This is a genomic window from Arthrobacter sp. 05T444 (assembly GCF_056395905.1).
Genome location: NZ_JBFTKK010000001.1, coordinates 340,788 through 455,147, shown reverse-complemented (window position 1 = coordinate 455,147; position 114,360 = coordinate 340,788). Strand labels below are relative to the sequence as shown.

General features: G+C 66.2%; 99 protein-coding genes, 4 tRNA genes and 1 pseudogene (2 of these 104 running past the window's edge). 35 read left to right on the top strand and 69 right to left on the bottom strand.

Going from position 1 to position 114,360, the window contains the following annotated elements; translation table 11 throughout:
- Together AC1DD3_RS02060 and AC1DD3_RS02055 are read right to left on the bottom strand one after the other, a co-directional pair.
- Positions 1–48: the 5' end (the start) of a P-II family nitrogen regulator gene (locus tag AC1DD3_RS02060; RefSeq protein ID WP_015937412.1), read on the bottom strand. 291 nt of this gene lie to the left of the window's left edge; only the first 48 of its 339 coding nucleotides appear in the window; it begins with the start codon at positions 46–48; its stop codon lies beyond the left edge, outside the window.
- The gene (locus AC1DD3_RS02055) at positions 45–1,409 is read right to left on the bottom strand and encodes an ammonium transporter (RefSeq protein ID WP_230116814.1); all 1,365 of its coding nucleotides are present in this window, start codon (positions 1,407–1,409) and stop codon (positions 45–47) included. Before AC1DD3_RS02055 ends, AC1DD3_RS02060 begins: the two co-directional genes overlap by 4 nt.
- A gap of 228 nt (positions 1,410–1,637) precedes the next feature.
- Here AC1DD3_RS02055 and AC1DD3_RS02050 point away from each other — a divergent pair, with 228 nt between their 5' ends.
- Positions 1,638–2,897 (top strand): MFS transporter, encoded by a 1,260-nt coding sequence (locus tag AC1DD3_RS02050; protein WP_476874767.1) that lies wholly within the window; start codon positions 1,638–1,640, stop codon positions 2,895–2,897.
- Here AC1DD3_RS02050 and ftsY read toward each other — a convergent pair.
- The 7 genes from ftsY to coaD form a co-directional block, all read right to left on the bottom strand.
- Complete coding sequence (ftsY, locus tag AC1DD3_RS02045; RefSeq protein ID WP_230116815.1) at positions 2,894–4,102, bottom strand: signal recognition particle-docking protein FtsY; 1,209 nt, start codon at positions 4,100–4,102, stop codon at positions 2,894–2,896. The two genes, AC1DD3_RS02050 and ftsY, sit on opposite strands and share 4 nt — an antisense overlap.
- Before the next feature lie 59 nt (positions 4,103–4,161).
- Positions 4,162–7,773: a chromosome segregation protein SMC gene (gene smc, locus AC1DD3_RS02040; RefSeq protein WP_476880845.1), complete on the bottom strand. Its 3,612-nt coding sequence runs from the start codon at positions 7,771–7,773 to the stop codon at positions 4,162–4,164.
- Between the two features lie 110 nt (positions 7,774–7,883).
- Entirely contained in the window at positions 7,884–8,843 is a 960-nt protein-coding gene (gene mutM, locus AC1DD3_RS02035) for a bifunctional DNA-formamidopyrimidine glycosylase/DNA-(apurinic or apyrimidinic site) lyase (RefSeq protein WP_476880844.1), read from the bottom strand.
- Between the two features lie 7 nt (positions 8,844–8,850).
- Complete coding sequence (gene rnc / locus AC1DD3_RS02030) at positions 8,851–9,570, bottom strand: ribonuclease III (RefSeq protein ID WP_230116818.1); 720 nt, start codon at positions 9,568–9,570, stop codon at positions 8,851–8,853.
- A gap of 21 nt (positions 9,571–9,591) precedes the next feature.
- Entirely contained in the window at positions 9,592–9,795 is a 204-nt protein-coding gene (rpmF, locus tag AC1DD3_RS02025) for a 50S ribosomal protein L32 (RefSeq protein WP_009356569.1), read from the bottom strand.
- 36 nt (positions 9,796–9,831) lie between these two features.
- Positions 9,832–10,356, bottom strand: a complete 525-nt coding sequence (locus AC1DD3_RS02020; protein ID WP_230116819.1) for a YceD family protein — start codon at positions 10,354–10,356, stop codon at positions 9,832–9,834.
- A 190-nt stretch (positions 10,357–10,546) separates the two neighbouring features.
- Positions 10,547–11,047, bottom strand: a complete 501-nt coding sequence (gene coaD / locus AC1DD3_RS02015; RefSeq protein ID WP_230116820.1) for a pantetheine-phosphate adenylyltransferase — start codon at positions 11,045–11,047, stop codon at positions 10,547–10,549.
- A gap of 92 nt (positions 11,048–11,139) precedes the next feature.
- Here coaD and AC1DD3_RS02010 point away from each other — a divergent pair, with 92 nt between their 5' ends.
- The gene (locus AC1DD3_RS02010) at positions 11,140–12,348 is read left to right on the top strand and encodes an aminotransferase class I/II-fold pyridoxal phosphate-dependent enzyme (RefSeq protein WP_230116821.1); all 1,209 of its coding nucleotides are present in this window, start codon (positions 11,140–11,142) and stop codon (positions 12,346–12,348) included.
- A 23-nt stretch (positions 12,349–12,371) separates the two neighbouring features.
- Positions 12,372–13,136, top strand: coding sequence for a spermidine synthase (locus AC1DD3_RS02005; protein WP_476880843.1), 765 nt, complete (start codon positions 12,372–12,374; stop codon positions 13,134–13,136).
- A 3-nt stretch (positions 13,137–13,139) separates the two neighbouring features.
- Here AC1DD3_RS02005 and rsmD read toward each other — a convergent pair whose 3' ends face one another.
- Genes rsmD through AC1DD3_RS01985 form a run of 4 tightly spaced genes read right to left on the bottom strand, consistent with a single transcriptional unit; the run spans position 13,140 to position 18,160 of the window.
- Positions 13,140–13,745: a 16S rRNA (guanine(966)-N(2))-methyltransferase RsmD gene (gene rsmD / locus AC1DD3_RS02000; RefSeq protein ID WP_230116823.1), complete on the bottom strand. Its 606-nt coding sequence runs from the start codon at positions 13,743–13,745 to the stop codon at positions 13,140–13,142.
- Between the two features lie 60 nt (positions 13,746–13,805).
- Positions 13,806–16,061: an ATP-dependent DNA helicase RecG gene (locus AC1DD3_RS01995; RefSeq protein ID WP_476880842.1), complete on the bottom strand. Its 2,256-nt coding sequence runs from the start codon at positions 16,059–16,061 to the stop codon at positions 13,806–13,808.
- Between the two features lie 34 nt (positions 16,062–16,095).
- Entirely contained in the window at positions 16,096–17,112 is a 1,017-nt protein-coding gene (locus tag AC1DD3_RS01990; RefSeq protein ID WP_476880860.1) for a DAK2 domain-containing protein, read from the bottom strand.
- A 22-nt stretch (positions 17,113–17,134) separates the two neighbouring features.
- Complete coding sequence (locus tag AC1DD3_RS01985; protein ID WP_476880841.1) at positions 17,135–18,160, bottom strand: thiamine-phosphate kinase; 1,026 nt, start codon at positions 18,158–18,160, stop codon at positions 17,135–17,137.
- A gap of 100 nt (positions 18,161–18,260) precedes the next feature.
- Between AC1DD3_RS01985 and AC1DD3_RS01980 the strand changes: the two genes are divergently transcribed.
- On the top strand, positions 18,261–18,809 hold the full coding sequence (locus AC1DD3_RS01980) for a DUF3515 family protein (RefSeq protein ID WP_476880840.1): 549 nt from the start codon (positions 18,261–18,263) through the stop codon (positions 18,807–18,809).
- Positions 18,810–18,875: 66 nt separating this feature from the next.
- On the opposite strand, the gene AC1DD3_RS01975 is transcribed toward AC1DD3_RS01980, so the two are convergent.
- The 6 genes from AC1DD3_RS01975 to leuC all read right to left on the bottom strand — a co-directional run bounded on the left by AC1DD3_RS01975 (position 18,876) and on the right by leuC (position 25,472).
- Positions 18,876–20,021 carry a D-alanine--D-alanine ligase family protein gene (locus AC1DD3_RS01975; protein WP_230116827.1) on the bottom strand — a complete coding sequence of 382 codons (1,146 nt, stop codon included), beginning with the start codon at positions 20,019–20,021 and terminating at the stop codon, positions 18,876–18,878.
- Positions 20,022–20,023: 2 nt separating this feature from the next.
- Positions 20,024–21,076, bottom strand: coding sequence for an NAD(P)H-dependent glycerol-3-phosphate dehydrogenase (locus AC1DD3_RS01970; protein WP_230116828.1), 1,053 nt, complete (start codon positions 21,074–21,076; stop codon positions 20,024–20,026).
- Positions 21,073–21,819, bottom strand: coding sequence for a lysophospholipid acyltransferase family protein (locus AC1DD3_RS01965; protein WP_230116829.1), 747 nt, complete (start codon positions 21,817–21,819; stop codon positions 21,073–21,075). Before AC1DD3_RS01965 ends, AC1DD3_RS01970 begins: the two co-directional genes overlap by 4 nt.
- Positions 21,820–21,828: 9 nt before the next feature.
- Positions 21,829–23,154, bottom strand: a complete 1,326-nt coding sequence (murA, locus tag AC1DD3_RS01960) for a UDP-N-acetylglucosamine 1-carboxyvinyltransferase (RefSeq protein ID WP_230116830.1) — start codon at positions 23,152–23,154, stop codon at positions 21,829–21,831.
- A 248-nt stretch (positions 23,155–23,402) separates the two neighbouring features.
- Positions 23,403–24,005 carry a 3-isopropylmalate dehydratase small subunit gene (gene leuD, locus AC1DD3_RS01955; RefSeq protein ID WP_230116831.1) on the bottom strand — a complete coding sequence of 201 codons (603 nt, stop codon included), beginning with the start codon at positions 24,003–24,005 and terminating at the stop codon, positions 23,403–23,405.
- Positions 24,006–24,014: 9 nt separating this feature from the next.
- Positions 24,015–25,472, bottom strand: coding sequence for a 3-isopropylmalate dehydratase large subunit (leuC, locus tag AC1DD3_RS01950; protein ID WP_230116832.1), 1,458 nt, complete (start codon positions 25,470–25,472; stop codon positions 24,015–24,017).
- Between the two features lie 111 nt (positions 25,473–25,583).
- Here leuC and AC1DD3_RS01945 point away from each other — a divergent pair, with 111 nt between their 5' ends.
- The 3 genes and pseudogenes from AC1DD3_RS01945 to AC1DD3_RS01935 all read left to right on the top strand — a co-directional run bounded on the left by AC1DD3_RS01945 (position 25,584) and on the right by AC1DD3_RS01935 (position 28,669).
- Complete coding sequence (locus tag AC1DD3_RS01945; RefSeq protein ID WP_043420062.1) at positions 25,584–26,303, top strand: IclR family transcriptional regulator; 720 nt, start codon at positions 25,584–25,586, stop codon at positions 26,301–26,303.
- A 469-nt stretch (positions 26,304–26,772) separates the two neighbouring features.
- Positions 26,773–28,049: pseudogene (locus AC1DD3_RS01940) on the top strand (HNH endonuclease).
- 53 nt (positions 28,050–28,102) lie between these two features.
- Positions 28,103–28,669 carry a DUF1697 domain-containing protein gene (locus AC1DD3_RS01935; protein WP_230116833.1) on the top strand — a complete coding sequence of 189 codons (567 nt, stop codon included), beginning with the start codon at positions 28,103–28,105 and terminating at the stop codon, positions 28,667–28,669.
- Positions 28,670–28,688: 19 nt separating this feature from the next.
- Here the strand turns inward: AC1DD3_RS01935 and AC1DD3_RS01930 are convergent, their stop codons facing one another.
- The 4 genes from AC1DD3_RS01930 to AC1DD3_RS01915 form a co-directional block, all read right to left on the bottom strand.
- Entirely contained in the window at positions 28,689–30,302 is a 1,614-nt protein-coding gene (locus tag AC1DD3_RS01930; RefSeq protein WP_230116834.1) for a GTPase, read from the bottom strand.
- Complete coding sequence (locus tag AC1DD3_RS01925; RefSeq protein WP_476880839.1) at positions 30,299–32,092, bottom strand: dynamin family protein; 1,794 nt, start codon at positions 32,090–32,092, stop codon at positions 30,299–30,301. The genes AC1DD3_RS01930 and AC1DD3_RS01925 overlap by 4 nt, the downstream gene beginning before the upstream one ends.
- 138 nt (positions 32,093–32,230) lie before the next feature.
- Positions 32,231–32,306 (bottom strand) — tRNA-Glu (locus tag AC1DD3_RS01920).
- Between the two features lie 128 nt (positions 32,307–32,434).
- A tRNA-Gln gene (locus tag AC1DD3_RS01915) sits at positions 32,435–32,506 on the bottom strand.
- 346 nt (positions 32,507–32,852) lie between these two features.
- Here AC1DD3_RS01915 and AC1DD3_RS01910 point away from each other — a divergent pair.
- Positions 32,853–34,409 (top strand): hypothetical protein, encoded by a 1,557-nt coding sequence (locus AC1DD3_RS01910; protein WP_476880838.1) that lies wholly within the window; start codon positions 32,853–32,855, stop codon positions 34,407–34,409.
- Here AC1DD3_RS01910 and AC1DD3_RS01905 read toward each other — a convergent pair.
- The 15 genes from AC1DD3_RS01905 to AC1DD3_RS01835 all read right to left on the bottom strand — a co-directional run bounded on the left by AC1DD3_RS01905 (position 34,406) and on the right by AC1DD3_RS01835 (position 54,753).
- A complete protein-coding gene (locus tag AC1DD3_RS01905) occupies positions 34,406–35,131 on the bottom strand; it encodes an HAD family hydrolase (RefSeq protein WP_230116837.1) in 726 nt (241 codons plus the stop codon). The genes AC1DD3_RS01910 and AC1DD3_RS01905 overlap by 4 nt on opposite strands.
- A gap of 35 nt (positions 35,132–35,166) precedes the next feature.
- A complete protein-coding gene (gltX, locus tag AC1DD3_RS01900) occupies positions 35,167–36,702 on the bottom strand; it encodes a glutamate--tRNA ligase (RefSeq protein WP_230116838.1) in 1,536 nt (511 codons plus the stop codon).
- Between the two features lie 131 nt (positions 36,703–36,833).
- Positions 36,834–37,610: a fumarylacetoacetate hydrolase family protein gene (locus tag AC1DD3_RS01895; protein ID WP_230116839.1), complete on the bottom strand. Its 777-nt coding sequence runs from the start codon at positions 37,608–37,610 to the stop codon at positions 36,834–36,836.
- Between the two features lie 48 nt (positions 37,611–37,658).
- Complete coding sequence (locus AC1DD3_RS01890; RefSeq protein WP_476880837.1) at positions 37,659–38,456, bottom strand: MBL fold metallo-hydrolase; 798 nt, start codon at positions 38,454–38,456, stop codon at positions 37,659–37,661.
- 100 nt (positions 38,457–38,556) lie between these two features.
- A complete protein-coding gene (locus tag AC1DD3_RS01885; protein ID WP_230116841.1) occupies positions 38,557–39,669 on the bottom strand; it encodes a branched-chain amino acid aminotransferase in 1,113 nt (370 codons plus the stop codon).
- A 101-nt stretch (positions 39,670–39,770) separates the two neighbouring features.
- On the bottom strand, positions 39,771–40,823 hold the full coding sequence (locus tag AC1DD3_RS01880; RefSeq protein WP_230116842.1) for a 3-isopropylmalate dehydrogenase: 1,053 nt from the start codon (positions 40,821–40,823) through the stop codon (positions 39,771–39,773).
- A gap of 133 nt (positions 40,824–40,956) precedes the next feature.
- Positions 40,957–42,516 carry a methionine--tRNA ligase gene (gene metG, locus AC1DD3_RS01875; RefSeq protein WP_230116843.1) on the bottom strand — a complete coding sequence of 520 codons (1,560 nt, stop codon included), beginning with the start codon at positions 42,514–42,516 and terminating at the stop codon, positions 40,957–40,959.
- A gap of 35 nt (positions 42,517–42,551) precedes the next feature.
- Positions 42,552–43,307 (bottom strand): ABC transporter ATP-binding protein, encoded by a 756-nt coding sequence (locus tag AC1DD3_RS01870; RefSeq protein ID WP_230116844.1) that lies wholly within the window; start codon positions 43,305–43,307, stop codon positions 42,552–42,554.
- Positions 43,304–46,099, bottom strand: coding sequence for an ABC transporter permease (locus AC1DD3_RS01865; protein WP_476880836.1), 2,796 nt, complete (start codon positions 46,097–46,099; stop codon positions 43,304–43,306). Before AC1DD3_RS01865 ends, AC1DD3_RS01870 begins: the two co-directional genes overlap by 4 nt.
- 202 nt (positions 46,100–46,301) lie before the next feature.
- The gene (gene serA / locus AC1DD3_RS01860; protein WP_476880835.1) at positions 46,302–47,891 is read right to left on the bottom strand and encodes a phosphoglycerate dehydrogenase; all 1,590 of its coding nucleotides are present in this window, start codon (positions 47,889–47,891) and stop codon (positions 46,302–46,304) included.
- 132 nt (positions 47,892–48,023) lie between these two features.
- Entirely contained in the window at positions 48,024–49,049 is a 1,026-nt protein-coding gene (gene ilvC, locus AC1DD3_RS01855; protein WP_230116847.1) for a ketol-acid reductoisomerase, read from the bottom strand.
- Positions 49,050–49,135: 86 nt separating this feature from the next.
- Complete coding sequence (gene ilvN, locus AC1DD3_RS01850) at positions 49,136–49,648, bottom strand: acetolactate synthase small subunit (protein WP_230116848.1); 513 nt, start codon at positions 49,646–49,648, stop codon at positions 49,136–49,138.
- Between the two features lie 2 nt (positions 49,649–49,650).
- Positions 49,651–51,558, bottom strand: coding sequence for an acetolactate synthase large subunit (locus AC1DD3_RS01845; RefSeq protein ID WP_230116849.1), 1,908 nt, complete (start codon positions 51,556–51,558; stop codon positions 49,651–49,653).
- A 406-nt stretch (positions 51,559–51,964) separates the two neighbouring features.
- Positions 51,965–53,686 (bottom strand): dihydroxy-acid dehydratase, encoded by a 1,722-nt coding sequence (ilvD, locus tag AC1DD3_RS01840; RefSeq protein ID WP_476880834.1) that lies wholly within the window; start codon positions 53,684–53,686, stop codon positions 51,965–51,967.
- Between the two features lie 146 nt (positions 53,687–53,832).
- Positions 53,833–54,753 carry a LysR family transcriptional regulator gene (locus AC1DD3_RS01835; protein ID WP_476880833.1) on the bottom strand — a complete coding sequence of 307 codons (921 nt, stop codon included), beginning with the start codon at positions 54,751–54,753 and terminating at the stop codon, positions 53,833–53,835.
- Positions 54,754–54,907: 154 nt separating this feature from the next.
- On the opposite strand from AC1DD3_RS01835, the gene AC1DD3_RS01830 reads away from it, so the two are divergent.
- From AC1DD3_RS01830 to AC1DD3_RS01810, 5 genes are all read left to right on the top strand, one after another.
- Complete coding sequence (locus AC1DD3_RS01830; RefSeq protein WP_476880832.1) at positions 54,908–55,975, top strand: sunset domain-containing protein; 1,068 nt, start codon at positions 54,908–54,910, stop codon at positions 55,973–55,975.
- Between the two features lie 77 nt (positions 55,976–56,052).
- The gene (locus AC1DD3_RS01825; protein WP_476880831.1) at positions 56,053–57,252 is read left to right on the top strand and encodes a PQQ-dependent sugar dehydrogenase; all 1,200 of its coding nucleotides are present in this window, start codon (positions 56,053–56,055) and stop codon (positions 57,250–57,252) included.
- Positions 57,253–57,368: 116 nt separating this feature from the next.
- Positions 57,369–57,441, top strand: a tRNA-Lys gene (locus tag AC1DD3_RS01820).
- 186 nt (positions 57,442–57,627) lie between these two features.
- Positions 57,628–57,966 carry a hypothetical protein gene (locus tag AC1DD3_RS01815; RefSeq protein ID WP_230116854.1) on the top strand — a complete coding sequence of 113 codons (339 nt, stop codon included), beginning with the start codon at positions 57,628–57,630 and terminating at the stop codon, positions 57,964–57,966.
- Positions 57,967–58,188: 222 nt separating this feature from the next.
- On the top strand, positions 58,189–58,347 hold the full coding sequence (locus AC1DD3_RS01810; RefSeq protein WP_476880830.1) for a hypothetical protein: 159 nt from the start codon (positions 58,189–58,191) through the stop codon (positions 58,345–58,347).
- A gap of 13 nt (positions 58,348–58,360) precedes the next feature.
- On the opposite strand, the gene AC1DD3_RS01805 is transcribed toward AC1DD3_RS01810, so the two are convergent.
- Positions 58,361–58,843, bottom strand: a complete 483-nt coding sequence (locus AC1DD3_RS01805) for a MarR family winged helix-turn-helix transcriptional regulator (protein WP_230117041.1) — start codon at positions 58,841–58,843, stop codon at positions 58,361–58,363.
- Between the two features lie 96 nt (positions 58,844–58,939).
- Between AC1DD3_RS01805 and bcp the strand changes: the two genes are divergently transcribed.
- From bcp to AC1DD3_RS01765, 8 genes are all read left to right on the top strand, one after another.
- Entirely contained in the window at positions 58,940–59,419 is a 480-nt protein-coding gene (gene bcp, locus AC1DD3_RS01800) for a thioredoxin-dependent thiol peroxidase (protein ID WP_230116856.1), read from the top strand.
- A 117-nt stretch (positions 59,420–59,536) separates the two neighbouring features.
- Positions 59,537–59,618: transfer RNA gene (locus AC1DD3_RS01795), tRNA-Leu, on the top strand.
- 280 nt (positions 59,619–59,898) lie between these two features.
- Complete coding sequence (locus AC1DD3_RS01790) at positions 59,899–60,573, top strand: fasciclin domain-containing protein (RefSeq protein ID WP_476880829.1); 675 nt, start codon at positions 59,899–59,901, stop codon at positions 60,571–60,573.
- A gap of 199 nt (positions 60,574–60,772) precedes the next feature.
- Positions 60,773–62,434: an ABC transporter substrate-binding protein gene (locus tag AC1DD3_RS01785; RefSeq protein ID WP_476880828.1), complete on the top strand. Its 1,662-nt coding sequence runs from the start codon at positions 60,773–60,775 to the stop codon at positions 62,432–62,434.
- A gap of 78 nt (positions 62,435–62,512) precedes the next feature.
- Positions 62,513–64,018: a malate:quinone oxidoreductase gene (locus AC1DD3_RS01780; protein ID WP_476880827.1), complete on the top strand. Its 1,506-nt coding sequence runs from the start codon at positions 62,513–62,515 to the stop codon at positions 64,016–64,018.
- Positions 64,019–64,087: 69 nt separating this feature from the next.
- A complete protein-coding gene (locus tag AC1DD3_RS01775; RefSeq protein ID WP_476880826.1) occupies positions 64,088–67,309 on the top strand; it encodes an efflux RND transporter permease subunit in 3,222 nt (1,073 codons plus the stop codon).
- A 186-nt stretch (positions 67,310–67,495) separates the two neighbouring features.
- Positions 67,496–68,644, top strand: coding sequence for an LLM class flavin-dependent oxidoreductase (locus AC1DD3_RS01770; protein WP_230116861.1), 1,149 nt, complete (start codon positions 67,496–67,498; stop codon positions 68,642–68,644).
- The gene (locus AC1DD3_RS01765; RefSeq protein ID WP_476874736.1) at positions 68,644–69,108 is read left to right on the top strand and encodes a MarR family winged helix-turn-helix transcriptional regulator; all 465 of its coding nucleotides are present in this window, start codon (positions 68,644–68,646) and stop codon (positions 69,106–69,108) included. The genes AC1DD3_RS01770 and AC1DD3_RS01765 overlap by 1 nt, the downstream gene beginning before the upstream one ends.
- 63 nt (positions 69,109–69,171) lie before the next feature.
- On the opposite strand, the gene AC1DD3_RS01760 is transcribed toward AC1DD3_RS01765, so the two are convergent.
- Together AC1DD3_RS01760 and AC1DD3_RS01755 are read right to left on the bottom strand one after the other, a co-directional pair.
- Positions 69,172–69,978, bottom strand: coding sequence for a transglutaminase-like domain-containing protein (locus tag AC1DD3_RS01760; protein WP_230116863.1), 807 nt, complete (start codon positions 69,976–69,978; stop codon positions 69,172–69,174).
- A gap of 74 nt (positions 69,979–70,052) precedes the next feature.
- Entirely contained in the window at positions 70,053–70,844 is a 792-nt protein-coding gene (locus tag AC1DD3_RS01755; RefSeq protein WP_476880825.1) for a hypothetical protein, read from the bottom strand.
- A gap of 105 nt (positions 70,845–70,949) precedes the next feature.
- Here AC1DD3_RS01755 and AC1DD3_RS01750 point away from each other — a divergent pair, with 105 nt between their 5' ends.
- From AC1DD3_RS01750 to AC1DD3_RS01740, 3 genes are read left to right on the top strand one after another with little or no spacing between them, the layout of a single operon-like run.
- Complete coding sequence (locus tag AC1DD3_RS01750) at positions 70,950–71,612, top strand: DUF1684 domain-containing protein (RefSeq protein WP_230116865.1); 663 nt, start codon at positions 70,950–70,952, stop codon at positions 71,610–71,612.
- A gap of 18 nt (positions 71,613–71,630) precedes the next feature.
- Complete coding sequence (locus tag AC1DD3_RS01745) at positions 71,631–72,488, top strand: fumarylacetoacetate hydrolase family protein (RefSeq protein ID WP_476880824.1); 858 nt, start codon at positions 71,631–71,633, stop codon at positions 72,486–72,488.
- 36 nt (positions 72,489–72,524) lie between these two features.
- Positions 72,525–73,034: a GtrA family protein gene (locus tag AC1DD3_RS01740; protein WP_476880823.1), complete on the top strand. Its 510-nt coding sequence runs from the start codon at positions 72,525–72,527 to the stop codon at positions 73,032–73,034.
- Between the two features lie 23 nt (positions 73,035–73,057).
- Here the strand turns inward: AC1DD3_RS01740 and AC1DD3_RS01735 are convergent, their stop codons facing one another.
- The 6 genes from AC1DD3_RS01735 to AC1DD3_RS01710 all read right to left on the bottom strand — a co-directional run bounded on the left by AC1DD3_RS01735 (position 73,058) and on the right by AC1DD3_RS01710 (position 79,615).
- A complete protein-coding gene (locus tag AC1DD3_RS01735; RefSeq protein WP_476880822.1) occupies positions 73,058–74,221 on the bottom strand; it encodes a cysteine desulfurase family protein in 1,164 nt (387 codons plus the stop codon).
- Between the two features lie 7 nt (positions 74,222–74,228).
- Positions 74,229–75,101: a carboxylating nicotinate-nucleotide diphosphorylase gene (gene nadC / locus AC1DD3_RS01730; RefSeq protein ID WP_476880821.1), complete on the bottom strand. Its 873-nt coding sequence runs from the start codon at positions 75,099–75,101 to the stop codon at positions 74,229–74,231.
- A complete protein-coding gene (nadB, locus tag AC1DD3_RS01725; RefSeq protein WP_476880820.1) occupies positions 75,094–76,950 on the bottom strand; it encodes an L-aspartate oxidase in 1,857 nt (618 codons plus the stop codon). The genes nadC and nadB overlap by 8 nt, the downstream gene beginning before the upstream one ends.
- Positions 76,951–76,968: 18 nt before the next feature.
- Entirely contained in the window at positions 76,969–78,279 is a 1,311-nt protein-coding gene (nadA, locus tag AC1DD3_RS01720) for a quinolinate synthase NadA (RefSeq protein ID WP_476880819.1), read from the bottom strand.
- Positions 78,276–78,986: an NUDIX hydrolase gene (locus tag AC1DD3_RS01715; protein WP_476874727.1), complete on the bottom strand. Its 711-nt coding sequence runs from the start codon at positions 78,984–78,986 to the stop codon at positions 78,276–78,278. The genes nadA and AC1DD3_RS01715 overlap by 4 nt, the downstream gene beginning before the upstream one ends.
- Before the next feature lie 143 nt (positions 78,987–79,129).
- A complete protein-coding gene (locus tag AC1DD3_RS01710; RefSeq protein ID WP_476874726.1) occupies positions 79,130–79,615 on the bottom strand; it encodes an Lrp/AsnC family transcriptional regulator in 486 nt (161 codons plus the stop codon).
- 175 nt (positions 79,616–79,790) lie between these two features.
- Between AC1DD3_RS01710 and AC1DD3_RS01705 the strand changes: the two genes are divergently transcribed.
- The 6 genes from AC1DD3_RS01705 (at position 79,791) to AC1DD3_RS01680 (ending at position 85,522) form a co-directional block, all read left to right on the top strand.
- Entirely contained in the window at positions 79,791–81,209 is a 1,419-nt protein-coding gene (locus AC1DD3_RS01705) for an amino acid permease (RefSeq protein WP_476874725.1), read from the top strand.
- A 191-nt stretch (positions 81,210–81,400) separates the two neighbouring features.
- Entirely contained in the window at positions 81,401–82,438 is a 1,038-nt protein-coding gene (locus AC1DD3_RS01700; RefSeq protein ID WP_476874724.1) for a thiamine pyrophosphate-dependent enzyme, read from the top strand.
- Positions 82,431–83,480 (top strand): alpha-ketoacid dehydrogenase subunit beta, encoded by a 1,050-nt coding sequence (locus tag AC1DD3_RS01695; protein ID WP_476880818.1) that lies wholly within the window; start codon positions 82,431–82,433, stop codon positions 83,478–83,480. Before AC1DD3_RS01700 ends, AC1DD3_RS01695 begins: the two co-directional genes overlap by 8 nt.
- A complete protein-coding gene (locus AC1DD3_RS01690) occupies positions 83,473–83,802 on the top strand; it encodes a biotin/lipoyl-containing protein (RefSeq protein WP_011692407.1) in 330 nt (109 codons plus the stop codon). Before AC1DD3_RS01695 ends, AC1DD3_RS01690 begins: the two co-directional genes overlap by 8 nt.
- 4 nt (positions 83,803–83,806) lie before the next feature.
- Positions 83,807–84,634 carry an alpha/beta fold hydrolase gene (locus AC1DD3_RS01685; protein ID WP_476874722.1) on the top strand — a complete coding sequence of 276 codons (828 nt, stop codon included), beginning with the start codon at positions 83,807–83,809 and terminating at the stop codon, positions 84,632–84,634.
- A 141-nt stretch (positions 84,635–84,775) separates the two neighbouring features.
- Positions 84,776–85,522, top strand: coding sequence for a phosphoribosyltransferase (locus AC1DD3_RS01680; protein WP_476874721.1), 747 nt, complete (start codon positions 84,776–84,778; stop codon positions 85,520–85,522).
- Positions 85,523–85,601: 79 nt separating this feature from the next.
- Here AC1DD3_RS01680 and AC1DD3_RS01675 read toward each other — a convergent pair whose 3' ends face one another.
- The 3 genes from AC1DD3_RS01675 to AC1DD3_RS01665 form a co-directional block, all read right to left on the bottom strand.
- On the bottom strand, positions 85,602–86,933 hold the full coding sequence (locus AC1DD3_RS01675; protein WP_230116876.1) for an MFS transporter: 1,332 nt from the start codon (positions 86,931–86,933) through the stop codon (positions 85,602–85,604).
- A gap of 181 nt (positions 86,934–87,114) precedes the next feature.
- Entirely contained in the window at positions 87,115–88,569 is a 1,455-nt protein-coding gene (gene hpaB / locus AC1DD3_RS01670) for a 4-hydroxyphenylacetate 3-monooxygenase, oxygenase component (RefSeq protein WP_476874720.1), read from the bottom strand.
- A gap of 53 nt (positions 88,570–88,622) precedes the next feature.
- Positions 88,623–88,925, bottom strand: coding sequence for a flavin reductase family protein (locus AC1DD3_RS01665; protein ID WP_476874719.1), 303 nt, complete (start codon positions 88,923–88,925; stop codon positions 88,623–88,625).
- 176 nt (positions 88,926–89,101) lie between these two features.
- Between AC1DD3_RS01665 and AC1DD3_RS01660 the strand changes: the two genes are divergently transcribed.
- A complete protein-coding gene (locus AC1DD3_RS01660) occupies positions 89,102–89,836 on the top strand; it encodes an IclR family transcriptional regulator (protein WP_476874718.1) in 735 nt (244 codons plus the stop codon).
- Positions 89,837–89,868: 32 nt separating this feature from the next.
- Here the strand turns inward: AC1DD3_RS01660 and AC1DD3_RS01655 are convergent, their stop codons facing one another.
- The 4 genes from AC1DD3_RS01655 to AC1DD3_RS01640 form a co-directional block, all read right to left on the bottom strand.
- Positions 89,869–91,263 (bottom strand): MFS transporter, encoded by a 1,395-nt coding sequence (locus AC1DD3_RS01655; protein ID WP_476874717.1) that lies wholly within the window; start codon positions 91,261–91,263, stop codon positions 89,869–89,871.
- A gap of 189 nt (positions 91,264–91,452) precedes the next feature.
- Complete coding sequence (locus AC1DD3_RS01650) at positions 91,453–94,482, bottom strand: AAA family ATPase (RefSeq protein WP_476880817.1); 3,030 nt, start codon at positions 94,480–94,482, stop codon at positions 91,453–91,455.
- Positions 94,479–95,675 carry an exonuclease SbcCD subunit D gene (locus tag AC1DD3_RS01645; RefSeq protein ID WP_476880816.1) on the bottom strand — a complete coding sequence of 399 codons (1,197 nt, stop codon included), beginning with the start codon at positions 95,673–95,675 and terminating at the stop codon, positions 94,479–94,481. The genes AC1DD3_RS01650 and AC1DD3_RS01645 overlap by 4 nt, the downstream gene beginning before the upstream one ends.
- A 79-nt stretch (positions 95,676–95,754) precedes the next feature.
- A complete protein-coding gene (locus AC1DD3_RS01640; RefSeq protein WP_476880815.1) occupies positions 95,755–96,678 on the bottom strand; it encodes an aquaporin in 924 nt (307 codons plus the stop codon).
- Positions 96,679–96,900: 222 nt separating this feature from the next.
- On the opposite strand from AC1DD3_RS01640, the gene AC1DD3_RS01635 reads away from it, so the two are divergent.
- Complete coding sequence (locus AC1DD3_RS01635) at positions 96,901–98,070, top strand: ADP-ribosylglycohydrolase family protein (protein ID WP_476880814.1); 1,170 nt, start codon at positions 96,901–96,903, stop codon at positions 98,068–98,070.
- Here AC1DD3_RS01635 and AC1DD3_RS01630 read toward each other — a convergent pair.
- Positions 98,057–98,593 carry a DUF4395 domain-containing protein gene (locus AC1DD3_RS01630; RefSeq protein WP_476880813.1) on the bottom strand — a complete coding sequence of 179 codons (537 nt, stop codon included), beginning with the start codon at positions 98,591–98,593 and terminating at the stop codon, positions 98,057–98,059. The two genes, AC1DD3_RS01635 and AC1DD3_RS01630, sit on opposite strands and share 14 nt — an antisense overlap.
- Before the next feature lie 9 nt (positions 98,594–98,602).
- Positions 98,603–99,646 (bottom strand): 3'-5' exonuclease, encoded by a 1,044-nt coding sequence (locus tag AC1DD3_RS01625; protein ID WP_230116886.1) that lies wholly within the window; start codon positions 99,644–99,646, stop codon positions 98,603–98,605.
- Between the two features lie 68 nt (positions 99,647–99,714).
- Here AC1DD3_RS01625 and AC1DD3_RS01620 point away from each other — a divergent pair, with 68 nt between their 5' ends.
- Positions 99,715–100,482, top strand: a complete 768-nt coding sequence (locus tag AC1DD3_RS01620; RefSeq protein ID WP_476874783.1) for a DedA family protein — start codon at positions 99,715–99,717, stop codon at positions 100,480–100,482.
- A 94-nt stretch (positions 100,483–100,576) separates the two neighbouring features.
- Here the strand turns inward: AC1DD3_RS01620 and rdgB are convergent, their stop codons facing one another.
- The 6 genes from rdgB to clpS all read right to left on the bottom strand — a co-directional run bounded on the left by rdgB (position 100,577) and on the right by clpS (position 105,022).
- Entirely contained in the window at positions 100,577–101,215 is a 639-nt protein-coding gene (gene rdgB / locus AC1DD3_RS01615; RefSeq protein ID WP_230117046.1) for an RdgB/HAM1 family non-canonical purine NTP pyrophosphatase, read from the bottom strand.
- 74 nt (positions 101,216–101,289) lie between these two features.
- On the bottom strand, positions 101,290–102,048 hold the full coding sequence (gene rph, locus AC1DD3_RS01610; RefSeq protein WP_476874710.1) for a ribonuclease PH: 759 nt from the start codon (positions 102,046–102,048) through the stop codon (positions 101,290–101,292).
- An 84-nt stretch (positions 102,049–102,132) separates the two neighbouring features.
- Positions 102,133–102,930, bottom strand: a complete 798-nt coding sequence (locus AC1DD3_RS01605) for an MBL fold metallo-hydrolase (RefSeq protein ID WP_230116887.1) — start codon at positions 102,928–102,930, stop codon at positions 102,133–102,135.
- A complete protein-coding gene (gene murI / locus AC1DD3_RS01600; protein ID WP_476874708.1) occupies positions 102,927–103,952 on the bottom strand; it encodes a glutamate racemase in 1,026 nt (341 codons plus the stop codon). Before murI ends, AC1DD3_RS01605 begins: the two co-directional genes overlap by 4 nt.
- A 130-nt stretch (positions 103,953–104,082) precedes the next feature.
- Positions 104,083–104,649: a DUF2017 domain-containing protein gene (locus AC1DD3_RS01595; RefSeq protein ID WP_230116888.1), complete on the bottom strand. Its 567-nt coding sequence runs from the start codon at positions 104,647–104,649 to the stop codon at positions 104,083–104,085.
- Positions 104,642–105,022 carry an ATP-dependent Clp protease adapter ClpS gene (gene clpS / locus AC1DD3_RS01590; RefSeq protein WP_230116889.1) on the bottom strand — a complete coding sequence of 127 codons (381 nt, stop codon included), beginning with the start codon at positions 105,020–105,022 and terminating at the stop codon, positions 104,642–104,644. The genes AC1DD3_RS01595 and clpS overlap by 8 nt, the downstream gene beginning before the upstream one ends.
- A gap of 37 nt (positions 105,023–105,059) precedes the next feature.
- On the opposite strand from clpS, the gene AC1DD3_RS01585 reads away from it, so the two are divergent.
- Entirely contained in the window at positions 105,060–106,388 is a 1,329-nt protein-coding gene (locus tag AC1DD3_RS01585; RefSeq protein ID WP_230116890.1) for a nicotinate phosphoribosyltransferase, read from the top strand.
- Positions 106,388–107,023 carry an isochorismatase family protein gene (locus tag AC1DD3_RS01580; protein WP_230116891.1) on the top strand — a complete coding sequence of 212 codons (636 nt, stop codon included), beginning with the start codon at positions 106,388–106,390 and terminating at the stop codon, positions 107,021–107,023. Before AC1DD3_RS01585 ends, AC1DD3_RS01580 begins: the two co-directional genes overlap by 1 nt.
- Before the next feature lie 57 nt (positions 107,024–107,080).
- Here the strand turns inward: AC1DD3_RS01580 and AC1DD3_RS01575 are convergent, their stop codons facing one another.
- The 7 genes from AC1DD3_RS01575 to AC1DD3_RS01545 form a co-directional block, all read right to left on the bottom strand.
- On the bottom strand, positions 107,081–108,859 hold the full coding sequence (locus tag AC1DD3_RS01575; RefSeq protein WP_476880812.1) for a DEAD/DEAH box helicase: 1,779 nt from the start codon (positions 108,857–108,859) through the stop codon (positions 107,081–107,083).
- Positions 108,859–109,191 carry a DUF3039 domain-containing protein gene (locus tag AC1DD3_RS01570; protein ID WP_476874705.1) on the bottom strand — a complete coding sequence of 111 codons (333 nt, stop codon included), beginning with the start codon at positions 109,189–109,191 and terminating at the stop codon, positions 108,859–108,861. Before AC1DD3_RS01570 ends, AC1DD3_RS01575 begins: the two co-directional genes overlap by 1 nt.
- 85 nt (positions 109,192–109,276) lie before the next feature.
- Positions 109,277–110,059: a glucosamine-6-phosphate deaminase gene (nagB, locus tag AC1DD3_RS01565; protein WP_230116894.1), complete on the bottom strand. Its 783-nt coding sequence runs from the start codon at positions 110,057–110,059 to the stop codon at positions 109,277–109,279.
- Between the two features lie 116 nt (positions 110,060–110,175).
- A complete protein-coding gene (locus AC1DD3_RS01560) occupies positions 110,176–111,747 on the bottom strand; it encodes a transporter (RefSeq protein ID WP_476880811.1) in 1,572 nt (523 codons plus the stop codon).
- A complete protein-coding gene (locus AC1DD3_RS01555; protein ID WP_476874702.1) occupies positions 111,729–112,493 on the bottom strand; it encodes an ABC transporter ATP-binding protein in 765 nt (254 codons plus the stop codon). Before AC1DD3_RS01555 ends, AC1DD3_RS01560 begins: the two co-directional genes overlap by 19 nt.
- A 161-nt stretch (positions 112,494–112,654) precedes the next feature.
- On the bottom strand, positions 112,655–113,755 hold the full coding sequence (locus AC1DD3_RS01550; protein ID WP_476880859.1) for an NADH:flavin oxidoreductase/NADH oxidase: 1,101 nt from the start codon (positions 113,753–113,755) through the stop codon (positions 112,655–112,657).
- Positions 113,756–113,757: 2 nt separating this feature from the next.
- On the bottom strand, positions 113,758–114,360 hold the 3' portion of the coding sequence (locus AC1DD3_RS01545) for a co-chaperone YbbN (RefSeq protein WP_476880810.1). The gene runs 414 nt beyond the window's last position; only the last 603 of its 1,017 coding nucleotides appear in the window; the start codon falls outside the window, past its right edge; the stop codon is at positions 113,758–113,760.

Here is a 114,360-nt window from a genome sequence, read left to right as displayed (position 1 = left end):
GATGGCTTCGAGCTTCTCCGGACGGACGATTGCTGTAATCAGTTTCATGCCCCCACGCTTTCCTTGCCTGATGCTGCTTCTGTCTTCTTGCCCTCTACGCCCGGCGCGGCGGTCGTCGTGCCGCTGGTCTGGGCGTTGCCGGTGATCAGTTCATGCAGCGGCTGGAAGCTGCCGCCGTGGCCGCCGATGCCGAACTCGTAGGCGGTCTCGGCGTGCAGGCTGAGGTCCACACCCACCACTTCCTGTTCCTGGGAGACACGGAAGCCCATGAACTTGTGGATGGGGTAGGCGATGATGAAGGTCATGACCGAGGTGAAGGCGATGGCCATGAGGGCCGCCAAAGCCTGGGCGACGAGCTGGGTGGTGCCTCCCCCGTAGAAGAGGCCCGCCTGGCCCTGTGTCGGTGTCGCGAGGAAACCGATGGCCACGGTTCCGACGACGCCGGAGACAAGGTGGACGCCGACGACGTCGAGTGAGTCGTCGTAGCCCAGCTTGAACTTCAGTCCAACTGCCAGTGCGGAGGCGACACCTGCGACTACGCCGAGGGCGATGGCACCAAGCGGAGACACGTTGGCGCAGGCAGGGGTAATGGCGACCAGGCCGGCGACGACACCGGAAGCGGCGCCCAGCGAAGTCGGGTGACCGTCACGGTACCGTTCCACAGCGAGCCAGCCGAGCATCGCGGCTGCCGGGGCTGCCAGGGTGTTGATCCAGATCAGGCCAGCCTGTTCAACTGTGGCGGCCGCACCGGCGTTGAAGCCGAACCAGCCGAACCAGAGGATGGCTGCACCGAGCATGACAAACGGAATGTTGTGCGGGCGGTGGTTGGGGTCCTTGCCGAAGCCCTTGCGGTTACCGATGATCAGTACCAGGACGAGCCCTGCCACGCCGGCGTTGATGTGGACGACTGTGCCGCCGGCGAAGTCAATCACCGGAGCAAACGTCTGACCGAACCAGCCATCCTTGGAGAAGAGTCCCCCGCCCCAGACCATGTAGGCCAGGGGGGCGTAAACCAGGGTGGCCCAGATGGGCGTGAAGATGGTCCATGCCGAGAACTTTGCGCGGTCAGCGACGGCTCCGGAGATCAGTGCCACGGTGATGATGGCGAAGGTGGCGGCGTAGCCGACCTTGAGCAGATCCGCGGGATCGGTAAAGTTGTGCAGACCGAAGTGGCTGAACGGGTTCGCGAAGATCTGGAAGAAGTTGTCCTCGTTGCTCGTCGCCATCGACGCGCCCCACAGAACCCACATGATGCCCACGGTTCCGATGGCCACAAAGCTCATCATCATCATGTTCAAGGCAGCTTTCGCACGGGTCATGCCGCCGTAGAAGAATGCTAGGCCCGGGGTCATGAACAGCACGAGTGCTGAAGCGACCAGGAGCCAAACGAGACCTGCGGTGAGTTCCATGGTCTACGTCCTCTCTTGCTTTTGTTGTGCGGAGTTGCCCGCCCTGTCCCAACGCCTTTTGCGTTCTAAGTAAAGTTTTGCCGGGCTGTGTTTCGCTGGCGGAGGATTTAGATTGCCGGCCTGTTACAAGAACCTCCCGGAAGTAAATGGTGCATATCTGGCTTGTTACGGTTATGTTTCACCAGTCCCAAACCGCCACTCCGTCCCTTTTGCAAGGATCTCCGCTTCATGACGCCACGCTCCCGTCCCGCCGCCGGAAGACTGCGGTTCCCAGCCGTCAGGCGGGCCAGCCAGGCCCGGCTGCCCCGCGACATCAAGGTGATGCTTGTCGCAGCGTTCCTCATAGCCTTGGGTTTCGGGCTGGTGGCTCCGGTGCTCCCCCAGTTCGCCACAACTTTCGACGTCGGAGCTACCGCCGCAGCGGTGATCGTCAGCATCTTCGCGTTCATGCGGCTCATGTTCGCCCCTGCGGGCGGCGCGCTGATCGGTCGGCTGGGTGAGCGGCCGGTCTACGTAACGGGACTGCTCATCGTCGCGGCCTCCACCGCGGCCTGCGCCTTCGCGCAGAACTACTGGCAGCTCCTCGTGTTCCGGGGGCTTGGCGGCGCCGGATCGGTGATGTTCACGGTGGCGTCGATGGCGCTGGTGATCCGACTGGCCCCTCCGGAGAGCCGCGGGAGGGTGTCCGGCGCCTACGCCTCGGCGTTCCTGATCGGCAATGTCTGCGGTCCCATCGTGGGGGGCCTGCTGGCCGGGTTCGGGCTGCGGGTGCCGTTCCTGGCCTACGCCGGAGCCCTGGTGCTGGCGGCGCTCGTGGTGCAGACGCAGCTCAGCCACGTGCCGCGCACGGGCGGCCATGACGCTTCGGCCGTACCGGCCATGCAATTCGGTGAGGCGCTACGCGACAGCGCCTACCGTGCCTCGCTGTTCTCAAGTTTCGCCAACGGCTGGGCCACCTTCGGCGTGCGGATGGCCACCGTGCCCCTGTTCGCCGTCACCGCCCTAGGCTCCGGACCCGAGGCAGCCGGCTGGGCGCTGGCCGTTTTTGCCGCGGGCAACGCCGTGGCCCTGACATTTTCAGGCAGGCTGGCTGACAGTCTTGGCCGGAAGCCGATGATGCTCGCCGGGCTGGCGCTGACCGGACTGGCAACCGGCGGGATAGGCCTCACCCATGTGCTGGGCTGGTTCCTTGCCGCATCGATGCTGGCAGGCGTGGGCGCGGGCCTGCTGGGGCCTGCCCAGCAGGCCGCCGTAGCCGACGTGATTGGCCGCGAGCGGTCCGGCGGCCGGGTGCTCGCCGCTTACCAGATGACCGCCGACATCGGCGCCATCCTTGGACCGGTTTTTGCCGGTCTGCTGGCGGATGCGCTGGGCTACGGCTGGGCCTTCGCGGTGACGGGCAGCGTGCTGCTGCTGGCGGCTGTCGCCTGGCTTCTCGCCCGGGAGACGGCGCAGACGGCGACCGCGCCCCAGTCCAGCCAGTCCTAGTTCAGCAGCGCGTCGACAAAGCCTTCGGCTTCGAACGGGGCGAGGTCATCCGCGCCCTCGCCGAGCCCGATGAGCTTGACGGGAACGCCGAGGGACTTCTGGATGGCCACGACGATGCCGCCCTTGGCTGTCCCGTCCAGTTTGGTCAGGACGATGCCTGTGATGTTCACTACTTCGGCGAAGACCCGCGCCTGGTTGAGCCCGTTCTGGCCGGTCGTGGCGTCGAGCACCAGGAGCACTTCGTCCACTTCCGCGAGCTTCTCGATGACGCGCTTGACCTTGCCGAGCTCGTCCATGAGTCCGACCTTGTTCTGCAGCCGTCCGGCGGTGTCGATCATGACCACGTCGACTTCCTGTTCGATGCCTGCCTTGACCGCCTCATAGGCGACCGACGCCGGGTCCGCTCCGTCGACGTCGGACTTCACGGTGGCAACGCCGACCCGCTGGCCCCACGTGGCCAGCTGCTCGGCGGCGGCTGCGCGGAAGGTGTCCGCGGCACCGAGCAGAACGTCCTTGTCCTCCGCGACCAGGACGCGAGCGAGCTTGCCCACAGTGGTGGTCTTTCCCACACCGTTCACGCCGACCACCATCATTACGGCAGGCTTGTCAGCGTGCCGTTCGATGTGGAGGCTCCGGTCCATCGTGGGGTCGACAAGCTTAATGAGCTCTTCTCGGAGGAGTGCCTTGACGTGATCGGGTGAACGGGTGCCCAGGACCTTCACCCGCTCGCGGAGGGCGTCCACAAGCTGCATGGTGGGCTCGGTGCCGAGGTCGGCGAGGAGCAGCGTCTCCTCCACCTCGTCCCAAACATTCTCATCAATCTTGTCGCTGGAAAGCAGCGCGAGCAGGCCCTTACCGAGGACGTTGTTCGACTTGACCAGGCGTTCCCGGAGGCGGGTGAGGCGTCCCTCCACAGGCAGCGGAGTCTCGACCGGAATAGTTTCGAGGCCGGCAACGTCGTCCGGAACCTCCGTTTCGACCCCTTCAACGTCGACGCCGCCCGGGGCCTTCCGCTCGGGAGCCGCCACCGGGCGGTCTTCCAGAAGGGTTCCGCCGCCTCCCAGCGGGTTCACCGGATCGTTGGCGTCGCGTGTATCTGGGTACCGGGTGCCGGACTTCCGTGCTTTAAGCAGCACCGGGACCAGCCCGCCGATGACTACCAGGGCAGCAAGAATGGGCAGGAGAATGGGGAGGATGTCGTTCACACCCCTAGCTTCTCATAACACCGCGCGGCGCTGCGGGCGGTCCGGGCCTGTCCGTACAGCTAGACGTCGGCTCCCAGGCGCTGGCTGATCACAGTGGACACGCCGTCTCCGCGCATGGTTACGCCGTACAGCGCGTCCGCCACCTCCATGGTCCGCTTTTGGTGTGTGATCACGATGAGCTGGCTGGATTCGCGAAGCTCTTCAAAGATCGTAATGAGGCGGCCCAGGTTGGTGTCGTCCAGCGCCGCCTCCACCTCGTCCATCACGTAGAACGGCGAGGGCCGGGCTTTGAAGATCGCCACCAACAGCGCTACCGCCGTCAGGGACCTCTCACCGCCGGACAGCAGGGAAAGCCGTTTGATTCTCTTGCCCGCCGGCCTCGCCTCGACCTCGATGCCTGTGGTGAGCATGTCGCCGGGATCAGTGAGGACCAGCCGGCCCTCACCGCCCGGAAATAGCCGGGCGAAGACCCGGACGAACTGCGCCGACGTATCGGCGAAGGCCTCCGCGAACACGCGCTGCACCCTGTCATCGACTTCCTTGATGATGTCCAGCAGGTCCTTCCGGCTGGACCTGAGGTCTTCCAGCTGCGTGCTCAGGAACTGGTGTCTTTCCTCCAGCGCCGCGAATTCCTCCAGCGCCAGCGGGTTGACCTTTCCCAGGGACGAAAGGTCCCGTTCCGCTTTGCGGAGCCGCTTTTCCTGCTCTTCCCGCACAAAGGGCTTCCCCTCCACCACGGGCTTGCCGTCGTCATCGACGGGCGCCCGCAGCTCCGCCCATTTGTCCGTGGACCCGCCCGCCGGCAGCGGAACCGGCCGGTCCGGGCCGTAGTCCGCCACGAGCTGGTCGGTCGTGAGCCCCAGCTCTTCGACCGATCTGTTCTCCAGCACCTCAATCCGCAGCCTTTGCTGGCTACGGGCCAGCTCGTCACGGTGCACCGAATCCGTCAGTTCCGCAAGCTCCCGGGCCAGGGCGTCGTTGGCGGTCCGGACCTCGGCCAGCTCACGGTCCCTCTGCTCCCTGTTTTGCTCGGCAATATCGCGTTCCCGGGCAGCCAGTTCGACCGAGATGTCACTGAACCGGATCGTGTGCGCCACCGCATGGGACACGGCAGCAGCCCGCCGTGCCTGGACCCTGCGGCGGCGTGCCCGCTCGGCGGCCTCCTCGCGGGCCCGGCGTTCCGAGGCGGCCGCGCGTTCCAGCGACGTTGCGCGGTTGCGGATAGCGGACAGCTGCTCCTCGGCGCTGCGCAGCGAGAGCCTGGCATCCATCTCGGTTGAACGCGCCAGGGTGGCAGCCTCGGCCATGGCGTCCCGCCGCCCGGTGGACGGCTCTTCCTCGGCAGGTGCCTCCTGGGCCGCAGCCAGCCGGGCGGCGATTGCGGTGAGGGCTTCCTGCTCGGTCACGATGTTGGCTTCGGCCCGTGCCAGCGACGCGGCCAGCCGTTCGCTCTCCCCCACGGCGCTGCGCAGGACCGAATTCAGGTGGCCCAGCCGTTCCGCCACGGCCGCGAGCCGCGCGTCGGAGTCATGCAGCCTTTCCAGTGCCGAGTCAGCCCTGTCCTGCGCCGCGGACCGGCGGGACTCCGCGCCCGCCAGTGCGAAACGGCATTGCTCCAGCCCTGCGGTGACCCCGGCAAGCCGGGACGCGGCGTCGTCGACGGCGGCCTGCACCTCAAGCAGCGACGGCGCCTTGGCCGAACCCCCGGTAACGGTGAGTGCCGTGAACACGTCGCCGGCGAGGGTGACGGCTGTCAGCCCGGGCCGTTCGCCAATCAGGCCGGCCGCGGAGTCCAGGCCATCGACGACGGCCGTCGACGCCAGCAGCCCGTGCACCGCCGCTGCGGCGGCGCCGGATGCCGACACGAGCTCCGTCGCCCATCGGGCACCCTCCGGCAGCGTGCCGGACCCGTCCGGCAGCTTCCCGGTGCCGTCCGGCGAAAAGCCCGCCGGCTTTGCCTGATCTTCAAGCAGCAGAGTGGCGCGGCCGGCGTCGTCGTCCTTCAGGAGCTGCACCAAGGCAGCCGCGGCTGCGCCATCCCGGACAACAACGGCATCCGAGGCAGTGCCAAGAGCGGCTGCAATGGCGGTTTCGTAGCCGGGTTCGACCGTCAGCGCCGACGCCAGCGATCCCACGACGCCGGGCAGCCCGGCCGCGAGGGCGTGCCCGGACCCGTCCTTGCGGTTAAGGCCCAACTGGAGCGCATCCCGCCGGGCCCGGAGTGCATCTCGCTCCCGCACGGCCTCCCGCTCGGCGCTCCGGAGGGATTCGATTTCTGCGAGAACGGCGTCCAGCACCACAGTGGCGTCCTCGTACTCGGCGTCGAGGGATTCCTCGCCGTCCTCGACTCCGGCAACCTGCGATTCAAGCGCCGTGAACTCGGACTGGGCCAGCTTCCTGCGCTCATCGCCTGCAGCCTGGGACTCGCGCAGCCGGCCCACTTCTGCCTGCGCCGATTCCACCCTGGACCTCGCCGCCGCCACCTGGCCGGCAAGCCTGGCCAGGCCTTCTCGCCGGTCGGCAGCGGCACGGAGGGCGGCCGTGAGGCGCTTTTCCTCGGCAGCAGCGGCGCTTTCCGCCTCGGTTTTCGCGGCGGTGGCGGTCGCCAGAACGTCGCGCCTGGCGACGATTTGCTGCTCAAGTTCGGCATGCTCGGCCCGCACGCGGGCCGCCTGCCTTTCCAGCTGGTCGGGGTCTCGGCCGGGATCGGGTGCCGCGTCCGCGGAGCCCAGCAGCCGGCACCGTTCCTGCGCCAAGGAACCGAGCGACCGCAGCCGTTCGCGGCCGGCCGACAGCTGGTACCACGTGTCCCGTGCAGCATTCAACCTGGGGGTTGCCTCGGCAGCGAGCTGTTCCAGCGCGGCCTGTCGCTGACGGCCGGTTCCCAGCTCGTTCTCGACGACGGCGCGCCGCGTCTTGAGCGCGGTTTCGTCGGCGACGTCCTGGGCCAGGGTGTTCTGAAGCCGGACGAGGTCGTCGGCCAGCAGCCGGGCACGGGCATCCCGGACCTCGAACTGGACTGTCTGGGCACGCCGCGCAACTTCCGCCTGCTTGCCCAGCGGTGTCAGCTGGCGCCGGATTTCTCCTGTCAGGTCGCTGAGCCTCTGCAGGTTGGCCTGCATGGCCTCGAGCTTGCGGACGGTCTTTTCCTTGCGGCGCCGGTGCTTGAGGATGCCGGCGGCTTCCTCAATGAAACCCCTCCGGTCTTCGGGTGTGGCGTGCAGTACCTTGTCGAGCTGCCCCTGGCCCACAATGACGTGCATCTCGCGTCCCAGGCCGGAATCGGACAGCAGCTCCTGGATGTCCAGGAGGCGGCAACCGGCGCCATTGATGGCGTACTCGGAACCGCCGGTGCGGAACAGCGTCCGGGAGATCGTCACTTCGCTGTATTCGATGGGAAGCGCGCCGTCGGAGTTGTCGATGGTCAGCGAGACGTGCGCGCGCCCCAAAGGCGGGCGGCCGGAGGTACCGGCGAAAATCACGTCTTCCATCTTGCCGCCGCGGAGCGTCTTGGCTCCCTGTTCGCCCATGACCCAGGCCAGCGCATCCACCACGTTCGATTTACCCGAGCCGTTGGGCCCCACCACCGCGGTGACTCCGGGTTCAAAGTCGAAGGTCGTGGCCGAGGCAAACGACTTGAAGCCCCGGACGGTCAGACTCTTGAGGTGCAAGGTATTTCGGATCTCCTGAGTGGCGGCAGCGGCTGCGTGTCCTGCCTAAATGTACTGCCATAAGGGCCGGAATCCGCGGATTTACGGCCTTTCGTGCCCGGAGACAGCGGTCACCAACGGCCGTTTCGGGGCCTCGGCTGGCACACCGGACAGGTGTAGGAGGAACGGTTCATGAACTGCTCGCGTTTCATGAGACTGACAATGCCGGACTCCGCGCACCGGCGGCATTCCTCCCCTTCCCGGCCGTACGCGTTGAGGGAACGGTCAAAATAGCCTGAGGCGCCGTTAACGTTCACGTACAAAGAATCGAAACTGGTGCCGCCTGCCGCGAGGGCGTCGAGCATGACCTCGCGGGTTGCAGTGAGGACCCGCTCGGCGTCCGCCCGCCGGAGCTTGTCCGTGGGGCGCGCGTAGTGAAGCTTGGCGCGCCACAGGGCTTCGTCTGCGTAGATGTTGCCGATCCCGGACACCAGGCCCTGGTCCAGGAGTGCCCTCTTGAGACCTGTCCTGCGGCTCCGCAGCCTGCGATAAAAGTCGTCGAAGGAAAAGTGCGGGTCCAAGGGGTCGCGCGCAATATGGGACGCTTCCTGGGCGACAAGGGGCATCGGCACCTCGGCCAGCCCGCCCGGGCCGGCGTCGTCCGTCGGGATGAGCGACGTGACGAACAGGCCGCCGAAGATCCGCTGGTCCACAAACCTGAGTTGCCCGGGCATCCCGGCCCGCGGGCTCAAGTGCAACCGCACCTTGAGGTGCTTCTCGTCCGGCACGTCGCTGTCCTGCATCAGCAGTTGGCCGCTCATGCCCAGATGCGCCATCAGGGCAACCTGGGGCAGCACTGAAGGGTCGACCGAATCAGCGCCTTCGCCCTGCAATGGCATCCACAGGAATTTTCCGCGGCGGACCACGTCAAGGACCGTCGCGCCTTCAAGGTTCCCGGCAAAATCCTCAGGTCCCAAGGCGTGGCGACGCACGGACCTGGGATCCAAGACTTCGACGCCGGTGATGGTCCGGCCGAGAACCCAGTTCACCAGGCCGCGGCGGACCACCTCGACCTCGGGGAGTTCAGGCACCGCGCACCTAGCTGCCGGCGGCAGGTTCCGAAGGAGCTTCCGCCGTGTCTGCGCCGGAAAGCTTGCGCCAGGCGTCGGCTGCAGCTTCCTGCTCCGCTTCCTTCTTGGAGTGGCCCGATCCCTTGCCGTACGGCGTGCCGCCAATCTGCAGCTCTGCGACGAACGTCCGCGCGTGGTCTGGACCAGACCCTTCCACGGCGTAGTAGATGCTGCCGAGCTGACGGCCGGCAGCCAGTTCCTGGATGCTGGTCTTCCAGTCGGTGCCGGCCCCGAGGGCGGCTGCATCCTGCAGGAGCGGACCGATCAGGCGCATGACAAGCTGGCGGGCGGTCTCGATGTCGTTGGACACATAGGTGGCACCGATGAGCGCCTCCATCGTGTCAGCGAGGATCGATGCCTTGTTCTTGCCTTCGGTGAGCTTCTCGCCCTGCCCCAGGTAGATGTAGTCACCAATGCCCAGGCTGCGTCCAATGCCCGCAAGGGCACGGGTACTGACCACGGCCGACCGGCGCTTGGCGAGGTCGCCCTCGGGCAGCGTCGGGTTATCGCGGTAGAGCGCATCGGTTACTGAGAAACCCAAAATGGAGTCCCCCAGAAACTCGAGCCGTTCATTGGTGGGTATGCCCCCGTTTTCGTAGGCATAGGAACGGTGTGTCAGAGCAAGACGAAGCGTCTCGGTGTCAATGGAGACACCGAGACGCTTCAGAAGCTCTTCAGTTGAAGACATCCTGGTCAGCCTGTGGGCCGATTAGACGTCTGCGACCTTGCGGCCCTTGTATTCAAGGAACAGCGCGGTGCCAGCCGAGTCGGTGACGACCTTTGCCTGGTGCGGCAGGCTGTAAGTAACCTGGCCGTTCTCGACAGTCTTCACCAGGTGGGGGGCAGTCGCCTTCCACTGGGAGCGGCGGGCGCGGGTATTCGAGCGAGACATTTTCCGCTTCGGGACAGCCACGGCTAACTCATTTCTCTCTAGAAAAACACTTACAAATCAATTTTGCCGGTCAGGCTTAGCCAAGTCAGCTAGGGCAGCCCAGCGAGGATCTACGACCTCGTGGTGATGCCCCGGCTCGTCTTCCAGGCGCACTCCACATTCGGAGCACAGGCCCTGGCAGTCTTCCCGGCACACCGGCTGGAACGGCAGCATGGTTACAACTGCGTCCCGCAACACCGGCTCAAGATCGATTAGATCGTGCTCGATTCGATATTGCTCTTCTTCGTCTTCTCCGTCGGAGAACTGGGCGCCCTCGTAGAAGAAAAGTTCTTGCACATTGACTTCGAGGTCATACGCAAGGGGATCCAGGCATCTGCCGCATTCGCCGGTCACTTCGACGATAACGGTTCCGGATACCAGAATTCCTTCGTGTACGGCCTCAAGCCTCAGGTCAAGCTCGATGTCCGAGCCTTCCTGAACGCCAATGAGCGCCACGCCAAGATCACCTGGCGCGGGCACATGTTCGGTGAGCGTACGCATGCTCCCCGGACTGCGTCCGAGGTCCTTGACATCAAGCATCAAGGGCGAACTAGCATCTCGTTTAATGAGAACTCCTGTTGAACATATGACCGACGTATTATCTTAGCCTGAAGTCCTCGGGGGACTCAAACCGGAGGCCGGCCCCGGCAAAGCGGAGGAGCTAAGGCCAGCCGCCATGCGACCGGGAAAAGCACCACACAACCGGCGGAAAGCCGGAATGTACCGGTCAAGCCTACCCTCTCGACGGCTGGCCCGGGGCAGGCCCACCCGCGACAAGCCGTTTCAGGACGGACCGGGGCACATATTCGGCCACGTTCCCGCCCAGGGTGAACACTTCCTTGATCAGTGTCGAGGACAGGTGCAGGTAGTGCGCCTCAGCGGGCAGGAACACTGTCTCCACGCCGCTCAGTTGCCGGTTCATGGTGGCCATGGGCAGCTCGTAGTCAAAATCCGAGGACGAGCGCAGGCCCTTGACGATGGCGGACACGCCGCGCTGGCGGCAGTACTCGGCGAGGAGGCCTTCACCGACAGGCTCCACGACGATGCCACGCAGGGAGGCCAGCGTCTCCTTGGCCATCTCGATCCGTTCCTCCAGCGTGAACCGGTACTTCTTGGCGTAGTTGGTGGACACGGCCACGATCACTTCGTCGAAGAGGCTCGCGGCCCTGGCGATGACTTCAAGGTGTCCGTTGTGGATGGGGTCGAAGGAGCCTGGGCATACGGCGCGTCTCATGCTCCGAACCTACCGTATGTCCAAGCCGGGATACCATGACTGGATGCATCAGCCGCGCAGGAAAGTGGGCTGACCGGACAGGCGGGAACGTAATGGCAGAGACACTTCCGGCGCCCTGGCAGCGGGCGGCCATGGGGGCGAACCTCCTGGCTTCCGACGGAACCCTGGGCGTCACGATCTTCGAAGAAATGACCACTCTGGCCGTCCGGACCGGCGCCATCAACCTCGGCCAGGGGTTCCCGGACGAAGACGGCCCCGCGGAAATCAAGGCAGCCGCCCAGGCGGCGATCGCCCAGGGCTCTAACCAGTACGCACCGGGCAAAGGCATCCCCGAGCTGAGGCAGGCTGTCTCCGCCCACCAGCAGCGCTTTTACGGACTGGCTCCGGATCCGGACACCGAGGTCATCGTCACTACGGGCGCTACCGAGGGTATCGCCGCATCGCTGATGGCGTTTGTGGGCCCCGGCGACGAGGTCCTGACCTTTGAGCCCTTCTACGACTCCTATGGCGCGATTATCGGCCTTTCCGGTGCCACGCATGTCACGGCGCCGCTGCTCGCCCCTGACTTCATGCCTGACCTCGCGGCACTCGAAAATGCGTTCAGCAGCCGCACCAAAGTGGTGTTGCTCAACAATCCGCACAACCCCACCGGCGCCGTTTTTCCGGCGGACGTCCTGCAGCGCGTGGTCGAACTGGCCCGGAAGTATGACGCCCTCATCGTCACCGACGAGGTCTATGAGCACCTCACGTTCGGCGTCGGCCACATCCCGGTGGCAACCCTGCCGGGTGCCGCGGAGCGGACCGTCACCATCTCCTCGGCCGGCAAGACCTTCTCCTTCACCGGCTGGAAGGTTGGCTGGCTGAGCGGGCCGGAGCACCTCGTGTCTGCCATCCGGACCGTGAAGCAGTTCCTCACCTACAGTTCCGGCACGCCTTTCCAGAGCGCGATTGCGGCCGGGCTGGGGCTGCCCGACGCGTTCTACGACGGCGTCGCCGCCACGCTGGGAAAGAAACGCGACATCCTGAGTGACGGTCTCAGGGCGGCGGGCCTGGACGTGTTCACGCCGCAGGGCACGTATTTCGTGAATGTCGACACGTCTCCCCTGGGGATCAGTGATTCCGTGGAACTCGCCCGGCGCCTGCCTGAGCTCGTGGGCGTGGCCGCCATTCCCGTTCCTGTGTTCTGCCACCCCGAGGGGGCCGAGCGAACGAGGAGCCTACTGCGGTTTGCCTTCTGCAAGAAGACCGAGGTCCTGGAAGAAGCGGCCACCAGGCTGGCGACCTTGCGGGACAGGCTCTGACGGTGGCGGAAGGTCACTCGCCGGTGTCGCGTTTTCTCCGCACCACCGGCCAGCATGCCGTCATAGAACCGGACCCGTTCACTGACGGCGGCTTCGTGCTCAGCATCGGCGGGGCCGAGCAGTCACACGTCGACCTGGCGGACCCGGAAGACATCTTCTACGAGTACCTGCGCCGGATCGGTCACATGGTGGACCTCGCGGCGCCCTGGGGGGAGGCGGTCACTGCCCTGCATCTCGGAGCCGGCGCGCTGACCCTGGCCCGGTACATCCAGGCGACCCGCCCGGGATCCGTGCAGTACGCAGTGGAGCTTGAACGGGAGCTTCTGGACTTCGTGCTGGAGCAGCTACCGCTGCCCGAAGGCACCGAACTGCACACGGTTATCGGCGACGCCCGCGAAGCGCTGGCGGAGCTGCCCGCGGACCTGCGCTTTGACGTCGTCATCCTGGATATCTTCTCCGGCCCCGACGCTCCGGAACATATCGCCTGCCAGGAGTTCTATAAGGAATGCGCGGCACGGCTGTCGGCGCGCGGCGTGCTGATCGTGAACGTCGGTGACGAGCCTGGCCTGACCCTGGTCCGCAGCCAGGTCGCGGCCCTGCGGCGTGCCATGACCGATGTGGCCGCCTTCGCCGAAGCCGGCATGTTCACCGGCCGGTATCCCGGGAACATCATCCTGGCCGGCACGCAGAAGCCATGGCCGCCCCAATGGACGGCCGCCCTGACAGCCCGCGGGCCGCACCCGGCCAAGGTACTGGCGGGAGTCGACCTGGATCAGCTGTCAGGCTGAGGCTCAGTCCTCTGCCTCCGGAACGACGTCCACCTGGTGGTCGCTGACGGGCTCGGCGAACCACAGCCGGGTTTCGCCGTATTTCTTCTCCGCGAAGCGTTCCAGGGCTGCAGGCCAGAACGGCTCCGGCGTCCTTGACGACCTTTCCACCACCACCACCGCGCCCGGCGCCAGGTGGCGGGCCAGTTTCCCGAGGACTGCGGCCAGGGCCGGCTCGTCCAGCGGGTACGGCGGGTCCAGGAAAACCACATCCCACCGGGTTCCATCAGCCGTCCGCTCCAGGAACGACTCAACCCGCGAGCGGTGTACGGTGACCGTCTTCCGGCCCAGCACACCGTTGATCAGGTCCGCATTCCGCTGGCACACGGCGCTCGCCCGGTCGGCAAATTCGACGAGGTCGACAGCCTGGGCGCCCCTGCTGGCGCTCTCCACGCCCAGTGAGCCGGAGCCCGCGTACAGATCGAGCACGCGGGAGCCAGCCAGCACATCGAAGGCGTCCAGCCGGGAGAACAGGGCTTCCTTAACGCGGTCGGTGGTGGGACGCGTCAGCGAACCCGGCACGCTGACCAGCGGCGTTCCTCCCGCAGCCCCTGCCACGATCCGGCTCATGCCGCCGGCCCCGCTTCCGCCCGGCGTGCCGCTGCTTGGGGTCCCAGCGCATCGGTGCTGCTAGCCACGTTCAAGGAACGCCTCCTTCTCGGGGTTCAGGTAATCGTCGATGGCCTCCGCCAGTGCCGGGTGGTCCGCGAGCGACGGGTCGCTGCCGACGATGTCCTGGGCGTCCTGCCGGGCGCGGGCGATGATGTCCTCGTGTTCCAGCACTCTCAGCAGTTTCAGCGTTGACCGGCCGCCGGACTGGGACGCGCCCAGGATGTCGCCCTCGCGCCGCAGTTTCAGGTCCTCCTGGGAGAGTACGAACCCGTCTGTGGTGGCGGCCACGGCATCCAGCCGGCGGCGGCTGGGGTGGCCGGGTTCAAGCGTGGTGACGAGCAGGCAGGTTCCCGGCAGCCCACCGCGGCCCACCCGTCCGCGCAGCTGGTGGAGCTGCGAAATGCCGAACCTGTCCGCGTCGAGGATGACCATCAGGGTGGCGTTGTGCACGTCCACACCCACTTCGATCACGGTGGTGGACACCAGCAATTTGGTCTCGTTGGCCGTGAACGAGGCCATGGTCTCTGACTTCACGAGGGGATCCTGGCGCCCGTGCAGCGGTGCCAGCGGCACACCCGCCAGGGCCGGTTCCTCGCGGAGATGTTCGACGACGCCTGTCACCGAGGCCAGCTCGCGTGCGGCACCGTCCCCCTCCAGTTCCCCGGCGCCGGGTTCCGCTTCGCCGGGACTGAAGTCGCCGTCGTCGTCCGTTCCGATCTTGGGGCACACGACATAGACCTGGTGCCCGGCGTCAATCTCTTCCCGGGCCCTCGACCAGATCCGGCCTGCCCAGCCGGGGTTCTCCGCAAGGCCCACCACGTGCGTGCTGATGGGCGCCCTGCCTGCCGGCAGCTCGTCCAGCACGGACGTTTCGAGGTCACCGAAGACGGTCATGGCCACCGTCCTGGGGATGGGGGTGGCGGTCATGACCAGCAGGTGTGGGGGCTTGCTCGCCTTCGCGCGCAGGGCGTCGCGCTGTTCCACGCCGAAGCGGTGCTGCTCATCCACCACGATGAGGCCGAGATCGTAGAAGGAAACGTTGTCGCTGAGCAGGGCGTGGGTGCCGATGACGATGCCGGCGGTGCCGGAGGCGGCGTCGAGCAGCGCCTGCTTGCGGGCGGCGGTGGGCATGGAACCGGTGAGCAGGCTGACCTGGACCGTGTGGTCGCCCAGGCCGCCCAGCAGCCCGTCGGCGGCCAGCGGCCCGAGCGTCCGCCGGATGGAGTCAAAGTGCTGCGCTGCGAGGACCTCCGTGGGTGCCAGCAGGGCAGCCTGTCCCCCGGCGTCGACGACCTGGAGCATGGCCCGCAACGCCACGATGGTCTTGCCTGATCCCACCTCGCCCTGCAGCAGCCTGTTCATCGGTCCGTCCTGTGACAGCTCGCCGGAGAGCGTCTTGCCCACGGCGGCCTGTCCGCCGGTGAGGGTGAACGGCAGCTGGCGGTCGAAGGCAGCCAGCAGTCCGTCGGGCAGGGGCCGGCGGGCTGTTGCTTCCTCGGCGGCGAGCTGGGCGCGGCGCCGGGCAAGGGCAGACTGGAGCACCAGGGCCTCCTGGTACCGGAAGCGGTCCCGGGCGCGCTGCCAGTCCCCAGGGGTCTGCGGCGCGTGGATCAGGCGGTAGGCCTCCGCGACGGGCAGGAACTTCTCGCGCGCAGAGATGCCTGCGGGCAGCGGGTCCGGCAGGTCATCCAGGTCAACGGTGTCCAGGAGCGTCGCGATCACCTTCTGGATTGACCAGCTGGTGAGTTTCGCGGTTGCCGGGTACACCGGGATGGGCATGGCGGCCAGTTTTTCCGGATCCATCCCCGGAGTGTCCGGGTCCTCGTCGAGCAACAGGAAATCGGGGTTGGTCAGCCCCAGCGATCCGCCATAGCGGGTCACCTTTCCGGAGAACATGGCCCGGCGGCCGGGCTGGAGTTCGGTTTTGGCCCGGAAGCCGTTGAAGAAGCTGACTTTCAGGGTGCCCGGCAGGCCGGCCCCCGCAGACCGGACTGAGTTGCCGGCACCGGCGTCGTCGGAGATCACGACGTCGGTCAGGGAACCGCGCCGGGCGCGCATCTGCCGGGTGCTGTTCGAGACGACCCTTGCGATGAGTGTCACTTCCTCGTCCAGGGGAACCTCGCTGATGGGCGTGAGCTCACCCCGGCTCAGATAGCGGCGCGGAAAGTAGTTGAGCAGGCTGCCAACCGTGGTGATCCCCAGGTGTTTTTCGACGACGGCTGCGGAGCGTTTGCCCATCCGGCGCTCCAGGCCGAGTTCAAGCTCGGTGTTCATCTTTCCTCTGCGTTCATCGGCCCTCTGTGTTTCATCAACCCTCGAGGCTCCGGACATCAGCCTCCACCGGGTTGGGGTCTCGTGGCAGTGCCAGCTCGCTGACTGTTACGCCGGTGGGCTCGCCGAGGGAACCGATCATCTCCAGGGCGGGACCTGGCTCCAAGACGTGCACATGGACCCGCCAGCGGTACCGGCCTTCCTGATCCGGAGACGGCCCCACCTGGCTCATGATCACAGAATCCCCGACCTCGTCGAGGCGCTGCCTGAGAGTGGCCGCGTCCAGCGGCGACAGGCTGATGATGCACATGACCTCCACGCCGTCGTCATCCGGCAGGTCCGCGTGGATGTGGGGGTCCTGCACGTCGTAGCCGTGCAGGCCGTCCAGCAGTTCACTCTGGAGTTCCCCGCCGAGTACCGCCGACCGCAGGCAGTCAAGGATCAGCAGCATCCCCACGCCGCCGGCGTCCACGACGTGGGCGGCCTGCAGGGCATCGAGTTGGCCCTCGGTGCGGACGACGGCCTCGAGTGCTGCCTCAACTGCGGCGTCCAGCACCAGGCCCAGGGCGTGGTTGCTGTCATTCCCGTTCTGGGCGGCGTCGACGGCGGCCGCTGCCCGGGCGGCTGCCTCCATGACCGACAGCATGGTCCCGGGCACAGGGTCGCTGAGCGCCGACCAGGCCCGGATCTGCGCCCGGTTGAGGGCCGCGGCCAGCAACGTGGCGGTGAGCCGCATGTGCCCCGACAAGGGCTCGGCGGCGGCGCACAGGAAAACCGAGAACAGTGTGCCGGAGTTTCCCCTGGCCTGCTCCATCGCGGCCTGCCCGGCTTTGGCGAGGACCGCACCGACGTCGTTCTGGGCCGGGACCAGCTGAATGCTGGCCCTCTGCGACGTTTCCGGCGGGGACTCCTGAAGCGCACGGGCCGCTGCCCGGACTGTCAGGTAAAGGTTGGTGCCGGTGTCGCCGTCGGCCACCGGGAAGATGTTGATCGCATTGAGGCGGTCACTGTGGTTCCCCAGGGCTGTTTCGGCCTTGCCCAACCACCGCTTCATCGCTTGCGCGTTGGCGGCAATCTTAGTCTGCAAAGTGATCCCATCCCACGGAGTCAGCGGGCCGTCCCGCGATCTTAACGCCCGCCGCTTCATTCGAACCGCGGGCCTGTACTGAGCCTATCCCAGTGAACCCGGGAGGCAGCTGAATGTCCGCGGGGAATGTAGCAAGCAGGCCGTGGTCCTCTCCGCCGCCCAGCACCCACGCCAACGGATCGGCCCCCAGGAGCGCGGCGGCCGGCCGCAGTGACGCGGCCAGCTGCTTCAGCTTCCCGGGATCAAGGTCCAGCACGACGTTGCTCGCAACAGCGAGCCGGGTGCCGTCCCGCACGAGCCCGTCCGAAATGTCCATCATGGCGGTGGCTCCTGATGTCCGCGCCCCTGGCCCGGCATCAAGGGGCGGCTCGGGGCGGCACTGGAGATCCAGGAACAGCCTCAGTTCCGGGGCCAGCGATGCCACAGGGTGGTTCGACTCCAGGAGTGCGAGCCCCGCAGCCGCGCAGCCGGCTTTGCCGGCAATGGCCAGAGTGTCGCCAGCCGTTGCCCCGGACCTGAGTACGGGCTGGCCTCCACTGAGGGAGCCGAGAACCGCCACAGTGACGGACAGCTCGCCCCCGCGGCCCAAATCGCCTCCGGCGACAGAGCATGATCCTGCCCCGAGCTTTCCGATGGCCGCGGCCAGCCCGTCCGCCAGGTCCTCGATCCATTCCACCGGAGTGTCGGCCGGCATGGTGAGGCTGACCACGAGCGTGGTTGCGGTGGCGCCCATGGCATTGATGTCGCTGAGGTTCTGGGCTGCCGCCTTCCACCCCACGTCGTAGCCGGTGGTCCGGTAGCCGTTGTTCCACTGGAGCCGGAAATCCTGGTCCTGTACCTGGGTGTCGATGCTGATGACAGTCCGGCCGTCCGGCACGGCAACGATGGCGGCATCATCGCCAGGACCCAGGAGAACGGCCGCGCTGTGCACGGCGTTCAGCTCCAGCCGCGGGAAGATCCGCGTGAGCAACTCGGCTTCGGACAGTTCGGCGACAGTCAGTGGTGATTGGGGCACGCCACTACGCTACCGCGACGGGACGACATTGTTTCCCGGCATGCGGGGCGCCGGTGACCTCACGGCAATTCGGGTCCTGACTCCGGGATAGGGTTAACGCATGCACTGCCGCCGCACCCCTGGATCAGCCCGAACAGCCCGAAACCTTCGGGTCCCCGGACCGGCCAGCCGGCCCGGCATCTGGTCAGTCCTGGCCGTGGCTTCAGCCGCCGCCCTTGCGCTGGGCGGCTGCTCCCCCGCCGTCGATGTTGCGCCCGCCGCCGACGCCGCGAACCCGGCCTGCGCTCCCATGATGGTGGCACTCCCGGACGCCATCGGCGATGCACGCCTCCGCAAGACGAACAGCCAGGCGACGGCCGCATGGGGTGATCCCTCCCAGGTGATCCTGCGGTGCGGAGTCAACGTACCCGGGCCCACCACGGACCGCTGTGTCAGCGTCAATGACGTCGACTGGGTCATCAAGGAGGGCAATCCCGTGTGGACATTGACCACCTTCGGCCGCGAACCGGCCACGGAAATCCTGATGGACCCGAACAAGATCAGCTCGGCGACTGTGCTGGCCGACCTCTCCGGGGCTGCCGGGAAAATCAAGGCAAGCCGCAACTGCGTTGGCCAGGAAGACCTTCAGCACCTGCCCACCAGCAAGTAGGTCCCGACAGGCTCGACCAGAGGTGGTCAAACCCCGGGGCCGGACGGGCCCGGCCAGCGGCGCGTCCTAGCGGAGACCGGTTTTGCGCTTCAGCGCCAGATAGATGAGTTCGTCGATCAGCTCCGCGTAGCTCAGCCCCGAGGCGGCCCACATCTGCGGATACATGCTCTTCGGCGTGAATCCAGGCATGGTGTTGATCTCGTTGATGATGAGCGCGCCGTCGGCGGTGTAGAAGAAGTCGACCCGGCTAAGGCCCTCGGCCCCGACTGCGTCGAATGCCACGGCGGCGAGCTCCCGCACCCGGGCTATAGCCTCCTCGGGCATAGCCGCGGGGCAGCTCAGTGCGGCGGCGTCATCCACGTACTTGGCGTTGAAGTCGTAGAACTCATGGTCACCGGCGGCCACGGAAATTTCTCCAGGCAGGGACGTCCGCGGTGCAGCGGAGCCCCGGCCTTCCAGCACGGCGCACTCGATTTCCCTGCCGACGATGCCGGCCTCGATGACGAGCTTGGGGTCGTGTTCACGGGCGGCCTCGATGGCCGCGTCGAGGTCCTCAAGGCGATCCACCTTTGAGATACCCATGGAGGATCCGGCGCGGGCGGGCTTGACGAACACGGGGTAGCCGAGCAGGTCGACACGCTTCCGCACCGATTCGGGATCGTTGCGCCACTGCCGGTCCGTCACAGCGATGTAGGGGCCAACCTGCAGTCCGGCGGCCTCGAAGACCACCTTCATGAAATGCTTGTCCATGCCCACGGCGGACGCCAGTACCCCGGCACCTACGTATCGCGTGTCGGAAAGCTCCAGGAGGCCCTGGATGGTTCCGTCCTCGCCGAACGGACCGTGCAACAGCGGGAAAACCACGTCCACCGTGCCGAGTTCCTGCGGCACCTCGTTGGGCGAGGCCACGATAAGCTGGTGCTCCCCGCCGATTTCGGCGAGTGTCACGGTCTGGGACGACGGCGCAACCTCTGGCAGGGAGGTCGACGAAAGTGACCACTGCCCGGTGTCCCCCGCAGCAAGAACCCACTGCCCGGACTTGGCAATCCCGATGGGAATGACGTCGTATTTGTTGCGGTCGATTGCGCCCAGCACCCCGGCTGCCGTGACGCAGCTGACGGCGTGTTCACTCGAACGCCCGCCGAAGAGCACCGCAACGCGGGGCCTGCTCGTCTGGGCGTTGTCCGCTGCGGTCAAGTTTTCTTCCGACACTGTCAGTAATCGCCTTCGGATTTAAGTTCCCGGGCCAGCAGTAGCGGCCCCAGTTGGTCAACGGACAATTTTCCGGCCAGCACGGCGACGACGGCTGCCGTGATGGGCATCTCGACGCCGAGCTTACCGGCAAGTTCATGGACAGCCTGCCCGGACTTGATGCCCTCGGCCGTCTGGGTCATCTTTTCGGCGACTTCATCCAGGGTGAGTCCCTGGCCGAGAAGCCGGCCGGCAGTGTGGTTCCGGGACAGCGGCGACGAGCAGGTGGCCACGAGGTCCCCCAACCCGGCGAGTCCCGCCATGGTTTGTGCTTCGCCGCCCAGAGCCAGAGCCAGGCGGGAGGTCTCCGCAAGTCCTCTGGTGATCACCGACGCTTTGGTGTTATCGCCCATCTGTTTGCCCTCGCAGATTCCCACCGCCAGGGCTATGACGTTCTTGACGATGCCGCCGATCTCGACGCCCACAATGTCCGAGGTGGTGTAAGGGCGGAAATACGGAGAGGTGCAGCTCCTGGCGATCCAGCCGGCGACCGCGGAGTCGGGACACGCCACGACCGAGGCCGTAGGTTCCTCCCGGGCGATTTCCATGGCTAGATTGGGCCCGGACACCACGGCAATGCGGTTGGCGGGGATATCCAGCTCCTGGCCGATGACTTCGCTCATGCGGGCGTCGGTGCTGAGTTCGAGGCCCTTCATGAGGGACACCACCAGGGCGTCCGCCTCCAGCAGGGGCTTCCATTCGCGCAGCTGCAGGCGCAGCGACTGCGCCGGAACGGCGAGGACCACGAGGTCTGCTCCGGCGAGCACCTCGGCCACGTCGGTGGACGCCGTGATGCTCGGCGGAAGTTCGACGTCGGCGAGGTATTGCGGGTTGCGGTGGTACCGGTTAATTTGCTCTACGACTTCCGCGCGCCGGCCCCAAAGCCGGATGCGGCGGTCGACGCCCGAGCCTGTGGCGGCGTCGGCGAGGATCTTGGCGAACGTGGTTCCCCACGAGCCTGCGCCGAGGACCGCCACCGACACCGCGGCACCGGGCCGGGCCCGCTCAGGCGTCATTGTCCGCCCCGTTCCACGTCGCGGCCGTGCTTCGTCTGGTTGTGCGCAGCCGGGTCCCAGCGTTTGGCGGGGGGCTGCTCAGCGCGGAGTTCAGCCAGAAGGCCGGTGACTGCATCCATGATGGCCTCGGTGGCCTCCGTCAGGGTGGCTTTGTCCCTGGGCCGGCCCTCGAAGCGGGAAAGATCCACGGGATCGCCAATCAGGATCCTGGAAGTTTTCCGCGGAAAAAGATGGAAACGCTTGGCATACCGGGGGAAGACCTCGTGGGCGCCCCAGTGGGCCATGGGCACGACGGGGATACCTCCTTCGAGTGCAAGCCGGGCAGCGCCCGTGTGGCCCTTCATGGGCCAGAGGTCCGGATCCCGCGTCAGCGTGCCCTCCGGGTAGATGACAATCGCCCCGCCCTCTGCCACGATCTCCTGGGCGAGCTGCAGGGAGCGGTTGGCACCCGCCGTCGAGCGTTCCACCGGAATCTGCTTGACGGCGTGGAGCAGCTTACCGAGGACCGGCACCTTGAAGAGGCCTGCCTTGGCGAGGAAGTGCGGGGCGCGCTTCTGGTTGTAAAGCATGTGCCCGACGACCAGCGGATCGATCTCGGTGCAGTGGTTGGGTGCCGCAATGAAACCGCCGGCGGGAAGTTTTTCTGTGCCTTCCCATTTCTTGTTCATCATCAGTGTCAGGAGGGGCCGCGCAATCCCGGCGATGATCACGAACGTGATGTGGCTCTTGGCCGATTCCTTCACAGGGGCACACTACTTCGCAGCAGTGATGTCGAAATCGGCGCCCAGGCCTGCGAGCTTTTCATTGAAGCGCTCATAGCCGCGGTTAATGATGTCCATACCCGTCACCCGGGACGTGCCGGTGGCGGCCAGGGCTGCGATGAGGTGGCTGAAGCCGCCCCGCAGGTCCGGAACATCGATGTCGGTGCCCTTGAGCTGCGTCGGGCCGGAGATGACGGCTGAGTGGAGGAAGTTCCGCTGCCCGAAACGGCACGGGACGCTGCCCAGGCATTCCCGGTGGACCTGGATGCTGGCTCCCATCCGGATCAGGGCGTCGGTGAAGCCGAATCGGTTCTCGTACACGGTCTCGTGCACGATCGAAACGCCCTCGGCCTGCGTCAGTGCGACAACAAGTGGCTGCTGCCAGTCCGTCATGAAGCCCGGGTGGACGTCGGTTTCGAGCACCAGCGGGCTCAGCTTGCCGCCGCGGTGGTAGAACCGGATGCCGTCGTCGCCGATGTCCATGCCGCCGCCCACCTTGCGGAAGGTGTTCAGGAAGGTCATCATGTCGCGCTGGGAAGCGCCTTCAACGAAGATGTCGCCGCGGGTGACCAGGGCAGCGGAAGCCCAGGACGCAGATTCGTTGCGGTCAGAGAGTGCCCGGTGGTTGTAGCCGCCCAGGTCCCGGACACCTTCAATGCGGATGGTGCGGTCCGTCTGGACGCTGATGATGGCGCCCATCTTCTGCAGCACAGCGATGAGGTCCACGATCTCGGGCTCGGTAGCCGCGCCGGAGAGTTCGGTGATGCCTTCGGCGCGCGTGGCACTCAGGAGGACCTGCTCCGTAGCGCCCACTGAGGGGTACGGCAGGGAGATTTTGGCGCCGTGGAGTCCCTTGGGCGCGGAGATGTGGATGCCGCCCGGGCGCTTCTCCACGACGGCGCCGAACTGGCGCAGCACGTTCAGGTGGTAGTCGATCGGGCGGTCGCCGATCTTGCAGCCGCCGAGATCGGGGATGAAAGCCTCACCGATGGCGTGGATCAGGGGGCCGCACAGCAGGATCGGGATGCGTGAGTCACCGGCGTGGGCGTCAATGGCCGTGCTCGGCGCCGTCTTGGCGTCCTTCGGATCCAGGGTGAGATCACCGGTCACGGGATCCTTCTCCACGGTGACCCCGTGGAGCTGGAGCAGGCTGGTGACAACCTCGACGTCCTTGATTTCCGGAACGTTCCGGAGCACCGAAGGCTCATTGCCCAGCAGCGCCGCCACCATGGCCTTGGGCACAAGGTTCTTTGCACCGCGGACCTTGACACGGCCAGTTAGCGGGACGCCTCCGCGGATTGTCAGAACACTACTCATTTACCGGTTTCCTCACGACTACTCGTCCCCAAATCCTTACAAAGGCACCAGCTAAGCATATGAGCTTGCGTTACCGAACCGAAATACGGCCCCTTGTGAAAGCCGTCTCCGCGGGACCTGCGGCCGGGCACTGCGGGGCCAGGGAGTGGATCCACAGGGGGCTCAATACAGTATTCACCCGTATGGGCCCGGCAACGGAAAGGCCCGCCGCAGATTCGTGCGACGGGCCTCCGACTGGGTAACAGGACCTACGAAAGCCTGGCCGGCAGGGTCTTCGGCTTGAAGGCCGGCCGGGTGGCCTCGTAGGTGGTGATGTCTTCCTCGTGCTGCAGCGTCAGGCCGATGTCGTCGAAGCCCTCGAGCAGGCGCCACCGCGTGTAATCGTCGATCGAGAATGGAGCAACCACGTTCCCGCAGATGACGGTCTTGGACACGAGGTCCACGGTCACCTCGGTGCCGGGGGCGTTCTCGAGTGCCTTCCAGATCAGTTCGATGTCATCTTGCGCCAGTTCGGCAGCCAGGAGTCCCTGCTTGCCCGAGTTGCCGCGGAAGATATCGGCGAACCGGGAGGACAGCACGGTCTTGAAGCCGTAGTCCTTGAGCGCCCAGACTGCGTGCTCGCGGGAGGAGCCGGTCCCGAAGTCGGGCCCGGCCACCAGCACGGAGCCGGCGTTGAAGGGTGCCTGGTTCAGGATGAACGCCGGGTCTTTCCGCCAGGCCGAAAACAGTGCATCCTCGAAGCCCGTGCGGGTGATCCGCTTGAGGTAGACCGCCGGAATGATCTGGTCGGTGTCAACATTGCTCTGGCGCAGCGGGACGCCGATTCCGGTGTGGGTGGTGAACTTTTCCATGGGGCCTTCCTAGGCTGCGTCGGTCGTCTGGAGGGCGGCGGATTCCGGGGCCGGATCGAGGTCCGACGGCGAGCTCAGCGTTCCGCGCACTGCCGTGGCAGCTGCCACCACAGGCGACACCAGGTGGGTTCGTCCGCCTTTGCCCTGGCGCCCTTCAAAGTTGCGGTTGGACGTGGATGCGCAGCGCTCCCCCGGCTCAAGCTGGTCCGGGTTCATGCCCAGGCACATGGAACATCCGGCGAAGCGCCATTCTGCACCGAAATCCTTGAACACCCGGTCCAGGCCCTCGGCTTCCGCTTCCAGACGGACGCGGGCCGAGCCCGGCACCACGAGCATGCGGACCTTGGGATCCTTCTCGCGGCCGCGGATGATGTCAGCCGCGGCCCGGAGGTCCTCGATGCGGGAGTTCGTGCAGGAACCCAGGAAGACCGTGTCCACCCGGATGTCCTTCATGCGTGTCCCTGCCTCCAGGCCCATGTACTGCAGCGCACGTTCGGCTGCCGCCTTGGCGTTCTCATCGCCGAAGTCGTTGGGGGAAGGGACCTTGTCCGACAGCGGGACGCCCTGGCCGGGGTTGGTGCCCCAGGTGACGAACGGCTCGAGCGTGTCGGCGTTGAGGTCCACCTGGGCATCGAAGACGGCGTCATCGTCGCTGCGCAGGGTGGACCAGTATGCGACGGCGGCATCCCAGTCGGCACCTTCCGGTGCGTGCGGGCGGCCCTTCATGTATGCGTAGGTGGTTTCGTCCGGAGCGACCAGGCCGGCGCGCGCCCCTGCCTCGATGGACATGTTGCAGATGGTCATCCGCGCTTCCATGGACAGTGCCCGGATGGCCGATCCGCGGTACTCCAGGACGTAGCCCTGGCCACCGCCGGTGCCGATCTTGGCGATCACTGCAAGGATGATGTCCTTGGCTGTGACGCCGGGACGGAGGGTGCCCTCGACATTGATGGCCATGGTCTTGAACGGCTTCAGGGACAGGGTCTGGGTGGCCATGACGTGCTCCACCTCGGACGTGCCGATGCCCATGGCCAGCGCGCCGAAGGCGCCGTGGGTTGAGGTGTGCGAATCGCCGCAGACCACGGTCATGCCGGGCTGGGTCAGGCCAAGCTGGGGACCCACCACGTGCACGATGCCCTGTTCGGCGTCGCCCAGAGAGTGCAGGCGCACCCCGAACTCTTGGCAGTTGTTGCGCAGCGTCTGGATCTGCGTCCGGCTCGTGAGGTCGGCAATTGGCTTGTCGATGTCCAGCGTGGGAGTGTTGTGGTCCTCCGTGGCGATGGTGAGGTCCGGGCGGCGCAGCTTGCGGCCGGCCAGGCGGAGCCCTTCAAAGGCCTGCGGGGACGTCACCTCGTGGACGAGGTGAAGGTCGATGTACAGAAGGTCCGGCTGGGCGTTGGCGCCGTCGCCGTCGCCTTTGCGCACCACGTGCGCGTCCCAGACTTTCTCGGCCAATGTGTTTGCCATGGCCATCTCCCTTCACTGCTGTTGGCTGTTACTTCCACTGAAGCAGCAGAGCCGTGCAATAAGCCAGTCAAAAGATTTGCATCTCAGATAATGAGACGGCAATATCATTACATGGACAATTCTAGTGGAGTCGGTGTCATTGATAAAGCGGCCCAGGTGCTTGACGCGCTCGAGGCCGGACCCACGACTCTGGCACAGCTCGTTGCTGCCACGGGACTGGCAAGGCCCACCGTGCACCGGCTCGCATTGGCGCTGGTTCACCACCGCCTGGTAAGCCGCGACATCCAGGGCCGGTTTGTTCTCGGCAGCCGCCTCGTGGAGCTTGCCTCGGCCGCCGGCGAGGACCGGCTCATCGCCTCAGCGGGTCCGGTCCTGATGCAGCTGCGAGACGCCACGGGCGAAAGCGCCCAGATCTTCCGCCGCCAGGGCGACTGGCGCGTCTGCGTCGCCTCTGCCGAGCGGCCCATCGGCCTCCGCGACACCATCCCTGTTGGCACTCAGCTGTCCATGAAGGCGGGTTCCGCCGCCCAGGTCCTGCTCGCATGGGAGGACCATGACCGCCTGCTGGAAGGACTCCAGTCTGCGCGATTTACGCCCACCGTTTTGGCGGGAGTACGACGGCGGGGCTGGGGTCAGAGCCTCGGTGAACGGGAGCCGGGAGTCGCCTCGGTTTCGGCGCCCGTCCGCGGTCCCTCCGGCCGTGTAATCGCCGCCGTCTCCATCTCCGGCCCCATCGAGCGGCTCACCCGCCAGCCCGGCCGCCTGCACGCCGAGGTGGTCTGCAACGCAGCCCGGGTCCTGACGGAAGCGCTCCGCAAGAACAACGACTAGGGCGAGTGCCGGGTTAGTCCACCTTGGGCCGGATATCGCAGGCTTCCTGCCCTCGGAACAGCACGGCGCTCGTGGGGCTTGGCCAGCTATTGGAAACTCTCTTAGCTGGTACCGGCCCCGACCCTAAATTGTCTGTGCCCCTTGGCAGACTGTGTTTATGGATGGAGATGGGGAATCGCACCTGACGAAGGCAGCGCTGCCATGCGGCTGCGCTCTTCCCCGGGGCGATTTTCCCGGCGCCGATTTCCCGGACGCCGGGTTCCCGGACGCTGTTTTTCCCTTCGACGCGTTTCCACTCGACCCTTTCCCTGATGACGGGTTTCCAGACGCCACTTTTCCAGAGGATCCTTTTCCCGATGCCTCATCTGCAGACCCTGCCTTTGCCGGGGCCGCGTTTGAAGACGACGCCGAGTCGGACACCGCCGGCTCGAATACCGTTGCGTCCAGCTCCGCTTCGAGCTGTGCCAGCGTGCAGGACCTGATCGCGGCGGCGGGTTCGCTGCGTCTCAGCGCGGACAGTGCCAGGCTGATCGATCAGCTGGCAGGCCTGGAAGACCTCAAATGCGTCATCGCCGGGCTGCAGGTCCGGATTGCCGTGGCCTTTGATGCCGCCCAGCGCCGGGGCCAGGCCCGGGCAGGGGCCCCGGCCGCGGAATGGGGCCAGGGCGTGGCCGCGGAGATCGCCCTCGCCCGCCGCGAATCCCCCAACCGGGGCAGCCGGCTGCTCGGCTTCGCGAAGGCACTCGTGACCGAGATGCCGCACACCCTGGCCGCCCTGGACAGCGGCCAGCTCAACGAATGGCGCGCCACCCTGCTCGTCAAAGAAAACGGCATGCCTGTCCCATACCGACCGGTGCGCCGTCGACGACGAACGTGCGCCTCCGCCCGGCACCGGACACCATGACCTACCTGCTGCCCGTCGCGCAGGGCGTCGCCGTGCACGCCGCGCTCAGCCGGCGTGCCGACACCCTCCGCTCCGACGGCGACGGCCGGTCACGTGGCCAGATCATGGCCGACGCCCTGGTAGAACGCACCACCGGCACCCCCGGAGGCATCACCGGCATCGAGATCCAGCTGATCATGACCGACCGCTCCCTCCTCCAGGGCAACAGCGAACCAGCCCGCCTTCCCGGGTACGGCACCGTCCCCGCCGGCTGGGCCCGCAACCTCCTCACCCGGGGCCAAGGGCAACAACTGGGCCAGCCAGGGCGCGGTCGGGAGGACGATCCCACAACGGGTGACGGCCCAGACCCGGGCCGGCGGGCGGACTCTGGGCACAGTGCAGTTTTCGATGTCTGGCTCCGCCGGCTCTACACCGCCCCCGGGATGGGCGACCTTGTCGGCATGGATACGCGGGCGCGCATGTTCCCGCCGGGGCTGCGGCGCTTCATCCAGGCCCGCGATGACACCTGCCGCACCCCCTTTTGCGACGCGCCGATCCGCCACCATGACCATGTCGTACCGTGGCACACCGGCGGGACCACCAGCCTCGGAAACGGGGCCGGGCTGTGCGAAGCCTGCAACCACACCAAAGAACTCCCAGGATGGAAAGCCCAACCCAGCCCCGGTCCCCGGCACACGATCGAACTCCGGACCCCCACCGGCCACAGCTATCACTCCACGGCACCTCCGCTGCCCGGAACCACGCCGTCCGGAACCAGCCTGCCCCGAAAAGTCAGCCAAACCCGCCTGATCAATTCGCGCAACCAACAAGCCTGCGGCGGGCATACCGGCGTCGCAGAATAGGACCACCGGCGGCGCACGCCCCTGTCAGCCACAACCGGCAGTATTGTGAGCGCATGACCAGCTACGCAGTGTTCCTTCGCGGCATCAACGTGGGCGGCATCAACATCAAGATGGCGGACCTCAAGGAAGCCCTGAAGGCGTCCCCATTCACCGGTGTGAAGACGCTACTGGCCAGCGGCAACGTCGTGCTGGCCAGTGACCTTGCTCCCGGAGCCGTCAAAAAGGAATTCGAGGCGGCACTGAGGCAATCCTTCGGCTATGACGCCTGGGTTGTGGTGCTGACGTCCTCCCGTGTTGCCGAACTGGTTGCAGCCTGTCGCTATCCGGCGGACGACAAAACCACCCACACGTACCTCACTCTGACCTCGGATACCGCCGCACTGGACGAGCTGGTCGCCGCCGCGGAGGCACTGGGCGGCGGCGAAGGGGTCGGCGTGGAGCAGGAGAGGCTGGGCCCGGAGGCCCTGGCCTGGCTGGCACCGGCGGGCGGTACCCTGGACAGCCCCTTCAGCAAGCTGACGGCCAAGCCGAAGTACAAGGTTTCCACCACAACCCGCAACCTCCGCACCATGGTCAAGGTCCGGGATGCTGCAGCCGCACTCCAGGACGCCGGGGCCTAAAAGCCACCCTGGCGTCGGGTCATCTGCTGGCGGCCCTGACCGCTGCGTTGAAGGCCTTTAGCCGGCTGATTTCGGTTTCCACGGGCTCCACCACATGTTTCGCCGCGACCTGCACTACGGCTGCTTTGAGGCGCTTGCGCGCTGACGCCGCCCGGGCACGGGCCGCGCCGGCGGTAATGAATTTCGCGGTGATCGCCAGGAGGATGCCCAGCGCCGCGCCGCCGGCAATCATGAGGGTGGGAATAGGCCAGCCCTCCACGCGGGGCACCTCCGGGATCGGCAACTGCAAATAGCCGAGGACCGCGAGCAGGCCAAGCCACCCCAGTCCGCCCACGGCCGTCAGCAGCGCCAGCCACTGGACCACGTTGAAAACGCCCCACCACCAGGATCTCCGTCCCGCTCTCAAGTCGGCACCGGCGATGGCCTGGTCCAAAGCATCCGGGAGCCTGTCCCTCCCCTGCCGGGCTGCGTTCCGGATCGACGCCCGCCACGGGCCCGGTGCGCCGTCGCTCGCGGCGTCGGCAAAGTCACGGACCGCGGCGTCCGTTCTGGCCCGTTCCGGGGCACCTGCGGGAGGCAGCGAGGTCCTGTTCACCTCGGCACTGGTACCGCGGCGCAGGTTCAGGCGCCGGAGCGGGTCCGGCCGGAACCGGACCAGCCACCTTGTCACCGGCCAGCCTGTGCGCCGGGTGGACTCTTGCCGGTATGAGCGGCCTACGGCATCGACGACCAGCGGGACGTTGGCCGCGATCGCTAACTCCTCCGCCAGCCGCGCCTTCGATCCGCCCTTCACGCCGGCTGCCTCGCCGGTCCCGGACGCATCCTGCAGCCGTGCGGACGCCCTTGAGACATCCGCGGAGAGCCTCAGTGACAGGGCCGCCCGCTGCGCCGCCACGTGGCCGATCGCCGCCCGGACTTTGTCCACCCCGGCCCCGGTAAGGGCCGAAGCCCCCAGAACCTGGACCTTGCCGAGCCCGTCGCGGACGAGGATGCCCCTGAGCGACTCCAGGACCGGCTGCACATCGGCGTCGGGGAGCCGGTCGATCTGGTTCAGCACCACAAGGGTCACGGCGCCGTGTGACGCCAACGGGGCCAGAAAGTCATTGTGGACGGCGGCGTCGGCGTACTTTTGCGGATCCAGCACCCACACCAGGACGTCAACCATACCCACCAGCCGCTGCACGGTCTCGCGGTTTGCGGCCCTCGTCGAATCGAAGTCCGGCAGGTCAAGAAGTATGAGCCCGCTTGATTCGTCCGCGAATCCCTCCACTGGCACAGCGTGATGGCGCTGGCGCACCTCCAGCCAGTCAAGCAGCGTCTCGCTGCCGTCCGCTCCCCAGACACTCGCCAAAGGTTCCGAGGTAGTGGGCCGGCGGGCGGCCGCCGTCGCGATTTCTGCCCCGTGGACGGCATTGAAAAGGGTTGACTTACCGCTTCCCGTTGCCCCAAAAAATCCCACGACGGTATGGTCGGCGGAAAGTGACCGCCGCGAACTGGCGCGCTCCAGGACCTGGAACGCCTCATCCAACGCCTCAGCCGGCAGGACCCCTTGGGCCAGCTCGCGGGCATTGTTCAATGCTTCAAGGCGGCTTTGGAGCTGCGTTGCTTCCTTGACCACGCTGTGGCGGCTCATGCGGCGCCCGCCAGCCGGGCCAAAGACCGGGCATGGCCGGCAAGTACTTCGGCCGATGCGCCGCCGTCAAATGCCAGCCGGTCCAGGAAGCGCTGCTGTTCACCCTGCAGCAACGTCTGGCAGCGGGAGTGGAGATCTTCTCGGGCGGTCTGGGCGAGACGGCGTACGGCGTCCTCGCCGAAGAAGGCCTCAAGCAGCCTCTGACCGACGACGGCGGTCCCGCCCGCCACGCCGATCTCAAGTCCGGTCAGGCCTGCAGTCATGGAAAAGACCACAATCATCAGCGCGGCGCCGAGGCCGTTGATGCCGAACGACAGCCACCTGGCCTGCGTCCGCTTGCCCTGGCCCTCGGTCCGGATCAGTTCCATCAGACTCTCCTGCCAGGCCCGGATTTCCGCGGCCACCTCGGCTGCAAACCCGGGGCTGGTTCCGGAGAGGTCGTCCGTGCCCAGCAACTGTCGCCCCGCAGGATCCGAGCGCCAGCGCTGGTCCGTGTCCTCCGCCGCGTTGGCGGCTTCATCGACGATGACTGCCTGCAGCCCCGTTTCGATGGCGGTTTCCACCTTGATGGCCGGAGCTGGTTCACCGCGGAAAAATGCCCCCATGCGGTCCCGGAACCGTCCGATGTTCTGCTCCAGGCTCCGGAAGAACTCTCCCGTGCCCACGAAGTCCTGCCAGCGGGCCAGCACCTCACCGCGCAGGAGCGCGCCGTCCTTCGTGGCGTTGAGGATCCGGGTCACAGCGTCCTTGTAGGCGGCCCGGGCGTCGTCGCGGAGAATCTCCGCGGCGCGGCTCTGTTCCCCCGAGGCCTCAGCCACGCGGTGGACGCGCTGGCCCAGGGCCTGGACGGTTCCGTTGAGCGTGCGTCGGGCAATCTCTGCCCGCCCGGCGGCGTCGGCGGCGAGATTTCCAAGCCACGTCTTGAGCGGTTCAACGGCGGCCGCGGGCAGCATGCCGAACCGGTCCAGGGAAACTTCCGGAATGACGAACAGTCCGGCTTCGCCGAGCCCCTCCCGGGCAAGCATGGCGAGCAGGTCTTGGCTGACCTCGGCCTCGGCCGCCGGGGGGACCCGGTCGAGGACCACGGCGACCATGATGTCCCGCGACGCTGCGTTGAGCAGCAGCTTCCAAGGGACTGCATCTGCATAGCGGTTGGCGGTGGTCACAAAAATCCAGAGGTCGGCCGCCGCCAGCAACTGGTTGGCCAGCTTACGGTTGTCATCTGAGATGGAATCGATGTCCGGCGCGTCCAGGAGCGCAATTCCCTGCGGCACGGCGGGGTCTCCCACCAGGACCAGCGACGAGATCGAGGCTGCGTCCGGCGTGGGACCGGCCTGATTGGCAGGCACCTGGGTGGAGACCACCGAGCCCCGGATGCGGCTAAGGCTTGGCAAAACGCGCTGGTCCTCAAACCAGGCAGCATCTCCGGGGTGGTGCAGGAGTATGGGCTGGCGTGTAGTGGGGCGGATGGCTCCGGCACGCGTGACGGGGTGGCCAACGAGCGCGTTCACGAGGGTAGATTTGCCCGCACCGGTAGAACCTCCGACGACGGCCAGCAGCGGAGCGTCGAGGCTCCGGTACCGCGGGAGGATGTAGTCATCGAGTTGGGCTACCGAATTGCGGATCTCCAACCTTGCCTGCTCCACGCCGGGAAGCGCCAGCGGCAGCGATACTGAAGCCAGGTCGCTGTGAACGGACTCCAGGAGCGCGACCGCGCCAGCTGACTGCTCTACTGGCTTCTGGCTCTGGGGCGGCCTGTCAGGCCGCGGAGGCTCGGTGAAGGAGGTCACAGCATCATCATGCCAGTTTGGGGAATTTTGCGGGTCAGGCATGGCCGGAGCGCTGGCCGGCCAGTCAAATCGATCCGCCAGGCACATGGGGCCGGTTAAACAGATCAGGCCCCGGGCTGCTGCCCGGAGCCTGATCATTGGTGACCCCAGCGGGATTCGAACCCGCGTTACCGCCGTGAGAGGGCAGCGTACTAGGCCGCTATACGATGGGGCCGCGTACTTTCCAACTAGCATTTCTGCCGGCCAGCCAAGTGATTCTTTCATACACTCGGCTTGTGTTTCAAATTGACGATTCTCTTTGAAACTCCCGAAAATCTGCGGAACACCGCGGATTTTTCAGAGCTGGGATACCAGGACTCGAACCTAGAATGACGGTACCAGAAACCGTAGTGTTGCCAATTACACCATATCCCAATGGAACTTTCGGGCCGGTTCAGCAGGACCAATCCTGCGCTCCGAGCGCCTCAGCACGAGTAATTACTTTACCCGAGAGTTTTGCCCGGCACAAATCGAGCGGACGGACCCTCCAAGAACGGCGCTAAGCGGCCCGTTTCGGTGGCACCGGGACCTCCGTGGCAGGAAAATCCTTGCCAAGCCGGGGAAAATAAGTTTACGCTCGGTAAGTTACCGCCGAGTAACAGCCCCTCCCCCGCCCCCATGCTGGCCGAGTTGCAGCCTTTTTTGATTGTTAGCTGCATCACAGCCCCGGGAGTGCCCGGCAGCAAAGCCGCCGCCGGAAACCCGTCGAGAGGAATTATCCGTGCCACAGAGCCGTGCCACCATGCCCAGCAAAACCCGAACCCGGGCCCAACAGCTTGCCGTCGCCATCCTGGCGCTTCTGCTCATGGCGCTGCTGGGGTTCTACACCGTCGTGACGGGACGCGTCGCAGACGGTTCGGCCAGGTTGCAGGACGGGGCAGAAAGGGCGTCAGCCGGCGCGGAGCAGCTGAAAGCGGGTGCTGGCAGGCTTTCCGGCGGTGCCGGACAGGCCAATGCAGGGTCCGTCAAACTTTCTGAGGGCGCGGAAAAGATCTACACCGGCATCAGCGGCAAACTGGCGCCGGGGGCCAACAGGCTCGAAACCGGTGCCGGCCAGCTCGCCGCAGGTGCCGTCAAGATCGAAACGGATGTCAACAACAAGCTCGCCCCTGGCGTCTACAAGGTGGATGACGGTGCCCACAAGCTTGCGGCCGGATCCGTGCAGTTGTCCGCAGCCCTGACGCAGACCCCGGCGGGGAATGCCCCGAATAACCTGGCCGACGGCGCCACCAGGCTTGACGGCGGTGCAGGGCAGCTGGCGGCGGGAACCGGTGAACTTGCTGCCGGCACGGACAAGTTGGAGGCCGGCACCGTGCAACTCAAGGGCTACCGGGGTGCGAACAACGATCCCGCGGCAGGTACCGGAACGGCGGCGCTGGCACAGGCCTTGGAGCTGCTGGAGTCCGCGGCGTCGGATCCCGTCCAGGGGCTGGTTCCGTTGTCTGTGGTCAAGGACAAGATCGCCAAGATCCGGGCGGGGGCACAGAAGCTGGACGCCGGAGCCTCGCAGCTGCAGGCAGGCGCGGAACAGCTCAACGCCGGCGCGGCACGTCTGGATGCGGGGGCAGGGCAGCTTCACGCCGGAACGGGAAAGCTGACCGCTGGGTTCAGCACGCTGGCAGGCAGGCTGAACAGCACGGATCCGAACAACCCCGGCGTCGTGATGGGCACCCGTCTCCTCGCGGAAGGAACGGCCAAGCTCCGAGTCGGGATGGACGGTGTGCCGGGAGACCCTGCCCATCCGGGGTTGCTCAAAGCCACCGCCAGGATCACGCAGGGAAGCTCGCGGCTCGCCGCGGGAACCTCGGCGCTCAACGCCGGCATCAAAGGCGACCCCACAAATCCCGGCAGCCAGGGGTTGCTCAGCGGGTCCAGGGCACTCGCTGCCGGGGCCTCGAAGCTCTCGGACGGCAACACCAGGCTTGCAGCCGGCTCCACCCGGCTTGCAAGCGGAGCGGCCAAGCTCGCCGATGGCAACACCAGGCTTGCAGCCGGCTCCACCCGGCTTGCAAGCGGAGCGGCCAAGCTCGCCGATGGCAACGCCCGGATCGCCGAAGGCACGGGCACGCTCCACTCAGCCATCGCCGCGGTTTCGCCGTCGAACCATGTTGGCCAGTCCGATGCCGCGATGGCCGTGGCGCTGGTGGGAGTCCTTAGCCTCGGCTCGGTCGCTGCCTACCTCATCCTGAGGAACCGGGGACTGCGAATCCAGGCGCTCCGAAACCGGGCGTTCCGAAACCCGGCGCGAAACAGCCTGCCGTTGCAGGAGAGCCCTTAGTCCCTGGCCAGCAGCTCCAGCAGGGTGCCGACCTCGTGCCCCTGAAAGCCCGGGGCGGCCTCCCCGGTGCGGTTCAGCCACACGCCCAGCAGTCCTGCCGCCGTCGATCCTTCAGCGTCGAGCAGGCGGTTGTCCCCGACATACAGCGTGCTGTCCGCGGAGCTGTCCAGAAGCCGCACGCCCTCCAGGTAGATTGCCGGATCCGGCTTGGGCACCCCCACGGTATCTGTGCCCACCAGAACGCGGATCCGTTCAAGCCCGGCACTGTCGAGCTTGACGCGCTGGTAGTCATGCACGTTGTTGCTCACCGCCCCGTAGGGTATGCCGGCAGCGTCCAGCGCATCCAGGAGGGGTACGACGTCCTCGAACGCCCTGACGTAGCTGGGCTGCAGGCGCGAATAGGAACTGAGCCAGTTGCGGGATTCCTCACCTTCGCCCAGGTCGACGCCGAAATGGCCCAGCGCCGCCCGGCCCCGGAGCAGCCGCTGCTCATTGAAGGTCAGTTCGCCGGCCAGGTAGCGGTCGTAGTAGTGCGTGGTTTCGTGGGTGAAGATCCTGCCGAACTTCTCCCACCCGGCCTGGTCCAGGCCGGGCAGGAGATGTTCGCTGACATCGCGCAGCGCGGTGGTCATGGCGAAGCCCAGGTCAACCAGGGTGTCGTCGATGTCGAAAAGAACGCCTCCCACCGCGCCGAACCGGCGGTCCAGGACGGCTCGCTGCATGGATTCGGTCGCTTCCACGGCCGCCGGCCGGGACATCAGCCGCGGAAGGCGCGCAGCCGCGCCAGCGACGATTCCTTGCCCAGGATCACCATGGACTCGAACAGCGGCGGTGAGATTCTGCGCCCGGAGATGGCCGTGCGCACTGGCCCGAATGCCAGCCTCGGCTTGATGCCAAGGTCCTCCACGAGGGCCTGCTTCAAGGCGGTCTGGATGTTCTCAGCGTTCCAGTCGTCGATGGGCTCGAGCGCCGCCACGGCAGCGTCGAGAACCTCCTGGAGGTTCTGGGGCAGTCCCTTGCGGGCGTCGTCCGCGACGTCGATCGCGTCGTCCTTCTTGAACAGGAAGGCGAGCATTTCCGGAGCTTCACCCAGCAGGGAGATGCGCTCCTGGATCAGCGGGGCAGCCTCGGCGAGGATCTCCTCCTGCCGTTCACTCAGGCTCTCCCCGACGAATCCAGAGGCCCTGAGGTACGGGACCAGGCGTCCGCGGAAGTCCTCCGGGTCGAGCATGCGGATATGCGTGCCGTTGATGGCTTCGGCCTTCTTGATGTCGAAGCGGGCCGGGTTGGCGAGTACGTCGTTGACGTCGAAGTGCTCGATCAGCTGCTCCACCGTGAAGATGTCCTCGTCGGCGGACAGGCTCCAGCCCAGCAGCGAGAGGTAGTTCAGCAGGCCTTCGGGGATGAAGCCACGGTCCCGGAGCAGGAACAGGTTGGACTGCGGATCGCGCTTGGAGAGCTTCTTGTTGCCCTCTCCCATGACGTACGGAAGGTGGCCGAAGACCGGCATGTAGCTGGCGACGCCGATGTCCATGAGCGCGCGGATCAGCACCACCTGACGGGGCGTGGAGGACAGCAGGTCCTCACCGCGGAGGACGTGCGTGATGCCCATCAGGGCGTCGTCGACCGGGTTGACCAGCGTGTACAGCGGGGAACCGTCGGCGCGGACAATGACATAGTCCGGGATGCTGCCGGCCTTGAAGGTGATCTCGCCACGGACCATGTCGGTGAAGGTGACGTCCTCATCCGGCATCCGGACGCGGAGCACGGGCTTGCGGCCCTCGGCCTGGAACGCCGCCAGCTGCTCCTCGGAGAGCTCACGGTCGAAGTTGTCATAGCCCAGCTTGGGATCGCGGCCGGCTGCCCGGTGGCGGGCTTCGACCTCCTCCGGCGAGGAGTAGCACTCGTAGGCGTATCCGGCGTCGATCAGCTTGGCCACGACGTCCTTGTAGAGGTCCAGACGCTGCGACTGGCGGTAGGGCTCGTGCGGACCCCCGACTTCCACGCCTTCTTCCCAGGAGATGCCGAGCCACTTCAGGGCCTCCAGCAGCTGCTGGTAGCTCTCCTCCGAGTCGCGCGCGGCGTCCGTGTCCTCGATGCGGAACACGAATGTGCCCTTGGTGTGCCGGGCGTGGGCCCAGTTAAAGAGGGCCGTGCGGATCAGGCCGACGTGCGGGGTGCCGGTGGGTGACGGGCAGAACCGGACGCGGACGGGAGTGTCGGCAGTGACTTCACGCGTGACTTCGAGGGGGGCAGAGCCGGGGACGGCGTTGGGCGCAGAAGGAGTAGTCATAGTGACTCCAACTTTACCGCCTGCCCGATCACGGATTTCGACGCAGGCTCCGGTGCGCACATCCGCTACGAAAACTGACGGCCGCACCGTGGATCCACGGTGCGGCCGTCCGAAATCGGAGCGAAAAGCAGTTAGCGGCGGACTATCGGGTTGGACAGCCTGCCGATGCCCTCGATTTCCACCTCGTACCGGTCACCGGCCTGCACGAGGTCGACGCCGGCCGGGGTGCCGGTCATGATGACGTCGCCGGGGAGGAGGGTAAACGCGCTCGAGACGATGGAAACAAGTTCCCGGACGCCGCGGATCATCTGGCTGGTGCTGCCGTCCTGGCGGAGTTCGCCGTTGAGCCACCCCTTGATGGACAGGTCCTCGGGGTCCAGTTCGGTTTCGATCCAGGGCCCCAGCGGCGCGGAGGTGTCGAACCCCTTGGCGCGGGCCCACTGCAGGTCGGTCTTCTGAACGTCCCGGGCGGTGAGGTCATTGCCGCAGGTGTACCCGAAGATGACGTCGTCCGCGCGTTCTTCCGGAACGTCCTTGCAGATCCGGCCGATGACGACGCAGAGCTCGGCCTCGTAGGAGACTTCATCGGAGAACTCCGGCAGCACGATGGGATCGTTCGGGCCTACCACCGAGGTGTTGGGCTTGAGGAACAGCAGGGGCTGCTGCGGCACTTCGTTGCCGAGCTCGCGGGCGTGCTCCACGAAATTCCTGCCCACGCCGATGACCTTGCTGCGGGGAATGATGGGTGCGAGCAGGCGGACGTCCTCCAGCTTGTGGCGGACGTGCGTGCGTTCCACGCCGTTGAAGAACGGGTCGCCGTTGATGACAGTAATTTCCTCACTGCCGGACTGGCCTTCAACAACGCCGTAGAGGGGATCAGAATCGACTACAAACCGGGCAATACGCATGGTTCCAAGCCTACAGTCTTGGTTCGGCTCCCTCGTCGCGTCCCGCCGTCAGGTCCGGTCGTGCAGGGTGCGCAGATACTCCAGCTGGGCAGCCACCGAATTCTCGGCCGCGCGCCGCACTGCCGGATCGACGTCGGCATAGACAACATCCGTGACCTCCGCGACTCCGGCCTTCCCGCCCAAGCCGGCGAGGGCCGCCCGGATCTGGCTGAGCCGGTCCAGGCGGTGGCTGCGGTAGTCCCGGACCACGGCGTCGAGTGCCGGAAGGACCGGACCATGCGCAGGCAGCACGGTGGCTGGCCCCAGCAGTTCCAGCCGGTCGAGGGAAGACAGGTAGTCATCCAGACGGCCGTCCGGGTGGTCCAGAACGGTAGTCCCGCGGCCCAGGATCGTGTCGCCGGTGAGCACGGAACCGGCCGGCCCGTCGAGGGGCAGGTGGAAGCAGACCGAATCGGAGGTGTGGCCCGGGGTGGCGACCACCCGGACTTCGGTTCCGGCAACTGCGATGGTCTCACCGGGCCGGAGCGGCGCGGCCCCGATGCAGTGCGCCGGGTCGGCCGCGCGGACGGGCGCACCCGTCAGTTCGTGGAGGCGTGCCGCCCCGGCGGTGTGGTCCGCATGGCGGTGGGTGATCAGGATCAGTTCCACGGAACCAGCAGCGGCCAGCGCCTGGAGGTGCGCCTCGTCGAGCGGGCCAGGGTCCACCACAGCGGTCCCTGGATGGCCCCCTGCACTAATAAGGTACGAATTGGTGCCGTCCAGGCTCATGGGCCCGGGGTTCGGGGCCAGGTGGAACCTGGTCAGCGGGCTGCTGGCTTTGAGGGCTGGCGTGATGTCCGGATTCACAGTCCCATTCTTGCATTTCCGGGAAACGCCGACGGCGGGCGGCCGGTTCAGTGCCGCAACGGCACCACCCCGGCCACCCGCCGTCGTACGTACAAAAGCGTCAGGCGAGCCGGGTCAGCCAGCCGTGGGTGTCGGCGACCTTGCCCGTCTGGATGCCGAGCAGCTGCTCGCGGATGGCCATGGTGGTTTCGCCAGCCTTGGCGTCCTCCGAACCGATGAACTCCGTGTCGTCCTTAAGGACGCCGATGGGTGTGATGACGGCGGCGGTGCCGCAGGCGAAAACCTCGGTGATGTCACCGGAGGCCACGCCGTCACGCCATTCATCCAGCGTGATCTTGCGCTCTGCGACTTCGCGGCCCATGTCCTTGGCCACCTGCATGACGGACATCCGCGTGACGCCCTCAAGAATGGTTCCGGTCAGGGCGGGCGTGACCAGCGAGCCGTCCTTCATCACGAAGAACACGTTCATGCCGCCCAGTTCCTCTACCGCGTTGTCGTTGAACTGGTCGAGGAACAGCACCTGCTTGCAGCCGTGGGCCTCAGCTTCCTGCTGCGCGATCAGCGACGCCGCGTAGTTGCCGCCACACTTCGCGGCGCCGGTACCGCCGCGGCCTGCGCGGGCGTACTGTCGCGAGATCCAGATGGAAACGGGCTTCAGCTCGCCGCCGAAGTAGTTGCCTGCCGGCGACGCGATGACCCGGAAGGACACCTCGCGGGCGGCGCGGACGCCCAGGAATGCCTCGGTGGCGATCATGAAGGGACGCAGGTAAAGGGCCTCGCCGTCGCCGGCCGGGACCCATTCCTTGTCCGCGGCCACGAGTTCACGGATGGCACCCAGGAAGTACTCGGCCGGAATCTCCGGCAGGGCCAGGCGGCGGGCGGACTGGTTCATGCGCGCGGCGTTGGCCTCGGGCCGGAAGGTCCAGATGGTGCCGTCGGCGTGCCGGTAGGCCTTGAGCCCTTCGAAGATCTCCTGCCCGTAGTGCAGGACGGCTGCCGAGGGGTCAAGCATGATGGGCCCGTAGGCCTCAATCCGGGCATCGCGCCAGCCGCCCTGTCCGTTTTCATCGACGCTGTAGTCAACGATCGCGGTGTGGTCGGTGAAGTAGTTGCCGAAACCCGGGTTCGCCAGGATGGCTGCACGCTCTTCAGCAGACTTCGGGGTGGCCGACGGCTGCTGGGTGAATTCGACGCCATGGGCAGTCTGAGTCATGGTTCCTCCACTGTCGGCTGCCTGGCATGTGAACGTGGTTCAGCATCGGACCACGGCAGCATTTTGGTCATTCAGGTCAAGCTTACGCCTGCTGGACGGGGCTAAACGGCAGCGGCAATGGCGTCGCCAATGGCGCTGGTGGTCCGCGCTTCGCCGTTGCGGCTTTCGACGTCGGCCACCACCGCGGTCTCGATCTTGCGTGCCGCGTCGGAGAAGCCCAAATGGTCCAGCAGCAGCGCCGCCGACAGGATGGCGGCCGTGGGGTCCGCCTTCTGCTGCCCGGCAATGTCCGGAGCGGATCCGTGAACCGGTTCAAACATGGACGGGGCCGTCCGGTCCATGTTGATGTTGCCGGATGCTGCCAGTCCGATGCCGCCGGTGATGGCCGCAGCGAGGTCCGTGATGATGTCGCCGAAGAGGTTGTCCGTGACGATCACGTCGAAGCGTGAGGGGTCGGTGACCATGAAAATCGTGGCGGCGTCGATGTGCAGGTAGTCGTGGCTGACTTCGGGGAATTCCTCGGCGACGGCTTCCACCGTGCGCTTCCACAGGTGCCCGGCGTACACCAGGACGTTGTGCTTGTGGACCAGGGTCAGCTTCTTGCGCGGGCGCTCGCTGGCGCGCCGGAACGCATCGCGCACCACGCGCTCCACGCCATGCGCGGTGTTCAGCGAGACTTCCGTGGCCACCTCATGGCGGGTGCCGGCACGCAGGGTGCCGCCGTTGCCCACATAGGGGCCTTCGGTGCCTTCCCGGACCACGATGAAATCAATGGCTCCAGGGGCGGACAGCGGGCTGCCCACGCCGCCGTAGAGCCTGGAGGGACGCAGGTTGACGAAGTGGTCAAGGCTGAACCGCAGCTTGAGGAGCATCTCGCGCTCGATGATGCCGGAGGGGATCCGGGTGTCCCCGGGGGCGGCGCCGACCGCGCCGAACAGGATGGCGTCGCGGGTCCGCAGGTCCTCGAGCACGGACTCCGGAAGTGTCTCGCCGGTCTCCAGCCAGTGCTGCGCACCGAGCTTGTAGTGGGTCTGCTCGAGGGTGACGCCTTCGGCGGCGACCACTTTTTCGAGGACCTTGATGGCTTCGGCGATGACCTCGGGGCCAATGCCGTCACCGGGGATGACAGCGAGATTGATCGTTGATGCGCTCATGTTTTCAGGGTAGCCAAGCCATCCACATTCTGGTCAAACCGTCTCATTATTCGAGCAGCGCCGCGACGGGGGGATTAAAGGCGAACGCTCCCCCGCCCTTCCGGTGAAGGGTGAGGGAGCGTCCGGCAGGGGGCTACGCTTCGGCGGGCTCTTCGTACTTGGGGAAGACCGGTGCCGGCGCGGGCAGTTCGGTGCCGGCGACAATCGGCGTCGGGATGGCAGCGAACTGCCGGGCGTCGCCCTCCGGCTGCCCCAACGTGCCCAGAAGGGCCGCCGACGCCCCCGGCATGACCGGCTGCGCCAGGATCGCGACGATGCGAAGCACCTCAAGGGTCACGTACAGCACAGTCCGCATGCGTTCGACGTCGGACTTCCGCAGGACCCAGGGGGCCTGCTCGGCGAAGTACGCGTTGGTGTCGCCCAGCACACCCCAGATCGCTTCAAGGGCACGGCTGAATTCCTGCTTGTCGAAGGCGGCGCGCGCCTGCTCAAGCAGGCCGTTCGCCTGGGCCAGGATGGCCTGGTCCTCGGCGGTGAAGGCTCCGGGGACCGGCACCCGGCCTTCGCAGTTCTTCGCCACCATGGACAGCGACCGCTGCGCCAGGTTTCCGAAGTTGTTGGCGAGGTCCGAGTTCATCCGCCCCACGATCGCCTCGTGGTTGTAGCTGCCATCTGCGCCGAAAGGCACTTCACGGAGGAAGAAGAACCGGACCTGGTCCAGGCCGTACTGGGCTACGAAGTCGGCCGGGGCCACCACGTTGCCCAGCGACTTCGACATCTTCACTCCATTGTTGTGCAGGAAGCCGTGGATCATCACGCGCCGCGGCAGTTCCAGGCCGGCACTCATCAGAAAAGCAGGCCAGTAGATGGCGTGGAAGCGCGAGATGTCCTTGCCGATCACGTGGACGTCGGCAGGCCAGAATTTCCTGAAGGACGCCGATTCCACATCCGGGTATCCGGCGCCGGTCAGGTAGTTCGTCAGGGCGTCCACCCATACGTACATGACGTGCTTGTCGTTGCCGGGTACCGGAACGCCCCAGTCAAAGGTGGTGCGGCTGATGGACAGGTCTTCGAGGCCGCGCTTGACGAAGCTGATGACCTCGTTGAAACGGGACTGCGGGGCGCCGAACTCCGGCTGCGCCTCGTAGAGCGCCAGCAGCTTGTCCTGGTAGTTGGAGAGGCGGAAGAAGTAGCTCTCCTCGGCCGTCCAAGTGACAGGGGTGTCGGTCTCCTTGGTGTACCGGTCGCCGTCCTCCTTCACCACGGTGTCGTCTTCCACGTAGTAGGCCTCGTCGCGGACGGAGTACCAGCCTTCGTACTTGGAGAGGTAGATGTCGCCGTTGGCTTCCATCTTCTTCCAGATGGCCTGCGAAGCGGTGTAGTGGTCGGTGTCCGTGGTGCGGATGAAGCGGTCGTAGGAGATCCCCAGGGCAGCGTGCGCCGCCTTGTAGATTTCCGCGTTCCGGTCCACGAGCTCCTTCGGCGTGACACCTTCCTTCTCCGCGGCCTGGGCGATTTTCAGACCGTGCTCGTCAGTGCCCGTCAGGAACATCACGTCGTAGCCATCGAGCCGCTTAAAACGGGCCATTGCATCGGTGGCAATGTACTCATACGCGTGGCCGATGTGCGGCACACCGTTGGGGTAGGTGATGGCCGTGGTGATGTAGAACGGGCGCTTGTCTGGGGAAGTCACGGGCGGAACGTTACCTTTAGTGCGGAGGGATGAATCTAGATCAGTTCGGTCAGCGTATCGCTCAGCCGGACCAGTTCGTGGTCATGTGAAGCAACGAGGACGGCAATCCCGTCGGACGTCGTGTCCTTAAGGATGCTGATGATGCGGTTGGCGGACGCGCGGTCCAGGCTGGCTGTGGGCTCATCCACTACCAGGACGCGTGTTCCCAGAATCAGGGCCCGGGCAATGGCGACGCGCTGGCGCTCACCGCCGGAGAGCTGGGCTGGGCGGTGCCTCATCCGGCGGCCAAGTCCCACAAGATCCAAGAGGTCCTTGGCCATGTCGCGGCGCTTATCCACTTCACCGTCCGGGACTGCGGGCAGCAGGACATTTTCAAGGGCACTCATGCCGTCGATCAGCGCCCCGCCCTGGTCGACGTAGCCGATCAGGGCACGCCGGCGGTCAGCGATCTCGTCATCGCCCATGCTTTCGAGCGACTGCCCCTCCCACAGCACCCGGCCCGACGTCGGCAGGGTGAGTCCCGCGCCCACGGTCAGGATGCTGGTCTTGCCGGAGCCGCTTCGGCCGGCGACACAGTGCATCTCACCTGCGTGGAGCGTCAGGTCGAAGCCCTCCACCACGCTGACGGCGTCGGCTCCGCCTTTTCCGCCGCCGTAGCGGATGGTGATATTGCTCAGCTCGAGCGGGGTACCGTGATCGGCGGCCTTGACGAGGGTGTTGGCGCGCGTCTGGAGCGAGCCCTCGCCGTCGTCGTTCCCGCGCGCCCGGCGAAGGTTAAGGTCGTTGGTCATTGGACTACTTTCGTTGCAATCGGAATCCAGCAAAGTACGGCCACGAGCCCGGCCACGGCGGCCCAGAGCGCGGCATAGGGGGCCAGGAGCAGCCCCACGCCCAGGGCGCCCAGCACGCCCAATGGCACAGCCACCGCGCCCACCAGGGCATTTTCGAAGAAACGGACCTGGCCCAGCATGTCGGGGTTCCAGCCCATGGCCTCAAGGGTGCCCAGGTACTGGCGCTTGGCCTGCAGTTCAAAGCGGCCGGTGACGAGCGTCAGCAGGAGTCCCACCGCAACTCCGGAGAGGCCCAGGACGATGCTTGGCAGGGCGACGCTGGCAGCAGCCAGGCCGCTCAGTGCGCTGGCGCCGGCGGCACGCGGGATGTCGATCAGCAGGGCGATCAGGCCGCCCACTGCTGCACCGAACACTCCGACGGCCACGGCAAGCGAGATGGCATTGAAGCGGTTGGTGCTCAGCTGCCGGTTTGCGAACGTCAGGGGCGAGTCGACGGCGATGAGCCGCTCGTCGTGCTGGGGTTCCTGGTCGATCTCCTCGCGGTGGCGGAGCTGCTGGGCTGCAAAGAAGGCCGCGGCCGCATACAGGAACAGCACCGACGCCGAGACAATCACCGTGGCGAGGTTCCAGCTCAGCAGGCTCAGGACGATACCCGCGACGGCCAGAAGCCCGGCGCCGACGGCAAATTCCTCCAGCACCCACGAGCGGATCCGCCGCTGGGTCCAGCCCATGGCGCGCAGGGTGCCGGCCTCGCGGCGGCGCTGCCGGACGTAGCTGACGGTGGAGGCGCCTGTCAGCAGCGCAGCGCCGCAGAGGGTGAGGAAGAGAAGCGTGAGGTTGGTGGCGGTCAGCGAGCCGGACACGGCGTCGGCAGCATCCTGCCTGACCCATGATTGCTGGACGGTGCCCAGCGCAGATTCCTTGCCGGCGTCGTCCTTGGAGTAGCCGGGGACGAAGATGTTGGCGTCCTCGCGCGCAGAGCCGGCCACGATGGTGGCCTCAAGGCCCATGTCCCGGATCTCGTTGGCGAGCTTTTCAACCTCCGGCTGGGCCTGCTTCCAGCTTCCAGGCGCGCTGGCCCGGACGCGCACGGCGTCGATGACCGAGGTGTTCTTCTCGAACCCGCGTGCGGCCGCGAGACCGTAGAAGTCCGTGATGGCGCCGGCCGACTGGCTGACCAGCCCGGTGGCACTGAGTGACGGCTTGAGCGTGGTGTCCTGGACATCCTTGCCCTGGGCGTCCTTGGTCAGCGTCAGCGGAGTGGGGTCGTAGCCGCCCAGCGGAAGCCTGTTCACATCCCCAGCCGCTTCTTTGACGGCGGCGGGGTCGAACGTCCCGTAGACCATGGCCAGGGGTGCGGCGAGCTTCTTCCCCGTTTCGAGGTTGTCCCGGTAGGAGCGCTCATCGACCGGATTGCGCTGGGTCTGGTCCACAGGTTCCCCGGCCGCTGTCTTCTCCGGAAGACGGTTGACGGTGACCCACTCGCCCGGCGTTGCGGTCTTGTCGACAGCACCGTTGCCCGCGGTGGAGCCATCCGTGTACTTGGGAGCTGACGCGAAGTTCGTGCTCCAGGCGGCAGGGGTGTAGAGGCCGCGGCTGAAGTTCGACGAGTTCCCCAGCAGCTTGGAGTAATCGGTGGATCCCGGCCAGGCGAGGGCAAAGGGCGATTTGGAGACGAACGGAAGGTAATCCTTGTCCAGGGACCGGTCCACCGTCCCGACCTCCTTGACCACGTTCCCGGAGTCATCGATTTCCTCGATCTTCACCGAGTATTTCAGGTCAACGGACGTGCCCGAGCGGACAATCAGGGGTATGGCCTGGGAATCCTCGGTCAGCTGGCCGTTCAGTTTGGCCTGCTGGTACTGGGTCATCAGCGGCGCCCAGTACTTGAGCTTCACGCCCAGGAAATCGGGCCCCTCCTCGAGTTCCTTCATGCCGATGCCGGTGGTGAAGAGGCTTTCGAAGTGGCGTCCGATCGCGCCCGCGTTGCGGGCGTCGGCCGGCGGTGCCTTCTCCAGCGGGGCAAGGAAGTCGCCGGCGGTTCCCAGCAGTGCGCGCTCCGAAACGGGGTCGACGGCGACCACAGACTCGGTGACCTCCGGCGCCATGGGCAGGGCTACGGAGAGGTTGAAGAGGTTGTGCTCGGATCCGCCCGCGGGTGCCGGGAACTTGATGCCCGTCTCACCCTCGGGTCCGGCAATGCGGATGCTTTTGCCGCCGGCGGCCTGTTCTTCGACGAGTCGGGCCTTGCCGAGGGTTCCTTCCGCGGTGGACTTGAAGAGAGTCTGCTCGGAAGCGCCGTCGGAACTGGTGGCGCTGGCCGTCAGGCGGTACTTCTTGGGAGTATCGCTGAGGACCGACTGTGCGGCCGGCCACTTGCTGGGATCTGTGCCGCCCGGCTGGCTTGCCGTAGCCGTGCCCACCAGCCCGGCGTTGAAGCCGAGGTAGTCCATGGCCTCAAGCCGCGGGGCTTCCAGGTTCTGGGTGACGCGGGAGACCAGGCTGATGGGGGCTGCGACCGAGGTGCCCGAGAGGTCCCTGATGCCCTGCAGCTGGCCGAAGCTGATGCCGCCCTGGCCGTTGGCGATCTCCGGCTGCATCAGTGCACCCCCGGAACCCGCCTTGGCCTGGACCAGGATGTCATAGAGCCCGCGCGAGTTTTCGTCCACGGTCCGGTTCAGCGCTGCCTGCGACTGGTTCTGGACGAGGACGGACAGGCACATGGCGGCGATCAAAATGGCAGCGGTCAGCAGCAGCACTTTGCTTCTGATGAACCTCTGGACGGCGTTCATTGGGCTCCCTGAAACCTGGATTGCGTGCGCACGACTCGATCACCTTTGGAGGTGGAGGTTTCCCTTGCGGGCGTGCAAAAAGTATTGGCCGGTCTGCCGGCAAGATCCTTAATTCGGACGTAGCCATTGTACGCAGACCGGCCAATCATATTTAGCCGGGGTGTCCTCCCTGCCGCGCAGAGTTCACCCCGGGGCGGGATCCCTAGTCCTCGAGATCCACTTCGCGCACCATTTCCGCACCGATGCCGGCCTTGATGGCATCCAGCACCTGCTGCGGGACGGAGCTGTCGATGGTGAGCAGCGCCAGCACCTGGCCGCCCTCTGCCTGGCGTGCCACCTGCATGCCGCCGATGTTGATGTTGTTCATACCCAGGATGTGGCCGATCGTACCGATGACGCCGGGCCTGTCAGCGTAGGACACCACCACGAGGTGTTCGCTGATGGGGATTTCGACGTCGTAGCCGTTGACGCCAACGAGCTTCTGCACCTGCTTCGGGCCGGTCAGGGTGCCGGCAACGGAGATCTGGCTGCCGTCGCTCAAGGCTCCGCGCAGGGTCAGGACGTTGCGGTAGTCCTCGGCATCGGGAGTCGTGATGAGGCGGGTGTTGATGCCGCGCTGTTCAGCGATGACGGGCGCGTTGACGTAGGACACCTGCTCGGTGACAACGTCAGCGAAGATGCCCTTGAGGGCAGCGAGCTCCAGGACCTTGACGTCGAGGGAGGCGATCTCACCGGCAACCTCAACGTCGATCTGGGTCAGGGAGGCGTGGGTAAGGGCTGTGAAAATGCGGCCCAGCTTCTCGATCAGTGGGATGCCCGGGCGGACGTCGGGGGCGATCACGCCGCCGGCAACGTTGACCGCATCCGGCACGAGCTCACCGGCGAGGGCGAGTCGTACTGACCTGGCCACGGAAACGCCGGCCTTCTCCTGGGCTTCGTCCGTGGAGGCACCCAGGTGCGGGGTGACCACAACATTGTCCAGCTTGAAGAAGGGCAGGTCTGTGCTGGGCTCCTGGACGAAGACGTCCACTGCCGCGCCGGCGATCTGGCCGTCCTGCAGTGCCGCGTAGAGGGCTTCCTCGTCAACGAGTCCGCCACGGGCCACGTTGATGACGTAGGCCGTGCGCTTCATCTTGGTGAAGGCGTCAGCGCCGAGCATGCCGACCGTTTCGGGGGTCTTGGGCATGTGGATCGTCACGAAGTCCGACTGGGCAAGCAGCTCATCCAGGGTGACAAGCTTCACGCCGAGCTGGGCAGCGCGGGCGGAGGTGATGTACGGATCGTACGCGAGGATTTCCGTGTCGAAGCCCTGGAGCCGTGCGGCCACCAGGGCGCCGATCCGGCCCAGGCCAATGATGCCGATCTTCTTCTCGAAGAGTTCGATGCCCGTGTACTTGGAGCGCTTCCACTCACCGTCCTTGAGGGCGGCGCTGGCCTGCGGAATGTGGCGCGCCAGGCTCAGGATGTGGCCGACCGTGAGTTCGGCGGCGGAGACGATGTTGGACGTCGGGGCGTTGACCACCATGACGCCGGCCTGCGTGGCCGCCTTGATGTCAACGTTGTCCAGCCCGACGCCGGCGCGGGCGATGACCTTCAGGTTCTTCGCCGCTGCGATGGCTTCGGCGTCCACCTTCGTGGCGGACCGCACCAGGATGGCGTCGACGTCCGCAATGGCAGAGAGCAGCTGGGAGCGGTCGGCGCCGTCGGTCTGGCGGATTTCAAAGTCCGGGCCAAGGGCCTCGATTGTGGCGGGCGAAAGTTCTTCGGCGAGCAGTACTACGGGTTTTGACACGGCTGATCCTCTGCGTTGCAGTCCGGGGGATGAATTAAGTCTAGGCTGACGGAAAGGCCGGGCTCACATTGTTAAGTGTGAACCCGGCCTCACTGTCGCGTTCTGAAGGGCTCCTAAGCGAAAGCCTCAGCCCTAGCGGGCTGCAGAGCCTTCGACGTAGTCCTCGTCCTGCTGCTGCCAGGAGAACAGGGAGCGAAGTTCGCGGCCCACACCCTCGATCGGGTGCTGCTCTGCCTTTGCACGCAGTTCCTTGAATTCGGCGCCGCCATTGTCCTGGTCGTCAATGAAGCGCTTGGCGAAGGCACCGTTCTGGATGTCGGCGAGAACAGCCTTCATGTTTTCCTTCACCTCGGGGGTGATGACGCGCGGGCCGGAGACGTAGTCGCCGTACTCTGCGGTGTCGGAGACGCTCCAACGCTGCTTGGCAATGCCGCCTTCCCACATGAGGTCAACGATGAGCTTCAGCTCGTGAAGCACCTCGAAGTAGGCGATCTGCGGCTGGTAGCCGGCCTCGGTCAGGGTCTCGAAGCCGTACTGGACCAGCTGGGACACGCCGCCGCACAGGACGGACTGCTCGCCGAAGAGGTCCGTTTCGGTCTCTTCGGTGAAGGTGGTCTTGATGACACCGGCGCGGGTGCCGCCAATGGCCTTGGCGTAGGACTTGGCCAGCTCCCAGGCGGAACCGGTGGCGTCCTGCTCCACGGCGATGATGTCCGGGATGCCACGGCCGGCTTCGAACTCGCGGCGCACCGTGTGGCCGGGAGCCTTCGGGGCGATCAGGATGACGTCGACGCCCTCCGGAGCCTCGATGTAGCCGAAGCGGATGTTGAAGCCGTGTGCGAAAGCCAGGGCCTTGCCCGCGGTCAGCTTGTCCTTGATGGAGTCGTTGTAGATCGAGCGCTGGTGCTGGTCCGGTGCCAGGATCATGATGACGTCGGCCCATTCGGCGGCGTCGGCAACATTCTTGACCGTGAAGCCTGCTTCCTCGGCCTTGGCGATCGACTTCGAGCCTTCCTTGAGCGCGATGACAACCTCGACGCCGGAATCGCGCAGGTTCAGCGCGTGGGCGTGGCCCTGAGAGCCATAGCCGACAATGGCAACCTTGCGACCCTGGATGATCGACAGGTCGGCGTCGTCGTCGTAGAACATTTCAGTCACTGGGGTGTCTCCTTTGAGTGGATTCTTTATAGATGGTGGTCTGTGGTGCGGTAATGCCTAGGCATGCGCTGCAGGAAGGCTGTGCCTTAAGCGCTGCGCAACGCCCTGTCACTCATGGAGCGGGATCCCCGTCCAACGGCCAAGGTGCCGGACTGCACGATTTCGCGGATACCGAAGGGCTCGAGCACTGAAAGGAGTGCCGTGAGTTTTTCTGGGTGGCCGGTTGCTTCAATGACCACGGAGTCTGTGGAGACGTCGACCACTGAAGCACGGAACAGGTCTGCAGCCTGGGTCACCTGCAGGCGTGTTGCGGCATCTGCACGTACCTTGACCAGGATGTGGTCACGCTGTACGGAAGATTCTGAGGTGAGTTCAACAATCTTGATCACGTTGACCAGCTTGTTCAACTGCTTGGTGACCTGTTCGATCAGGTCACCGTCGGCGTCGACGACAACGGTCATCCGGGACATGCCCGGGACTTCCGTCGGGCCGACGGCCAGGGAATTGATGTTGAAGGCCCGGCGCGCGAAGAGGCTCGCGACGCGGGTCAGCACACCGGGCTTGTCTTCGACCAGAACAGACAGTGTGTGGCGGGGCATGTTCAGTCCTCCTCTTCCCATTCCGGGGTCATGTTGCGGGCAACCTGGATCTGGTCATTGCTGACGCCGGCGGGCACCATCGGCCACACCATGGAGTTAGGACTGACAACGAAATCAATAACCACGGGGCGGTCGTTGATTGCCAGGGCCTTCTGGATCGTGGCGTCGATGTCCTCGTCGCGTTCGCAGCGGAAGGACGCACAGCCGTAGGCCTCGCCCAGCTTGACGAAGTCCGGGATCCGGACGGTGTCGTGGCCAGTGTTGAGGTCCGTGTTGGAGTAGCGGCCCTCATAGAAAAGCGTCTGCCACTGCCGGACCATGCCCAGCGAGGAGTTGTTGATCACGGCGACCTTGATGGGGATCTTGTTGATGGCGCAGGTGGCCAGTTCCTGGTTGGTCATCTGGAAGCAGCCGTCGCCGTCGATGGCCCAGACCACACGGTCCGGCTCCCCCACCTTGGCGCCCATGGCTGCGGGAACCGCGTAGCCCATGGTGCCGGCGCCGCCCGAGTTCAGCCAGGCGTGCGGGCGCTCGTACTTGATGAACTGCGCGGCCCACATCTGGTGCTGGCCCACGCCCGCAACGTAGATTCCCTCAGGGCCCGTCAGCGCGCCGATGCGTTCGATGACGCGCTGCGGGGCGCTGAGACCGTCCTCGGGCTCGGTCCACCCCAGCGGGTACGTGTCCTTCAGGTTGTTAAGGAACGTCCACCAGTTCGCGAGGTCCGGCGTGCCCGCGGTCCCGAACAGGGTCCGCACCGCTTCGGTGAGCTCCGGGATGATCTCCTTGACGGAGCCCACAATCGGGACGTCGGCCGTGCGGTTCTTGGAAATCTCGGCGGGATCGATGTCTGCGTGGATCACCTTGGCGTTGGGCGCGAACGACTTCAGGATGCCGGTAACCCGGTCATCGAAACGGGCGCCGAGGGTGATCAGGAGGTCCGACTGCTGCAGGGCCGTCACGGCGGACACAGTTCCGTGCATGCCGGGCATGCCGACATGCTGCGGGTGCGAGTCCGGGAAGGCGCCGCGTGCCATGAGCGTGGTGACCACGGGGGCACCGGTCAGCTCCGCCAGCTCCATCAGTTCGGCCGAGGCGTGGGCCTTGACCACGCCGCCGCCGACGTACAGCACAGGCTTGCTGGCTGCCGCGATCAGTTTGGCCGCCTCGCGGACCTGCTTGTTGTGCCCGCGGACCACGGGACGGTAGCCCGGGAGATCGATTTTCGGCGGCCAGGAGAATGTCATCTGGCCCTGCTGGGCGTCCTTGGCAACGTCTACAAGGACGGGTCCCGGCCGGCCCGTCGAGGCGAGGTGGAAGGCCTCAGCCATGACATGGGGGATGTCGTTGGGGTCCGTGACCAGGAACGAATGCTTGGTGATCGGCATGGTGATGCCGACAATGTCCGCCTCCTGGAAGGCATCGGTCCCGATGACTCCGCTGGACACCTGGCCGGTGATGGCCACGAGCGGGACGGAGTCCATGTGGGCATCCATGATGGCGGTTACGAGGTTGGTGGCACCGGGGCCCGAGGTGGCGATGCAGACGCCCACCCGCCCGGTGACCATGGCATAGCCTTGCGCGGCGTGGCCGGCTCCCTGTTCGTGACGGACCAGAACGTGGTTCATTTTGGAGGCCATCAGAGGGTCATAGGTGGGCAGGATCGCGCCACCGGGTAAACCGAAAATATCGTCGACGCCGAGTTCTTCGAGCGAGCGGACAATAGCTTGCGAGCCGGTCATCACCGTTGGGGGTACAACGTTGTTCGGCCCGAGGACAGGAGAGGCGGTTGCAGCAGTGTCGACGCCGACGGCGGTTTCAGCCGTCCGGTCGGCGCGTTCCGGAGCCTTGGGGGCTCCAGCGGACTTAGTAGCCATCAGCGAGGGGCTGATCGGCGATCCTTTGCTCATCGGACTCTTCCTTAGTGAATCTTGAATTGGGGCGGTGCTACATGAAAGCTGAAACTGCTGTCACGCTGGAAAATAAAAAAACCCCTCAGCCTGGCGGCTCTTCGAGGGGTTGCGCGTGACAGTTCGTTACCAGTCGGGCTATGGAGCCACGCGCTTGGTAAGTACGACGACGGCGCCGACGGTAACGAATGCGATCATGCGTTCAGTTTTCCCTCTGGTGGGATGCGTGTCAACGAAGCTGACCGCCGTCTCACCATTTGGACTTCATTGTCCATCAACCGAACATCCCGGTCCGGTCACTTCTCGCTCCTACCCCCGGCGAACGGCGCGAACGCCGATCGCCAGGGACCTAACGGAGCTTCTTATTAAGCCCTGCCGCCCTAACGGCGACGGGCTCAACTTTGTGTCACCCGCAGTATGCTCCGGTGGAGGCGCTGTGCACCAGCTTGGCGTACTTGGCCAGGACGCCCTTGGTGAACTTGGCCGGAAGCGGTTCCCAGCCGATCTTGCGGGACTCGAGTTCGGCGTCGTCGACCAGAAGATCGAAGCTCCGGGCAGCGATGTCCACACGGATACGGTCACCGTCCTTGACGAAGGCGATCGGACCGCCGTCGACCGCTTCAGGGGCAACGTGGCCGATGCACAGGCCCGTGGTGCCGCCGGAGAAGCGGCCGTCGGTCAGGAGCAGGACGTCCTTGCCGAGGCCCGCACCCTTGATGGCTCCGGTGATGGCGAGCATTTCGCGCATGCCGGGGCCGCCCTTCGGTCCTTCGTAGCGGATCACCACGACGTCGCCCGCCTTGATCAGGCCCTTGTCCAGCGCGTCAAGAGCACCCTGCTCGCGCTCGAATACCCGCGCGGTGCCTTCGAAGACGTCGGCGTCGAAGCCGGCGCTCTTCACCACGGCACCCTCAGGTGCCATGGAACCGTGCAGGATGGTGATTCCACCGGTCTTGTGGATCGGGTTGTCCAGCGCACGGAGGATCTTGCCGTCCAGGTCCGGCGGGTTGATGGACGCAAGGTTCTCCGCCAGGGTCTTGCCGGTGACGGTGAGGCAGTCGCCGTGCAGCAGCCCGGCGTCGAGCAGTGCGCGCATGATGACCGGCACGCCGCCGATCTTGTCGACGTCGGTCATGACGTAGCGGCCGAACGGCTTCAGGTCACCCAGGTGCGGGATCTTGTCGCCGATGCGGTTGAAGTCATCCAGGGTCAGCTCGACCTCGGCTTCGCGGGCGATGGCCAGCAGGTGCAGCACGGCGTTGGTGGAGCCGCCGAAGGCCATGGTCACGGCGATGGCGTTCTCGAACGCCTTCTTGGTCATGATGTCCCGGGCGGTAATGCCCAGGCGCAGCAGGTTCACCACTGCCTCGCCGGACTTGCGGGCAAACTCATCGCGGCGGCGGTCCGCCGAGGGCGGCGCCGCGGAACCCGGCAGGGACATGCCCAGGGCCTCGCCGATGCAGGCCATGGTGTTGGCCGTGTACATGCCGCCGCAGGCGCCTTCGCCCGGGCAGATGGCCTTTTCGATGCGGGTCAGGTCTTCCATGCTCATCTTGCCGGCAGCGCAGGCGCCAACGGCCTCAAAGGCGTCGATGAGGGTGACTTCCTTTTCGGAGCCGTCCTCGAGCTTGACCCAGCCCGGCATGATGGAGCCGGCGTACAGGAAGACGCTGGCCAGGTCCAGGCGCGCGGCCGCCATGAGCATGCCGGGAAGGGACTTGTCACAGCCGGCCAGCAGAACAGAGCCGTCGATCCGCTCGGCCTGCATCACCGTTTCCACGGAGTCAGCAATGACCTCGCGGGAGACCAGGGAGAAGTGCATGCCCTCGTGGCCCATGGAAATGCCGTCGGAAACGGAGATCGTGCCGAACTGCATCGGGAAGCCGCCGCCGGCGTGGACGCCCTCCTTGGCGCCCTGGGCCAGCCTGTTCAAGGAAAGGTTGCAGGGAGTGATCTCGTTCCACGAACTCGCGACACCGATCTGCGGCTTGGCGAAGTCGTCATCGCCCATCCCCACGGCCCGGAACATGCCGCGTGCCGGAGCCGCGTGAATGCCATCGGTGACGACCCGGCTCCGGGGCTTGATGTCAGGCTTGTTGTCGGTTGCGATCTGGGTGTCCTCACTCATGGGTCAAAGTCTATGACTCCGGCAACCGCGCCAACGACCTGGAATGGCCGGTTAAGCGGGATTTCCGGAATATTTCGATCAGATAGTGGACTCGCGTCTCAAATAATGGACTTCGCGGGCTCCGGGCGAGGGGCGCGTGGCGGCGGTCACACCTTTTCGAGGCCATCCGCGAGGGCCTTGGCTTCCGCCTTGAGCATGCCGAGGACACTCTGGATAGTGGTCCTTGCTGCCACCTCGGGCCGGGCAAGGGCCACGATGCTGCGGCGCGCCATCACTCCGGTCAGGGGACGGAGAACGAATCCCCTGCCTTGATTTCCCAGCGAGGTATAGCGCGGGAGCAGCGATAGCCCATGACCCGAGCTCACGAGCGCCTCCAGGACCCGAAGATCGGCAAAGAGCTGGGCGCGTACTGCCGTGGTGCCCGCCTGTGCCTCGATCTGCTGCAGGACGGTATCAAACGGGAACCCCTCCGGAACCCCCATCCAGGGAAACCCCACCACGTCCTGCGCCGTCAGACTGGGCTTAGAAGCCAGCACGTGCCCGGACGGAATGGCCACATCCAACGGTTCGTTCAGTAACGGCACCACCACCAGGCCCCGCCGCGCAAACACCTCCGGCCCGTCCACGCTGTGGGCAAGAACGATGTCATAGTCCGCCGCCAGGCCAGCGAATCCCGCCACGCCGGGATCCTCCAAGTGGGCTTCAAAGCGGAGTCCGTCGATTTCCTTCACTCGGTGCAGGAGCCCCGGCAGGAGCATCTCCGCTGCGCTGGGGAAGAAGGCGGCCTTGACCTGCGTCTGCCAGCCCCGGCGGTACGTGTCCACCGTTGCCTCCGCCCTGGCCATCGCGACGGCGACCTCTGCCGCCGCCCGCGCCATCGCGGCGCCGGCTTCGGTGAGCCTCACGCCACGGCCCGACTTCTCCATCAGCACCACTCCGAGCTCGTCCTGAAGCGTCTTGAGCTGCTGCGAAACGGCTGAGGGCGTGACGCCCAGCGCCTCGGCGGTGGCACCCACCGAGCCGCGGTCCGCCAGTTCCCTGAGTATCCGGAGACGCTTGAAGTCCATGAAGCGAGGCTACGTCACGCCCCGCGGACTCCTGAACGCTGCTTATCGGTCTGCGCACAGCACAGCCAGGCATTGACAAACCTAGACAGCCGTATTGACAGCGACGTACCGTCAAGCAACGGCAACCTCGCCTCGTGGACAGAAGGGCTTTGCTATGGAGTGGCTTATCTGGGTCATCGTCATCGTATTGATCATTGCCATCGTGTGGTGGCTGCTGAACCGCAACTCGGGCAAGACTGCAGGAGGCCGGGATGCGGCCGGGACCGACCAGGTAACGTCCTCCAATTCAAGGGCCAGCGCTTCCATGGCGGGCGCTTCCGGCAGCAGCGCTTCAGCCGCGGCTCCCGCTGCGGCCGCGGCTCCTGCTCCGGCCGGGGCGACTGGTTTCGCCAACACAGCAGGCGCCGGAGAAGCCGCCCGCACCGAAGCGCCCTCCCCAGCCGGCGCACCACCCGTCCGGCCTGACTCTTCCCCCGCAGCCCAGGCCGACCCGGAGGACGTGGAACCCGACATTGAGTCCTGGGACGCCGCCGCTTCACGCCCGCCGGCCGCCGCTTCACGCCCGCCGGCCGGCGCTCACGTGCCCTCCGGCGGCGACGTCGATGACTGGGACGATGACGAAGACAAAGCCGAATGGGACACCCAGTGGTCCGAAGCCGGATCAGCCGCGGCAACGCCCCAGCGCGCCGCGGAGTCCGCATCATCGGCTCCGGGCACCCCCGCGCATCACCCTGAGTACACCGAACAGCACGCCGCCACCCTGCCCGGAGCGGAGTCGGCCGCCGCCGAGGCCCTGGATGCCGAGGCAGAAACCCAGCAGAGAATCCAGTCGTCAGCCGCCACGGAGGCCGCAGCGAGCCACGGTGCCGAACCCGTGGGCCACGAAACCATGAGCCCCCGGGCTGCTGGCGCGGGGGCCATGGCCAACGAACCGCACCAGACCGAGGCTGCTGAGGCCCCTGACACGTCGGCCGCGGCTGCAGCGCCCACCTATGAGGGTGCCGCGGGCGCACCCGGTCAACCCTATGGCGAGGGTTCGGCCGCACCTTCAGCGGACGGAAGCGGTCCCGAGGGCTTCACAGTGAAGGCCGATACCGGATCGATGACCTATTACGACGAGGACAGCTCCGGTTACAACGAGGCGAGCGCGGAGGTGTGGTTCCTCTCGCCTGCCCATGCCGAGGCTGCCGGTTTCCGCGCTCCGCGCCGGACCCGGCGCTGAAAGCCGGCAACTAAGAGTGGTGGGCTGATCCCCCGTCCGGGACAGGCGGCAAAGTCATGATCACAGGCGGGGCGCGCATGGCATTGGCCAGCACCGCAGTCGCATCTTGCCTGCAGCCGGTCACAGGTATCGCTGCCACTGTGGCCTTGGCGCTCATGCTTGCCGGCTGCACCGGGAACGGCGGCAGCGCCCCGGACGGCAGCGGCGGCACGTCAACCGGCCCCTCTACGGGCACGGCCGCCGGTACCGTGCCGGGTCCGGGAGGTAGCACGGCCGCCAGTCCCGGGAAAAACGGCGCAACAGGCTCGGGCGAGCCGCAGGTCAGCGCCAAAATAGATGGCCTGCAGCTGCCGTGGTCAACGGTATTCCTGCCGGACGGAACAGCAGTCATCTCGGAGCGGGATTCCGCCCTCCTCAAAGCCGTCAGAGATGGCAGAATCACCACCGTCGGCCAGGTTCCGGGAGTGGTCCCCGGCGGCGAAGGCGGGCTCCTGGGGCTGGCCCTGTCCCCGGACTATGCCGCCGACCGCTTCATCTACCTGTACTTCACCGCGGCCGAAGACAACAGGATCGCCCGCCTTCGGATCGAACCGGAAGGGGCCGGTACGGGCAGCGGCCTGAGGCTGGGCGCTCCGGACGTCATTTTCTCCGGCATCCCCAAGGCGTCCACCCACAACGGTGGCCGGATCCGCTTCGGCCCCGACGGCTTCCTCTACGTGGGTACGGGCGACTCACAGCGCCGCGAACAACCCCAGGACCGGAATGCCCTGGGCGGGAAGATCCTCAGGCTGACCAGGGACGGCGAGCCGGCACCGGGCAATCCGTTCCCCGGCAACCCCGTTTACAGTCTCGGTCACCGGAATGTTCAGGGCCTGGCATGGGACGCTGAAGGGCGTCTCTGGGCCAGCGAGTTCGGTCCGGATGTCAATGACGAACTGAATTTGATCCAGGCAGGCGGAAACTACGGATGGCCCGTGGTCACCGGGGCACCCCATCGCCAGGAGTTCATCGACGCAAAAGTCGTGTGGCCCTCCACCGCCGAGTCTTCGCCCAGCGGACTGGAGATCGCTGGTACTACAGCCTATTTGGGAGCACTCCGCGGGCAGCGGATCTGGTCGGTGCCGCTCAATGGTGAAAATGCCGGCAAGCCTGTGGGCTATTTCACACAGCAGTATGGCCGCATACGGAACGTCTCGCTCGCTCCGAACGGGGACCTGTGGGCGCTCAGCAACAACGAAAACCCTGATTTCGCGCTGATTTTGAGCCTGCCGGGCTAAGCTCCGGCACCTTCATCCGCGCTGATTTCACACTGGCGAAAAGTTCGTGTAGAGTTTCATGTCGTTGCGGAGAACAACGCGGGAAGCAAAGCCCACGATTGAACGAAACAGCAGCTGCACCTCTAGCTCAATTGGCAGAGCAATTGACTCTTAATCAATGGGTTCCGGGTTCAAGTCCCGGGGGGTGCACAGATGAGAAACCCCGTCTTCACAGGCCGCGCGCCGTGAAGGCGGGGTTTCGTTTTGCCCGAAAAGCGTACCGACGGTGCGTCGCTCCGGCTCCAGCCCTAACAGCAGTTCATAACCGGGTACCAATGAGACCGCGCACCGCCGTCCCTGCTTACAATCGATCGACGATCACCTACAGAGGGAAACATGAAGAAACTCATCACTGCCGCGCTCGCCGCCGGGCTCCTCCTCTCCGCTTCAGCCTGCAGCGCACCGAAATTGTCCACTGCGGAAACCTGCGACCGGGTCAAGACCGTTGTGTCGAACCCCGCGGCCAGCACAGGCAAGACCGGAATGATCCGCCTCGCCAACCAGATCCGGCCGATCGAGGCCGTGTCCTCTGATGACCTGCAGCCGGCTCTTCAGGCGATCCTGGACTACGCGGACGAATCCGTTAAGGAGAACCCGGACGCTGAAAAGCTGAACGGGCTAAAGACCGAATATGAGAAGGCCGGAAGCACCTACAGCAAGTTCTGCAGCCAGTAGCAGTATCGGCAACTTCCAGCCGTACCCAACGGAGGGGCCGGATCGTGAACCGCACCCGGAAAGTTGGACTTGAAACGTAGAGTCCAGGCTTCGGTGGTGCGGTTCACCGCATTCGTAGGCGAGCCCAGGCTCGCCGACTACATGGTGACTCAGGCCCGGCGGATCCGGGACAGGCGCGTGTCACGCTCGCGGCCCGGGGTCGGGTTCGAATATCTTCTTGGTATGAGTGAGGAACGTCCCGGGGAGCTGACCGGGCAGATATCAATCAATGAGCTGCTCATCGCCATGGGCGAAGAGCCCGTCATGAGCATGATTGATCTCACCGTTCCGGACGACGCCTCATCCCTGACAGACGATCAGCCCACACTGCCCGGACTCTGATTCAGAGGCTCTTTCAGTCGAAGGAGCTGGCCTCAACCTTGAGACCTGAGTCGACACTTGCCACGATGGCGGTGGTTGCCGGCGAGGCGAAACGGGTGGCCAGCTCCCGGACAACGGCCTGGAGTTCCTGGCGGAGGACGTCCGGATCGATGGACGCTGCGGCAAGCACTGACCGTTCCATGTCCGCCGCGGCAGTCACGGCTTCGGTCCCGCGGTCCGTGAGGGAGACAACGTGGCTCCGGCGGTCAGAGGTGCTGCGTTGGCGCACAATGTGACCGTGTGACTCCAGCCGGCTGAGCGTCTTGCCCATGGTCTGGGCCTGAACACGGACCAGCTGCGCCAGTTGCGCCTGAGTCATGGGTCCGTTGTTGTAGAGCACCTCAATAGCAATGACGCCGGCGTGGGTCAGGCCAATGGCCCCCAGTTTTTCGTTCCAGGAGTGTTCAACGAGACGTGCCGCCGTGGACAAGAGGCGCCCAGTGGGCCAGCGATCCATATCAGGCATACCAACAAGTATAGCCAAGTGTGGATTCGTCCCGGCGCAGCAGGCTTACTAAGCTGAAATGTCCCGCATGCAAACAAGGAGAATACTGTGGCTGAACGACTCAACCCCGGCGACGTCGCACCGGACTTCACACTGAAGGATTCCGAAGGAGCGGACGTCAGCCTGAGCGATTACCGCGGCCGAAACACCATCGTCTACTTCTATCCCGCTGCTGCCACCCCCGGATGCACCAAGCAGGCCTGCGACTTCCGTGACAGCCTGGCCTCCCTTCAGGCCTCCGGTTATGAGGTTCTGGGGATATCCCCCGACCCATCCAGCAAGCTGGCCGCGTTCGCTGAAAGCGAAGGCCTGACCTTTCCCTTGCTGTCCGACAACAGCCACGCCGTTGCCGAGGCCTACGCAGCGTGGGGAGAAAAGAAGAACTACGGGCGGACCTACGAGGGCCTCATCCGCTCGACCGTCGTGGTGGATCCGGACGGCAAGGTGGCACTCGCCCAGTACAACGTCCGGGCCACCGGCCACGTCGCCAAGCTGCGCCGGGACCTGAAGGTGGCGACAGACAGCTGACGGGACACGCTGCCGGCTGTAAAGCTGACTGAAGGTCCGGCCTGCTGACGGTACAATGGAGGCTGGCAATCGCCGTCGTACGTTTTCTGTTGCACAGAATGCGGAAGGCGGAGCCGCGCGCGAGTGGTGAAATTGGCAGACACGCAGGATTTAGGTTCCTGTGCCTTCGGGCGTGGGGGTTCAAGTCCCCCCTTGCGCACAAAACTGGAACACGAAATTCCAGAAGCTAAACATCACAGGAATCCCGGACCGGGCGGTCCGGGATTCCGGCGTTTAAAGGGCACTTTGGCCGACGCATCCGCGGCGCCAGCGGGCCGCCCCAAAAAGATTTTCCAGGTTTACCCATCCACCGCCCGGCACCGGCCGAATACCCAGTGAGACACCAACCAAGGGTCGGTGCCCACAGTCGGAATAGGGCCAGGTGCGGGGTGAAAAGCCTTCCCCGCGGGCAATGATCGGCACAACCAAGGAGAATCGAAATGCAGTCATTCAAGCGCACAACTTTCACCGTCGCAGGTGTTGCAGCTGCGGCCCTGCTTAGCCTCACCGCCTGTGGCGGTTCGGCGACGACGGCCCCAAGCTCTTCTTCAGCGGCGGCAGAACCGTCCGCCTCCAGCATGGCGCCCTCCCCTTCGGAGAGCTCCTCGGCAGCAATGGACCCGGCAGCCAACCTGGTGGGTCCCGGCTGCTCCGCCTACGCTGCGAAGGTTCCCAGCGGTGCAGGCTCCGTTTCGGGCATGGCCCTTGACCCGGTTGCAGTCGCTGCCTCAAATAACCCGCTCCTGAAGACGCTCACCGCCGCTGTTTCCGGCAAGCTGAACCCGAAGGTGAACCTGGTGGACACCCTCAACGGCAGCGAGTTCACTGTCTTCGCGCCGGTGGACGACGCCTTCGCAAAGATCGATGCCGCCACCATCGAGACGCTCAAGAAAGACGATGCCCTGCTGAGCAAGATCCTCACCTACCACGTGGTTGCCGGCCAGATCACCCCGGACAAGATCGTCGGCACGCACAAGACGGTCCAGGGCGGATCAGTAACCGTCACCGGAAGCAAGGATGCGCTCAAGGTTGATGGTGCCAACGTGATCTGCGGTGGTGTCCAGACGGCGAACGCCACTGTTTACCTGGTGGACTCGGTGCTGATGCCCAAGTAGCCGCCCAAGTCTCACGACGGTGGAGACTGGGACTCCGCCGGGACGGGGAAGCCGTGGCCCGCACCTGGAGGTGCGGGCCACGGTTTTTGCGCGTCCGGGGCGCTCCGCCCGTCAATTAGACTGGGAGGCGGGGCCAGCAGACCGCAGCCGCCCACGTGCAGCCAAGCAGCCCAGAGGTGATCATCGAGTGCCCAGCAGTATGACGCGACGCACGGCCATTAAGGCCGGTGCCGTTCTCCTGGGCTTGACGCTCACCTCCTGCACCGGTGAAGCCGCCCCGCCGCCGTCCTCCTCGGCCGCCACCCCCACACCGTCGGTGAGCAACCCCACCGCGACGTTCAAGTTCGGCACTGCCTCACAGCCCCTGGGCCTTGACCCCGCCCTTGCCAACGACGTCGAATCACAGCGCGTCACCCGGCAGGTCCTTGAAGGGCTCGTGGGCGTCAACCAGACCACGGGCGAGCCGACGCCGCTGCTCGCCACCGAATGGACGGCATCCGCGGACGGCCGCTCCTATACGTTCAAGCTCCGCCCCGGCGTAAAGTTCCATGACGGCTCGCCGTTCAACGCCGAAGCGGTCTGCACCAACTTCGAGCGCTGGTTCAAGTTCCCCGAAGCACTCCGGAGGCAGGCAGCGGGCAGCACCTTCAAGGGCGTCTTCAAGGAACATTCGGATCAAGCAAGCCTGTCCGTCTTCAAGGCCTGCAAGGCACTGTCACCGCTGGTGGTCAGGATCGACCTCACGGAGCGGTTCACCGGTTTCCTCCAGGCGTTGACGCTGCCCGCCTTCGCCATCTCCTCCCCCAGGGCCCTCGCCTCGGGGCGGGCCGACGTCCTCAGCCAGAAGCGCGGCAGCCAGGCGGTATCGGCCTACGCCACCCATCCGGTGGGCACGGGACCATACCGTTTCTCCGCCTGGGACAGCACGAGTGTCACGCTCGTGAGCAACAGGCACTACTGGGGTGACCGCGGGCAGATCGCCACCATTCATTTCATCACCTACGACCATCCGCAGACGCGGCTCCAGGCACTGCTCGACGGCAAGATCGACGGCTACGATGCCGTGACGGTTGGAAACTTCGACCAGCTCGTCAAGCGCGGAAAGCAAATCATCCAGCGTGACCCCTTCTCGGTGATGTACCTCGGCATGAACCAGGAAGTGGCCGTGCTGCAGGATCTCAAAGTCCGGCAGGCCATTGAACTGGCAATCGACAAGGACACCCTCATCCGGAGGTTCTTCATCGACAACACGGCGCAGGCTTCCCAGTTCGTCCCGCCGAAGCTCAGCGGCTTCAACAACAACGCGCCGGCCCTCGGCCATGACCCGGCCAAGGCCAAAGAGCTGCTGGCCGAGGCAGGTTATAAGGGCCAGCCGCTCAAGTTCTATTACCCCATGAACGTCACCCGGCCCTACCTCCCCACTCCGGAGAAGATCTATGCCGAGATCAGCCGGCAGCTCACGGAAGTGGGCCTCAACATCCGGCCGGTTCCCGTTGACTGGACTGACGGATACCTTCAGAAGGTCCAGTCCCCGGGAGACCACGCCCTCCACCTGCTCGGCTGGAACGGCTCCTACTCCGATGCGGACAACTTCCTGGGCCCGCTTTTCGGCGAGAAGAACGGCGAGTTCGGATACCAGGACCCGCAGGTCTTCTCCAAGATCAACCGCGCCCGCGGCCTGCCTGACGGCAAGGAGCGGACGGAGCAGTACCAGACGATCAACGCCCAGATCGCCGAGACCGTGCCTGCAGTCCCGATCGCGTTCCCCATTTCGGCGCTGGCCCTTTCCGACCGCGTCATCAGCTACCCCGCGTCGCCGGTATTAAATGAAGTTTTCACCAAGGTCCAACTGAGGCCTTGACGGACGGGGCCAATTTCAGTTAGTGGGCGGTGCGGGATATTCTGTGACAGCCAGAGCCGCTGCTATCGGAGACTGATTGTGACCTTCATTTCCAAGACCCAACATGCCGACGTCGTCCTGATTGGCGGCGGCGTCATGAGCGCCACGCTGGGTGCCTTCATCAAGCAGCTAGAGCCCAACTGGACCATTTCCCTGTTCGAGCGCCTCGACGAAGCCGGCCTCGAAAGTTCGGGACCGTGGAACAACGCCGGCACCGGACATGCCGCCCTGTGTGAGCTTAATTACTCGCCCGCAGCCAAAGACGGCTCGGTCGACCCCTCCAAGGCGCTGCACATCAACGAGCAGTTCCAGCTGTCCCGCCAGTTCTGGTCCCACCTTGTGACGAACTCGCTGATCGGATCCCCCAAGGGGTTCATCAACACGGTCCCGCACATGAGCTTCGTGATCGGCGAGGACAACTCCAGCTTCCTCAAGGCCCGCTACGACGCGCTCAAGCAGCACCCGCTGTTCCGCAGCATGGAGTACTCCGAGGACTTCGCCCAGATCGGCAAATGGGCTCCGCTCATCGTCGAGGGCAGGGATCCCCAGCAGCGCATTGCGGCGACGCGCGCCGCGGAGGGCACCGACGTCGACTTCGGTGCGCTGACCCGGGAGCTGACCACCTACCTGGGCAACAACGGCGTTGAGATCAATTACGGCCACGATGTCTCCGACATCAAAAAAGCGGCCGACGGCGGCTGGGACCTTTCGCTCAAGCACCCCGCTTCCGGGGAGCGCGGCAACATCCATGCCAAGTTCGTGTTTGTCGGGGCGGGCGGCGGGGCGCTCCACCTGCTGCAGGCCTCCGGCATCCCGGAAAGCAAGGGCTACGGCGGGTTCCCCGTGTCCGGCCAGTTCTTCCGCTGCACTGACGAGTCCCTCGCCTCCCAGCACAACGCGAAGGTGTACGGCCAGGCATCCGTCGGAGCCCCGCCCATGTCCGTTCCGCACCTGGACACCCGCTACGTCGGCGGCAAACGCTCACTCCTGTTCGGCCCGTACGCCGGCTTCTCCACGAACTTCCTGAAGAACAGCACCTGGCTTGACCTCCCGCTGTCCATCCGCCCCGGCAACATCATCCCGATGCTCGCCGTGGCCAAGGACAACATGGACCTCACGGCCTACCTGGTGAAGGAAGTGGCCAAGCGCCATGGGGCCAAGGTTGAGGCCCTCCGCGAGTACTACCCCGAAGCCAAGGACGGCGACTGGGAACTTATCACCGCCGGCCAGCGTGTGCAGATCATCAAGAAGGATCCGAAGAAGGGCGGTGTCCTCCAGTTCGGCACCGAGGTGATTGCTGCCCGTGACGGTTCCATCGGCGCTCTGCTAGGCGCATCGCCGGGCGCCTCCACCGCCGTGCCGATCATGATTGAGCTCCTGCAGAAGTCCTTCCCCAAGAACTTCAAGGGTTGGCAGTCCAAGCTGAAGGAAATGATGCCGGGCTACGGCGTCAAGCTCAACGACAACCCGGAGCTGGCAGCGGAGCTCGAAAAGGCCACGGCCAAGGCCCTCCAGCTGGAAGCGACACCCGCAGTCAATCGCTAAGACCCTGGCCGGGTTGCGGCAGGCTCCACCACAGGCAACAGTCCGTCAACCCCTTCAGGAGACCAAGCAATGTTCCGGCTGGCCAGTCTTTCCCTCGGGAACCGCGCGCTGATTGCGCTGATCACCATTTTCGCGGCGGTGTTCGGCGTGATCACCATGTCCTCGCTGAAGCAGGAACTCATCCCGTCCATCGAGTTCCCGCGGATCACGGTGATCACGTCGATGCCCGGAGCCTCGCCGGAGGTTGTGGACAAGCAGGTCAGCCGTCCGCTCGAAACGGCGCTGAACAGCGTCGAGGGCCTGGAATCGACGTCGTCGACTTCACGCAACGGCGTTTCGCAGATCAGCATGGTGTTCACCTACGGATCCAACCTGGACCGCGCCCGGAACCAGATCGACCGTGCCATTTCCAATGCCAAGCGCACGCTTCCAGAGGACGTCCAGCCGCAGGCCATTGCGGGCAGCCTGAGCGACTTCCCTATTGTTTTCCTGGCCGTCTCCTCCGACAAGCCCCTGAGTGAGCTGAATACCGATCTCCAGCGGCTAACCGTCCCGCGACTGCAAAAGCTCGACGGCGTCCGCGGCGCCGATGTGACCGGCGGAGCGAGCCAGCACATCCTGATCCTGCCGAGGACGGCCAGCATGGCATCCAGCGGCGCGACGGTCCAGTCGATCCGCAACGCACTGACCAACAACGGGGACCTCGTCCCGGCCGGAACGATCGAGGACAAGGGCCAGAGCCTGTCGCTGCAGATCGGCAGCCCGGTGGACTCCGTCGCCGCCGTCAAGGCGCTGCCGCTCAGCGGCGCGAAGGACGGTGCCACGATCGGTACCGTGGCGGACGTCAGCATCAAGGACGACGTCCGGACCTCCATCACCCGGACCAACGGCAAGGAAACCCTCGCCGTCTCAGTCACGAAGAAGCCCGAGGGCGACACCGTGGCGATCTCCCACGCAGTCAAGGACGCCCTGCCCCAGCTGGAGGCCGAGCTCGGCTCGAACGCCAAGTTCACGCCGGTGTTCGACCAGGCGCCGTTCATCGAGAAGTCCATCAAGGACCTCACCACGGAGGGCCTGCTGGGACTGGGCTTCGCCGTGGCAGTCATCCTTGTGTTCCTCATGTCGGTCCGGTCCACGCTCGTCACGGCCGTGTCCATCCCGCTGTCGCTCCTGATCACTTTCATCGGACTCTCCGGCACCGGCTATTCGCTGAACATCCTCACCCTCGGCGCGCTCACCATCGCCATCGGCCGGGTGGTGGATGACTCGATTGTGGTGATCGAAAACATCAAACGCCACCTCAGCTACGGCGAACCCAAGCTCACAGCCATTCTGACCTCCATCCGCGAGGTGGCGGGGGCGATCACCGCATCGACGCTCACCACGGTGGCCGTCTTCCTGCCCATCGCTTTTGTGGGTGACCTTGCCGGCGAGCTGTTCCGTCCCTTCGCGCTGACGGTCACCATTGCCCTCCTGTCCTCGCTGCTGGTTTCGCTGACGATCGTTCCGGTCCTCGCATACTGGTTCCTTAGGTCGCCGGCGGACGCTCGGACCGTCGGGGCAGCACCGCAGTCCGCCCGCGACATTGAGGCCCGGGCCCACGAGGCGGAACAGCGCAGCCTCCTGCAGCGCGGGTACCTGCCCATCCTGACCACAACGCAGAGACACCCGGTGCTGACGCTGATCGCCGCAGTCCTGGTGCTGGGCGGAACCGCGGCCATGACTCCCCTGCTGGCCACGGACCTGCTGGGACGCTCCGGCGAGAACAGCATGACGGTGAAGCAGGAGCTTCCCGCCGGCACGAGCCTCCAGGACACCAGCACGGCGGCGCAGAAACTCGAGGACGTACTGCTCGGCATCGACGGCATTAAGGACGTCCAGGTGACGTCCGGCAATGCGCAGGCCGGCTTTACCGCACTGACTTCGTCGGGAGCCTCCAACTCCACGTTTACCGTCGTCACGGCAGAGAAGGCCAACCAGGCACAGCTTCAGGAGACGGTCCGCACCGAACTGGCAAAGGTCAGTGGATCCGGCAAGATCTCCGTGGGCTCCCAGCAGGGCGGCTTCGGTACGTCGTCCACCGTGGACATCACCCTTCGGGCCGCCACCTCGGCGGACCTCAAAAAAGCCAGCGACTCCTTGGTCCGGGCAATGGACGGTGTCCCCGGCAGTAACGAGGTCACCACCAACCTGGCCGCCAGCCAGCCCGTGGTCCAGGTCAAAGTGGACCGGGCCAAGGCTGTGGCTGCGGGCCTGAACGAAGAGCAGGTGGCCGGCGTCCTGGCGTCGACCATCAGCCCCGTCCCGGCGGGCACCGTGCGCATCGAAGCCGACGACTTCCCGGTCCGCATCGGCGAAGGCACACGTTTTACCAGCATCTCTGCCGTCCGTGCCATCCCGCTTCCGACCGCCCGCGGCCCCGTGCCGTTGAGCAGCATCGCCGCCGTCAACGCGGTGGACGTGCCGGTCTCCATCACCTCAAGCAACGGCCAGCGGACAGCGCAAGTCTCGGTCACGCCGTCGGGCGCTAACCTCGGTGCGGTGAGCGCCGAAGTCCAGAACCGGCTCAAGGCCGTGGACCTTCCGGCCGGCGTCACGGCCGAAATCGGCGGCGCCACCACCCAGCAGGCCGACTCCTTCCGCCAGCTCGGGCTCGCCCTGCTCGCAGCCATCGCCATTGTCTACGTGATCATGGTGGCCGCGTTCAAGTCCCTCATCCAGCCGCTGATTCTCCTCGTCTCCGTTCCCTTTGCGGCCACGGGCGCCGTTGCCCTGCTCCTCATCTCCAGGGTTCCGCTGGGGCTGCCGTCGCTGATCGGCATGCTGATGCTGGTGGGGATTGTGGTGACCAACGCGATTGTGCTGATCGACCTGATCAACCAGTACCGGAAACCACGGGCGGCCAACCCGGGCATGAACGTCGCCGATGCCATCACCCACGGTGCCCGGCAGCGTCTCCGCCCCATCCTCATGACTGCGCTGGCCACCGTGTTTGCGCTGACCCCCATGGCCCTCGGCATCACGGGCGGCGGCGGGTTCATCTCGCAGCCGCTGGCCATTGTGGTGATCGGCGGCCTGGTCTCCTCGACGGCGCTGACCCTGGTGCTGGTTCCGGTGCTGTACCGGCTGGTGGAGGGGCGCCGGGAGAAGAAGGCGCTCCTGCGCGAGCTGAAGCAGCGCCCCGGCTTCGTCGCGGCGGACGACGTCGACGCCGAGTTTGCAGACTGGACGACGGGCATGATCCCGAAGGTCAGCGGACGGCGGGCAGCACCCGGAGCCCCGGAAGAGTAAGAACCGGCCCGTCCAAACCGTAAACCGTGAAGCCGTCCTGAGCGATCAGGGCGGCTTCACTGTTGCCCGGGACCTGCCGGGAATAACTTGCCGTGCTGAACGTTACATCAAGCGATAGATGCAAATGCATGTAAATCGGTTACAGTTGAAGTAAGCCAGGACAGTTCGGACAACGGAAGGCACATCATGCAGATCGGCGTATTCAGCGTCAGCGACATCACCCAGGACCCCACCACGGGCCGTACCCCCACCGAGAATGAGCGCATCAAGGCGTCGGTGGCGATCGCCCGGAAGGTCGAAGAAATCGGTATGGACGTCTACGCCATCGGCGAGCACCACAACCGGCCGTTTTTCTCCTCCTCACCCACCACCACGCTGGCGTACATCGCCGCGCAGACCGAGCGCATCACGCTCTCCACGGCCACGACGCTGATCACCACGAACGATCCGGTCAAGATCGCCGAGGACTTCGCGATGCTGCAGCACCTCGCCGACGGCCGCGTGGACCTGGTGCTGGGACGGGGCAACACCGCGCCTGTCTACCCCTGGTTCGGCAAGAACATCCAGGACGGCGTCGAACTCGCGATCGAGAACTACAGCCTGCTGCGCCGGCTCTGGGACGAGGACACCGTCAACTGGTCAGGCAAGTTCCGCACGCCGCTGCAGAACTTCACCTCGACGCCGCGCCCGCTCGACGGCGTAGCCCCCTTTGTGTGGCACGGCTCCATCCGCACGCCCCAGATCGCGGAGGTGGCGGCGTACTACGGCGACGGCTTCTTCGCTAACAACATCTTCTGGCCCAAGGAGCACTACCAGCAGCTGATCGGCCTGTACCGCGAACGCTACGAGCACTACGGGCACGGCAAGGCGGACCAGGCGATCGTGGGCCTCGGCGGCCAGTTCTTCATGCGGAAGAACTCGCAGGACGCCGTCAAGGAGTTCCGGCCGTACTTCGACAACGCGCCGGTCTACGGCCACGGCCCGTCCCTTGAGGACTTCACCTCGCAGACCCCGCTGACCGTGGGCAGCCCGCAGGAAGTCATCGAGAAGACCCTCACCTTCCGTGAGTTCTTCGGCGACTACCAGCGCCAGCTGTTCCTGATCGACCACGCCGGCCTGCCGCTCAAGACGGTCCTCGAGCAGCTCGACCTGTTCGGCGAAGAGGTCCTGCCCGTGCTGCGCAAGGAGTACGCCGCCCTGACGCCGGCCCATGTTCCGGATCCGCCCACGCATGCCGGACGGGTCGCTGCACGGATGGCAGCCCAGGACGCGGCCTCGCACTCCGAAGCCGGCCAGGCTGCAGCTTCCTCCGCGTCCTCCGCGCTGGAGGCGTGATGCCCGCCCGGACTGCCCCGGCCGCCTCGCCGGTCAGGCTGGCTGCCGAGACCTGGGAATCCCTGTTCCGTGCCCAGGTTGCCGTGATGCGCCGGCTGCAGTCCGGGCCTGCGTTCAAGGACTTGGCAGTGAATGAATACGACGTCCTGTTCACGCTGTCGCGGTGCCCCTCCGGGTGGCTTCGCCTGAACGAGCTCAACGACAACGTGCTGCTGAGCCAGTCGAGCCTCAGCCGGCTGGTTGAGCGGCTGGAAAAGCGCGGCCTGGTGGAGCGGATGCCGGCTCCCAACGACGGCCGCGGTGTCCTGGTGAAACTCACGGACCAGGGCGCGCAGTTGCAAAAGCAGATCGGCCGCGAGCACGTCCGGGAAATCGCTGAGCTGGTCTCGCCGGCGCTGACGGCTGCGGAGCAGCGGGAACTGCTGAGGCTGACAGAGAAGCTGCGCACCTCGTTGCCGCGCTAGGGCCGCCGCCGGCAGGTGCCAGCGGGCCGCGGGCGCTGTACTTCCCGGTGGGCCGTACAGTCCCTAGCGGATGACGGCGAGCTTGTCCGGGTCGTCGACCGGCAGTTCGCCGTTCACCACAGCGGTGACCCGCATCTCCCGCAGCGCCAGGCTGCCGCCCACGGTGGAGAGGAAGGCCGTGTCTGAGGAATCTCGGCCGGCGGTGATGCGCAGCATCGCTTCCCTGGGCGCAAGGCCGGTGGGATCGATCACCTGCCAGGCGCCGTTGATGTGCGCCTCCGCCACGGCATGGAAATCCATCGGGGAAAGACCCGGGGCGTACACCGCGGCAAGCCGTGCGGGGACATTCTTGGCGCGGAGCAGCGAGATGGCCAGATGGGCGTAGTCCCTGCACACGCCGCGGCGGTTCAGGAGGGTTTCCACGGCACCGTCGGTTCCGCGGGACGAGCCGCTGACGTATCGGAGTTCACTGAATACCCAGTTGCGCACGGCGTGGAGGAGCTCTTCTCCCTGAAGACCGCCGAACTCGGCATAGGACGTGGGGAGGAGCCGGTCCGATTCCGCGTAGCGGCTGGGGCGGACGTAGCGGATGAGCTCCATGAGGGAGGCCTCTTCCGGCTCGGCGAACCCCACGACCGTGGCCGAGTATTCCACAGTTACTTCCGTGGGATCGGCAAACTCCATGTAGTGGAACCTGCCGCCGTGGTGGTCCGACAGCTCCGTCAGGGGAACGGGCCCGTCCCCGGCTGTCACCGAAAGAGTCTCATCGAGGGAGCTGTAGCCCGGATTCCTGGCCACGGAAATGGCCAGCGCCACTTTGGTATCGGCCACGGTCTTGAAGACCAGTCGGGCAGCCACAGTGCGTTCCATGTTTCTCCGGGGGTGTGAGGACAGCGGACGTCAGTCGCGGCTGCTAACCCGGTGGGTGTGCCGGAGGCAGCGGACTAGTTCTTGATCTCCAGAGACATTAGCATCCGCTGGACATTGGCGAATTCCGAGCCCCCGTTCACGTAGTCGGCAGCCTGGTCCAGGGTGTCGAAGGCCTTGGCCGGCGCCACCGTCTCGTCCGGTGCGAACGACTTCAGCGAGCCCACATCGCTGAAGGAGTAGTTGCCCTTGCCTTCCAGTCCGCGGACCACGTTCTGCAGCTGGCAGGTCTTGGAGTCGGCTCCGCCCACCAGGTTGGTGATCCCGTACGAGCCGAAGAACCGGTAGCCCTGAAGCACCCTGAACACCACATGCGGGGAAATTGTGCCCTCTCCCCCGCTGTGGGGCAGCTCCACCGGGACGCTGCTGACAACGACGTAGGACTTCCGGGCGGCCGGGGCGCACGTGGCCGGAGCGGCATCCGGCAGTCCGGTCCGGAGCGTGGCGAGATAGGTCCCCGCCGCGTCCTTGACCTCAACCTTCACCGCGCCGGGCAGCGTTCCCTTGTCCGCCTCCACCGACTGGGCGATCCATTCTTGGGGAAGTTCGAAGCTGATCTTCTTGGCGGGGTCGGTGAAGACCTTCCACGCCGACGCCGTCGCCCCGGGTTTCGCTGACGGGCCGCCCGAAGCGGTGGCAGAGGAAGTGGCTGTTCCCGGCGTTGCTCCGGGAGCCGCGCTGCCGGTGCCGGGCTCCACGGTCCAGACCGGTGCGCCTTTGCCGGCGGAGCTGCAACCTGCCAGCAGCGCCGCAGCAAGCACCGCGACGGCGGCCACGCGGTTCCCGCGGGAGACTGTCATCCCTGTCATGCCTCCAGCCTAGCCGCGGCAGGGCTCCGCCCGGGTCTTCGATCCCCGTGTTTCGCAGGCTGACCCCGGGCTTTCCGGGTCCGTAAAGAGGGCTAGGCTGGGGGCATGGCGGAACACGAGCTGGATGCGGCAGAGAAGACCCTGGCGGGCATGTCCGCCGTCGACATCGCTGACTGGCGGCTGCGCACGTTTGCCTTATACGACACTGTCCGCAGAATCGCGTCGGACAACCCTGCGGAAGCGCATGCGTACTGGCGGCAGGAGCGGGACCGGATGTTCGGCACGCACCCCGCGTCTGCCCTCACAGCAGAGGCCAAAGCGAGTTTCGGCGGCCTCAAGACAGCCGACTACGATCCCATCTACCGTTTCCACGTGCCCCTGACCAAGGAGGGCGCCGGCCGGGAAATGAACGTCGAGACCGGCACCGACGGCCTGGTCAGATTCGTCAGGCTGGGAACGTTCGACCTCCCGGAGATGGGACAGCTGGCGGTCTGGAAGCTCATTGGCTACGGCGGGGGCATATTCGTTCCCTTCCGCGATGCCACGGCAGGCCAGCCCGGCGGCAGCTACGGCGCAGGCAGGTACCTTCTGGACACGATCAAGGGCGCCTTCCACGGCGTGCGCGGTTCCGGCCCTGATGCGCCGTTCGTGCTGGACTTCAACTTCGCCTACAACCCGTCGTGCGCCTACAACGAGGCCTGGGCCTGCCCGCTCGCCGGCCCCTCGAACCGCCTGGCGGTCGACATCCCGGTGGGCGAACTGTACTAGGTTCACTACGATGGCTGGATGACTCCAGCTCCCACGCGGCGGATTGCACGCGTCCGCCCGCTCTCCCCTGCGACCGACAGCCCGGCCCACTCCGCGGGCGAGCAGTTCTTCGTTGCCAACGCTGCCGCCGACTTCGCCAGCGACGCCGGCAGGCAGTGGACGGTCGTCGATACGCCCTTCCCGGGCTCGCCCGCCAACGCGAGCAGCACTCCGCGGACGGGCTGGGAGCCGGGGGCCACCGTGCCGCAGGAGGAGTTCGAGTTCCTGGCCCCCAGCGTGCCGGCCAACGTGCTGGGCATGGCCCACAACACCGGCAGTGCCGGCCGGGACCTGCCCGCCCAGGCTTTCCACAAGGCCGCCACCAGCGTCATCGGCCCCGGCGACGCGATTGAGCTGACAGCCGGCGTCGGGCTGGTGGAGCCGGAAGCGGAACTGACGGTCGTCGTCGGCCGCACGGCCAAAGGCCTGACGCTCGAAAACGCCCGGACCGCCATCCTGGGATTCACGATCGGCAACGATGTCACTGCCCGGGACCTGCAGAAGTCTGACGACCTCTGGCTGAGCGCGAAGAGCCAGGACACCTTCACGCCGGCCGGCCCCTGGATCGTGACAGGGCTCGATGACGCGGACCTGCCCATCGGCATTGTCCACAACGGCGCGGAACTGACACCGGCAAGCACCGCGGACCTCGGCTGGAAGGTGGATGAAATTCTGGTCTACCTGAGTTCATTCATGACCCTGCATCCGGGCGACCTGGTCCTCACCGGTTTCCCGGCAGCTACCGCCCGCCTGGCGCCGGGCGACGCCGTCACGTGCAGGGTCGGCGGCATCGGCGAACTTACCAACCCGGTCAGAGCGGTGCATTCGCCCGCCTGATGTGGCACGCTCGAGCTGATGTGGCAGGCTGGAGCGATGGAATCGTCCGCTCCGCCCGTTGCCGAGCCGCAGATGCAACCGACTCTGCGGACGGAATCGGCACGGCAGTTCCCGGCCACCAGGCACTACCGCGGAATTCTGCGGTACCCCGTCATCCGCCAGCTCATCCGTTTCACGGGCGTGGGCATCGTATGCACTGCCACGTCCCTTGCCCTGTACGCGCTGCTCCGGCCGTGGATCGGTCCGCAGCCCGCCAACGCCGCCGCGCTGATCATCACGTCAGTCATGAACACGGCGCTCAACCGCAGGCTGACGTTCAAAATCACGGACCAGCGCAGGAAGGCCCACGACCACCTCAACGGCCTGGTCCTGATCGTCGTGGCCCTGGTTATCACCGGTGGCAGCCTCGGCGTTCTCCACTGGCTCCGGCCTGACGCCACGGTGGCCGATGAATTGTGGACCACCACGCTTTCCGGTTTCCTGGCCACCGCCGTCCGGTTCACCATGCTCAGGCACTGGATCTTCCGCCGCGCCCGCCACCGCTAGCCATGCACGGCGTCAGCTGTTACTTACTGGGGAACGCGGCCCAGGGTGCGGACGCTTCCGACGGCGGTCCGCACCGCGACGGCGGCAGCCTCAAGATCCGCTTGGGTCACGGAGGACGCAAAGCTGAACCGGACCGCAGTCTGGGCAACCTCGGCTCCGACACCGAGGGCGAGCAACACGGGAGACGGTGCGTCGGATCCCGCAGCGCAGGCCGAGCCGCTGGAGCACAGCACACCCTGGCGCTCCAGCTCCAGGAGCACGGATTCGCCGCTGGTTCCCGGGAAGCAAAAGGATGCCACAGACGGCAACCTCTCCACAGGATGACCTGTCAGCACAGCGCCGGGAACACCGTCCAGCACCGCGGCGATGAACGCATCCCGGAGCAGGGCCACCCGTTCCGCGAGCGCCCCCTGTTCGGCGTGGGCCAGGGTGAGCGCGGTGGCCAGGCCAACAGCCCCGGCCACGTTTTCCGTGCCGGATCGCCGTCCGCGTTCCTGGCCGCCACCGTGGACCAGGGGCTCGGTCCGGGTCCGGCCCCGCACGAAGAGGACCCCGCAGCCTTTCGGTGCACCGAGTTTGTGCCCCGAAATGGTCAGGGCGTCCACGCCGAGGGTCTTCACGTCCACGGGCAGCCACCCGGCAGCCTGTACCGCGTCCGTGTGGAACGGAATCCCGCGCTCCCGGGCCAACGCCGCGAGGGCGGCCACGGGCTGAACCGTGCCCACCTCGTTGTTGGCGTACATGACGCTGATAAGCGCAGTTTCGGGCCGAAGGACGGCAGCCAGCGCTTCAGGACTCACCGTTCCATAACGGTCCACGGGCACCACGTCGACGCTGAAGCCGTGGAAGCGCTCCAGGTACCGTGCGGATTCCTCAACGGCAGGATGCTCGACGGCGCTGATCACCACCCGGTTCAGGGCCGGGTCCGCGGCCTGCCGGGCCAGGGCTATCCCCTTGACCGCCAGGTTGTCCGCCTCCGTGCCGCCAGAGGTGAAAGTCACTTCCCCGGGCCGGCAGCCCAGCACCGTCGCCACTGCCTTGCGGGCCTCGTCGAGGGCCCGCGCGGCGGCGTCACCCAGCGAATGGTGGCTCGACGGATTGCCGAACTCGCCGGTTAGGTAAGGCCACATGGCGTCCAGCGCTTCGCGCCGGACGGGCGTGGTGGCTGCTGCGTCGAGGAAGATCATGGCCGGATCAGCTGACTGTCAGCTCGACGTCCAGGCCGAGATCCAGCGCAGTGACGCTGTGGGTCAGGGCACCAACGGAGATGACGTCCACCCCGGCCGCCGCAATATCGGCGACGGTTCCAAGGTTGACGTTGCCGCTTGCTTCCACCACGGCGCGGCCCCCTACCAGCTGCACGCCGGCCCGCAGGTCCTCAAGGGAAAAGTTGTCCAGCATGATGGTGTCCACGCCCGCGGCCAGGACAGGTTCGATCTGTTCTGCGCTGTCCACCTCCACCTCGAAATGCGTGGTGTGGCCCAGCTGGGCTTTGGCGGCCGCCAGGAGGCTGGTGAGCTTTTCCGGATCGCCGCCGGTCATCACGGCCAGATGGTTGTCCTTGGCAAGGACGGCGTCGGAGAGGCTGTAGCGGTGGTTCGCCCCGCCGCCGCACCGCACCGCGTAACGTTCGAGGACCCGCAGGCCCGGAGTGGTCTTGCGGGTATCGGTGATCCGCGCCTTCGTACCGTCCACCAACCTGACGAACTCGGCCGTCCGGGTGGCGATGGCACTCATCCGCTGGGCGAGGTTCAGCCCCACTCGCTCCGCAAGCAGCACGCTGCGCGCAAGTCCGCTGACCCGCGCAAGCTGGGTCCCGGCGTCGAACGCCTGGCCGTCCGCCACCAGGAGTTCCACCTCAGTGTCGGGGTCGATGAGCAGCATCGCGTCGCGGAACACGGTTCCGCCGCTGAAGACGCCCGGAACGCGGGCATTCAGCACGGCGGTTGCGCGGGCTTCCGCCGGAATCAGCAGCTGCGAGGTGATATCGCCGTTGGGTGCGTCTTCCGAGAAGGCCCGCGCCAGGATCTCCCGGACAGGTGTTGCTGGGAGGGTCAGGCTAGTCATGGACGAGGCTCGCTTTCCGGGTCATTCTGTATCGGTTGTCAATATCTTCCGTCGGGGCGTCATCAGGCATGCTGTCATCGCGGTAGTGCGCCCCCAGCGAGGTGCGCCGTTCCCGCGCGGCAAGGACCAGCAACTGGGCGGCAAGCAGCAGGTTGGCGTTCTCATGCTCGCGGGGATCCTCCGCTTCGGTCACCTTTTCAGGACGCACGACGGCGGCCCACGCCGCAAGCGCGGCACCCGCCTCCCGCAGCTGCCCACCGGTGCGCAACACCCCGGCGTTCGCCGTCATCAGCCGCCGCAGGGCACCACGCGAGAACGGCCCCGGGTCCGGCGTCGCTTCGAACTCCCACGCGTGGAAGGAGTTGGGTTCTGCGGCCACACTTACCAAAACTTCGGAAGCGTCTGATGAGGCGCTCGCTGGCCCCACGGATCCGTCAACTGACGGTGTCCCGGAAGCGTGCGTCAAGGGGAGGCCGCCAGCGGCCGTGGGCCCACGCGATCCGGGTTCCCTGGCCGAGCTTGCGAGGTTAGGGAGATTGTGGGGAGCACGCGGAGGGGCGCCGTCAGGCGACGGCCCAACGGAAGTGTCCAGGAACGCCTCGACAGCCCGCCGTCCGAAGACCAGTCCTTCGAGGAGCGAGTTGCTGGCCAGCCTGTTGGCGCCCTGGACCCCGGTGCATGCAACTTCGCCGGCCGCGTAGAGTCCCAGGACGGTGGTCCGGCCGTGCAGGTCGGTGGACACGCCGCCCATCCAGTAGTGCGCGGCGGGCGCCACGGGCACAAGTTCCGAAGTCCAGTCAATGCCCGCTTCCCGCGTGCGCTTCGAGATCGTCGGGAAGCGCTTCTCCAGGAAGCCTGCTCCCCGGGCGTCCTCGATCACGCGGGCGTCGAGGTACACGTGGCCGTTCGGGTCCCCGAGCGCTGCAAGGTGCAGGGCAACGGTGCGGGAGACGACGTCCCGGGGGGCCAGCTCTGCATCGACGTGGTACGCCGGCATGAAGCGGCTGCCGTCGGCGTCCACGAGGATGGCGCCCTCGCCCCTGACGGCTTCGGAGATCAGCAGCGGGTCCTGGTTTCCTTCGGACTCCGCCGCCTGGGCGGTGCGGACCATGCAGGTGGGATGGAACTGGAAGAACTCGAGATCGGCCACGGCGGCTCCGGCGCGCCACGCCAGGGCCAGTCCGTCCGCGGTGGCAACGGCGGGGTTGGTGGTCTGGGCGAAGAGCTGCCCGGCGCCGCCGGTTGCGAGCAGCACGGCGTCGCCCCTGACAGTCTTCAGTTGCCCGTTGTGCAGGTACTCCACGCCCGTCACCCGCCGGCCGGACTGGACCAGGGCAGTGGTGCGGGCATGGCCCAGCAGGCGGATCTTTCCGGTGGCCTGGGCCGCCAGCACCGCACAGATCAGCGCGTTGGCTATCCCGGCCCCTGTGGCGTCACCGCCGGCATGCAGGATGCGCGGCGCAGAGTGGGCGGCTTCGAGGCCCAAGGCGGGATCGCCGTCGTCGTCCATGTCAAAGCGCACGCCGAAGCGTTCCAGGCCGGCGATATCCCTGCGCGCCTCGGTGCAGAGCACCCGCACAGCGTCCGGGTTGCAGTGGCCGGCGCCGGCCTTCAGCGTGTCGGCGATGTGTGCCGCCACGGTGTCCCCTGGTGACGGCTCGTCGAGGACGGCCGAAATGCCGCCCTGGGCGTAGTACGTGTTGCTGTCCGCGAGCGCGCCCTTGGTCAGCAGCACGACGTCGGCTCCCGCGTCTGCCGCAAGCAGCGAGGCGTAGAGGCCGGCGATGCCGCTGCCGACGACGATCAGCCGTTGGCGGCCCGATGCCGCTGTTGCGCTGGGCTTAGTCATGCTTGGCTCACCTCGGTGTCATTGGGGTTTGGCGGCCAGCATGCGCTCGAGGGCGATTCTGGCATTTTGCTGCACCGCGTCATCCACGGTGATGCGGTTGACCACTCGGCCTTCGACGAGCTCCTCCAGCACCCAGGCCAGGTAGCCCGGGTGGATGCGGTACATGGTGGAGCAAGGGCAGATCACCGGGTCGAGGCAGAAGATCGTGTGCTGCGGATACTGGGCCGCCAGGCGGTTCACCATATTGATCTCGGTTCCGATGGCGAACACCGTGGGCTCCTCCGCGGCGGCGATGGCCTTCTGGATGAAGTCCGTGGAGCCGGCCGAGTCGGCGGCGTCCACCACTTCCATGGGACATTCCGGGTGCACGATCACCTGAACGCCGGGGAAGTCAACGCGGGCCTTTTCGATCTGGGCCACGTTGAAACGCTTGTGCACCGAGCAGAACCCGTGCCAGAGGATCACACGGGAGTCCAGCAGGGCCTGTTCGTCGTTGCCGCCGAGCTCTTTGCGCGGATTCCACATGGGCATCTGTTCCACCGGCACTCCGAGGGCTTTGGCGGTGTTACGGCCCAGGTGCTGGTCCGGAAAAAACAGGACCCGCTGGCCGCGCTCGAAGGCCCATTCGAGGACCGTTTTGGCGTTGGATGAGGTGCAGACGATGCCGCCGTGCTTGCCGCAGAAGGCTTTGAGCGCGGCGGACGAGTTCATGTAGGTGACCGGGATGACCGGAACCCGGCCCGCGGCGTCGGGCTCGGTGCCGAAGATCTCCTCCAGCTGCTCCCAGCACTCCTCCACGGAATCGGCGTCCGCCATGTCCGCCATGGAACAGCCGGCGGCGAGGTTGGGCAGGATGACCGCCTGTTCAGGCTTCGACAGCGTGTCGGCAGTCTCGGCCATAAAGTGCACACCGCAGAAAACGATGGCCTCGGCGTCGGGCCTCGTGAGAGCGGCGTTGGCCAGCTGGAAGGAGTCGCCGACGAAATCGGCGTACTGCACCACTTCGTCTCGCTGGTAGAAATGCCCCAGGATCACGGCGCGGTCGCCGAGCGTGGCCTTGGCTGCGCGGATGCGGGCGTCGAGTTCGGCATCGCCCGCGAGCTTGTATTCCTCGGGGAGCTGGCCCTGCCGGGGGGTGGACGGTGGGGCTACATCGGCGCTGGAGGCTCCGGGACCGTAGGCGGGGGTTCCGGCCAGGGCTTCCGCGAGGTCGTAGTCCCAGGGGCCCTTGGCAAGTGCCGGGCTGCAGGTGCTGCCGGCGGCCGCTGCGGCGCCTTTCTCGGCCTGTTGACGCGTGATCAGCTGGACGGCTGTGTTGACGCTGCTCATGGGGTACTCCTGTTATCTGGGTCTAGGCCTGGACGGCCGGTAAATCGGTAGAGGCGTGGCGGGCGGTGTTTGCCGCCCTGGAGATATTCACCGGTTTCTTCGATCTCCGGCGTGGCTTTGATCTGGCGGCGGAAGTTGGCCGGGTCCAGCCGGGTGTCCAGGACGGCTTCGTAGACCTCCCGGACCTGGGCGAGGGTGAAGTACCCGCCAAGGAAGTGATAGGCGATCGAGCCGTACGCCAGCTTGTTCCGCAGCCGCCAGAGCGCGTAATCGACAATCGCGTTGTGGTCGAAGGCGAGGTCCCCCAGCTTGTCTGCCCGGAACCACCTGACATTTTCGGATTCGTCGGCCAGCGCGGCCTCGGTGGGCTGGACGAGGGCCCAGTAGACGATCGACACCACGCGCTGGGTCGGCGAGCGGTGGAGGCCGCCGAAAGCGTAGAGCTGCTCGAGGTAGCTGGGCGTCAGGCCGGTGGTTTCGCGGAGATTCCGTGAGGCTGCGTCCTGCAGGGAATCGGCGTGCGTGAGCGGGCCGCCGGGAAGTGCCCAGAGGCCTTTGAACGGTTCGCGGATGCGCCGCACCAGCGGGAGCCAAAGGGTGGGACGTCCGGAGGCCTCGCTGGGGCGGAGTGCGAAGATCACCGTAGAAATGGCCAGCGACGGCGGAGCGGTCTGGCGCTCGGCCACATTGGCTGCGGTAGTGTACACGGTTTTCTTCACCCGCTTCGCTGCGTTCCCGGGGGTCCTGCTGACCGTCCCGGTTAGTTATAGTCATAATGACTAAAACTGATTCTACGGCCCGCCCGACTCCAGACAAAATGTTTCGGCCGGCGCCGGTGACTGTTCGGCCGTCAGCTATTTCCGCTTCCGGAGGCGACGGCCTCCAGCAATGGAAGCGTCCTGCCCTGGAAATGCGTGTTGAGGACAATCACCGAGGAGGACCGGAGCACAGTCTTTGTGGCGATCATGGCATCGATCACGCGCTGCAGGTCCGGGTTCGAGCGCGCGGCAATGCGGGCCAACAGGTCAGAACTGCCGGAGACGGTATGGATTTCGATCAGCTCCGGGATCCCGGCGAGCGCCTCCACCACGGCATCGTGGCCCAGGTCCTGGTTGATGGTCAGCGAGCAGAAGGCAACCACGGGAAACCCGAAATGGGAAGGGTCCGGGTGCGGAACCCACGATCCGATCACACCATTTGCCGCCATCCGGTCCAGTCTCGACTGGACAGTGGCCCGGGCGATCCTGAGCATCCGCGACGCCTCCAGCACGGAAGCCCGGGGCGCATCGGTGAAGAATCGCACAATTTTGGCGTCCAGTGCATCCACGTTCGCCATGTCGTCTCCGTTCGGGGCATCCGACAGCGCAAAGCGCCGCATTTGATTCAACTCACTGCACAAACTGCACCCATGGTCTCACGCGCCAAGACTCCGAGGCCTCCCGTGAGGCGGTAAATTCAAAAGGTCCCACGAGGACCCCTTTATCCAAACGACCCCAAGAAGGTACGCAGGCATGACGATGAAGTCCACGGCAGAGCGTCCGGCAGTACACCTCGGCCACAGCATGAAACCCCGGCAGCTGACCATGATGGGCCTGGGCAGCGCCATCGGCGCCGGGCTCTTCCTTGGCTCAGGGGCCGGCATCAAGGCCGCCGGCCCGGCCGTCCTGATCTCCTATCTCGTGGCCGGCACCCTGATCATCCTGGTCATGTGGGCGCTCGGCGAAATGGCTGCTGCCAACCCGAACAGCGGGGCCTTCTCCGTCTACGCGGAGAAAGCCCTGGGCAAGACCGCCGGGGCCACGGTGGGCTGGCTCTGGTGGCTGCAGCTGGTGGTGGTCATTGCCGCGGAAGCACTCGGGGCCGCCGGGCTGCTGTTCTCCGTCTGGCCCGTCATTCCGGTCTGGGCCCTGGCGCTCGCGTTCATGGTGGCGTTTACGGCCATCAACCTGGCGGGCGTCAAGAACTTCGGCGAGTTCGAGTTCTGGTTCGCCATCCTCAAGGTCGCGGCAATTGTGCTGTTCCTGGCCATCGGGGGCGCGCTGCTCTTCGGAATCCTGCCCGATGTAGCCTCCCCCGGCCTGGCCAACATCACCTCCGACTTCGCTCCGGCCGGCCTCGGCGGCATCGCGACGGCCCTTTTCGTGGTGATTTTCGCCTTTGGCGGAACGGAAATCGTCAGCGTTGCCGCGGCCGAGACAGAGAATCCGGAGCGCAGCGTGACCACGGCCATCCGGACCGTGGTGTGGCGCATCCTCGTCTTCTACATCGGCTCCGTGTTCGTTATTGCAGCAGTACTTCCGGCCACCTCTGAAGCACTCGCATCGCCGTTTGCCGGCGTTCTGGACGCTGCCCGCATCCCCGGCGCCGGGACAGCGATAACCCTGGTGGCCGTCGTCGCCCTTCTTTCAGCACTCAACGCCAACCTGTACGGCGCATCCCGCATGGTGTACTCGCTGTCCCTGCGCGGCGAGGCACCCCGCTTCCTGTCGGGGCTTAGCGGCGCCAAGGTGCCGATGGTTGCCGTGGGCGTCTCGGTGGCGTTCGGCTTCATTGCCACCGTGCTTGAGCTGCTGTTCCCGGAACGGATCCTGCCGGCACTGTTCCAGCTGGTGGGGTCCACGTGCCTCGTCGTGTGGGGCACGGCCCTGGTGTCCCAGCTGATCCTGCGCCGGCGGGCCGACCGCGACGGCACGCCTCTGCCCCTGCGGATGAAGGGCTTTCCGGGCCTGACGATACTCGGACTCGTGCTCCTGGGCCTGATCTTCGCCGTGGGCTTCAGCGCCGAGAGCAGCCGGATCCAGCTGATCAGCACTATTCTCCTGATCGGCGCCATCGCTGCCGCCTGCCGGTTGGGAGCGCGGTTCGCTGCGAAGTCTGAAACGGAGTCGGACCCCTCCCGCGACGCGTCGACCGCCAATCTCCCCAAGTAAGCAGCAACACGGACCGTTCCGAGCGGGGCCGCGACGTGGATGCCAGGCCGGTGGATACCGGGCCTATGGATGCCGGCCTGGCTGCACAATTTGTGCAGCCAGGCCGGCATCCTGCTGTGCAGTATTGACACTCTGGTCAGCGCCTGGCGCGCCGATTGCCGGGCCAGTCCGGGGTGACTAGGGTCACAGCTATGGACACCCTGCCTCTGCTGGATGACAGCACCGCCGCTGTCCCGCCCACTCCCGACCAGCTGCGCGAGCTGTACTCGCTCATGACCGCAGTCCGCCACCTCGATATCTCGGCTGTCGCATGGCAGCGGCAGGGCATCATCCCCGGCTATGCGCCCGAACTCGGCCAGGAAGCCGCCCAGGTGGGCAGCGGGTACGCCGTGGACACCTCCCGGGACTTTGTTTTCCCCACCTACCGCGAGATGGGGGTCGCCCGCGCCATGGGCGTCAACATGGTGGAGTACATGTCCACCCACAAGGCAACTTGGCACGGCGGGCTCTACGATCCGATGAAATCCCGGCTTGCCCCCATCCAGGCCGTGGTGGCCGGCTCCGTGCTCCATGCTGTTGGCTGGGCCCACGGCCAGACACTGGACGGCAGCGACGGCGTCGCAATGACGTACTTCGGTGACGGCGCCTCGTCGCAGGGTGACGTCCATGAGGCGATGAACTTTGCGGCCGTGATGAAGGTCCCCGTGGTGTTCTTCATCCAAAACAACGGCTGGGCCATTTCCGTGCCCACTGAACGCCAGGTTGCGGGCGGCTCCGTTGCCGGCCGGGCCGCCGGTTACGGCATGCCGGCCCTTCAGGTGGACGGAAACGACGTCGTTGCCGTCCTTGACGCTACCCGGCGGGCGTTTGCACACTGCCGCGCCGGCAACGGCCCGGTGGTCATCGAGGCCATGACCTACCGCCGCGGCCCGCACTCCACGTCGGACGATCCCGGACGCTACCGCTCGCTCGACGAGGAGCGCGACGGCGCCGGCGAGGACCCGCTGCGCCGCTTCCGGGAGCGGCTGCTTTCCGAAGGCCTGGCGGACGAACCGTTCTTCGCCCACGCGCAGGCCTCCGCGGCCGCCGAAGCTGAAGACATCCGCACAGGCCTCGAAGCACTCGGCCCGCGGCCGGGCAGTGAAATGTTTGACCTGGTCTTCCAGGAAACCACCCCCGTACTGCAGTCCCAGGCCGCCAGCTGGCGCGAGGAGTCAGAACATGTCTAACTCGATTCTCGAAGGCGAAACCGCCGGATTTCGCCAGACTGAATCAGCTGCCGGCAACGTGGCAGTCGTGATGTCCATGCAGCAGGCGCTGAACCGCGCCCTCGACGAGGTCCTCGCCGAGAACCCCAAGGCGGTGATTTTCGGCGAGGACTGCGGCCGGCTGGGCGGGGTCTTCCGCATCACGGACGGGCTGCAGTCAAAGCATGGTGAAAACCGGGTCTTCGACACCCCGCTGGCCGAATCAGGCATCCTGGGCATGTCAGTGGGTCTCGCGATGGCCGGCTTCCACCCCATCCCCGAGGTCCAGTTCGACGGCTTCGCCTACCCTGCCATCAACCAGATCGTCTGCCAGATCGCGCGGATGAACTACCGCAGCCGGGGCACCCTGCCGATGCCCATCACGCTGAGGGTCCCGAGTTTCGGCGGCATTCGCGCCCCGGAACACCACGGCGAAAGCCTCGAGGCGCTCTTCGCGCACGTCCCGGGCCTCAAGGTGGTCTCGCCGTCGAACCCGCACGAGGCGTACCACCTGCTCAAGTACGCCGCCACGCGGCCGGATCCGGTGATCTTCATGGAACCCAAATCCCGCTATTGGCAGAAGGGCGACGTCGATACAGCCGACGGCGGCTCCCCCGAAGGTGCCAAGGTTCAGCGGGAAGGCCGTCACCTGACTCTCGTGGCCTGGGGTGCCATGGTGGCCCGCTGCCTGCAGGTCGCCGAGCTCGCTGCCGAGGACGGGATCGACGTTGAGGTCCTGGACCTGCGCTGGCTCAAACCGATCGACGCCGACGCCCTGGTGGCATCCGTGCGGAAGACGCGGCGCGCCGTCGTCGTCCATGAAGCGCCGCTGACCTCCGGCCTGGGGGCCGAAGTGGCCCAACTGATCACCCAGGGTTGCTTCGACACCCTCAAGGCCCCCGTGGAGCGGGTCACCGGCTTCGACGTTCCGTACCCATCCGGGGACCTCGAAGACGAATACATTCCCAACATTGACCGGATTCTTTTCGGCATCCAGCGAGTATTGGAGTACCGACGTGGCTGAAATTTCCTTCCCGCTGCCGGATCTGGGCGAAGGCCTGATCGAAGCAACCGTCCTGGAATGGCTCGTCTCCCCTGGCGACCAGGTGGAGCGCAACCAGCCGCTCGTCGAGGTGGAAACCACCAAATCAGCAGTTGAATTGCCCAGTCCGCAGGCAGGTAAAGTGGTGCGTATCCACGGCGGGCCCGGCGACAGGATCAATGTCGGCGAGCCCCTGATTGTGTTTGAGGTGCCGGACAACACCGCCGGCATCGTGGGCACGGTCCCGAAGGAAGAGGCACCGAAGCGCCGGGTCCGCCTGAGCGCCGTACTTGATGAGGACTGACATGATGAGCGGCAGACACACCGGCGAACAGCACTCCCACACCGTGGAGGGCACCGATCCCCAGTTGTATGTCGCTGTGCATGAGCCCAAGACCGACGCCGGCCTCCGCCCCATCCTGCTGATCCACGGCTTCTCGTCCTCCAGCAAGCTGAACTGGGAGGACAGCGGCTGGCTCGCCGCCCTCCTGAACGCCGGCCGGCGTGTCATCACGGTGGACCTGCCCGGTCACGGCCGCAGCGGCGCCCCGGAGGACATGGACTCCTACTCGCCGAGCCGGATCCGCGCGGATCTCCTGCAGATTGCGTTCGACGCCGGTGTTCGGCCTGTGCAGGCAGGCGACCCTGCCAGCGGCCTCGACCTGATCGGCTACTCGCTCGGTTCCCGGCTCGCCTGGGAATTCGGCGCCACGCAGCCGGAGATCGTGCACCGGCTGGTCCTTGGCGGACCGAATATGGCTGACCCGCTGGCGGAATTCGACCTCGTTGCAGCCCAGCATTACCTGGCGGACGGTACACCCATCGCCGACGGGTCCACGGCCGGGCTCCTCAAAATGGCCCAGGCACTGCCGAGCAACAACATCTTCGCGCTGCTGTCTTTGGTGGAGGCCATCAAGGGTGAACCCTATGACCCCGCTGAGGCCGTGCCGCACATGCCCATGCTGCTGGTGGCCGGCGAAAATGACGACCGCGCCGCTTCCATGCCGCAGCTTGCGGAACTGGCCGCCAAAGTGGGTTCCATGGCCGAGCAGCTCGTGCTGCCGGGCCGGAACCATACCAATGCTGTGACCAGCAGAGTCTTCAAACAGGCAGCCATCGGATTCCTCGGCAGCTAGCTGTGCCGGCTGGCTGTCCCGGAAAGGACGGCCGGCGGGCGGCAGCTTTATGTCTCCTAACCTCCCCTCTTTTTGACCTCCTTGGGCCGTCAACCGGGCGGTAGGCTGGAATCGAGGGCGGAGACACCGTAAGAGGAATCCATGGGCATGGTTTTTGAAGACCGGGAGGAAGCTGGCGAGCGGCTGGCCGCCGCACTCCCGCAGTTCCGCGGGCAACCGGACACCGTGCTGCTCGGGCTCGCGCGCGGCGGCATTCCCGTGGCCGCCGCAGCAGCCAAAGTCCTCCGCCTTCCGTACGGCGCTGTCCTGGTCCGCAAGCTCGGCATCCCCGGCCACGATGAGACTGCCTTCGGCGCCCTGGCGTTCACGGCCGCCGTCGCGGCGGGCGGCGGTGCCGATTCCGGGCCGTCGGAACTCGGGGCTGGAGCGGCCGGCGGCGGTGCTGACGCCGGATCGGCCGAAGCTGCCAGGATTGTCCGGCTTCTCAACAGGCCCCTCGTGGAGCGTGTCCTGGAGAACGGCGTCCGGCAGGAATGGCTGGACAGGGTTGAGAGCCGTGAACGCGATGAGTTGCTCCGCCGCGTCGACGCCTACCCCGGTGCCAGGCTGGAACTCAGCGGCAAGACGGTCCTGCTGGTCGATGACGGCCTCGCCACCGGAGCCACCATGCGGGCGGCGGTCGAGGCAGTCCGCGCGGCCGGCGCCTCTCGTGTGGTCGCGGCCGCGCCGGTGGGTTCAATCGAGGCCGAAAAGTCCCTGTCGCGGGTCTGCGACGTCCTGTGCCTCCACCTGCCGGGAAAGTTCCGGGCAGTGGGAAGTTTCTACCGGCATTTTGAACAGTTGACCGACGACGACGCCATTAGCCTGCTGCAGGGCGCGAACGCCTGAGCGCACAACCGAAACAAGTGCGGGCCCGGACCGCCGGCCCGGGCCCGCATATGCGAACTGACTGTTTACGAAAGACCCGTCAGTGCCGGCTGACGCCCAGCGGACGGCCCTTGGTTTCCTTGGCCAGCAGCACACCCGCTGCGGAGATCACGCAGAGGACCATGATGTAGATGCCGATGGACCCGGTCCATTTGGTGCTCTGAAGCAGCGACTCTGCAATCGTCGCGGCGAACGCGCCGCCGAGGATGGCTCCAAACGCGTAGCCGATGGAGATCCCAGAGTAGCGGACATTGGCCGGGAACATCTCCGCGTACATGGCGGACATGGGACCGTAGGACAGGCCGAGCCCGACCGTCAGGACGAAGAGGGCCACACCATAGAGCAGGATGTCCTTGGTATCGATAAGCGCAAACATCGGGATCATCCAGGCGAAGACAATGCCGTAGCCGATGAGGAAGGTCTTCACTCGGCCGATCCTGTCGGAGAGCCAGCCGCCAACGAGCGTAAAGATCAGCCAGCCAAAGGAAGCCAGCGTGGTGGCCAGCAGGATCTGCGGAACCGGCATCTTCAGCGACTTGGTGGCGTAGGAGATAAAGAAAGCGATCAGCAGGTAGCCGGCCGCGTTGTTGCCGATGAAGATCATGGTGGAGTAGAGCACCGACTTCTTGTGGTGCCGGATAAGCTGCCCCAGCGGCGCCTTGCTTTCCGCCTTGCGGGCTGCCATTTCCTTGAAGACCGGGCTCTCCCCGACGGCTCGCCGGATCAGGTAACCCACAACAATCAGCACGATGGACAACAGGAAGGGCACTCGCCAGCCCCACGAGCCGAAGTCTTCCTTGGACATGCCGGTGTTGAGGAAGTACAGCAGGCCGGTAGCGAGGATCATGCCGACCGGGACGCCGATCTGCGGGTAGGCGCCGAAGAGCCCGCGCTTGCTCATCGGCGCGTGCTCCACGGCCATCAGGGCAGCGCCGCCCCATTCACCGCCGGCCGAGAAGCCCTGGATGACGCGGAGGGTGATCAGCAGGATGGGGGCCCAGACGCCGATGTCGTTGTAGGTGGGCAGCATGCCGATGAGGGCCGTAGCGGCACCCATCATCACCAGGGTGAACACAAGCATGGCTTTGCGGCCCAGCCTGTCGCCGAGGTGGCCTGCGACGACCGCGCCCAGCGGCCGGAACAGGAAGCTGATGCCGATCAGGGCGAAGGAGAGAATCTGTGCGAGGCCCGGATTGGAGGCCTGGAGCGGGGTGAGGAACAGCGGGGACAGCAACGTCGCTGTCAGCTGCGCGAAGATGAAGAAGTCGTACCACTCGATGGTGGTTCCGACCAGCGTCCCGGCGAGGACTTTGCGTTCCTCGCGTTTGCTGCTGGGACCCGCCTCTGAATCGACGGTGGAAGCTGCAGTCATTGAAACTCCGTGGCTGGGGGCAGGGATACTGCCGGGGATGGATGCAAGGCGATTTACCGATCGAACGGTCAGTTAGTAGGAAGAATACTATGGATGTGTGGCAAAACACACCTAAAACTCCTGATTGCACTTTCGCCGCCCGGTGGAACGGCGAAAGCGGGGCTGCCGTTCAACCGGCGGATCAGTCGGTGCGGTTCAGGAATTCGCGGAGCCTGGCCCTGACAGGCTCGCGGTCGTAGGTGTTGACGAGGGCGCCGGCCATCCGGACCGGATCCCCGAAGAAGAAGTACTCGTAGAGGGACTGGCGCCCCGAGAAACCGGAGATCGAGGCGTCAAAGGCCAGCTTGAACAGGCGGACGCGCTCGGGGCCGGTGAGTGTCTTCCCCTGCAGGTACAGGTCGATGTCTGCCCTCGCCTCGCTGTTCACGTCCGCTTCCCCGGGCAGCGCCATGAGCCCGGAGGCCGAGAACTTCCGGATGATCTGCGGGAAGCGCTGGGCGATCTTCGGGTACCAGTTCCGGGCGGCGTTGAGCGTACTCCACTTCGGCAGCATGACGCCGGCGCCGTTAAGCTCCGCGTCCGCTTCGGAGGCGCGCACCAGGGCCTTGCCTATTTCGACATCGATGATCAGTTCGGCGATGTCCTCCTGGATGTGCTGGAAGCCGTCGATGCCGATGGAATCGGCCAGCTCGGACGCGAGGCCAAGGAAGAACTCGCTCTTGGCGACGGTTCGCGTCACGACCTGGTGGGTCATGAGGGCGCCTGCACCGGTCTCGGTGTAGAACGCGTTGCAGAGCTGGGGGTTTCCGAGCATGAAGATGCGTTCGCTCGGGACGAAGACGTCGTCGAAAATGGCCACGGCATCCATCTCCTCGTAGCGGGACGCGAGCGGCTCGTCGTGCGTGCTGCCGCCGTTGTACAGGGAGGTGCGGCACAGGTACCGCAGCCCGGGGGCGTCGTTGGGAATGGCGAAGGCATAGGAGTAGGGCGCGTCCTCCGGGGTGCCGCGCAGCACCGTGGAGGGAAAGACGAGCAGCTCGTCGGCGATGGGCGCGATGGTGGCCAGCATGCGGGCACCCCTGATGACGATGCCGTCCTCGCGCTCCTCCACAATGTGCGCGGAAAGCTGGCCGCCGAGCTGTTCGGAGCCGGACACGGAACGGTTGACCTGCGGCGGGATCAGCGTATGGGTCGCGAGGACGTCATTCTCGCGCGCCCACTCGTAGTAGTTGAGGATATTCTCGGCAAATCTGGGGTCAGCCTGGGAGAACCATTTCCCGGCCGTGGCCAATGCCGTGAGGGCGGAGTTCATGTAGTCCCCGGTCCGCCCCAGGAAACCGTTCGACGCTTCCGCCCAGGTGGAAATCGCCCGCCGCCGGCGCCTCAGGTCCTCGACGGTTCTCGGAACCAGGAAGGACGCGTTCACGAGGTCGCTCGTGGTGGGCGACGTGTAGGTGAGCGCTTCCTGGTACTGCTGGCCGTGCTGCATGTCGAACAGCTTCGCGTAGGACCTCGCCACGTTGCGGAAGGCAGGATGCTCCGAAACCTTTTCGCTGACCACTTCGCCGTCAATGACGATGTGCGGTGTCATCGCGTTGAGTCTGTCCAGGTACTGCTGGCCGGTTCGGATTCCCATTGTTCTGTCTCCAGTCGTCGTCGAACTGCAGGTGGTCGGGTGGATGATGCGCGTTAGAGAAGGTCTTCCATGCCCAGTTGGCGCTGTTCCGCGCCCAGGATGTTGACGGTGAACGGCCGGCCGGCGAGCTCGTCGTGCGCCTTGGTGGTGCGGGCAATGCTGACCAGCACCAGCGGCGGCTCCATGGACACCGAGGTGAAGGAGTTCACGGTTCTGCCGTGGCGCTTGGTCGCGCCGTCGAACGTGACGATGGCAACGCCGGTGGCAAACCTTCCGAGACTGCCGCGAAAATGATGGGCCCGCGGAACGGACGTCCGGCCGGGGACTTCCGGCGCCGCTTCCGGCTTGGCAATCATCGTCGATTCCTTAGGTCACGGAGACTTGTGTGTTCGAGCACCGGCGCTACTGGTACACCAGCGCAGCGTATTCTATAGTTGAACTCGTAATTCCTATATGGAACGCTAGCCGAACGTGACGTGCAGCACAAGGCTGCGGAACAAACCGCACCGGTCTCCCGCCTAGGATGGACAGCATGAATCCAATCGCCAGTGCCGGCGCACAGGCTGCGCCTGCCCAGGTTTCCCCGTCGCAGACGCTCTCACGGGGCATCAGGGCCCTGGAAATCCTGGCCGAAGCCGAGAACCCTCTCACGATCGCCGAGCTTGCGGACGCTATGGGCGTCCACCGTTCGGTAGCGTACCGGATCCTCCGGACGCTCGAGGACCACTCGCTGCTGGTGCGCGACGACGCCGGCCGGGTGCAGCCGGGGCCCGGCCTGGCCGTGCTGGCAAGGGGCGTTTCCCGCAACCTCCAGACGGCCGCCCTCCCCGAGCTGACCCACCTTGCCAATGCCCTGAACATGACGGCGTTCATTGCCGTCTGGGACCATCAGGAGTGCGTCACCCTGGTCACGGTGGAGCCCCGGCATTCGGCCGCCACGGTGGTCCAGCACCCGGGATCCCGCCACCCCATCAGCAGCGGCGCCCCCGGTATCGCCATCCAGTCGGCGCTGACGGAGCATGACTGGGTTCAGCTGGCGCCAACCGTTCCGTACCGCGCCGAGGCCGCCGAGGCGCGGAAACGGGGCTACGCCGCAAGCCATGACGAGGTCATTGCGGGGGTTTCCTCGCTGGCCGCCCCCATCCGGGTGCCGGGCGGACGGCCGGCAGCGGTCGCCGTCGTCTATATCCGCTCGTCGCAGGACCCGTCCGACGTCGCCGCGGCGCTGACCGCCGGTGCCGCACGGATTGAAGCGCAGCTCGCCTGACACGCCCGCCGCTGGCGGACACAGTGGTGGGGTCAGCGCACAGGCGTCGCGGCAGCCTTGCGCTGGTTCCGCTGGTTTTGGCGGACGACGACGGCGGCAGCCGCGCCGAGCACGAACAGCGCCGCTGCGGCGGCAATCGGAACGAGGAAAGCCGCAGCGTAACCCGGGCCCTGCGCCAGCTGACCTGCAATCGTTGATCCCACGGCCGTGCCGGCCACGATGCCGCTGGCCAGCGCCGTCATCACCGTTCCGAGCCGTCCGGCGGGCGCAGCGATCCCGCCGATTGCAAAAACGGTCACCATGACGGGCCCCACCGGAAGGCCGAGGGCCAGCAGGACGAGGACCATGGCCCAGCCGCTATCCGGGAGGAGCAGCAGCGTCGACAGTCCGGCCATGAGGGCGGCGGAGGCCAGCCAGCGGGCCGTGACCGTGAACCGGACCGGCCAGTAGGCCACGGAAATTGCGGCCGCGGCCGAGCTCAGTCCCATCACCGAGTACAACAACCCGGCAACCTCGGATGTTGCGAATGACGCCGAGAAGGAAGTGAGGGCGGTCTGCGTGGAGCCAAAAAAGGTGCCCATGCAGACCATCGCCAGCACAGGGACCGCGACGGCGGCCACGCGGGCCAACCGTCCGCGGCGCGGGGTGCCTGCCACGTTGGGCGCGGGTTGAACGGCCTTGCCGGGGCGGCCGTTGCGGGGAACGGACAAGTGCGTCCGGTGCACGGCGAATGCCGGCACGAGCGTGATGGTGAGGACCGCTGCAAGAGCCAGCGGCAGCCAGGGCGCCACCAGGCTCGCCAGCACGCCCACGAGTGCAGGGCCAAGGACGAACGTGAGTTCATCGGCTGTGCTTTCGTAGGACAGTGCCGTGTCCAGATCCGTGCCGCTGTCCTTCCGGCTTCCGCCGGACGTCAGGGCCATCCACCTCACGCGGGCGAGCGGGCCTACCTGGGGACAGCTGACGCCAGCGATGAAGGCCGCTGCGAAGACCGGCCAGGCTGAGCCGAAAGAGTCGGCACTGACTCTGTCTGCACCGGGCAGGGCATAAGCCAGTGCAACCAGAGTGAGCACGGCGACGGCGTTCAGAATGGCAGACACCAGCAGCACCGGACGTTGTCCACGGCGGTCCGCGAGGGCGCCCAGGACAGGGGCGCCGAGGGCAGACCCGATGCCGACAGCCCCGGCCGAGGTTCCGCCGATTGCGTAGGATCCGCTGACGGAGGTGACCAGCGTCAGTGTTCCGACAGTCAGCATGGCGAGCGGGAGCCGCGCAAACAGCCCGAGGGGAATAAAGCCCTTGCCGGCCAGTTGTGGGAGCCGGACGAACCGGCCGCCGGAGCGGGGAGGCCGCGAATCGGCAGGCGTGGCCGCAGCGGCAGATGGGAGTTCAGTGGCCGGACGCCGAGGCGCCGTGGAAGTTGTCATGTATCCGGGCTCGTTCAGTACTGCGCATCGTCCCTCCTCCCGATGCGCGCAACCCGGTAACTATCCGATTGTACTGGACACTGGGGTCCGGCACACTCAGGCCCGGCACACTCAGGCGCCCGGCACACTCAGGCGCCCGGCTCACTCAGGCCCGGCGTTGCGGGGCGGCACTGAATGCCGTCCGGTGGATCAGCCTGCCAGCGCGGCCTCAGAAATGTGCAGGGTGGAGCCGTTGCGCCCCTTCACCACCTGGAGTTGAGTGCCTATCCGCTGCTTCATCTCCGCCACGTGGCTGACAAGTCCCACTACGCGGCCGCCGTCGCGCAGGCCTTCGAGGGCGTCCATCACCTGCTCCAGGGCCTGCTCATCGAGGCTTCCGAAGCCCTCGTCCACGAACAATGTCTCAATGTCCACGCCCCCGGCCTCCTGCTGCACAACATCCGCTAGGCCCAGGGCGAGCGACAGCGAAGCCATGAAGGACTCGCCGCCCGAGAGGGTGGACGTGTCGCGTCGCAGGCCGGTCCACTCGTCCACGACTTCGAGGCCAAGCCCCGACTTCGCGCCCCTCGCGGCTTTGGCATCCGTGTGCTGCAGCGTGTACCGGCCATCGCTCATGGCGACGAGCCTCTCCGAGGCGGCGATGGCCACCTGTTCAAGCCGTGCCGCCAGGACATAGCTGTTGAGGCTCATGCGGTAGCTGTTGTCTCCGGCACCCCTGGCCGCGTCAGACAGGGCCGACAGCATTTCCGCCCGTTCCCGCGGTTTCCGGCCAGACTCCGCCACCTCCTTGTATTCGAGGCGGAGGCGTCCCAGGGCGGTGGACTTCTGCGATGCCAGGCCGGCAGCGAGCGCCACGTCCCGCGACTTCTGCGCGGCCCTTTCGGCTTCGGCCCTCAGACGGTCCACTTCGCCTGCATCCGCAGTGACGCCGGCGGCTTGCTCCTTTTCCGCCAGGACGAGCTCCTCACCGGCGAACAGCTCTTCCAGCCGGGCTTGTTCGTCCTGCCCCGCCCGCACCGCCGACTCCAGGCGCGCGGCATCCCCCGCGGCAAGCAATGCGGTGTGCGCTTCGGCGGCGGAGTCGAAGCCTGCGTCCGGCAGCGCGAGGTCCAGCTGGCTCCGCGCCTCGTCCAGACGGGCCGATGCCAGGTCGAGGGCTGTGCGGGCGGAGGCCGCCCCCTCCAGCACCTCAATGGTCTTCCTGACGCCGCTGCAACGCTGGCCGAGGCTGGGGTAACCCGCCCGCAACGCGGCAAGCGCAGATTCCAGGGCAGTTGTCTGTTGTTCCAGTTCGGTCAGCGTGGATTCGGTCTGGGCGATGCGCGACAGACATTCGGTCCGCCCCTGCTCAGTGGCAGCGATGCGGTCTTCCAATTGCTCCTGCCGTGCCCGGCTTTCGGCCAGCTGCTCTTCGGCGGCCTCGGCCTCGTCGGCTGCTTCGCTGGCAACCCTCGCCGCTTCCTGGGCCTCGGCCGGATCAGTGTCTCCGCCCTGGCCTGCCAGCACAGCGAGCTGTTGCCGGGCAGCAGACAGCTCCGCGTCCAGCGCTGCGAGAGCCTCCTCTGCGGCATCGCAGATGTCCCTGGCCTGTTCTTCTTCCTCGGCAAGGCCAAGTGCCGACCCGGCGGTGGGCACGGGCGCCGGATGCTCCGTACCGCCACAGACCGGGCAAGGTTCTCCGGCTTCCAGCCGCGCCGCCAGTTCCGCCGCCGCGTTGGCCAGGCGCTGTTCCCGGAGGTCAAGCCACCGTTGCCGAGACTCCTGGTAGGCGTCCCTGCCCTTGAGGTGCCGTTCAGCTGCCCCTGCACATTGCAAGGCAGCTGTCCCATAGCGCCGGACGACGTCAACAAGCTCTTGGGCCGCCACGGATTCCTTGGTGCGGAGCACGGCCTCGCCCGCCAACTGTTCCAACGGCTGAAGTCCCGCGCGGAGCCGGGTCATTTCCGAGCGGAGTGAAAGCAGGGCCTCAGAGTGGTCCTTGCTGGTGTCCAGCAGTTTCTGACGCCCGACGACCAGGCCCGCGCTTCTTGCCGCAAGCCCGGAAAGCTTGTCCTCGTCCGCGAGCCGTTCGTTCACCACGGCCAGCAGTGCGCGCAGCCGGTCCAGCTCGGCGGTCACGTCAACGGAGGCCGAGCCGGTGTGCGCCAGCTCGGCATCCGTCAGAACCGCGGCCCGAAGGTTTGCTGCGGCACGTGCCATTGAATCGGCTGCCCGGGCCAGTGCGGGCTCTGCAGCGGTCACCGCCTGGAGCTGTCCGCCAAGGTTCTCGGCCTTGCGGTGCAGTGCCAGCCGGGCAGCATCACGTTCGAGCACGGGGACCGCCGCATTGGCTTCTGTTCTTCGGCGCAGCGCGGCGGCGAGCTTCAGCTGGCGGCGTTCGCGGGCTATTTCCGCGTCCAGCCGTACAGCATGCTCGCTGCAGACAGCCTCGCAGGACTTGGCTTCCGCGGCCAGCTCCGAGGCCTTGAGCGAAGCGGCGTCTTCGAGCCAGCCGAGGAGTTCACGGTGACTACCGGGCTCGGGTGCCCCGGTCAGGTCCAGCCCCAGCGTCTGGGCCTCGGCCTGGGCCCTCGTCACCAACAGAGCCAGTTTGCTGTTGTGTCCGGCGACCTCTGTGGCGGCTTCGGCTGCCCTGCCGGCCAGTTCGCGCTCGACGGCTTCGAACCGTTCGGTTCCGAAGAGTTTCTGGAGAAGGTCCAGCCGGTCTGAGGCTTTGGAACGCAGGAAGGCCGCGAAGTCGCCCTGCGGGAGCATGACTACCCGGGTGAACTGCTCCCGGTCCATTCCCAGAATGGCGGTAATCTCGGCTCCGGCTTCGTCGTTCCGGCCGGACTTCTCGATCCACTCCCCGCCGACGCGCTCCCGCAGGAGTGTCTTGGCCTGCTGTACGGTGAAGCCGTTTCGGCCCCGGGCGCTCGGCTTGTCCCAGGCCGGTGTGCGGGACACTTCAAAGCGCCTGCCGCGGGCGCTGAATTCACACCTCACCCGGGGTTCTATCGCAGCGTCGGCGTGGTCACTGCGCAGCCTTTTGCCGTCCTGCCGTGCGCCGGGGACGGAACCGTACAGGGCGTAGCAGATGGCGTCCAGCACGCTCGTCTTGCCGGCGCCCGTGGCCCCGTTGAGGAGAAAAAGCCCATGCGCGCTGAGCCGGTCAAAGTCGATTTCTTCGGTGCCGGCGAAGGGCCCGAAGGCGCAGATTTCCAGGCGGTGGATCCTCACAGCGACACTCCTTGCAGGCGCACGGTCTCCAAAGCGTCGGCCAGGACGCTCCGCTCGGTTTCGTCAGGTTCACGGCCGCGGACGTGCTCCAGAAATCCGCAGCAAATCGAAAGGTCATCCTCAGCCTCGGCAAGCCTGCTGCTGTAGCTGATCTTGGCGGACGCCGGTGCCCCTTCCGGATCAAAGCCCAGCACGAGGGTGTCCGGGTACCTCGCCCGCAGCCGCTCCATAGCCTGGGCCGGACGCTGGGCATCCGTGAGGGTCACCTGGCAGTAGGCGTCCTCCGCCCAGGCATGGTAGGCGGACTCGAGGAGCTCGGTGATGGTTCCCCGGAGGACGGCGAGTTTCCTCGGCGCGTCCCAGTTGATCTCCTGGACCGCCGTGACGCCGGACTCATCGATGTCGATGAGCCAGCCGCCCTTTTGATGTGTTGCCTCTGAAAAGGAATAGGCCAGCGGTGAACCCGAGTAGCGCACTTCCGGCGACAGCTTCTGCCGGCGATGGAGATGGCCCAGGGCCGTGAAACTGAAACCGTCGAAAAGGTCCAGCGGTACAGCGCCGACTCCCCCGATGCTGAGGTCACGCTCACTGTCCGAGCTGAGCCCGCCGCTCGCAAACGTGTGGGCCAGCACCACCGAGTGGACGGTCCGCGACTGGCTGCGCCGAGCCAGGTCCGCCCGGACTCGCTCCGTGGCGGCACGCGTGATATCGAAGTGAGTGGCCGTTTCCACGCCGAGCTGGTCGGCCACGAGGCGCGGCTCCAGCCACGGGATGCCATAGATTGCCAGCGCGGGGCTGACCTCGTCCTCCGAACCGTCCCCGGGAGGCCCATCCTCCAGGGGCACCATCAGCGGCGTGTCGAGGTCCGCGAGCCGGGTGCGCAGATGCACCCCGCCGCGCTCCAGCAGCCGGGAGGCAAACCCCAGCCGGATGGCGGAGTCATGGTTGCCGCTGGTCAGCACCACCCGGGAACCGGCCGCGGTGAGCCGCACCAGGGCGTCGTCAAGCAGCCCGACGACATCCACTCCAGGCAGTGCGCGGTCGTAGACGTCGCCGGCGATGAGGACAACGTTGACGGACAATTCCTCGACCCTGGCGACCAGCTGGTCGATGAAGTCGCGCTGGGCGTCCAGCATGCCAACGCCGTGGAAAGACCGGCCCAAATGCCAGTCAGAAGTGTGCAATAACCGCATGTTCATAAGCTATCCGTAGGCACTGACAGTATTGCTGACCGTCCGCTTGGGCGCGTCCGGAGACGTACCAAGAGGACGGTTACTTGTCGCGAGTGCCGTCGAAGAAGTCGCGCGCCTCGCCGTCGGCCGGGGTTCCGGGCAGGTCATCGCTGTCCAGGACCTCCTCGTCGACGTCGTCGTCACCGGTTCCTGCCGCGGCAACGAGGCTGCCGGTACCGTTGCCGGCCGAACGCCTGCTGGCAGCGTTGTCCGATAAGCCGCGGAATACAAGGCCTGCGATTGCCGCGCCCACCAGCGGTGCCACCCAGAACAGCCACAGCTGCCCCAACGACCAGCTGTTGGAGAACAGGGCAGACGCGGTGGCACGGGCGGGGTTGAATGGTGCGTTGCCCACAGCCTGTCCGAGCTGCAGCAGCACGGCCAGGGACAGGCCGACGGCGAACGGTGCAGCCGCCGCGTGGATGTTGCGGCGGGCGGTGGTGCCGAGGAAGACTGCGACCAGGAGGGCTGCGCCCACTACTTCGGCCAGCAGGACTCCCGCCATGGGTGTCTGGATGACGGAGTGCTCGCCGAATCCGGCGGTGACGGTATCGAACGCGGCCCTGGTGTCCTGGATGGTGGGGACAGTCCGCAGGATGCCGAAGAGGGTGAGCGCACCGAGGGCTGCCCCCACCAGCTGAGCGCCGATGTAGGCGGCTGCGTGGACCATCCGGATTCTGCCGGCCACCAGGTTGCCCAGGGTGATGGCAGGGTTGAAGTGTCCCCCCGAAATGTACGCGAATGCCAGCATCGCCGCCGTCACGGCCAGGCCGGCTGCGAGCGCGGCCGGCAACGGGCTGGACTGCGGGATGGTGAAAAGCGGCACGCCCAGGCCGGCGATGACGAGGAACAGGGTTCCGAACGCTTCGGCAGCAAGCCGGGAAACCAGTCCGGGCCGGTAGCCGGCGTCACCGGCGGGGTGCAACTCGGCGTCGGTGGTGGATACGGACACAGGGGTGGTCATGTTCGGAGAATCCTTTGTTTCGGTGAGCCGGAGACACCGGCATCAGCCGGGTCAGCCTCTGCAGTCTGCCAACAGAGTCTGGACGGTTGCTGAATTCGAGCTTAGCGCCCATTAGACGGGCATACTTCCTCCACAGGCGCCTTGTGACGGGGCCGACATTGCGAGAGGCTGCGACGCAGCGCACGGGGAAAAAGACAGGTTCAGGCAGGTAAATTTACCTGCATGAGCAATAATCCCGGCACCGCGGCCCTGCCGTCCCCGAAATCCCGTATCCACGGCTGCCTTTTGGGCGGCGCACTCGGAGATTCCCTCGGCTACGCAATTGAATTTGATTCGATTACAGCCATCCGCAGCCGTTTTGGCGCGGACGGCCTGCGGGACTTCGCAGCGCTCGACGGCGGGAGTCACTTTTCGGACGACACGCAGATGACGCTTTACACAGTGGACGGGCTCGTCGAGGCACTGGAATGGGCGAATTCGGGTGTGGGCGCCGATGCCAACGCCTGCGTGTGGCTCGCCTACCTGCGCTGGCTCAACACGCAGGGCGTTTCCGCCCCGGAAGCGGCTCCGCGCCCGCAGCCGCGCTGGATTGACGGGCAGCCGGTGCTCCAGCACCGCCGGGCTCCCGGCAATGCTTGCCTGAGTGGTCTTGCTACAGGCGAGATGGGGACGGTGTACCGTCCGGTCAACCCGGACTCGAAGGGCTGCGGCACCGTGATGCGGTCAGCCCCATTCGGACTGATCCCGCACATCCCGGCCGACTCGGTCTACAAACTGAGCGCGAACGCCGCTTCCCTCACGCACGGGCATCCCTCAGCACGCCAGAGCGCCGGGGTTTTCAGCCTCCTGATCCACTCGCTGCTCCAGGGCCAGGATCTGCTGGAAGCCGCCCAGGCGGCCGCGGATCATGTCCGCTCTGATGCGGAAGCTGCGCCGGAGCTCCTTGAGCGCATCAGCACCGCACTTCGCATAGCCAGCGGGGCAGCCGCCTCGGGTACGGGCCCCGGTGAGCCAGCGGGACCTCCTTCGGGACCTGCTTCGGGACCTGCTTCGGGACCCGGTACGGAAACGGGCGCATTGCTGGGCCCCGAGGACCTGGTCCGAGAACTGGGTGAGGGCTGGGTGGCGGAGGAGGCGCTCGCCGTCGGGCTTTACGCGGTGCTCGCCACGGCGCCGGGACACCGGGACCGGCCCGCGGAGCACTTCAAGGCCGCCATCGCACTTGCCATCAATCACAGCGGGGACAGCGATTCCACGGGCTCTATCGCCGGCAATATCCTGGGCGCGTACTACGGCGAGCAGTGCCTGCCGGAAGACTGGCTGGCAGCGCTGGAAGGGCCAGAGGTGATCCGCGGCATGGCCGAGCAGCTGGTGGCAGTTACAACTGCCTGAGGGAGATGTTGTTGCAGGCCTCGCAGACGTCATCAGGGATCATGCCGCGACGCTGCAGGAAGCCGAAAATCGTGCAGCCAAGGCAATATCCGGCGAAGGCCTCCAAAGACGCAGCGACGATCAGCACGGCAAGCAGAACCCAGGCCGCCGGCGCCACGTCAGCGAGGAACAGTACAGCCGCAGCAGTGGATACGGCCGCGCCGATCCCCTGCGCGAAGCGCTTGGGAGGTCCCGGGACCAGCTTGGCCCGTCCTAAACGCGGCGCGAGCACCTTGACCGAGAGCAGGGCCAGCGGCGAGATCCTGGGGCCGAACAGCACGCGGAGCCAGAACCCCGCAGCGATGAAGGCGAGGCCCCACCCCATGCCGGTGAGGAGCGTGGCCGCGGACAGCAGCACCACGAGGCTGGCCGTGATGCGGGCAGCGTATTCGTTCACCGGGTTGGGGAAAGCAAACACCGCGCGCCAGTCCACGCCGGCGGGTGCGGTAGCTGCGGACGAAGATGTGTCGCCTTGTCTGCTCATGCAGCAAGGCTAGGAGGACAGGGTCGCTGCGGGGAAGCTTTGTTGCGCCAGATGAATATGTGCGCCGGGAGCCCCGCCGACCATCTGCAGGAACTCGCCCTCCGAGAGGACCTCGATCGGCTGCCCGCGGTCGTGCAGCTCAAGCACCCGCTTGGCCTTTCCGGTCAGCCGGCCGGACCGAAGGTCGCGGGCATCGAAGCCGTCTCCGACCACCAGGACGCTGGTCCTGGCGGTGACCCTGCTTTCCGGTCGCGCGCCCATCTCGGCGGACCGGGTCTTGGCCTCCGGCCGCGGAATGCCCAGCTGGCCGGTGAACACCACCGTCTGGCCGTACAGCGGGTTTCCGGGCTCTGCGTCCGGATTCGGCGCCGGGTTCTCTCCTTCGTCTGGCCAGCCGCTCCGGAAGGGTCGGCCCTGAGCGGTTCCGTTGAGGGCAGCAAGCGCCGTGAGGGTTGCCTTGGAGAGGGCGTCCCGGGTCGGATCAAAGGCCTGCTGCTGGGGTATCGACAGGCCGAGTGACAGATAAAGCTCTGCAACGCTGTTTGCCCGGTTGCGCGCAGCAATATCGATGAGGATTCCGGCGCAGGCCCTGGCATCCTCGGCCGCGTCGTGGTGGTTGACCAGGGGCACGCCTGCCTCTTCGGCAGCGAACGGCAGGGAATTGGAAACGAGCGAATAGCAGCGCCGGGACAGCATGACGGTGCAGACATAGTCGTACGCGGGACCGGGAAGGCCCGAGACCTCCAGACCTGAGCGGATCACCCCCAGATCGAACGCGGCATTGTGAGCGGCCAGGACGTCGTCGCCGATGAAGGCGCCGATCTCCGGGAAGAGCTCCCCAAAGCGGGGCTGGTGTGCCACCTGCTCGGGCCTGATGCCGTGGATCCGCACGTTGTGGTAATCGAACGCGTCATGGTTTTCCGGCGGCCGCATGAGCCACGAGGCCTCCTCAACGATGACACCGCCCCGGACCTTGCTGAGGCCAACGGCGCACGGCGAACCGCGGAAGCCGTTGGCAGTCTCGAAGTCGATCGCCGTAAAGTCCAAACCCACGGGGACCACTTTAGCGCCGCCGGACCCACGGGGCTGTCAAGTACCCTTGGAAGGTGAACTTTAATGCGATCAGCAACTTTGCCGTATCCACATTGGGAGGTGCCGGTCCGGTCCAGCCGCACCTCTCCTCGCTCCTGCCCGACTGGCTCAATCCCCAGGTATTCCTCGCCGACCCGGCCCTTGCGCCATGGGTGGTGCTCCTGGTTTGCGGCATCATCTTCGCCGAAACCGGCCTGCTGATCGGATTCTTCCTGCCGGGTGATTCCATGCTGTTCACGGCCGGTTTGCTCGTGGCCACGGACACCATCAAGTTCAACATCTGGCTCTTCGCCGCGCTGATCATCGTGTCCGCCATCGTGGGCAACCAGGCCGGCTACCTCATCGGCTCAAAGGCGGGCCCGGCCCTCTTCAACCGGCCTGATTCACGGCTCTTCAAGCGGGAAAACGTTGAAAGCGCCCACAATTTCTTCGAAAAGCACGGCGGCAAGGCACTGATCCTCGCCCGCTTCGTTCCGATCATCCGGACGTTTGTTCCCGTGATTGTCGGCGTGGCACAGATGGATAAGCGCAAGTTCTTCCTCTATAACGTCATCGGCGCGGCCCTCTGGGGCGGCGGCGTGACGCTCCTCGGCTACCTTCTCGGCGACAAAGTGCCGTGGGTGCGCGACAACCTGGACATCATTTTTGTTGTGATTGTCCTGGTCTCGGTGGTTCCGATCGGCATCGAGGTGCTCCGCGGAATTGTGGCCAAGCGACAGGCCGCCAAGTACGGCACGGACCCGGTGGAGGAGTTCATCGAGGAGCACGAGCCCGAAGAGGAACGCAAGACGCCGTAGCTCGCCGTTCCCTCAACGGACAACCACACACAACAGAAGGCGCCCCACCATGTGGGGCGCCTTCTGTGATTGAACAGCCTGCCGGCCCGGCAGGTTACCCGTCGGCCAGGGCCTTGACGATCGCCGGCAGCAGGGCACGGAATGCCTGCCCCCGGTGGCTGATGGCGTTCTTTTCGTCCGGGCTCAGCTCGGCGCAGCTTCGGTCGAAGCCCAGGGGCTGGAGCACGGGGTCGTAACCAAAGCCGCCTTCACCACGCGGCTCCCGCAGCAGGGTCCCCGCCAACTGGCCGTATTCCACCACCTCGCGCCCTCCGTCAGCGGATGCCGACGCCGGCACGGCGAGGGCCGCCGCGCACACGAAGGCAGCACCACGGTGGGCGTCCGGGACGTCCGCGAGCTGCGCCAGCAGCAGCCGAAGGTTGGCGGCATCGTCCCCGTGCCGGCCGGCCCAGCGAGCGGAGAATATTCCGGGGGCGCCGCCCAGCACGTCGACAGCGAGTCCGGAGTCGTCGGCGATCGCAATGAGTCCGGTCGCCTCGGCCACCGCGCGCGCCTTGAGCAGCGAGTTTTCCGTAAAGGTCACCCCGGTCTCCGCGACGTCGGGGCCTCCGACGGCGGACGCGTCCACCACCTGCGTGTCGACGTCGAGTCCGGGAACCTGCCCACGCAGCAGCTCACGCAGTTCCCGCAGCTTTCCCTTGTTGTGGGTGGCCAGCACGAGCCGGGGCGTCACCGGTCCGGGGGCTCCCCCGTTCCCCGGGCTGCTTTCCTCTCCGGCACTGTGTCCACTCACGGAGCCGGGTTCAGTCACGGAGCTTCAGCCAGGGTCTCGCGCTGGATGGCGGCGAGCTGCTCCGTCCCCAGGAGCGCCAGGTCCAGCAGCTTGTTAAGTTCATCACGGTCGAACGGGGCGCCCTCGGCCGTACCCTGAACCTCAACGAACTTGCCGGATCCGGTCACCACGACGTTCATGTCGGTCTCGGCCCGGACATCCTCGATGTAGGGAAGGTCCAGCATGGGGACGCCGTCAATGATGCCCACCGACACGGCGGCGATGGTGTCGATCAGCGGCTGGGCATTTCGTGCGATCATTTTGTTTTCGCGGGCAAAGCGGATCGCTTCGGCCAGTGCCACGTAGGCGCCGGTGATAGCGGCAGTCCGCGTCCCGCCGTCGGCCTGCAGGACATCGCAGTCCAGCACGATCGTGTTTTCACCGAGGGCCTTGGTATCGATGATCGAGCGCAGGGACCGGCCGATGAGGCGTGAGATTTCGTGGGTCCGGCCGCCGATCTTGCCCTTGACCGACTCACGGTCGGAACGGGTGTTCGTGGCGCGGGGAAGCATGGCGTACTCGGCGGTCACCCAGCCACGGCCTTCGCCCTTGAGCCAGCGCGGCACGCCCTCGGTCAGGGAGGCTGTGCACAGTACCCGGGTGTTGCCAAACTCGATCAGGGCGGATCCCTCTGCCTGCTTGGACCAGCCGCGGGTGATGCTGATGGGCCGGAGCTGGTCCGGGGTGCGGCCGTCGGCACGGATGACGGGGATGGTGGTTGCTTCGGAAGTCATGCCAATAGCTTATCGATTTATCCACCGCCGGCTGGCGCGCCCGGACAGCCTCCACCGCGATGCCCGGCCGAGGTGGCCGCCGCGTCAGACGGTGTAGTGCACGCCGGCCACCGCGACGGCGACGTCTCCGGCAAAGACCGGACGTGCCTCAGCCATGACCTTCGTCTGCGACGTCCACACCGGAATGTGGGTCAGCAGGAGGCGGCGGGCGCCCGCCACCGTGGCAGCCTCGCCTGCGCGTTTTCCGGTCAGGTGGACGTCCTTGATGCCGTCGTCGCGGCCTTCCTCGAAGGCGGCCTCGCACAGGAACAGGTCGGCGTCCTTGGCCGCTTCTTCCAGCCCGCGGCATGAATCCGTATCGCCGGAGTAGGTCAGCACCCGGGTCACGGCGGTCCCGCTCTTGTCCGTCTCTGCCACCTCCACGCGCAGCGCGTAGGCTTCCTCAACCGGGTGGTTCACCGCGAACGGCGTCACCGTGAAAGGCCCCACGGTGACCGACTGGCGCTCGATCCAGTTGGTGAAGTCGAATTCCTCGTGCATGCCCGGATCCAGTTCCAGGCCGTAGGCCGTAGCCATCCTGTCGGCCGTCGCGGCTGGGCCCCACACCGGGATCCTTCCGCGGTCCCAGCCGCCGGGCTTCCAGCGCACGGCCACGTGGAGGCCGCACAAGTCCATGCAATGGTCCGGATGCAGGTGCGTCAGGAAGATGGCGTCGATGTCCTCGAGATCCGTATAGCGCTGGATGGCACCCAGCGCCCCGCTGCCAAGGTCCATGACGACCTTCCACGTGCGTTCGCCGTCATTCGCGGTCAAAAGGTAGCAGGACGCGGGCGAACCGGGGCCCGGAAAAGATCCGGTGCAGCCGACGATGGTGAGCTTCACAGGGCGGGACCTCCGGCGGGGGCGCTGCCGCCGGCACCCTGCCCGACGAAATTGGAGATGCGCGGACGCGACGCGGCGCTCTGGGCCGCCGCGATCATTTCCGGCGTGATCCGGGCGAGGCTTCCGGTCGGGTACTGCGCCGCGACATGGTCGACGTGCCGGACGCTGAGCACCTCGGGCCCGAGGAACCTGCGGGCGAGGGCCTCGAACTGGCGGGCGTCGCCTGTGGCGATGAAGTTGTGCTCGGGCGGGGCAGCGGCGGTGCGCTCCAGTCCACGGCTCGCGAGCGCACGGTAGACATCCTTGGCTGTTTCCTCGGCACTTGAAACGAGGGTGACATCCTCGCCCATGACGTAGGAGATGACTCCGGTCAGCAGCGGATAGTGCGTGCAGCCCAGCACCACCGTGTCCACTCCCGCAGCTTTCAGCGGCGCAAGGTACTCCCCCGCCACGGCCAGCAGGTCAGGGCCGGTGGTGATGCCCGCCTCCACGTAGCTGACGAAGGCGGGGCAAGCCACCGAGGTGATCACGAGGTCCGGCGCGGCGGCGAACGTGTCCTCATAGGCCCGCGAGCCTACCGTGGCGGAGGTGCCGATCACCCCGACGCGGCCGGTGCGGGTGGCCGCCACCGCGCGTCGGACGGCGGGCTGGATCACTTCGATCACCGGGATCCCGTAGCGGGCGGTATAGCGTTCGCGGGCGTCCCGCAGGACGGCGGCCGACGCCGAGTTGCAGGCGATGGTCAGCAGCTTGACCCCGGAATCCACCAGCTCGTCCATGACGCCCAGGGCGTTGGCGCGCACCTCGGCAATGGGAAGCGGACCGTACGGCCCGTGGGCGGTGTCCCCAACGTAAAGGATCGATTCGTTGGGCAGCTGGTCGATGATGGACCGCGCCACCGTCAGTCCGCCGACGCCGGAATCAAAGACTCCGATCGGCAGCGATCCCAGGTTGGCGCCGATGGTCGTTGCGGAGTCCGCCGCAGCTCCTGCTGCCGGATCCGTGCTCGATGCTGAAGTCATGATTATTCGAGGATAGGTCTTCCCGGTGGGTGCGGCCATCACTTGTGGTGTCCGCCTCATGTCAAATTTGTCACATCCGCGCAGCGCGGGCGCACCCCTGCCCGCGTGGCCGGCGGACGGGACGGGCAGGCTAGGGCCGGGGCTCCATGGACTGCAGCATGGCCTGGACCAGGGACTCCTGCAGCCACGTGGTGAAGTTGTAGACGAGGGCAAGGTAGCTTTCCACGTCCTCCGCCTGGGACCAGTCCTGCATCTGGTGGACGTGGTCGGCGTCGGCCTCGTCCTGAATGTCCAGGCGTTCGGCGAGCACCAACCGGATGTCGTTCAGTGCCATGGACCAGTGCCTCGCGTCGGTGTCGGTCAGCAGCAGTTCGTCCTTGTCCAGGTCCAGCGCGGCGGCGCGCAGCGCGCCGATCTTGCTTTCGCGCAGGGAGCGTTCGGTGAGCTGGCGGAACTCCAGGGACGCGGCGCCGTCGTTCTTCATCACGTTTGGCAGGAGCCGCCGGAGTGCGCGGTCAGACGGTTCGCGGGCGTCCATGTCGAGCCCGATCATGGCGGTAAGCGGGTCCTGCTTGCCGCGGTCTTCGGGCTGGAGCATCGAGATGACGTCCTCGAAAAGGCTGCGCAGCAGTTCCCGCTCGGCCGGCTCCAGGAATCCGGTGATGCCCTTAAGTCCGTATTTGAAAGCCTTAGCCACGTTTTCCCTTGCCCTTGCCCGGGCCGCTGTTCTTGCCGCCCCCGCTGTTTCCGCCGGTGGCCTTCTCAACCGTTGCCCACAGGCCGTAGCCGTGCATGGCGACTGCGTGCTGTTCCACCTGTTCCTTGCTGCCGTGGGCAACAATGGACCGGCCCTTCCTGTGAACCTCCATCATGAGCTTGTTGGCTTTGGTCTCCGAATAGCCGAAATAGCTCTGGAAAACATAGCTGACGTAGCTCATGAGATTGACGGGATCATTCCAGATCACGAGGTTCCAGGGGATGTCCGGGGCGGTCAGCGCGTCGGTGGACACGGCTGTTCCGGTCTGGGTGCTCTCCTGGGTGTCAGGGCCGAGCGCAACGCTTAGGGTCATCTGTCCATTCTATGGGGATGCGCACTAGAGTGATTTTGTGAGTACCTACGCCGGCTGGAACCAGCCACGCACGTCCCTGTTCACTGATCACTACGAGCTGACTATGCTGCAGGCCGCGCTCCATTCCGGCGCCGCACACCGCAAATCAGTCTTCGAAGCCTTCGCGCGCAGGCTCCCGGACGGCCGGCGGTACGGGATCGTGGGCGGCACGGGCCGGTTGCTGGAGGGCATCGCGGCCTTCCGCTTTGGCGAATCCGAACTGGACTTCCTGGGCCGCACCGGCGTGGTCAACAAGGAGACCCTGGACTACCTCGCCGATTTCCGGTTCACCGGGGACATCTGGGGCTACGCGGAAGGCGAGGCGTACTTCCCGAACTCCCCCATCCTGATCGTCGAATCGACGTTCGCGGAAGCCTGCATCCTGGAGACCTACATCCTGTCCGTGCTGAACCACGACAGCGCCATCGCCTCCGCGGCATCCAGGATGATCACCGCTGCCGGGAACCGACCATGCATCGAGATGGGCTCCCGGCGGACCCAGGAGGAATCAGCCTCTGCCGCCGCCCGCGCCGCTGTCATCGCCGGGTTCGACAGCACCTCCAACCTTGAAGCGGGTTTGCGCTACGGCATCAAGACCGTGGGGACCGCCGCGCATTCGTTCACCCTCCTTCACGACACCGAACGCGAGGCGTTTGAGGCGCAGGTGGCCTCGCTGGGCGCCGGCACCTCGCTGCTCGTGGACACATACGACGTCGAAACGGCCGTCCGTACGGCGGTGGACATCGCCGGGGACAAGTTGGGCGCCGTCAGGCTGGACTCGGGTGACCTGGTGGAGCAAGCGCAGTGGGTCCGCCTCTTGCTGGATGAACTGGGCAACGAGAACACCCGCATCATGGTCACGTCCGACCTCGACGAGTTCGCCATTGCCGCGCTCCAGTCCGCGCCGGTGGACGCGTACGGCGTGGGCACGTCCCTGGTCACCGGTTCCGGGGCGCCCACCGCCAGCATGGTCTACAAGCTCGTCAGCCGCACGGACAGCACGGGCGAGTTCATTCCCGTGGCCAAGGCGGCCAAGAACAAAACGAGCAAGGGCGGGCGCAAATACGCCCTCCGCAAGCTCAACGATCACGGTACCGCCACCCAGGAAATCGTCGGAGTGGGCCACCGCCCGGTTGACGACGGCAACGACCGCCCCCTCCTGCAGCAGTTCATCAAGAACGGGGAACTGCTGCCGGGCTGGACCGGCCACGAAGGCGTCCTTCGCGCCCGTCAGCGCCACGCCGATTCAATGGCCGAGCTGCCGGCGGTCGTCCACCGCCTGCAGCGCGGTGAACCGGCCATCCCCACCATCTATGAGGAGAACTGATGTCACGTGCACTGATCATTGTCGACGTCCAGAACGACTTCTGCGAGGGCGGCGCGCTGCCGGTCCAGGGCGGTGCCGCGGTGGCGGGGGCGATCAGCGAGTACGTCGAAACGCATCACGGGCAGTTCGACCACGTCGTAGCGACGCAGGACTGGCACATCGATCCAGGCGCCCACTTCTCGGACGCTCCGGATTTCAAGGACAGCTGGCCACCCCACTGTGTCGCGGGTTCCCAGGGCGCCGAACTGCATCCCGATCTCGACACCGAACACATTCAGGCCTACTTCCACAAAGGCCTGCACACGGCCGCCTACTCCGGATTTGAAGGCCTGCTCGCCCCCGAGGACGCCGTGCCCACCGGGGACAGGAAGCCCGGTGCCATGCCGTCGCCCGGAGATTCGGACTACGCCGCCGAGGAAGACTCGATCGGCCTGGACGACTGGCTCCAGAGCCACGACGTGGAGGACGTTGTGGTGGTGGGGCTCGCCACCGACCACTGCGTCATGGCGACATCCCTGGACGCGGTGCAGGCCGGCTATTCAGTTACCGTGATCAAGCGGCTCACGGCGGGCATTGCCGGGGACCTGGACGACACCTACGCCGAGATGGAACTGGGAGGCGTGGACCTCGAATAGCAGAAAGGCGGCGCCCGCTGGTGCGGACCCCGCTTTCTTGGCTCTTTGCGCTACCGGCTACTTGCGGCCGACGAACCAGTCCTGAAGCTTCTTGAGCCTGGACTGGAGCTGTTCTTCATTCGCCTGCGCCACAGGCGGGCCGCCGCAGACCGTCCTCAGCTTCGTGTGGACCACACCATGGGGCGTTCCCGTCCGCGCGGACCACGCCGCCACGTTTTTGGCGAGCTCGTTCCGGAGATCCATCAGCATCCGGTGGTCCGGCACCAGCGGCGCCGCCGGAGCAGCGGAGGGGGCCTGCCGTTTCTTCCTGCTCTGCTGCTCGTGCTGACGCTGGCGCAGCAGCGTGCCCACCTGTTCAGCATCCAGCAGGCCCGGGATACCGAGGAAGTCCAGCTCGTCTTCGGAGCCGATGTCACCGCCGGTACCGAACTCGCCGCCGTCGAACAGCACACGGTCGAAGGATGCTTGGGAATCCAGGGCCTCGAATTTACCCTTGGTCAGGCTGTCCGAGGCTTTGTCCTCGCGGTTGGCCTCGTCCATCAGGGAATCTTCCGGATTGAACAGGCCGTCGCCGTCCTCTTTCTCCGGCCGGTCCAGCGCGTGGTCCCGTTCGGCCTCCATGCTGTTGGCCAGCGCCATCAGCTGCGGCACGGATGGCAGGAAGACGGAGGCAGTCTCGCCCCTCTTCCGGGCACGCACAAAACGGCCCACGGCCTGGGCGAAGAACAGCGGCGTGGAAGTCGACGTGGCATACACACCCACGGAAAGGCGCGGAACGTCCACGCCTTCGGACACCATGCGGACGGCCACCATCCAGCGTTTGTCGCTCTCCGTGAATTCTTCGATCTTGCTGGACGCCTTGGCATCATCCGAAAGGATCACCGTGGGCGATTCGCCGGTGATCTTCTTGAGCTGGCCTGCGTACGCCCTGGCATCCTCGTGGTCCGTTGCGATCACCAGGCCGCCCGCATCCGGGACGGACCGGCGGACCTCGCTGAGGCGTTTGTCGGCGCCGGCCAGCACTGCGGGAATCCACTCCCCTGCCGGGTTCAGGGCAGTCCGCCAGGCCTGCGATGTGATGTCTTTGGTGACAGCCGACTCGCCGAGGGAGGCGGCCATCTCCTCGCCTCCACTGGTGCGCCACCGCATCTGACCCGAATAAGCCATGAACATGACGGGCCGCACCACGTGGTCACGCAGCGCATTGCCGTAGCCGTAGGTGTAGTCCGCCTTGGAACGCCGGATGCCGTCCCGGTCCTCCGCGTACTCCACGAACGGGATGGGCGATGTGTCGGAGCGGAACGGCGTACCTGTCAGGGACAGGCGCCGGACGGCGGGGTCGAATGCCTCGCGGAGGCCGTCACCCCAGGACAGGGCCTCCCCGCCGTGGTGGATCTCGTCCAGGATCACCAGCGTGCGGGCGGCCTCGGTCTTGGCACGGTGCAGCAAGGGCTTGCTGGCAACCTGCGCGTAGGTGACAGCGACCCCGACGAAGCCGCGGCCGTGCTGGCCGTCGGAATTCTTGAAGTTCGGATCGATGGCGATGCCCACCCGTGCCGCGGCGTCAGCCCACTGCCTCTTGAGGTGGTCAGTCGGGGCAACGATGGTGACCCGGTTGACGGCACCGGATTCGATGAGCATGGACGCCACACGGAGCGCAAAAGTGGTCTTGCCTGCGCCGGGCGTCGCGACGGCCAGGAAGTCCCGCGGACCCGTGCTGAAATAGCGGTCCAGGGCTTCCTGCTGCCAGGCACGGAGCTTCTGGGCGGTTCCCCAGGCTGCACGTTCCGGATAAGCCGGAGGCAGCGTGGGGCCGCCGAAGAGTGTCTCCGTCACTACTTGTTGTTGCCTGAGTCCCCGCCGGACCCCTTGCCGCCGTCGTTTTCAGGCCGCAGGCCGTCGTAGACCTCTTTGCACATCGGGCACACAGGGAACTTCTGGGGATCGCGGCCCGGGGTCCAGACCTTGCCGCACAGGGCGATGACAGGCTCGCCGGTCAGCGCGGATTCCATGATCTTTTCCTTGCGCACGTAGTGCGAAAAGCGCTCACGGTCGCCGGGCTCCACTTCCTGGCGCAGTTCCTCGCGCTCGATGGTGGCCGTGGACGATCCGGCTCCGGAAAGCTCACGCATGGGGTCGTTTTCGAAAGGATCCGTCATGCTAGTCATGGCATCCATCTTAGCCGCTCCCGGCGGCCGGCGAAGGACGCAGCGGCGGCCTGCCGGGCCCGCCAGGGGCCGGCGGCAACCCGCGCTACAGGCCCTGCCAAGTCGGTTTGTGGTCGTAGGAGTGGCGGTAGTAGTCGGCGAGTTTCAGCGACGACGCCGCGGCCTCGTCCACGAGAATGGAAGCGTGGGGGTGCAACTGAAGCGCAGAAGCAGGACAGATCGCGGCCAGCGGCCCTTCCACGAGGTCATGGACCGCCTGCGCTTTTTGCGCGCCCGTGGCCACCAGCACCGCGTGGCGCGAGTCCAGGATGGTCCCCAGCCCCTGGGTCACCACGTGATGGGGAACCTCGGCGAGGCTGGGGAAGAAGCGGGCGTTGTCCCGGCGTGTCTGCTCGATGAGCGTCTTGATGCGCGTCCGGGAAGCGAGCGATGAGCCTGGCTCGTTGAAGCCAATATGCCCGTCGGTCCCGATGCCCAGCAGCTGCAGGTCCACCCCGCCGCGGTCCCGGATGGCGGCCTCGTAGGCCTGGCAGGCCGCGGGGAGGTCCTTCGCGCTTCCGTCCGGGCCGTGGACGTTTTCGGGGGCGATGTTGACGCGTCCGGTGAAGTCCCGGCGGATGACCTCACGGTAGGACTCCGGATGGCCGGGTTCCAGCCCAACGTACTCGTCCAGCAGAAAACCGTGCGCCCTGCTGAAATCCAGCACGCCCCGCTCGTGGCGCAACGCCAACTCGTCATACACCGGAAGGGGTGACGATCCCGTGGCCAAGCCCAGCACTGCATCGGGCTTCCGATGCAGGAGGGCCTGAATGGCATCCGACACAAGGGAGGCGATTTGCCTGCTGCCCGGAAGGATCACGACCTCCATGCTGCTCCGCCGCCTTTCGCTGTGGTAACCGCCCCGTGCTGTCCTGCGTGGCCGACTATCTGCAAGCCATCTTTCTGCCTAGTCAACCACGGCCGGCGCCGCCCCGGCAGGGCCATTCACCGGTTGACCGTCAGCTGAGCCAGCAGCTCCGGGCCGCGGGCATCGAACCAGCGGCCGCCGATGCGCACCCCCGCCACAAACAGCGCAATCCCGAGCATCGGCCCGAGGGCTAAGTTGGCCCAGCCAAAGGCCGGATCACCGGTCACCATTTGGGCGATGACCAGGGCCGCTTCGGGCAGGGTCAGCACCAGCAGGACGCCCATGCCGCCGAATTGGACGGCCAGGGTCTGGGCGACATTACCGGGCGGTTTCTTGAACGGGCTGTCGCCGGGTAGGGGGACGGCGACCGTATAGCGCGCGGAAACCACGGAGGCGAGGCCAAGCCCGGTGAACAGGACGCCGAGCGACAGCCCCAGGATGGCCGGCAGCCATTCCCAGTCCCCGGTGAGGAAGAACGGCACAGTCGCGAGGACCATCACGGCTGGCAAGGCAAAGGCCAGGCAGGCCAATGCACGCCCGAGACGGTCCTGCACGCCGCGCACTCCGGCTGCGAGATGCAGCGCGAATGCCGTGTTGTCGTAGGACACGTCGGAGGAGATGGACCACGCCAGGAGGAAAGCGGTGAGCGGACCCGCGATCGTGATGACGCCAAAGTTGCCCGTCTGGCTCCCTTGGAACGCCAGAACCACGGGCAGGAGCGGAACGACCACCAGGGAACCGGAGTACCGCGGATCCCGGAACCAGTAAGTCAGCGAGCGGGCAGCGATGGCGCCCGTGGGCGTGGCGGGAAACAGCCCGAACAGTCCCAGCCGGCCACCCGTCCTTCGGGTGCTTCCGGCGTAGGGCGGGGTCACGAGGGCACGCTCGAGCAGGAACTTCCAGCACCAGGCAAGGCCGGCGAGCGTGGCCGCGGCGATCAGGAGCTTCAGCGCGGCCGCTCCGGGGTGTCCCGCCTCCAGCTCGCCGCCCAACGACCAGGCCGCGCCCAGCGGCGTCCAGGACAGGGTCCGCGCAAGGTCGGTCAGGAACGCGCCGGAACCTGCCGCTCCCTGCGCTATGCCCGCCACGATGGGACCCATCAGAACGAGCGGAACCATGAACGCCAATCCGCTGACATCCTTGAACCGCCGCGTGGCCGCCAGACTGGCTGTGGCCGTAGTGACCACCTTGGACAGCACAACACAGGTCAGCACGCCGAGGACTGCACCAATAAACGCTCCTGCGGCCGGCAGGATGCCCCGCGACCAGGTGCCCACCGTGGCCAGTGCCGCCAGCGCTGTGGCGAGTCCGGGAATGCCAATCAGGCCGCCCAAGGCAAGCCCTGCCAGCAGCTGGGGCATCGGGATGGCGGAAGTTGTAAAACGGGCCGGATCGAGCGTCATGTCGGCCGCAGATGCAATCAACGGAATGATCGCCCAGCCGAGCAGGGCCGCCGCGCCGCCCAGCACCACGACGGTCTGTGCAAGGAGGGGATCTTCCTGGCGCAGGAAGAGCAGCGCTGCAACACACGTGCCCACGATTCCCAGGGCGTACAGTCCGCCGATTGCAAGGCCAACGAGCTGCCAGGGGCTCCGCCGCAGTCCGTTCCGCAGGAGCGCGAGCTTGAGCCTCAGAAGGTGCGCAACCACTCGAGCCCCTCTGTCTGCACTCTTCCGCCCACCAGCTGGACGAAGCGCTCTTCAAGGCTCACTCCGCCGCGGACTTCCGCTACCGTCCCTGCGGCCAGTAGCCGGCCGCCGGCGACGACGGCAACGTGGTCGCACATCCGCTGGACGAGGTCCATGACATGGCTGGACACGATCACGGTGCCGCCGGTGGCAACATATCGGTCCAGGATGTCGCGGATGTTTGCGGCGGACACAGGGTCCACTGATTCGAACGGCTCATCCAGGACCAGCACTTTCGGTGCATGGATCAGGGCGGAAGCCAGGGCTATCTTCTTGGTCATGCCGGCTGAATAGTCCACCACCAGCGTTCCGGCGTCCCCGCTCAGGTCCAGCGCGGCCAGCAACTCCCCCACCCGGGCAGCAACAACATCCTTGTCCATGCCGCGGAGCAGTCCGGCGTAGGTGACGAGCTGTTCGCCGCTGAGCCTGTCGAAGAGCCGGACGCCGTCAGGCAGGACGCCCATCAGCCTCTTGGCCTCCAGCGGCCGCGCCCACACGTCAACGCCGTGGACCACAGCCGTGCCGAAATCGGGCCGGAGCAGGCCAGTGGCCATGGACAGCGTGGTGGTCTTGCCTGCACCGTTGGGGCCGACGATTCCGAAGAAGGAACCGGCGGGAACGTCCAGGCTGATGCCGTCCACGGCGATCTTGCTGCCGAAGCGCTTGGCCAGTCCCCTGATCGACAGGGCTGTAGGGGGAACACTCATGAATTCACCCTATCGGGGCGTGGTCCGCAGCGGGATCCCCCTCAGGTAGTAAGGCCATGCCCCGGCGGATCCTCCGCAAGGAGGAGGGCTGCCCGCCCATGACGTTCACCGGCCGATGAGGTTCACCGACTGATGAGGGTTCACCGTCGCCCAGCTTGCACTCAGAACGTGCGCCGCGGCACTGCGCGCTCGTACTGCGGCGCCCACCGCAGGTCATGGCCCAGTTCGAAGGCGGCGCGGAGCCACCAGTGCGGGTCCCGAAGCGCCGCCCTTGCAATGAACACACCGTCGGCCTGGCCGGTGGCAACTACGTGCTCAGCCTGCCCGGGTGAAATCAACAGCCCCACCGTGCCCGTGGCGATGCCCGTTTCGCGGCGGATGCGCGCGGCGAAGCCGGTCTGGTACCCGGGCCCCGGCTGGATCTCCTGGTGCGCCACCGCGCCGCCGCTCGAGACGTCGATGAGGTCAACACCATGTTCGGCAGCCTGCGCCGCGAGCAGCACCGAGTCCTCAATGCCGATCCCGCCTTCGGCCCAGTCCGTGGCTGAGATCCTCAGCATCAGCGGCATGGACTCGGGGATCACCGCTCGCACAGCGTCGACGACGTCCAGCGTCAGCCTGTTCCTGCCGGCGGCATCCCCGCCCCAGGCGTCGGCGCGGTCGTTCACCAGCGGGCTCTGAAACTGGTGCAGCAGGTAGCCGTGGGCGCCATGGAGCTCGATGGTGTCGAAGCCTGCTTCGACGGCCCGGGTGGCGGCAGCCGCAAAGTCGGCGATGACGCCGCGGATGTCATCCTCCGTCATGGCCGCCGGCGCTGCGTAGCCGTCAAACGCGGCGGTGCCCGGCCCAACGGTGTCCCAGCCGCCGTCGGCCGCCGGAACGGAACCCTTCTCCCCTGAAAACGGCCAGTAGGTGGAGGCCTTCCTGCCAGCGTGGGCGAGTTGGGCGCCGATTTTGGTGTCAGCCACGCCGTGGCGGTGCACGAAGCTGACGATCCGCTCCCAGCCGGCCGCCTGGTCTTCGTTGTAGAGTCCGGCGTCGCGCGGGCTGATCCGCCCGGCAGGGTTGACGGCTGCTGCTTCGGTGAGGATCAAGGCCGCCCCTCCGGCCGCAAACGAACCAAGATGCATGAGGTGCCAGTCATTGGGAACACCCGGGGCAGCCTCGGGGTCGCAGCTGTACTGGCACATGGGCGAGACCCAGCCGCGGTGCTGCAGCTCGAGGGAGCGCAAGGACAGCGGCCTGAACAGCGCCGGAACCACCACTAGAACAGCACCCGGGCCAGCGCCTGGCGCGCCTTCGCCACGCGGCCGTCTGTTGTTCCGACGACGTCGAACAGCTCCAGCAGGCGGACGCGGGCGGTCTCGCGCTCGGGACCGAAATTCCTGCCGATGAAGCCCACGACACGGTTCAGGGCGTCCTCCACATGTCCGCCGGCAATGTCCAGGTCGGCAACCCCGAGCTGGGCCGCGAGGTTGTCCGGCTCGTCCGCCGCGACCTGCCGGAGGGCTTCGCCGTCCGGGCCGGAGAGCTGCTGCAGCCGGTCCATGAGCTCAACCTGCGCCAGACCGGCTTTGGCTTCTGCGTCGGCAGGCATCGCCGCGAGGGCCTGCCGGTAGGCGGTGGCGGCAGCGGCGTAGTCCCCTGCCTCGATGGCGTCGAAGGCCGCCTGGTGCAAAGGGGGCAGGGGGGCGGGTTCCTGATCCCCGGGGGCCGCTCCGCCCACGTTGCCCGAAACGCCGTTGGCGGCGGCAACCTTGAGCAATTCGTCCAGCACCGCGCGGATCTGCTGCTCGTCGGCCCCGCCCTGGAAAAGCGGTACGGGCTGTCCCTTGAGCACAGCCACCGCCGTGGGCACGGCCTGAAC

Bases quoted from the DNA above. Each gene is read 5' to 3' on its own strand.
- AC1DD3_RS02055 (WP_230116814.1), bottom strand. From the start codon at position 1,409: ATGGAACTCACCGCAGGTCTCGTTTGGCTCCTGGTCGCTTCAGCACTC.
- AC1DD3_RS02050 (WP_476874767.1), top strand. From the start codon at position 1,638: ATGACGCCACGCTCCCGTCCCGCCGCCGGAAGACTGCGGTTCCCAGCC.
- rnc (WP_230116818.1), bottom strand. From the start codon at position 9,570: ATGTCTTCAACTGAAGAGCTTCTGAAGCGTCTCGGTGTCTCCATTGAC.
- coaD (WP_230116820.1), bottom strand. From the start codon at position 11,047: ATGAGACGCGCCGTATGCCCAGGCTCCTTCGACCCCATCCACAACGGA.
- AC1DD3_RS02010 (WP_230116821.1), top strand. From the start codon at position 11,140: ATGGCAGAGACACTTCCGGCGCCCTGGCAGCGGGCGGCCATGGGGGCG.
- rsmD (WP_230116823.1), bottom strand. From the start codon at position 13,745: ATGAGCCGGATCGTGGCAGGGGCTGCGGGAGGAACGCCGCTGGTCAGC.
- AC1DD3_RS01995 (WP_476880842.1), bottom strand. From the start codon at position 16,061: ATGAACACCGAGCTTGAACTCGGCCTGGAGCGCCGGATGGGCAAACGC.
- AC1DD3_RS01990 (WP_476880860.1), bottom strand. From the start codon at position 17,112: ATGAAGCGGTGGTTGGGCAAGGCCGAAACAGCCCTGGGGAACCACAGT.
- AC1DD3_RS01980 (WP_476880840.1), top strand. From the start codon at position 18,261: ATGCACTGCCGCCGCACCCCTGGATCAGCCCGAACAGCCCGAAACCTT.
- AC1DD3_RS01970 (WP_230116828.1), bottom strand. From the start codon at position 21,076: ATGACGCCTGAGCGGGCCCGGCCCGGTGCCGCGGTGTCGGTGGCGGTC.
- murA (WP_230116830.1), bottom strand. From the start codon at position 23,154: ATGAGTAGTGTTCTGACAATCCGCGGAGGCGTCCCGCTAACTGGCCGT.
- leuD (WP_230116831.1), bottom strand. From the start codon at position 24,005: ATGGAAAAGTTCACCACCCACACCGGAATCGGCGTCCCGCTGCGCCAG.
- leuC (WP_230116832.1), bottom strand. From the start codon at position 25,472: ATGGCAAACACATTGGCCGAGAAAGTCTGGGACGCGCACGTGGTGCGC.
- AC1DD3_RS01945 (WP_043420062.1), top strand. From the start codon at position 25,584: ATGGACAATTCTAGTGGAGTCGGTGTCATTGATAAAGCGGCCCAGGTG.
- AC1DD3_RS01935 (WP_230116833.1), top strand. From the start codon at position 28,103: ATGACCAGCTACGCAGTGTTCCTTCGCGGCATCAACGTGGGCGGCATC.
- AC1DD3_RS01930 (WP_230116834.1), bottom strand. From the start codon at position 30,302: ATGAGCCGCCACAGCGTGGTCAAGGAAGCAACGCAGCTCCAAAGCCGC.
- AC1DD3_RS01905 (WP_230116837.1), bottom strand. From the start codon at position 35,131: ATGCAGCGAGCCGTCCTGGACCGCCGGTTCGGCGCGGTGGGAGGCGTT.
- gltX (WP_230116838.1), bottom strand. From the start codon at position 36,702: ATGACTACTCCTTCTGCGCCCAACGCCGTCCCCGGCTCTGCCCCCCTC.
- AC1DD3_RS01895 (WP_230116839.1), bottom strand. From the start codon at position 37,610: ATGCGTATTGCCCGGTTTGTAGTCGATTCTGATCCCCTCTACGGCGTT.
- AC1DD3_RS01885 (WP_230116841.1), bottom strand. From the start codon at position 39,669: ATGACTCAGACTGCCCATGGCGTCGAATTCACCCAGCAGCCGTCGGCC.
- AC1DD3_RS01880 (WP_230116842.1), bottom strand. From the start codon at position 40,823: ATGAGCGCATCAACGATCAATCTCGCTGTCATCCCCGGTGACGGCATT.
- AC1DD3_RS01870 (WP_230116844.1), bottom strand. From the start codon at position 43,307: ATGACCAACGACCTTAACCTTCGCCGGGCGCGCGGGAACGACGACGGC.
- AC1DD3_RS01865 (WP_476880836.1), bottom strand. From the start codon at position 46,099: ATGAACGCCGTCCAGAGGTTCATCAGAAGCAAAGTGCTGCTGCTGACC.
- ilvN (WP_230116848.1), bottom strand. From the start codon at position 49,648: ATGCCCCGCCACACACTGTCTGTTCTGGTCGAAGACAAGCCCGGTGTG.
- AC1DD3_RS01845 (WP_230116849.1), bottom strand. From the start codon at position 51,558: ATGAGCAAAGGATCGCCGATCAGCCCCTCGCTGATGGCTACTAAGTCC.
- ilvD (WP_476880834.1), bottom strand. From the start codon at position 53,686: ATGAGTGAGGACACCCAGATCGCAACCGACAACAAGCCTGACATCAAG.
- AC1DD3_RS01835 (WP_476880833.1), bottom strand. From the start codon at position 54,753: ATGGACTTCAAGCGTCTCCGGATACTCAGGGAACTGGCGGACCGCGGC.
- AC1DD3_RS01830 (WP_476880832.1), top strand. From the start codon at position 54,908: ATGGAGTGGCTTATCTGGGTCATCGTCATCGTATTGATCATTGCCATC.
- AC1DD3_RS01825 (WP_476880831.1), top strand. From the start codon at position 56,053: ATGGCATTGGCCAGCACCGCAGTCGCATCTTGCCTGCAGCCGGTCACA.
- AC1DD3_RS01815 (WP_230116854.1), top strand. From the start codon at position 57,628: ATGAAGAAACTCATCACTGCCGCGCTCGCCGCCGGGCTCCTCCTCTCC.
- AC1DD3_RS01810 (WP_476880830.1), top strand. From the start codon at position 58,189: ATGAGTGAGGAACGTCCCGGGGAGCTGACCGGGCAGATATCAATCAAT.
- AC1DD3_RS01805 (WP_230117041.1), bottom strand. From the start codon at position 58,843: ATGGATCGCTGGCCCACTGGGCGCCTCTTGTCCACGGCGGCACGTCTC.
- AC1DD3_RS01790 (WP_476880829.1), top strand. From the start codon at position 59,899: ATGCAGTCATTCAAGCGCACAACTTTCACCGTCGCAGGTGTTGCAGCT.
- AC1DD3_RS01785 (WP_476880828.1), top strand. From the start codon at position 60,773: ATGACGCGACGCACGGCCATTAAGGCCGGTGCCGTTCTCCTGGGCTTG.
- AC1DD3_RS01775 (WP_476880826.1), top strand. From the start codon at position 64,088: ATGTTCCGGCTGGCCAGTCTTTCCCTCGGGAACCGCGCGCTGATTGCG.
- AC1DD3_RS01770 (WP_230116861.1), top strand. From the start codon at position 67,496: ATGCAGATCGGCGTATTCAGCGTCAGCGACATCACCCAGGACCCCACC.
- AC1DD3_RS01765 (WP_476874736.1), top strand. From the start codon at position 68,644: ATGCCCGCCCGGACTGCCCCGGCCGCCTCGCCGGTCAGGCTGGCTGCC.
- AC1DD3_RS01760 (WP_230116863.1), bottom strand. From the start codon at position 69,978: ATGGAACGCACTGTGGCTGCCCGACTGGTCTTCAAGACCGTGGCCGAT.
- AC1DD3_RS01755 (WP_476880825.1), bottom strand. From the start codon at position 70,844: ATGACAGGGATGACAGTCTCCCGCGGGAACCGCGTGGCCGCCGTCGCG.
- AC1DD3_RS01750 (WP_230116865.1), top strand. From the start codon at position 70,950: ATGGCGGAACACGAGCTGGATGCGGCAGAGAAGACCCTGGCGGGCATG.
- AC1DD3_RS01745 (WP_476880824.1), top strand. From the start codon at position 71,631: ATGACTCCAGCTCCCACGCGGCGGATTGCACGCGTCCGCCCGCTCTCC.
- AC1DD3_RS01740 (WP_476880823.1), top strand. From the start codon at position 72,525: ATGGAATCGTCCGCTCCGCCCGTTGCCGAGCCGCAGATGCAACCGACT.
- AC1DD3_RS01735 (WP_476880822.1), bottom strand. From the start codon at position 74,221: ATGATCTTCCTCGACGCAGCAGCCACCACGCCCGTCCGGCGCGAAGCG.
- nadC (WP_476880821.1), bottom strand. From the start codon at position 75,101: ATGACTAGCCTGACCCTCCCAGCAACACCTGTCCGGGAGATCCTGGCG.
- nadB (WP_476880820.1), bottom strand. From the start codon at position 76,950: ATGACTAAGCCCAGCGCAACAGCGGCATCGGGCCGCCAACGGCTGATC.
- nadA (WP_476880819.1), bottom strand. From the start codon at position 78,279: ATGAGCAGCGTCAACACAGCCGTCCAGCTGATCACGCGTCAACAGGCC.
- AC1DD3_RS01710 (WP_476874726.1), bottom strand. From the start codon at position 79,615: ATGGCGAACGTGGATGCACTGGACGCCAAAATTGTGCGATTCTTCACC.
- AC1DD3_RS01705 (WP_476874725.1), top strand. From the start codon at position 79,791: ATGACGATGAAGTCCACGGCAGAGCGTCCGGCAGTACACCTCGGCCAC.
- AC1DD3_RS01700 (WP_476874724.1), top strand. From the start codon at position 81,401: ATGGACACCCTGCCTCTGCTGGATGACAGCACCGCCGCTGTCCCGCCC.
- AC1DD3_RS01695 (WP_476880818.1), top strand. From the start codon at position 82,431: ATGTCTAACTCGATTCTCGAAGGCGAAACCGCCGGATTTCGCCAGACT.
- AC1DD3_RS01685 (WP_476874722.1), top strand. From the start codon at position 83,807: ATGAGCGGCAGACACACCGGCGAACAGCACTCCCACACCGTGGAGGGC.
- AC1DD3_RS01680 (WP_476874721.1), top strand. From the start codon at position 84,776: ATGGGCATGGTTTTTGAAGACCGGGAGGAAGCTGGCGAGCGGCTGGCC.
- AC1DD3_RS01675 (WP_230116876.1), bottom strand. From the start codon at position 86,933: ATGACTGCAGCTTCCACCGTCGATTCAGAGGCGGGTCCCAGCAGCAAA.
- hpaB (WP_476874720.1), bottom strand. From the start codon at position 88,569: ATGGGAATCCGAACCGGCCAGCAGTACCTGGACAGACTCAACGCGATG.
- AC1DD3_RS01665 (WP_476874719.1), bottom strand. From the start codon at position 88,925: ATGATTGCCAAGCCGGAAGCGGCGCCGGAAGTCCCCGGCCGGACGTCC.
- AC1DD3_RS01660 (WP_476874718.1), top strand. From the start codon at position 89,102: ATGAATCCAATCGCCAGTGCCGGCGCACAGGCTGCGCCTGCCCAGGTT.
- AC1DD3_RS01655 (WP_476874717.1), bottom strand. From the start codon at position 91,263: ATGACAACTTCCACGGCGCCTCGGCGTCCGGCCACTGAACTCCCATCT.
- AC1DD3_RS01645 (WP_476880816.1), bottom strand. From the start codon at position 95,675: ATGCGGTTATTGCACACTTCTGACTGGCATTTGGGCCGGTCTTTCCAC.
- AC1DD3_RS01640 (WP_476880815.1), bottom strand. From the start codon at position 96,678: ATGACCACCCCTGTGTCCGTATCCACCACCGACGCCGAGTTGCACCCC.
- AC1DD3_RS01635 (WP_476880814.1), top strand. From the start codon at position 96,901: ATGAGCAATAATCCCGGCACCGCGGCCCTGCCGTCCCCGAAATCCCGT.
- AC1DD3_RS01630 (WP_476880813.1), bottom strand. From the start codon at position 98,593: ATGAGCAGACAAGGCGACACATCTTCGTCCGCAGCTACCGCACCCGCC.
- rph (WP_476874710.1), bottom strand. From the start codon at position 102,048: ATGACTTCCGAAGCAACCACCATCCCCGTCATCCGTGCCGACGGCCGC.
- murI (WP_476874708.1), bottom strand. From the start codon at position 103,952: ATGACTTCAGCATCGAGCACGGATCCGGCAGCAGGAGCTGCGGCGGAC.
- clpS (WP_230116889.1), bottom strand. From the start codon at position 105,022: ATGACCCTAAGCGTTGCGCTCGGCCCTGACACCCAGGAGAGCACCCAG.
- AC1DD3_RS01580 (WP_230116891.1), top strand. From the start codon at position 106,388: ATGTCACGTGCACTGATCATTGTCGACGTCCAGAACGACTTCTGCGAG.
- AC1DD3_RS01570 (WP_476874705.1), bottom strand. From the start codon at position 109,191: ATGACTAGCATGACGGATCCTTTCGAAAACGACCCCATGCGTGAGCTT.
- nagB (WP_230116894.1), bottom strand. From the start codon at position 110,059: ATGGAGGTCGTGATCCTTCCGGGCAGCAGGCAAATCGCCTCCCTTGTG.
- AC1DD3_RS01555 (WP_476874702.1), bottom strand. From the start codon at position 112,493: ATGAGTGTTCCCCCTACAGCCCTGTCGATCAGGGGACTGGCCAAGCGC.